Origin of the sequence: Cupriavidus basilensis OR16 (assembly GCF_000243095.1) — a bacterium.
Taxonomy (GTDB): Bacteria; Pseudomonadota; Gammaproteobacteria; order Burkholderiales; family Burkholderiaceae; genus Cupriavidus; species Cupriavidus basilensis_D.
The window spans coordinates 1-83,115 of record NZ_AHJE01000062.1; the positions used below are offsets into that span (position 1 = coordinate 1).

65 protein-coding genes, 1 tRNA gene and 4 pseudogenes are annotated in these 83,115 nt (G+C 63.2%); 33 read left to right on the forward strand and 37 right to left on the reverse strand.

What is annotated here, in order from left to right; all coding sequences use genetic code 11:
- Positions 1-444, reverse strand: a 444-nt coding sequence (locus OR16_RS22700; protein ID WP_237717181.1) for a TonB-dependent receptor plug domain-containing protein, incomplete at its 3' end; no start/stop codon positions are given.
- Positions 445-704: 260 nt separating this feature from the next.
- Between OR16_RS22700 and OR16_RS22705 the strand changes: the two genes are divergently transcribed.
- The 7 genes from OR16_RS22705 (at position 705) to OR16_RS22730 (ending at position 17,010) form a co-directional block, all read left to right on the forward strand.
- Positions 705-1,616, forward strand: a complete 912-nt coding sequence (locus OR16_RS22705) for a helix-turn-helix transcriptional regulator (protein WP_237717182.1) — start codon at positions 705-707, stop codon at positions 1,614-1,616.
- 150 nt (positions 1,617-1,766) lie between these two features.
- Positions 1,767-5,330, forward strand: coding sequence for a non-ribosomal peptide synthetase (locus tag OR16_RS43005; protein WP_006160285.1), 3,564 nt, complete (start codon positions 1,767-1,769; stop codon positions 5,328-5,330).
- Positions 5,216-8,242, forward strand: a complete 3,027-nt coding sequence (locus tag OR16_RS43630; RefSeq protein WP_081488857.1) for a non-ribosomal peptide synthetase — start codon at positions 5,216-5,218, stop codon at positions 8,240-8,242. Before OR16_RS43005 ends, OR16_RS43630 begins: the two co-directional genes overlap by 115 nt.
- Positions 8,239-9,141, forward strand: a complete 903-nt coding sequence (locus OR16_RS41690) for a polyketide synthase (protein ID WP_006160289.1) — start codon at positions 8,239-8,241, stop codon at positions 9,139-9,141. The genes OR16_RS43630 and OR16_RS41690 overlap by 4 nt, the downstream gene beginning before the upstream one ends.
- Positions 9,075-11,357: an acyltransferase domain-containing protein gene (locus tag OR16_RS22720; RefSeq protein WP_237717186.1), complete on the forward strand. Its 2,283-nt coding sequence runs from the start codon at positions 9,075-9,077 to the stop codon at positions 11,355-11,357. Before OR16_RS41690 ends, OR16_RS22720 begins: the two co-directional genes overlap by 67 nt.
- The gene (locus OR16_RS22725) at positions 11,354-15,745 is read left to right on the forward strand and encodes a non-ribosomal peptide synthetase (protein ID WP_006160291.1); all 4,392 of its coding nucleotides are present in this window, start codon (positions 11,354-11,356) and stop codon (positions 15,743-15,745) included. Before OR16_RS22720 ends, OR16_RS22725 begins: the two co-directional genes overlap by 4 nt.
- Positions 15,746-15,828: 83 nt before the next feature.
- Positions 15,829-17,010 (forward strand): MFS transporter, encoded by a 1,182-nt coding sequence (locus OR16_RS22730; RefSeq protein WP_006160292.1) that lies wholly within the window; start codon positions 15,829-15,831, stop codon positions 17,008-17,010.
- Between the two features lie 380 nt (positions 17,011-17,390).
- Here OR16_RS22730 and OR16_RS22735 read toward each other — a convergent pair.
- The 8 genes and pseudogenes from OR16_RS22735 to OR16_RS22765 form a co-directional block, all read right to left on the reverse strand.
- Positions 17,391-18,395, reverse strand: a pseudogene (locus tag OR16_RS22735) (IS4 family transposase).
- A gap of 269 nt (positions 18,396-18,664) precedes the next feature.
- On the reverse strand, positions 18,665-18,853 hold the full coding sequence (locus OR16_RS43640) for a hypothetical protein (protein WP_006160294.1): 189 nt from the start codon (positions 18,851-18,853) through the stop codon (positions 18,665-18,667).
- Between the two features lie 120 nt (positions 18,854-18,973).
- Complete coding sequence (locus OR16_RS22745; protein ID WP_006160296.1) at positions 18,974-19,738, reverse strand: SDR family oxidoreductase; 765 nt, start codon at positions 19,736-19,738, stop codon at positions 18,974-18,976.
- Positions 19,735-19,935: a hypothetical protein gene (locus OR16_RS43645; RefSeq protein ID WP_141639904.1), complete on the reverse strand. Its 201-nt coding sequence runs from the start codon at positions 19,933-19,935 to the stop codon at positions 19,735-19,737. The genes OR16_RS22745 and OR16_RS43645 overlap by 4 nt, the downstream gene beginning before the upstream one ends.
- A gap of 57 nt (positions 19,936-19,992) precedes the next feature.
- The gene (locus OR16_RS22750) at positions 19,993-23,055 is read right to left on the reverse strand and encodes an efflux RND transporter permease subunit (protein WP_006160297.1); all 3,063 of its coding nucleotides are present in this window, start codon (positions 23,053-23,055) and stop codon (positions 19,993-19,995) included.
- A gap of 73 nt (positions 23,056-23,128) precedes the next feature.
- Positions 23,129-24,103 (reverse strand): efflux RND transporter periplasmic adaptor subunit, encoded by a 975-nt coding sequence (locus OR16_RS22755; RefSeq protein ID WP_081488860.1) that lies wholly within the window; start codon positions 24,101-24,103, stop codon positions 23,129-23,131.
- Positions 24,104-24,362: 259 nt separating this feature from the next.
- Positions 24,363-25,550: a sensor histidine kinase gene (locus tag OR16_RS22760; RefSeq protein WP_006160299.1), complete on the reverse strand. Its 1,188-nt coding sequence runs from the start codon at positions 25,548-25,550 to the stop codon at positions 24,363-24,365.
- Positions 25,547-26,221 (reverse strand): response regulator, encoded by a 675-nt coding sequence (locus OR16_RS22765; protein WP_006160300.1) that lies wholly within the window; start codon positions 26,219-26,221, stop codon positions 25,547-25,549. Before OR16_RS22765 ends, OR16_RS22760 begins: the two co-directional genes overlap by 4 nt.
- Positions 26,222-26,416: 195 nt before the next feature.
- Here OR16_RS22765 and OR16_RS22770 point away from each other — a divergent pair, with 195 nt between their 5' ends.
- The 4 genes from OR16_RS22770 to OR16_RS22785 all read left to right on the forward strand — a co-directional run bounded on the left by OR16_RS22770 (position 26,417) and on the right by OR16_RS22785 (position 30,986).
- Positions 26,417-27,244, forward strand: a complete 828-nt coding sequence (locus tag OR16_RS22770) for a MipA/OmpV family protein (protein ID WP_006160301.1) — start codon at positions 26,417-26,419, stop codon at positions 27,242-27,244.
- Between the two features lie 103 nt (positions 27,245-27,347).
- Positions 27,348-28,526, forward strand: a complete 1,179-nt coding sequence (locus OR16_RS22775) for an aminotransferase class I/II-fold pyridoxal phosphate-dependent enzyme (protein WP_006160302.1) — start codon at positions 27,348-27,350, stop codon at positions 28,524-28,526.
- A 19-nt stretch (positions 28,527-28,545) separates the two neighbouring features.
- Positions 28,546-29,655 (forward strand): GNAT family N-acetyltransferase, encoded by a 1,110-nt coding sequence (locus tag OR16_RS22780; protein ID WP_043420721.1) that lies wholly within the window; start codon positions 28,546-28,548, stop codon positions 29,653-29,655.
- Complete coding sequence (locus OR16_RS22785; protein ID WP_006160305.1) at positions 29,652-30,986, forward strand: MFS transporter; 1,335 nt, start codon at positions 29,652-29,654, stop codon at positions 30,984-30,986. The genes OR16_RS22780 and OR16_RS22785 overlap by 4 nt, the downstream gene beginning before the upstream one ends.
- On the opposite strand, the gene OR16_RS22790 is transcribed toward OR16_RS22785, so the two are convergent.
- The 3 genes from OR16_RS22790 to OR16_RS44145 all read right to left on the reverse strand — a co-directional run bounded on the left by OR16_RS22790 (position 30,948) and on the right by OR16_RS44145 (position 33,559).
- On the reverse strand, positions 30,948-31,301 hold the full coding sequence (locus tag OR16_RS22790; protein ID WP_050983073.1) for a hypothetical protein: 354 nt from the start codon (positions 31,299-31,301) through the stop codon (positions 30,948-30,950). The two genes, OR16_RS22785 and OR16_RS22790, sit on opposite strands and share 39 nt — an antisense overlap.
- Positions 31,302-31,349: 48 nt before the next feature.
- Entirely contained in the window at positions 31,350-32,294 is a 945-nt protein-coding gene (locus OR16_RS22795) for a helix-turn-helix transcriptional regulator (RefSeq protein ID WP_006160308.1), read from the reverse strand.
- 797 nt (positions 32,295-33,091) lie between these two features.
- Positions 33,092-33,559, reverse strand: a complete 468-nt coding sequence (locus OR16_RS44145) for a hypothetical protein (protein WP_158001383.1) — start codon at positions 33,557-33,559, stop codon at positions 33,092-33,094.
- Positions 33,560-33,662: 103 nt separating this feature from the next.
- Between OR16_RS44145 and OR16_RS22805 the strand changes: the two genes are divergently transcribed.
- The 6 genes from OR16_RS22805 to OR16_RS22825 all read left to right on the forward strand — a co-directional run bounded on the left by OR16_RS22805 (position 33,663) and on the right by OR16_RS22825 (position 39,302).
- Positions 33,663-35,660 carry a TonB-dependent receptor gene (locus OR16_RS22805; protein ID WP_006160311.1) on the forward strand — a complete coding sequence of 666 codons (1,998 nt, stop codon included), beginning with the start codon at positions 33,663-33,665 and terminating at the stop codon, positions 35,658-35,660.
- A gap of 13 nt (positions 35,661-35,673) precedes the next feature.
- Entirely contained in the window at positions 35,674-36,924 is a 1,251-nt protein-coding gene (locus tag OR16_RS22810; protein ID WP_043420723.1) for an MFS transporter, read from the forward strand.
- 35 nt (positions 36,925-36,959) lie between these two features.
- Positions 36,960-37,136, forward strand: a complete 177-nt coding sequence (locus tag OR16_RS41700) for a hypothetical protein (RefSeq protein ID WP_237717183.1) — start codon at positions 36,960-36,962, stop codon at positions 37,134-37,136.
- Positions 37,081-37,293 (forward strand): alkyl sulfatase C-terminal domain-containing protein, encoded by a 213-nt coding sequence (locus OR16_RS22815; protein ID WP_006160313.1) that lies wholly within the window; start codon positions 37,081-37,083, stop codon positions 37,291-37,293. The genes OR16_RS41700 and OR16_RS22815 overlap by 56 nt, the downstream gene beginning before the upstream one ends.
- Positions 37,294-37,335: 42 nt before the next feature.
- Positions 37,336-38,694: an XAC2610-related protein gene (locus OR16_RS22820; protein WP_006160314.1), complete on the forward strand. Its 1,359-nt coding sequence runs from the start codon at positions 37,336-37,338 to the stop codon at positions 38,692-38,694.
- Between the two features lie 215 nt (positions 38,695-38,909).
- Positions 38,910-39,302: an RT0821/Lpp0805 family surface protein gene (locus OR16_RS22825; protein ID WP_006160315.1), complete on the forward strand. Its 393-nt coding sequence runs from the start codon at positions 38,910-38,912 to the stop codon at positions 39,300-39,302.
- Between the two features lie 62 nt (positions 39,303-39,364).
- Here the strand turns inward: OR16_RS22825 and OR16_RS41705 are convergent.
- Positions 39,365-39,508, reverse strand: a pseudogene (locus OR16_RS41705) (transposase domain-containing protein); the annotation flags it as partial.
- 128 nt (positions 39,509-39,636) lie between these two features.
- Here OR16_RS41705 and OR16_RS22830 point away from each other — a divergent pair.
- On the forward strand, positions 39,637-40,038 hold the full coding sequence (locus OR16_RS22830; protein ID WP_141639905.1) for a sel1 repeat family protein: 402 nt from the start codon (positions 39,637-39,639) through the stop codon (positions 40,036-40,038).
- 621 nt (positions 40,039-40,659) lie between these two features.
- Complete coding sequence (locus tag OR16_RS22835; protein ID WP_006160319.1) at positions 40,660-41,055, forward strand: DUF1801 domain-containing protein; 396 nt, start codon at positions 40,660-40,662, stop codon at positions 41,053-41,055.
- Between the two features lie 26 nt (positions 41,056-41,081).
- Here OR16_RS22835 and OR16_RS22840 read toward each other — a convergent pair whose 3' ends face one another.
- From OR16_RS22840 to OR16_RS22855, 4 genes are read right to left on the reverse strand one after another with little or no spacing between them, the layout of a single operon-like run.
- Positions 41,082-41,756, reverse strand: a complete 675-nt coding sequence (locus tag OR16_RS22840) for a DUF2894 domain-containing protein (protein ID WP_050983074.1) — start codon at positions 41,754-41,756, stop codon at positions 41,082-41,084.
- The gene (locus OR16_RS22845; RefSeq protein ID WP_006160325.1) at positions 41,749-42,396 is read right to left on the reverse strand and encodes an OmpA family protein; all 648 of its coding nucleotides are present in this window, start codon (positions 42,394-42,396) and stop codon (positions 41,749-41,751) included. Before OR16_RS22845 ends, OR16_RS22840 begins: the two co-directional genes overlap by 8 nt.
- Positions 42,393-44,885 carry a DUF802 domain-containing protein gene (locus OR16_RS22850; RefSeq protein ID WP_006160327.1) on the reverse strand — a complete coding sequence of 831 codons (2,493 nt, stop codon included), beginning with the start codon at positions 44,883-44,885 and terminating at the stop codon, positions 42,393-42,395. Before OR16_RS22850 ends, OR16_RS22845 begins: the two co-directional genes overlap by 4 nt.
- Positions 44,886-44,942: 57 nt before the next feature.
- Positions 44,943-45,701 (reverse strand): DUF3348 domain-containing protein, encoded by a 759-nt coding sequence (locus OR16_RS22855; RefSeq protein WP_043420727.1) that lies wholly within the window; start codon positions 45,699-45,701, stop codon positions 44,943-44,945.
- A 226-nt stretch (positions 45,702-45,927) separates the two neighbouring features.
- Here OR16_RS22855 and OR16_RS22860 point away from each other — a divergent pair.
- Positions 45,928-46,002, forward strand: a tRNA-Thr gene (locus OR16_RS22860).
- A 135-nt stretch (positions 46,003-46,137) separates the two neighbouring features.
- Here OR16_RS22860 and OR16_RS22865 read toward each other — a convergent pair.
- The 15 genes and pseudogenes from OR16_RS22865 to OR16_RS22935 all read right to left on the reverse strand — a co-directional run bounded on the left by OR16_RS22865 (position 46,138) and on the right by OR16_RS22935 (position 60,680).
- Positions 46,138-46,959 (reverse strand): DODA-type extradiol aromatic ring-opening family dioxygenase, encoded by an 822-nt coding sequence (locus tag OR16_RS22865; RefSeq protein ID WP_006160330.1) that lies wholly within the window; start codon positions 46,957-46,959, stop codon positions 46,138-46,140.
- A 24-nt stretch (positions 46,960-46,983) separates the two neighbouring features.
- A complete protein-coding gene (locus OR16_RS22870) occupies positions 46,984-47,847 on the reverse strand; it encodes an IclR family transcriptional regulator (protein WP_006160332.1) in 864 nt (287 codons plus the stop codon).
- 42 nt (positions 47,848-47,889) lie between these two features.
- Positions 47,890-49,020 carry an FAD-dependent monooxygenase gene (locus OR16_RS22875; RefSeq protein ID WP_006160333.1) on the reverse strand — a complete coding sequence of 377 codons (1,131 nt, stop codon included), beginning with the start codon at positions 49,018-49,020 and terminating at the stop codon, positions 47,890-47,892.
- Between the two features lie 413 nt (positions 49,021-49,433).
- Positions 49,434-49,994: a YdcF family protein gene (locus OR16_RS22880; RefSeq protein ID WP_237717184.1), complete on the reverse strand. Its 561-nt coding sequence runs from the start codon at positions 49,992-49,994 to the stop codon at positions 49,434-49,436.
- A 339-nt stretch (positions 49,995-50,333) separates the two neighbouring features.
- Positions 50,334-50,903, reverse strand: coding sequence for a hypothetical protein (locus tag OR16_RS22885; protein WP_141639906.1), 570 nt, complete (start codon positions 50,901-50,903; stop codon positions 50,334-50,336).
- Positions 50,904-50,944: 41 nt separating this feature from the next.
- On the reverse strand, positions 50,945-51,598 hold the full coding sequence (locus OR16_RS22890) for a 3'-5' exonuclease (RefSeq protein WP_006160336.1): 654 nt from the start codon (positions 51,596-51,598) through the stop codon (positions 50,945-50,947).
- 46 nt (positions 51,599-51,644) lie between these two features.
- Positions 51,645-52,618, reverse strand: a pseudogene (locus tag OR16_RS22895) (oxygenase MpaB family protein).
- A gap of 66 nt (positions 52,619-52,684) precedes the next feature.
- Complete coding sequence (locus OR16_RS22900) at positions 52,685-53,707, reverse strand: cytochrome d ubiquinol oxidase subunit II (RefSeq protein ID WP_006160337.1); 1,023 nt, start codon at positions 53,705-53,707, stop codon at positions 52,685-52,687.
- On the reverse strand, positions 53,704-55,083 hold the full coding sequence (locus OR16_RS22905) for a cytochrome ubiquinol oxidase subunit I (protein WP_006160338.1): 1,380 nt from the start codon (positions 55,081-55,083) through the stop codon (positions 53,704-53,706). The genes OR16_RS22900 and OR16_RS22905 overlap by 4 nt, the downstream gene beginning before the upstream one ends.
- 4 nt (positions 55,084-55,087) lie before the next feature.
- Positions 55,088-55,705 (reverse strand): GbsR/MarR family transcriptional regulator, encoded by a 618-nt coding sequence (locus tag OR16_RS22910; protein WP_006160339.1) that lies wholly within the window; start codon positions 55,703-55,705, stop codon positions 55,088-55,090.
- A 548-nt stretch (positions 55,706-56,253) separates the two neighbouring features.
- Entirely contained in the window at positions 56,254-56,898 is a 645-nt protein-coding gene (locus tag OR16_RS22915) for a 3-oxoacid CoA-transferase subunit B (RefSeq protein ID WP_006160340.1), read from the reverse strand.
- On the reverse strand, positions 56,895-57,596 hold the full coding sequence (locus OR16_RS22920) for a 3-oxoacid CoA-transferase subunit A (protein WP_006160341.1): 702 nt from the start codon (positions 57,594-57,596) through the stop codon (positions 56,895-56,897). Before OR16_RS22920 ends, OR16_RS22915 begins: the two co-directional genes overlap by 4 nt.
- 259 nt (positions 57,597-57,855) lie before the next feature.
- Positions 57,856-58,410 (reverse strand): RBBP9/YdeN family alpha/beta hydrolase, encoded by a 555-nt coding sequence (locus tag OR16_RS41710; RefSeq protein ID WP_423739676.1) that lies wholly within the window; start codon positions 58,408-58,410, stop codon positions 57,856-57,858.
- A gap of 120 nt (positions 58,411-58,530) precedes the next feature.
- Positions 58,531-59,517, reverse strand: coding sequence for a Bug family tripartite tricarboxylate transporter substrate binding protein (locus tag OR16_RS22930; RefSeq protein ID WP_237717185.1), 987 nt, complete (start codon positions 59,515-59,517; stop codon positions 58,531-58,533).
- A gap of 107 nt (positions 59,518-59,624) precedes the next feature.
- Positions 59,625-60,680, reverse strand: coding sequence for a 3-keto-5-aminohexanoate cleavage protein (locus OR16_RS22935; protein ID WP_006160344.1), 1,056 nt, complete (start codon positions 60,678-60,680; stop codon positions 59,625-59,627).
- Between the two features lie 205 nt (positions 60,681-60,885).
- Between OR16_RS22935 and OR16_RS22940 the strand changes: the two genes are divergently transcribed.
- The 7 genes from OR16_RS22940 (at position 60,886) to OR16_RS22975 (ending at position 69,571) form a co-directional block, all read left to right on the forward strand.
- Positions 60,886-61,932, forward strand: coding sequence for an AraC family transcriptional regulator (locus tag OR16_RS22940; protein ID WP_006160346.1), 1,047 nt, complete (start codon positions 60,886-60,888; stop codon positions 61,930-61,932).
- 410 nt (positions 61,933-62,342) lie between these two features.
- Positions 62,343-63,314, forward strand: coding sequence for a quinone oxidoreductase family protein (locus OR16_RS22945; RefSeq protein ID WP_006160347.1), 972 nt, complete (start codon positions 62,343-62,345; stop codon positions 63,312-63,314).
- Positions 63,315-63,367: 53 nt separating this feature from the next.
- Positions 63,368-64,216: a TauD/TfdA dioxygenase family protein gene (locus OR16_RS22950; RefSeq protein ID WP_006160349.1), complete on the forward strand. Its 849-nt coding sequence runs from the start codon at positions 63,368-63,370 to the stop codon at positions 64,214-64,216.
- An 8-nt stretch (positions 64,217-64,224) separates the two neighbouring features.
- Complete coding sequence (locus OR16_RS22955; RefSeq protein ID WP_006160352.1) at positions 64,225-65,934, forward strand: fatty acid--CoA ligase; 1,710 nt, start codon at positions 64,225-64,227, stop codon at positions 65,932-65,934.
- Positions 65,931-66,281 carry a Rieske (2Fe-2S) protein gene (locus tag OR16_RS22960; protein WP_006160353.1) on the forward strand — a complete coding sequence of 117 codons (351 nt, stop codon included), beginning with the start codon at positions 65,931-65,933 and terminating at the stop codon, positions 66,279-66,281. Before OR16_RS22955 ends, OR16_RS22960 begins: the two co-directional genes overlap by 4 nt.
- A 1,356-nt stretch (positions 66,282-67,637) precedes the next feature.
- A complete protein-coding gene (locus OR16_RS22970) occupies positions 67,638-68,672 on the forward strand; it encodes an AraC family transcriptional regulator (RefSeq protein ID WP_006160355.1) in 1,035 nt (344 codons plus the stop codon).
- Between the two features lie 209 nt (positions 68,673-68,881).
- Complete coding sequence (locus tag OR16_RS22975; protein ID WP_006160356.1) at positions 68,882-69,571, forward strand: Crp/Fnr family transcriptional regulator; 690 nt, start codon at positions 68,882-68,884, stop codon at positions 69,569-69,571.
- A gap of 27 nt (positions 69,572-69,598) precedes the next feature.
- Here the strand turns inward: OR16_RS22975 and OR16_RS22980 are convergent, their stop codons facing one another.
- Positions 69,599-70,576: a PDR/VanB family oxidoreductase gene (locus OR16_RS22980; protein ID WP_006160357.1), complete on the reverse strand. Its 978-nt coding sequence runs from the start codon at positions 70,574-70,576 to the stop codon at positions 69,599-69,601.
- Between the two features lie 299 nt (positions 70,577-70,875).
- On the opposite strand from OR16_RS22980, the gene OR16_RS22985 reads away from it, so the two are divergent.
- The 6 genes from OR16_RS22985 (at position 70,876) to OR16_RS23005 (ending at position 79,422) form a co-directional block, all read left to right on the forward strand.
- Positions 70,876-71,718 (forward strand): fumarylacetoacetate hydrolase family protein, encoded by an 843-nt coding sequence (locus OR16_RS22985; protein WP_006160360.1) that lies wholly within the window; start codon positions 70,876-70,878, stop codon positions 71,716-71,718.
- 5 nt (positions 71,719-71,723) lie between these two features.
- Positions 71,724-72,914, forward strand: coding sequence for a Rieske 2Fe-2S domain-containing protein (locus OR16_RS22990; protein WP_100227959.1), 1,191 nt, complete (start codon positions 71,724-71,726; stop codon positions 72,912-72,914).
- Positions 72,915-72,963: 49 nt separating this feature from the next.
- Positions 72,964-73,707 carry a Bug family tripartite tricarboxylate transporter substrate binding protein gene (locus OR16_RS47390; protein WP_141639907.1) on the forward strand — a complete coding sequence of 248 codons (744 nt, stop codon included), beginning with the start codon at positions 72,964-72,966 and terminating at the stop codon, positions 73,705-73,707.
- Positions 73,679-73,948 (forward strand): tripartite tricarboxylate transporter substrate-binding protein, encoded by a 270-nt coding sequence (locus OR16_RS47395; RefSeq protein ID WP_006160365.1) that lies wholly within the window; start codon positions 73,679-73,681, stop codon positions 73,946-73,948. Before OR16_RS47390 ends, OR16_RS47395 begins: the two co-directional genes overlap by 29 nt.
- 337 nt (positions 73,949-74,285) lie before the next feature.
- Positions 74,286-77,831, forward strand: coding sequence for an indolepyruvate ferredoxin oxidoreductase family protein (locus tag OR16_RS23000; protein ID WP_006160366.1), 3,546 nt, complete (start codon positions 74,286-74,288; stop codon positions 77,829-77,831).
- Between the two features lie 427 nt (positions 77,832-78,258).
- Positions 78,259-79,422, forward strand: a complete 1,164-nt coding sequence (locus tag OR16_RS23005) for a porin (protein WP_006160372.1) — start codon at positions 78,259-78,261, stop codon at positions 79,420-79,422.
- 213 nt (positions 79,423-79,635) lie between these two features.
- Here OR16_RS23005 and OR16_RS23010 read toward each other — a convergent pair whose 3' ends face one another.
- The 4 genes and pseudogenes from OR16_RS23010 to OR16_RS23025 all read right to left on the reverse strand — a co-directional run.
- Complete coding sequence (locus OR16_RS23010; RefSeq protein ID WP_006160373.1) at positions 79,636-80,556, reverse strand: MFS transporter; 921 nt, start codon at positions 80,554-80,556, stop codon at positions 79,636-79,638.
- 276 nt (positions 80,557-80,832) lie between these two features.
- Positions 80,833-81,540: a DsbA family oxidoreductase gene (locus OR16_RS23015; protein WP_006160376.1), complete on the reverse strand. Its 708-nt coding sequence runs from the start codon at positions 81,538-81,540 to the stop codon at positions 80,833-80,835.
- 55 nt (positions 81,541-81,595) lie between these two features.
- Entirely contained in the window at positions 81,596-82,777 is a 1,182-nt protein-coding gene (locus OR16_RS23020; protein ID WP_006160378.1) for a porin, read from the reverse strand.
- Positions 82,778-82,809: 32 nt separating this feature from the next.
- A pseudogene (locus OR16_RS23025) lies at positions 82,810-83,115 on the reverse strand (acetoacetate--CoA ligase); the annotation flags it as partial.

An 83,115-nucleotide genomic window follows, 5' to 3' on the forward strand; every position in this document is an offset into this window, starting at 1 on the left:
ATTGCGGCCGTACAGGGTGCCCTGCGGCCCCTTGAGCACTTCGACGCGTTCAACGTTGTTCAGCAGTAGCGGATCCTGCAGCACGGAGTCCAGCTGCGGCACGCCGTCGATGTACACGGCGACACGCTTGTTCTTGAGATCGAAGGCATCACCCATGCCGCGCAGGAAGATGCGTGGCTGGCCTCCGGTATAGCTAGATATGCTCAGGCCATTGATCAGCTTGTCCAAGCCCTCCAGGCTGTCGATCTGGTGCAGGGCCAACTCCTCGGCGCTGACCGCTTCGACAGTCGCTGGTACATCCAGAATGTTCTGCTCGAATTTCTGCGCAGTAACCACCTGGGCCTCAAGTTCGATCGTTGTCTGGGGAGCGGTCTGCGCCGTGACCCATCCCGACAGCAAGCACGCCAACGTAGCCAGCGGTGCCTCAAGACCTCTTGCGCTCATCCCTTCCTTCCTCCCAAGAAGCGCTGTCGGCGGGTTACGCCTGGACGGCGTTACGGCGAGCGGCGCAAAAGTAGAACCCTGGGACTCCACTGGATGAATGCCGCCAGCCAGGGTTCCAGTTAGGTTAACATTGAGTGATAATCATTCTCATTGTATGAGTTTGTCTTTTTCCCGCCACTGAAGTGGCTTTGCGAAATGCACAGGAAGCGTTTGAGAAATGAACAGAGATGGCGTGCACGGCGCTGACGCAGGAGGCGGCGGTGATCGGAGCGACTGGAACGAAGTGCTCGGGGAGCGGGGGATCCTTCATGTCAGTATTGAAATTTTTGCGTCAGGTCCGGTGGCAAAGCGGCGACGGCATCTTCATGTTTGGCAGCGAGTTGTTGGCTTCGGCGGACGCCGTACTGCCCAATCCGATTCCAGAAGACGGGCTCCTGCTCGGCCTGACGCTGTTCGGCGAAGCGCAGTCTGGGCACGTTGGCCAGCCACAGTACGACTTCGCCGTGCCTCCCAACCACTGCTGGGCACTGGCGGCACGCAAGGGCAGCCTGCTTGAGGGGCGATATGCCGCCGGAACCTGCATTGCGGGATTCAGCTTTTTCCTAACCCGCGCCTGGCTGCTTGCACGCGACGCGGGCGACGATGTGATGGGGCAACTGCTCGCCTACTGCGGGCAGTTGCATCCATGCAAGGTGCCTTTGATGCCAGCGCTGCGTAGCCATGCCATGCGGCTGCTGTACAGCAGCTACCGCGGCGAGATGGGCAGGCTGTTCTTGGCGGCTCGTGCCCATGACCTGCTGTTGGGGCTGATCGACAGTCACCGCAACAACCAAGGCACGCCGCTTCTGCCGGCTCTGCCCGGATCGCAGCGCATGGCCCGTGCCCGCGAAATTCTGGAATTCCGCCTGGACGACCCGCCAGGGCTGGAGGAGTTGGCCCGCCTGGCGGGAACGAGCGTCAGCGCCCTGCGCAAGGACTTCAAGAGTGCCTTTGGCCTTCCAGTCGCCGCCTACTTGCGTCGAAGGCGGCTGGAGCAAGCGCACCTGTGCCTGGAGCGAGGGTTGGGTGTTGCTCAGGTGGCGCGGCAGTGCGGATACGACTCGCCGGCGAACTTCGCCACCGCGTTCAAGCGCCAGTTCGGCTACTCACCAGGCAACCTGCGCTGGCGCTGACTTCTATCTGAATCGAAGTGATCGGGGGGGCCGGTAGGATCGATTCGAAAGCTATTGCTGTGCTGCAATAATGCGATTGACTCTCATTTGCAATTGGTCTACATATCTGGACTGCGTCTCGCAATCCTGCGAAGGGACTAAGGAGTCAGCATGGCCTCAGAGGAAGATCTCTTGCCGCGATCGGCAAGCCGAACGAACCGTCTCCAAGAGCGATTGACTGCTGCGCGCGTTCAGCAGATCCGAATCGCGCCCGACCCCGAACGACGCCATCGCCCCTTCGCCTTGGCGGACATGCAACATGCGTACTGGATGGGCCGACAGGCAACCTTCTCCCATGCCGGCGCGATCCAGTTCTATACGCAGTACCGTTGCCGCGAACTCGACCTGGAGCGGCTCGAGCTGGCGTGGAACCGACTGATCGCGCGTCATGACATGCTGCGCGCCACGGTAAGGGCGGACGGCCTGCAGCAGGTTGCCCCGACCGCCCCCCATCAGTCCATTTCCCGCGGGGCACTTGCCGATCTCTCTCCGAGTCAGCAACAGCAGACCCTTGCCGACGTGCAGCGGAGCATGCAGGAAGAATGCGTGCCCCTGGAGCAATGGCCGCATTCGCGACTGCACTTCGATGCGCTGGGTGAAGGCGATGGCTATCTGCACGTCAAGCTGGATCTCTGGAATGTTGACGGCCGCAGCCTGCACATCCTGTTCGACGAACTGGCCCAGCTCTACCAATGGCCCGATCGCGCGTTGCCTGACCTTCAGATGCAGTTCTGCGACTACATTGCCGCCCTGCAGGAACAGGAGGCCAGTGAGCGGTATCAGCGTTCGCTGGCGTGGTGGCGGACTAAACTGCAGACCCTGCCGCCGGCGCCGGTTCTTCCTCGTCGAACCGGTGGAGCGGACAATCGATTCCAACGCTGGTCCGGGACGCTCGCGCCCGAAGGTCTGGCCCGGCTCAACGACAGCGCGAGGCGGCGCGGCCTGTCCTTGGCGGCCGTGATCCTGACGGTCTATGCCAGTACGTTGGCCCGCTGGAGCACCTCACGCCATTTCACGCTCAACGTACCGCGCTTCAACCGGCCGGACTGGCATGCGGATATCGGCAATGTGATCGGCGAGTTTGCCTCGTTCAGCCTGCTTGAGGTCGATCTGCGAGCGTCCGCGTCCTTCGGCGAACATGCCATGCAGCTTCAAGCGCAGCTTTGGGAAGATCTCGATCACCAGGAGGTGTCCGGCATACGCCAGTTGCGCGAACTGGCGCGCCTGCAGCGGTTGGGTGAAGCGGCAGGGATGCCCATCGTGTTTACCACTACCCCAGACCAGCGCGAAGGCGCGGCGCTCACCCCGCAAGAAATCGGGGCCGTGTTTGGAGAGCCTCTTCAGGTCGTCAGTCGTACCCCGCAGGTACTCGTGGACTGCCAGTATCTCGTGGACGGTGGCAGTCTGCTGTACAACTGGGACGCGATGCCCAGCGCCTTTCCGGAGGCCATGCTGGACGACATGTTCGGTGTCTTCTCTGGCGCCCTGGCGCGCCTGGCTGATTGTGATGAGGCCTGGGATGCGCCGTTGCCGTCGGCGTTGCCGCCGGCGCAGGTCGCAACGCGGGCAGCACTATGGAAAGACGCGCAGCGCCAGGAGCAGACCTCGGCTCAAGCGCTGGCGGCACATGCAAGACGATCCCCCGATGCCGTAGCGCTGATTCTCGCGCAGGGCACAGCGCTTTCTTATCAGGAACTTGTCGCTCAAGTCACTACGCTGGCCGGGGCGCTTCAGCAAGCCCACATCGCCAAAGGCGATCGCGTGATCCTGCTGCTGCGGCGTGGCTGGCAGCAAACCGCGGCATTGCTCGCCTGCCAATGGCTTGGGGCTGTAGCGGTGCCGGTGGACCACAACCAGCCCGAGTCGCGCTTGCTGGCGATCGCCAACAGGGTCGAGCCGAAAGTCGTGCTGATCAACACGCCGGCACCTGAGCAACTCCTTGCGAAGTTGCCGTGCATGGCTTTGCCCGACCACCCTCCGAAAGTCGCAATTGTACCTATTGCTCCGGCGACCTTCGAGCCAGATGCTGTGTGCTGCATCATCTTCACGTCAGGCTCGACCGGCCTACCCAAGGGCGTCGAGATTCCTCAAGGCGCCTTGGCGAACTTTCTCCAGTACAGCGTGCGCAGCTTCGGCCTGCAGGCGAGCGACCGCGTCATCTCCATCACTGCGCAGCATCACGATCTGGCCCTGTTCGACCAGTTGGCGACGTTCTGCGCCGGTGCGGCGCTCGTGATTCCCGACGCCTCTCGCGACATGGATCCCGGCCATTGGCTCGATCTGATGCGGGCCCACGGTGTCACCATCTGGAACAGCGTCCCACGCTTCATGGAGATGCTATGGACTTCAGCCCAGACTGCGGATGGCCAACTCCCCGCCAGTCTGCGTCAAGTCATCCTCGGCGGGGACTGGATTGCCCCTGGTCTGGCCGCGCACTTGTTACAGCATCGAGGTCTCCATCTGCGCAGTATTGGCGGTCCTACTGAAACGGTCGTCTGGAACATCACCCACAAAGTGGGTATCGCCGATACGAAGCAACCCAGCATCCCGTACGGTAAGCCGATCGACAACTGCCGCTATTACGTCTTGGACAAGCAGCTCGACGACTGCCCTGATCATGTCCCCGGAGAAATGTATTGCGGCGGGGCCAGTCTGGCCCTGGGCTATCTGGGGGATCCGGAGCAAACGGCTGAGCACTTTCTGGTCCATCCGCGCACGGGAGAGAAAATCTATCGCACCGGAGATCAAGGCGCATATCGCCCGGACGGAAGCCTCTTGATACTCGGGCGCACCGATTTTCAGATCAATGCCGGAGGGTATCGTTGCGACCCCTTGGAGATCGAGTCGGCCCTGATGGCGCACGCCGGGGTCCGTCGGGCGGTGGCGCTCGAAGTCGCCCGGGGCGACAGCGGTTCGATATTGGCGGTGTGTTACGAGCCTCGCGATCAAGCCTGCGACGAAGCCGAACTGCGACGCACCTGCGCGCATCGTTTGCCGGTCGCGGCCATCCCGAGGATCTTCCTGCCGTTGGACCGGTTCCCATTGACCGCCAATGGAAAGGTCGATCGCCGCGCGCTTGCCGGGCTTGCTGCGCAATACCAGCAACCGGTCCGCGGCGGCCGTCCGCCAGAGAATCGCATTGAAGAACAATTGATTGTCATTTGGCGCACCGTGCTCGACGTCGATATCACGGACGCCGAAGCAGGCTTCTTCGCTTGCGGCGGCGATTCGCTCAGCGCCACGCGGCTGCTACTGCAGATCGAGAAGGCATTCGGCGTTCGTCCACCGTTGGCAATGGTCTTCACGCATCCAACCGTGCGGGCAATGGCCGTTTGGCTATCAGAGCACCAATCCGAAACCGAGGCCGCGCCTTGGCCGCAGGCCGATGCACACCAACCCCGGCAGTCCTGGGCGCAGCAACGATTGTGGTTCATGGCGCAACTGGCGCCCGGCAGCCCGTTCTTCAACCTGTGCTACTGCCTGGAGCTTGATGGCCCGGCCGACGCACGCGCATTCGCCCGCGCGTTACGGCGCCTGGTCGAGCGCCACGAGCCGTTGCGATGTCGCTTCCCGGCCAGCGCGCCAACTGGCACGTGGTTGACTCCACGGTCGGCAGCTTGCTCACCCATGAAGACCTGCGGGGCCTTGAACCGAGTGCCCAGGACGAACGGCTGAACGCCTGGGCCGAGCAGGAGAGGCAAGAGGGCTTCGACCTGGAGCGGGGGCCGCTACTTCGTGCGCGTCTCTTCGCTCGAAGCGATACGCGCCACGTCCTCTTCTACAGCCTTCACCACATAGCCTTCGACGGATGGTCGGCGGATCTGTTCAACTTTGAGCTGTTCAGCCTCTACCTCGACGAAAACGCAGAGCTGCCTTCGACCCTGCCGCCCGTCGCGCGCTATGCCGACTTCGCTCAGAGTCAGCACGAAATCCCTGCGGCTCAGGTCGACTCGACGCTGGCGTTCTGGCAACAGCGCCTGGAGCATCTTCCTGCGCTGAACCTTCCGGAGGCCCATTCTCGCCCGCCAGTACAGAGTTTCCGAGGTGCCGTCGGCCGCTATCGACTCGGCGCGGCGCTGACCCGAAAGATCGGGGCGCTGTCGGCCGAGCACGGCGTCACGCCATTCATCACCTTGCTTACCGCCATGCAGGTTGCCCTAGGGCGGATTGCCGACCAAGACCGGTTCGTCATGGGCAGTGTCGTCTCCGGGCGTGATCACCCAGCCGCGGAGCGGATGATTGGCTTCTTCATCAACAACCTGCTGCTGCGCGGTGATCTTGCCGACAACTTGCCGTTCACACAGCAACTGGGGCGCGTGCGCGATGAATTCCTCGGTGCACAGGAGCGGCAGCACTATCCGCTCCAGCAACTGGTGCAGAACATGGCCGCCGGCGCCGACCTCAGTCGCAACCCGCTGTACCAGGTGTCGTTCACCTACCAGCCTGCGGGCTTGGCTCAAGGGCGTTTCGGACACCTCAGCGTCACCGGTCGCGCGATCGTGCCCGACACGACCCATATGGACCTGGAGATCATTGCCATACCCGATGGCAACGACCTGGTCCTAGTCTGGCTGTACGCGAGCGATCTGTATGATGCCGCCAGCATTGAGCGCTGGCATCACGCCTTTGAGCACATTGTGAGCGCAGCGGTAGAAGCCCCCGATACCCGCGTCAATGAACTGCCCCTGGCCGGCGAGGCGCGGGCCCGTGCCTGGGCGTGGGTCGACGGCGGGCCGGCCTTGGATGGGACCGACCCCTGGCCCGTGCTGCAGGCTCATGCGCAACGCCGGCCGGAGCACGAAGTGCTGCGGTACGACATGGGCCGCGCATACACCTGGGCGCAGCTCATGGCGCGAGCGGAGCACCTGGCCGGGTGGATCGCCGCGCATGCCGAGCCGGCGGCGCCAATCGCCATCCGCTTGCACCCTGGGCTTGACTATGTCGCTGCCATACTCGCCGCATTGCGGTTAGGGAGGGCCTGGGCTCCAGCGGACCCGCGGCGCCCGGCGCAGGCCGTTGCGGACATGCTTGCCCGTATCGGCGCGGGGGGCCTGGTTAGCGAGCAAGCGCTCTGGGAGGCAGCGCTCGCGCCGGACCTTGCGCTGCTGCTGGTCGATCAGCCGGCTTCTGTCGAGTCGGCACCGCTTCTGGCTTATCAGGCGGCGCCGGACGAGGCCGTCGCGCTCATCCAGCACACCTCGGGCTCCGAAGGGCAGCCCAAAGGGGTGGAGATCACCTATGGCAGTCTCCGCAGACGCTTGGCCTGGGGCCAGCTCACGGCCCCGCTTCAACTCGGCGACATCGGCTGCCTCAAGACATCCCCGGCTTTCGTCGACGCCGTAGGCGAGCTTCTGGACAGTCTCCTCGCCGACATGACGTTGATTGTCCCATCACCCGACCAGGCGCGCAGCCCGTCGGAGCTGATTCAACTGATCTATCGTCATGGTGTCACGCGCCTGATACTGACACCCTCACTGGCCGACGCCTTGTTCGCGCTTCCGCAGGCCGAGGGCCTGCCGCTGCGCGTGCTTGTCCTGGGTGGCGAGAATGTCCGCACCGGCCTGGCACAGCGCTGCCTCGATGCCCTGCCCGAGAACGCTATCCTCCTCAATTACTACGGCTCAACCGAGCTGACCTCGGATGGCGCGTGGCATCAGATCACCCAAGCCGATCTGTCCTCGGGTGCCAGCCACGTTCCGATCGGCCGGCCACTACCCGGCACTACGCTGTGGCTCCTCGACCGCAAGGGTCGGCTCGCCGCCCCGGGGTGCGCTGGGGAGATCCACGTCAGCGGCCAGAATCTGGCGCGTGGGTACCGCAATGCCCCCGACTTGTCGGCAAAGACATTCCGCACCTGGCGCACGCCCGGTGGGCTCGGTACGCGGTTGTACGCAACCGGTGACATTGCCGTGCGCGACGCACAAGGTCGCCTACGCTGCCTTGGTCGGCGTGACCACCAGCTCAAGCTGCGCGGCATGCGGGTGGAGGCGGGGGAGGTCGAGAGCCATCTGCGCCAGCATCCGGCAGTTCGCGACGCGATCATCGCGCTGTGGGAGCACGGTGGCCAACAGCGGCTGATCGGACATGTGCTGCTCGAGTCTCAGATCGGGGTGGATGCCCTGACGTTACGCAGACACCTTGCGGACAAGCTTCCCCAAGGACTGATTCCAAGTCATTGGAGCCTACAGCGGGAGTGGCCCGTCACGGCCACCGGCAAGGTGGATCGCCGGCGCCTGCGGCTAGACGATCTCGCCGTCGCTGGCAGCGATAGCTCCTTCGCGGCAGCTACGACACCCTTGCAGCAGACCATCGCGCAGGTCTGGCAAGACCTGCTCGGCGTCCAGAACGTCGGCATTCACGACAACTTCTTCGAGATGGGCGGCAATTCCTTGCTGCTTACACAGTTGCAGCGACAGCTTTGCCATGCGCTGCAGCGTGAATTCCCGCTGACGCTCCTGTTCCAGCACCCGAACATCCATGCCCTGGCTGCCCACCTGGATGACAAGGTGCACCCCCGCACGGCGGCCGCGCCATTGGCTGGCAATCGGGCGGCTGCCAGGTTGGCAGCCAGGGGGGGGAGGCAATGACCCTGAATTTTGCATCGTCCACGGACCATCCACGTTCGTCAGATGTGGCGATCATTGGCGCCGCAGGCAGATTTCCTGGCGCCGACTCGGTCGAGGTGCTCTGGCAACTGCTGCTGGCCGGTCAAGAGCCGTATCGGATCCTGACACAGGAGCAGCTTGCGGAGGCCGGCCACGGTGATCTCGCGCGGTCTCCCCGGTACGTGTCGCAGGTCCGTATTCCAGCGCACTACGACTGCTTCGACGCCGCGTTCTTTGGCTACTCGCCGCGTGAGGCCGCGTTTATGGACCCGCAGCAGCGGTTGTTGCTGGAGTGTGCCTGGCATGTCTTCGAGCATGCCGGGCACCCACCGGGTGATCAGGATGGGATGCGCACCGCCGTGTTTGCCAGCGTAGGAGCGAACGGCTACTCGGCCTTGCATGTCCTGCCTCAGGTGCTGACCGGCAACGCCGATATGCTCGACTGCATCGTCGGCAACGACAAGGACTACTGCGCAAGCCGCCTGGCTTACAAGCTGAATCTCAGTGGCGCCGCCATCGGCGTCCAAACGGCGTGCTCATCATCCCTGGTGGCCGTCCACCTTGCGGTCCAGGCCCTGCTGAACCACGAAGCCGATCGCGCCCTGGTTGCCGCGGCCTCGTTGAGCGTGCCGGCCGAAGTTGGCTATCTGGCGCAAGAGTCCGGGATTCGCTCGCCAGACGGTCACTGCCGCCCATTCGATGCCAATAGCAACGGCACCGTCTTCGCCTCCGGCACCGCCGGGGTCCTGCTGCGGCGGTTGGACGATGCCATCGTCAATGGCGACAGAGTCCTTGCGTCATCCGCGCCAGCGCGATTAACAACGATGCGAGTACAAGGGTTGGCTTCACCGCCCCTGGGCTGCAAGGGCAGATCGAGGTGATTAACGAAGCCCTCCAGGTCGCACAGGTCGATACGGTTGACTTGGCCTATGTAGAATGCCATGGCACCGGTACGCGCCTGGGTGACCCCATTGAGATCAACGCGCTCGACCAAGCCGTGCGCGCCAACAGCGCGAAGGCCTTGCCGCCCCGGCACTGCCTGATTGGCTCCATCAAGAGCAACATCGGGCACCTGGATACCGTCGCCGGTTTGGCGGGGCTGATCAAGACCGCCTACTGCCTGAATCGTGGCGAAATACCCCCGACCTTGCATTTCGAGGCGCCCAATTCGGAGATCGGGCTGGCGAAGACCCCCTTCGCGGTCGTGACCAGGCGCCAACCCTGGCCTGCCCGCCGCAAGCGTTTGGCGGGGGTCAGCGCCTTCGGCTTCGGCGGTACCAATGCCCATGTCGTGCTGGAGGCGGGACCGGCTACTCCCGCGGTCGGTCCCGCGCGCAGTTACCACTGTCTGGTCTTGAGCGCCGCGGACGAATCGGCACTGCAACGTCAGGCCGATGCTTTGGCCGACTGGATCGACGGTGATCCTATGGCCAATCTCGCCGACATCGCTTACACCTTGCAGGTCGGACGGCAGGCGCTTCCTTGGCGTGGTGTGCTGTTGGCACAGGACCCGGCGCAGGCGGCGGTTGGCCTTCGCCAGATACGCCGAATGCAGAGTTCCGCCAGGCCCGCGTCACTGTGGCTGTTCCCTGGACAGGGCGCGCAGTATCCGGGCATGGCTGCAGCGTTGCACGCCTCGGAGCCGGCATTTCGCGACGCATTGGAGCAGATTCTGCAGCGGTTCCCTGAGGATGCGCCGATTCATGCCATCCGCGGGCTGCTGCTCGATGTCGGTGGCGAGCAGATCGACGATACCGCCATCGTCCAGCCGGCCCTGTTCGCTTATGAGGTGGCCCTTGGGCAGACCTTGCTCGCCCTGGGGATGGCGCCTGTCGCCATGCTGGGGCATAGCCTGGGCGAACTGAGCGCTGCCTGCCTGGCCGGTGTATTCGAGCTGCCCCAGGCTTGCAAACTGGTGTGCCTGCGCGGCGCGCTGATGGCCGAGGGGGCGCTAGGAGGCATGGCACTGGTCCACACCGACCCGGCGCCGGTAGAGGCGCTGTTGGCGGGCGGCCATCCAGCCCTTGACCTGGCCGTGGTCAACTCGCCTAAATGCTGCGTCATCGGCGGTCCGCTGGACGCACTCGGTTCTTTCATGAGCGCTGCAGAAGCACTCGGCTGGCAGCCACGGCGCCTACGCACCTCTCATGCCTTCCACACGCGCATGATGGAGCCGGCGTTGGCTCGCTATCGGCAAGCGGTCGGAGAGCTGGAACTGCACGCGCCGAACCTGCCGTTGCTGAGTGGACAGGATGGTCAATGGCTGGCGGATCAGCGCGCGGTGGACCCCGAGTATTGGGTGCAGCAGTTGCGCAGTGCCGTTCGTTTCGATCATGCCTGGGCGCGCCTGCGCTTGAGCATGCCGGCCGCAGCCATCGAGGTGGGTCCGGCCGGTGGCCTGCTCACCTTCGGGCGAGATGCTGGCTGCCATCCGTCGGTAATGCTGAGCGTCGGCGGCGATCGGCACCAGGATGCCTCGAACCACCACGGCAATTACCTGTTCGCGATCGCGCGCCTGTGGCAAGCCGGCGACGTCGTCGACTGGCAGGTCTTCAATCAGTCATGGATGCCCCGCACGCGCGTCACGCTTCCTCCGTATCCCTTTGCCCGGGAACGGCATTGGCTGCCGTCGAGCCTGCCCTTGCTGCAGGCCCTGCGCCAGGGAGAGGCTACGCCAATACTGGAGCCAGTTGCTGCCAGCAACGCTTGCAGTGCAAAAGCCCCTGTAGGCCGCGAACGAATCACACTCCAACAACGTCCGGCCCTGGATACACCCTTTGCCGCTCCCACTCCCGGCCAGGAACAGGTCATGGCGAGGCTCTGGCAGGACCTTCTGTTCATCGCCGGCATTGGCCGTCACGACGACTTCTTCGCCTTGGGTGGCAACTCCATTCTGGCCTTGCGTCTTTGCCAGCAAGTGCGCGACCAGGGCTGGACACTCACACCGCAGCAGGTCTTTCAGCAGCGCGACATCGCTGCGCTTTGCGCCGCGCTGGCAGCACCGCCGGAGCCCGCTGCCCCGAGCGCCACGGCTGACGTCGATCCGCAAGACCTCCAAGCATTGATGCACATCCTGGATAGGCAGGAATCCGTATGAATCTCGACAAACACAACGTGGCCGACGTAGTGCCAGCTACCCCATTGCAGCAGGGCATGCTCTACCACGCGCTGGCAGCGCAGGATCCTGCCATGTACCTGGAGCAGTACGGCTTCAGCGTGCATGGCGATCTCGATATTGAGCGGTACCGGACCGCCTGGCAGCAGGTTCTCGATCATCAGCCAATGCTCAGGACCAGCTTTCATTGGGAGGGCCTGGGCAAGGCCTACCAAGTGGTGCACAAGCGGCTGGAAGTATCGTTCGAGCACATTGAGCTGAGTCATCTGGCGGGGCCGCAGCACTCCGTCGTACAGGACAAGCTTCGCGCGGAACGCCGGGCCGCCGGGTTCTCGCTGAATCGCGCGCCCCTGTTCACTGTCACCGTGGTTACGCTGGCGAAGAGCCTGCACAAGATCTGGCTGACCCTCCACCATCTGCTGGCGGATGGCTGGTCGCTTTACCTGCTCCTCGCCGAGGTGGGCCAACTCTATCAGCATCCCCTGGGTTTACCGGCCCCGGCGGTGCCATTCCGGCGTTACTGCGAATGGCTGCAGGCGCAGGATCAGGATTCAGCACGGCGATGGTGGCAGGACCGATTGGGGGCCGGTGGATTCACTGGCAAGGCGCCTTTGGTCGAGCAGAGCAGAACCGGATCGAGCACCGCGGTCGACTACAAGCTCAATGAAGCCGAGAGTGCGCGCTTGCAACAAGGCTCCCGGCGGCAGGGGCTGACCGAGAGCACTCTATTCAACGCCGCCTGGTCAATTCTGCTCCGGCGCTATCTGCGCCAAGACCGGCTTGTCTTCGGCTACACGGTTTCCACGCGCCCGGCGGAGATTGATGGAATCGAGCGGATGCTCGGCCTTCTGCTCAATGTGCTCCCCGTCACGGTCGACCTCAATCCTGAGCAAGAAATAGAACCCTGGCTGCAGGCATTGCAGCAGCAACTCATCGCCGACCGACAGCACGACTATCTGCCACTCAGCGAACTGCAAAGACTCGCCGGAACGGCTGCCAACCAGGGCTTGTTCCAGACGCTACTGGTCTGGGAGAACCAGCCGGGCAGCTCGGTGGAGGAGGGGTCGGCGGACTCGCTTCGGGTAGTCCACGATGAAAGCTATGAGCTGAACCACTACCCGTTGATGTTGGCGGGCTATCCGGGCAGCGTCGTGCGGTTGCGACTCAATTTTCGCGAGCGCGCCCTTTCGCACGCGCGAGCCTTGGATCTGCTGCAGCAGATGGCGGATATCATGCTGGTGTTGGCCGAAGGCGGTCCCCGGAAGCTGGGCGACCTTATAGCCGATCGGATTATGCAACCGTTGCCCACGTTGTCCCTGGATGCGGTCCCGACCGCAATCGCGCCTAGTTTGTGGCAGCGCATACTCGAACTGGCCACAGCCAACCCGTCGGCGCCCCAGCTCGACCAAGCACAGCCAGCCCAGTCGTTTACCCGGAACGACCTGGTCCTGCGCGCACAATCGCTCGCCCGGCGGCTGGCGGCGAGCTTGCCGGCCGATCGTAGCGCTCCACTGGCATTACTGCTCTGGCCTGGTATCGACTACGTCAGTGCCATACTTGCCGCCCTCTACCTTGGCCGACCGTGGCTGGCGCTGGACCCCCGCAGGCCGGTGGAAGGCCTGGGCGAGCAGCTCGCGTACATCCAACCGGCCGCGCTACTGAGCGAGCCCAGCCTGTGGCCCGAACCGCACCGCTGGGAGGGGCCGACAATTGTCGACCTGAGCGCCGCGGAAACTGGGCCGGTCACCGCCTGCGTTCCCCCTGTGGTCATGGATGAAGTGGACTGCGTGTGCATGGTTCTGACATCCGGCTCCACAGGCCGGCCCAAGTGTGTCAGCTTGCCGCTACGCGCTTTGCGCCAACGACTGGGCTGGATGCAGAGCTTCCTGCCCGCCAGCCCTGAAGACAGCATTCTACTGAAGACCTCACCTGCCTTCGTCGATGCCATTTGCGAAGTGCTCGGGCCCTTGATCTCCGGCTATCGGATGGTGGCCCCCACACCCGAGCAAAGCCATGACCTGGGGCAGTGGCCGGCGCTGTTGACTGAACAGGCCATTACCCGCTTGGTCATCACCCCCTCCGTCCTGGAGGGCTTGCTGCGAGTCCTGGCCGAACCCGTGCCAAGCGTGCATCTGCTCCAGGTCAGCGGCGAACGCTTCCCCAGTGACCTGCTTGAACGAGGCAAACAGCGCTTCCCGAATGCACGGATCTTGAACCTCTATGGCTCGTCCGAGGTGATGGCTGATGCGTGCGCTTTCGATTGCAGCGCCTGGCAACCTGCTCACTGTGCCACCGTCCCGCTGGGCAAGCTGCTTCCGGGGGCGCTGGGCGCCATCCTGGACGAAGGGCGGCATCCGCTACCCGAGGGGGCCATTGGCGAGTTGTTCCTGGGGGGAGACTGCCTCGCCATCGGGTATCACGCCAATCCTGACGCCACGGACGCAAAGTTCAGGGAGATGGACGGCTTGCCTGGCAGACCGCGAATGTATGCGACCGGAGACCTGGTGGCGCTTGGAGAGGATGGACAGCTGCACTACCACGGTCGTGCCGACCATCAGATCAAGCTCAACGGCATGCGCATCGAGCCCGGCGAGATCGAATCCCTGCTCAAATCACGCAAGGGGGTCGATGATGCCGCGCTGGCTTGCCATCACAACGCCGTTGGGCAGGCGATATTGACCGCCCACATAGCCAGTCAGTGCTATCACAAGGACCCAGAGGCATTGGTAGCCGATCTGCAGGTGTTGCTCTCGCGGCAGCTACCCAGCGGCCAGATGCCGCGCCACTGGCAGGTGACGACCGACTTGCCGAGAAACGCCAGCGGCAAGCTCGACCGTCGGGCGTTGCGCTACCTGGATGCCGCTGTTGCGGTACACAGTATCGAGCGCGTCGCTCCGCATACCGACCGGCAGCAGCGTCTTCACGCCGTATGGCAACAGGTGCTTGGGCAGGACGCTTTCGGAATCGACGACGACTTCTTCGCCCTCGGCGGCAGCTCGATCAGCATGACGCAGCTGTGCTTTGCCGTGCGCAAGGCGTTTCACGTTCCTTTCCCGATCCGTGGCGCATTTGAGGCCCCAAGCATCCGCCAGCAGGCGGATCTTATCCAGCAGTATCAGGATGGCGCACAGCCTGTCGCCGATCGTGGCACTGGCCGGCCCCAGCACCATGATCTGCATATCGACGCGGCCAGCGCCGACCACGTCCTGCCGTTGGCGGGGGAGATCACCCCTTGGCCGCAAGGGGCGGTCCATGTGTTTCTGTCGGGTGCACAAGGCTTCATCAATGCCTGGTTGCTAGCACGCTTGCTCGATGACCCGACCCTTACGGTCAGTTGCTTGGCGCCGGGATCCGACGCGCAAAGCGCCTGGGCCGGTCTGGTCGAGCATCTGAGTCAGTTCGGGCTTTGGAGCGGCGAGCGCGGCTCACGCCTGCGCATAGTCGCAGGCGATCTCGGGCAACCCCGCTTCGGACTCTCTGAGCAGGACTGGCAGGCGCTTGCCGAGCAATGTCAGGTGCTCTTCCACACCGGTGTGGCGATCAATTTCGTCGCGCCCTATGCGCAGCTACGGGCAACCAATGCGCTGTCCACGGCAACCATGCTCGACCTGGCGACCACGGCACGGGCCAAGCCCTTGCATTTCGTTGGTAGCCTCGGAGTCGTCGACCACTCCCGCGCGGCCGGAGACAGCGCCCGCGTGCGCGAGGACGATGCGCTGTTGACTTGGCGCGGTCTCCCGACCGGCTACCTGCAAGCCCGATGGGTCAGCGACACCATGATTCGCCGGGCGATTGAGCGCGGGGTGCCCTGCTCGGTGATGCGGATGACAACGGTCAGTGGTGACACGGACCGCCACCAGGCCAACAGCCAGGACATGATGTGGCAACTGATCAAGCTGGCTATGACCGTTGGCATCATCCCCGACACCCCGCGTCCGATCGACCTGGTGCCGGTGGATCGGGCGGTTGAGGCGGTCATCGCCCTAGCACGCTCTGCCTCTACCCTGGGGCAAGCCTGGCACGTGTCGAATCCGCGGATCTGGAAGTGGGCCGAGGTGGCTGCGTTGCTGCGCAGCAAGGGTTACCCCGTGCATCTGCTCTCCGGTGAGGAGTGGTCTCAGCGCTTCGGGCGGGTCGCTATGCAACTAGGCGAGCAACCCGAGTGGCAGAAGGTATTGCCGTTGCTCGGCGATGCCTGGCAAGAGCATAAGCACTTCTTCGAGCTGGACAAGCACAAAACCCTGGAGCGTCTACGCCAACTCGACAGCGCCCTGCCGCCCATGGATGAACAGTTGCTCTGGCAGACGGTCGAGCGCTTCTTTGAGAGCGGCTTTCTTCCACGTACGGGTGTCGCAGCGGCATACGGCTAGTCAGGAGCTACCCACGACTGCGCTCAAGAACGTCTGCCGCTGGTGCCCAAGCATCCTCCCACCCACTTTGTGGAACTCAGAACATGCGTGCGTTCAAGTACCTTCTCCTCATCAACAGCCTCTGCATGGCGGCCCTGATGTCCTTCGTCGCCGTGGTCGGGCCGCTGGTTCGCACCCTCGGCCTGGCGGAATGGCACGGCGGGCTGGCCGTCACCATTGCCGGTACGCTCTGGGTGGCCAGCTCCCGGGGCTGGGGCAGGCTCAGCGATGTGCACGGTCGCAAGCGCGTGCTTTCGTGGGCGCTCCTGGGATTCTGCAGCTCGTTTACGGTGTTGGCCGCGTACTTTGACGTGGTCACGCGGATATCGCTGCCGCTGATCGGGCTGCTCGCCCTGCTAATCGCGATTCGCGGTGTGATGGGGCTGTTTTACGCCGCCATTCCCGTGGTGAGCAATGCCTGGCTTGCCGACAACTTTCCTACTGATGTACGGCGTGCGGTGCTCGCCAAGCTTGGCGCTGCAAACGCTGTGGGCATGGTGATCGGCCCGCTCGCCGCCGGCCTGCTGGCAACGCATAACCTGAACCTGCCCCTATACTTCGCTGCAGGTCTCCCGCTACTGGCGGGCTATCTGCTCTGGCGCCATGTACCTGCCTCAGCGGTGGTCGAGCAGGGTGAAAAACCTACCCTTGCCTTCGCTGATCGAAGGGTGCGCCTGCCTGTGGCGGCCATGTTCCTGGCGACCAGCGCAGTGCTCGCCGGGCAAATGTGTGTGGGATTCTTTGCCATGGACCGCCTGGCCCTGGATGCTCAGGCGGGTGCCAAGGTGGCCGGCCTAGCCATGGCTGGCGTCGGTGTCGCGTTGATCTTGATCCAACTGGTCGTAGCGCGCCTGCATCGGGTGTCGCCGCAAGCCATGATCGGCTTTGGCTCATTGCTGGCCGCGGCTGGATTCGCGCCGTTGTTCCTCACCACGACCCCCTTGGGGCTGATTGCCAGTTACAGCGTCGCGGCCGCGGGCCTGGGCATGGTGTTTCCGGCCGCGCAGGCGTTGGCAGCAAATGCGGCAGCGGCGGGGGAGCAGGGACTAGCTGCTGGCACCCTGTCTGCCGCACAAGGCGCGGCGAGCGTCGTCTCTCCACTGGCCTTCACCGTGCTGTACCAATGGAATTGGGTGCTCCCTTACCTGTTGGCTTGCGCTTTGCTCTGCGTCCTTTCGCTGTTGGCCATGTCACAAACTCGGCGGATAAAGGTGGCCAGTGCGTGAGGCTGTGTGAACCATATCCTGATAGGGAGTGGAGGTGACGTGCAGCCAACGTACAGTGAGCAAGGCGCGATCGCAGACAAGACCGTCGCCACCCGATGCAAGTAGGCGGCGCGCAAACCGTGAAAGCGCCGGCCGTCCAGGCCTTGCGCCCCCATTTTTTTGCCGCGCGTCAGAGGCTGACCAATACCGACATGCGCCAGAAGGTTGTCGCTCCGCTCGATCTGGCGCAGGTTGACTCAACGGCCTTTTCGGGTAGGGCCTTTCCCCTTGAATGCCCTTCCTTTGGCCACTCCACCCTTTACCTTTGTCGCCCTCGGTCTGGCTTTTCTCGCCTTCGATGGCGAAGCGTTCGTCTTGCAAGCGCTGGCGCTCAATGCCGTTCAGTTAACGTTTCTTGAGAGATATCGAACGGTGTAACGGAAAGGTCTGGACTTGACGGCCCGTGCGCAACTGCGCCCGGGCCGTTTCTCGTTGGGCAGTTTCGTACCGGATCGCGTGGAATGCACGAATGAAGCTCAGTTCCTCGGGGGCACGCCCGGCCTCAAGCGCGGCCTTCGCCATCTCTAGGCGAATCAGGTTGTAGGCAATCAGGGCGCCCCAGAACTCCTGGCAGACGCCGTCAACGGGACCGTCTGATCGCCGGGCTTGCCGCTGAGCACCTCCCAGCGCGTATTGGACTTGGCCGGAATGATGAAATGCGGGTTCTCGCCGCCAGAGACCAGATTGCACAGCAGTTGAGCCGCCAGGAATCCCTTGTGGAACACGGTAATGGAGTGGTCCGGCACGCGCGGGATGAGTTCGCGCGCCGAGATCATCTCGTTGATGTCGTAAGGACCAAATTCCGTATCACACACCAAGCGGGTAGGAATGGCCGTGAGCGTAACCGCGCGTAGCTGGGGATAGCTGCCCACCCGGTCATGCGCTGCCGCAGATGCCCCAAAATGCCTGCGGTTGGCGGCGCTGTCGGCGGTGCGCAGCGTGGTACCGTCCATCGCGAACAGCGAGAACCCTTTGAAGCGATGGTGCGCCTGATCCTGGGCGCCCCAGTTCCTGGCCGATTCGTGAAAGAGCCACGCCAGGGGCGCGGCGCCGGTGTGCTGCTGTGCCTGGGCAATGGCGCTTTTACTGACAAATGACACATCAGGCGCGGGGAGCGAAAGCTCCCGCCCGTCGACGACTTCGCTGATTGACTGGTGCCGGTACAACGCCAGTGCGATCACCAGCCAGACCACCTGCTGCGCGGGCAGGCGGCGTCGACGAAGGCTGGCACTGCCGCCGGCCCGGACTGCCTGCTCCACCCATTCGTACGGCAGATGCTCACTCAGCCGGTTCCATTCGAACGGCGGTTGTGATTCAACAAGAGGGTGCAAATCGTCGGCCAGCATTGCGACGAAAGCTAACATCGCCACGGCCTGCTTACAACAGGTTTGCGTCACTAACAGAAATGCCGTTCAGTCGCTTAACTGAACGGCATTAGGGCGAAAGCCCCTTTTTCATTCCAGTGCCATCCACTGGATTCCAGCAGCAGCCAGCATTTTTCAGTCCGGACTACACCTTCGGTGATACCGACGGACTGTCCCTCGCCGTATCGGCCGAAGGCGGCAAAAGCTGGCGCTTCCGCTATTGCGGAGTAGCACCTATCCCAAGATCTCCCTCAACGCCGCGGTGCGTTTACCGCAGCGGAGAAATGCCGCACCTGGCGCCATACTTGCGCGCCGCCACTCAGGTTCGGCTGGAGGCTGCCGACCATCAGGAACACCCCGTGGATCCACGCCTTGTGGGGCGCCATGAACTCGGCGGCGCGATGTTTGTTGTCGGAGAACTTCAGGAGGACGATAAACAAAGGCTGCACGCTCTGGTTGGACAGGTCGGATGGAATGAGGGTCAGCTCGCGTTTTGCATAGCGCCTTCCGCCTGCGTCTTCAGTCAGCGGCTCATTTGACCCTCACCCTCATGCCCTGTTTCATGTCCTATTGATGGATACGCCGCCATCCACCAAGAGCGTCGAGCCGGTCATGAAGCTCGACGCGTCGGAGGCCAGGAATAGCGCCGATCTGGCAATTTCTTCGGGGGTTGCCAGGCGTTTGAGTGCGTGCAGCCCTTCAACGAAAGCAAGGGCTTCGGGCGTATTAGCGCTGGCGCGTCCCATCGGCGTGTCCGTGCCGCCGGGGAGAAGCGCGTTGGCTCTGATGCCTTTGGTACCAAACTCAGCAGCAATCACCTGCATCAGGCCGATGAGGCCGGCTTTACTCGCCGCATAGGCTCCCATGCCGGGCATCCCCACGGTATGGCCAACAAATGTGGATGTAAAGATGATGGATCCACCGCCTCGGGCGACCATCGCGGGAAGCTGGTATTTGGCCCCCAGGAATGCACTGGTCAAGTTGGTTTCGAGGATGTCGTTCCAGGCTTTGTTCGGCATGTCAGGAACGGGCAATGCCTCTCCCGTTGTTCCCGCATTGTTGAAGGCGATGTCGAGTCCACCAAAACGACGCACAGCGATCTCCACCAGCTCACGCGCAAGGGATTCATCCCTCACGTCTCCTGCGAGCGCGATGGCCTCGCCCTGATTCCGTTGAATCTCGGCAACGAGGGACTCCAATTCGGTTTCACGGCGCGCCGTCACGATGACCTTCGCACCCTCCGCGGCGAACAACTTTGCCGCGGCATATCCGATGCCTGAACTGGCGCCAGTGACGATGGCGACTTTTCCTGCTAGCTGCTTCATGCAAAAACCTCCCCTTCAAGGGTATTCACGGGTCCTGCCAGCATCGCCGACGGGCCGGAATGCTGCGATCCGATTCTTGCTTTCAAATTCAACGATCCGCGTTGCTCTTGTTTTTGCCAGCGCGGCGGAATGGTTGTTTGCTGGCGATCTGTCGCTACTGACTGCATCGGGCCGACCGCGAACTCCAGCAGATTCAATCCGGTTTTGACCAGTTCGGCGTTGGTGATCAGTGCGTCGACCCGGTAGGCGTCGGCTTACTGGTCCGCGAGGTCTTCCTTGCTGACCGTGGTCAGGCGCGCCAGCCGGGGGCTCAGCCAGCGGCGAAGGTCATCCAGGTAGGAGAACCCCACCGGCACGAAGACCAGGCTTAGCAGCGTCGAGGCCGCCAGGCCACCGATCACCGTGACGGCCATGGGGATGCGGAAGCCGGAGTCCGCGCCGACCCCGATGGCAGCGGGGATCATGCCGGCGACCATGGCTACCGTGGTCATCACGATGGGGCGCGCCCGCGCCGCCCCGGAGGCCACTAGCGCGGTGTGCCGATCCTGGCCCTCCTTCATGCCATTGATGGCGAAATCGACCAGCAGGATGGCGTTCTTGGTGACAATGCCCATCAACATCAGCATGCCGATGATGGCCGGCAGGTCGAGCGCCGCACCAATGACCCACAGCGCGGGGACAGCACCGATCAGCGACAGCGGCAAGGTGCAGAGGATGGTCAGTGGCTGCAGAAAGTCGCGGAACAGCAATACCAGGATCGCGAGCATCGCCAGAATGCCGGCGCTCATCGCTACGGCGAAGCTCCCGAACATTTCGTCCATGTACTCGGATTCGCCGTAGTCGATGCGCTGCACGCCGTCCGGCAGCGCGCTGAATGTCGGCAGCGCAAGGATCGCGTCGAGCGCTCGCCCAAGGGAGCCCGACGCGCGATTGGCATCCACGGTAATGCGTCGCTGGCGATCGTAGCGTTCGATGCGGGTCTCACCCTCGCCGTAGCCGATGTCCGCCACCGCACTGAGCGGCACGGTAGTCTCCCCGGAGAGCGTGGGCAGGCGTAGCGCGCGCAGCGCATCGAGGTCGGTACGCGCGGTGTCGCCCAGGCGAACACGCATCGGCAGTTGCCGGTCGGCCAGGAGATAACGGGCGGACAGGGCGTCGATCTCACCCGTGGTGGCAATACGCATTGCATTGCCGATGGCGTCGGTGCTCACCCCCAGCCGTGCCGCATCTGCGAAACGTGGGCGCACCACCAATTCGGGACGCGGCGAAGCCAGGCTGGACTGGACGTTGACCAACTGCGGCAGTGCCCGCATCTCGGCCGTGAGGCGGCGGGCGGCCTGGGCCAGCGCAGCCGGTTCATGGCTCCCAAGCATTACTGACACCTCGCGCCCGCCGCCTTCGGCGAGGAACTGGAAGCGCAGGTCCGGCAGCGCGGCCAGCGACGGCTGCACAGCCATCTCGAATGCCTTGCGTGTCAGCCGGCGCTCGTTGCGCGGCTTGAGAACAATGGTGAAGGTCGCCTCGCTCAGGCTCTCTGCCGTGGTCAACACATGTGCCACGTCCTCGTGGCCGTTCAGTGTGGCGGTGACGCGTCGGGCGGCGTCTTCGGCTTCGCCCGGCGTGCTGCCAGACGGTAATTCGACACGCAGCAATGACAGGCTGGTATCGCTCACCGGCAGGAAGCCGCTGGGCAAGCGAGGCAGCAACAGCATCGCCAGAACGAAGGGCAGGAAGACCATCAGCAGGGTCAACCCGCGGTGCCGCAGCGCCCATTCCAGCAGCCGCAGGTATGCCTGCATCAAGCGCCCCCTCGGGCGCGCCGCGTTGGTCAGTGCCGGTTTGGCGTGTGGCACTGGGCGCAGGAAGTACGCCGCCATCAATGGCGTGAGCAGCCGTGCCACCAACAGCGAGGCCAGTACCGCGATGGCAGCGGTCAGGCCGAACTGGCGGAAGTACTGGCCGACCACGCCGTCAATGAAACTCACCGGCGCGAAAACCGCGACGATCGTGAGGGTCGTAGCCAGTACGGCCAGCGCGATGGCATCGGCGGCGTGCAGCGCGGCTTGGTAGGGACGCTCGCCCATATGGATATGGCGATCGATATTCTCGATCTCGACAATGGCGTCATCGACCAGAATGCCGATGACCAAGGTCAGTGCCAGCAGCGTGATGCTGTTGAGGGTGAAATCCAGCCAGAGCATGGCGACGAACACTGGCAGGATGGACAACGGCAGGGTAACCGCTGAAATCAAGGTGGCGCGCCAGTCGCGCAGGAACAGGAAGACCACCAGTACGGTCAGTATTGCACTCTCGATCAGCGTCTGCATGGCAGTGCTGTAGCTGGCACGCGTGTAGTCGACGGTCGAAGAGACCTCGCGAATGCCGATATCCGGGTGCGCTGCCTGCAAGGCTGCTAGCCGCTGGCCCACTCGATCGGCCACTTGGGTGTCGCTGGCCCCCTTGCTGCGCCATAGCGAAAAGCCCACCGTCGCCGCGCCATTGAAATGCGCGAAGCCCTGGGCATCGCTCGCGCCATCACGGATGCGGGCGAGCTCACCCAGCGGCAGCCACTTGCCGCCGGACAGGGCGATCGGCAGCGCTCGCAAGGCCTCCAGGGAGGTTTGGCGTGCCGGCACACGGATCTCACGGCGCTGGGTCGTGTCGTCCAGGTAGCCGCCAGGTGATTCGGTGTGGGTCCTGCGCAGTTGGTTGTTGAGCTCTTCGATGCTCAGGCCATACTGGGCCAGCATGGCGGGCTCAGCCTCGATCCGCAGTTCCCGCTCGGCGCCACCGAAGCGCGCAACGCGTTGTACTCCTGGCGTCGCCAGCAGCTCGCGGCTCACCGTGTTGTTGATGTACCAAGACAGGTCCAGCGCTGTCTGCGTGGTGGATGTCAGCACGTAGCTGAGCATCGCGCCGCCCTCGATATCGACCCGCTGAATGACCGGCTCGAGGATGGTCTGGGGCAAGGTGCCGCGGATCTGGCCGATGGCCGCGCGCACATCGTTGACGGCACGATCAGGATTGGTTCCCAGCCTGAACTCGACGCTGGTGTCGCTGACTGCGGCCCTCGTGGTCGACTGTACATGTCGGACGCCCGGCAGGCCTGCCAACGCATCTTCGACGCGGCGGGTGATGGATGACTCGATCTCGGCAGGAGCGGCACCGGTTTGCACGATGACGACGCTGACCAGCGGAAAGCTGACCGAAGGGTTGGCATTGACCGGCAGCCGCAAGAACGCCGCGATGCCCGCCAGCGTCAGTACGCAAAAGAGAACCAGCGTGGGGATGGGGTGGCGTATCGCCCAGGAGGACATGCCCCGCCTCATGTTCCGATTCCCGCTTTCAGCGCGGCTACCAGGGGTTGAGTCTGCCGTTGCCACGGGCTACTCATGCGCCGCGCCAATGAGATAATGAGAGATTCACGTCTTCCCTCGGCAGTACCTCGTCCCCGTCCTGCAGGAAGGTGGCTCCCGTCACCACAACGTGGCGGTACGTCTCCAAGCCGCCACGGATTTCCACCCAGCCGCTCTCGCGCAACCCGAGTTGCACCGGTGTGCGCCGTGCCCGGCCGTTGTCCACGACAAACACGTAGGACTCGGTGTTGTCCTCAGCCCCAATGCTGAAGCGCAACGCACGTATATCCAGTGCCATGACGTTGCGCTGCTCGAGTTCGATCCTCGCGCTACCGACGCTGCCCGGGCGAGCCGGCGCCGTCTGCGTGCCATCCAGGGCGATACGCGCATAACCATAGCCCGTGGCGGGGTCCACCCAGGTGCCGATCAACCGGATCGTGCCTTTCAACACGCCGTTCCGACCGCTGGTACTGATCCATACGGGCATGCCGATGGACAGATCCGGCAGCGCCTGCTGCGGGATCTGCGCCTGGAACTCGAGCTGCGTGTCGTTGATCAGTCGAAACAGCGTGGTTTGGGTACCGACCATCGAACCGACCTGGACGGAACGCTGTGAAATCAGCCCCGCGACGGGTGCGCGGATTTCGCTGTGAGCCTGACGCAGCCGCTGCTCTTCCCACGCCGCCTGGGCCTGCCGCAATACAGCCTGTGCGGACAGCATGGCCGTACGCTGGCTCTCGAAGTCCTGGCGGCTGACGGCGCCGGCCGGAAGCAGCCGGCGCGCGCGTTCGTGCTGTTCTGTGGCCTGCGCGACCTCTGCATCGGCACGTTTCACGGCGTGCTCCGCCTGGCGCGCCTGACTGTTCACAGCCCCTGTTTCGAGGCGCGCCAGCACCTGTCCTTGCTTCACGGGTTCGCCACTCTCGACCAGTATCTCTGTGACACGCAGGCCGTCGAGCGGTGAGTTGATAGCGACCTCTTCTCGGGCGACCCATTGAAGTACTAACAGGCTGCGCCGTTACCACTGCCGGCACAGGGCGTGGCGTATCGCGGAGAAAACGGGCGACCGGCCAAACGGTGCCAAGGAGCAGACCTGCCAGGCTCACGATGCACAGCCGTCGCCAACGCCTGTCCTGAGAAAAAAACCTTCTTACCCACATCGCTTTCTAATCCCTGGAAGACGTGATGTGCGCACTACAACATGGGGCGGGCAAGATCCAGTCTAGGGTTTATGAAGATTCCATGAAGTTGCGGTATGGCGCTGTCGCTTACCGGACGGTGAAGCGCAGGGGGAGGCGGATGCGGATGCGCGCGCCGCCGCCGGAGCGGTTGTGTACCGTCAGCGCGCCGCCGTGCGCGGCACAGATGGCGACGGCGATCGACAAGCCCAGGCCGCTGCCACCAGCATGTCGGGAGCGCGAGTACTCGGCTCGCCAAAACCGTTCGCACACACGGTCCAGGTGTTCCGGCGCGAATCCGGGGCCGCGGTCTTCGGCCAACAGGATCAGCTCGCCGTGTTGCACATGGGCGCGCAGGACCAACTCCTGGCCTGTGGTGGCATAGCGCAGCGTGTTGTCGATCACGATGGATAGCAGCTGGCCGATCCGGTCGCGGTCGGCCAGCAGCATCAAGCGTTCGGGTATGTGCAATTCCACCCGCATCATCAGCGCCTCCAGCGTTTTCGCGGCCCAGGCGAGGCGCTCCTTGCACAACGCGCTCAGCGTGAACTCGTTGAGACTGAGATCCAGTTGCCCAGCGTTGGCCATCGACAGCAGGTGCAGGTCCTCGGTCAGCCGATTAAGCTGGCGGAGTTGGCGCATGAGTACCTCCAGCTGCGCCGGCTCGGTCGGAAACACGCCGTCAAGTATGCCCTGCAATCGTCCGATGGCCGCCGTCAACGGCGTACGCAGTTCATGGGCGATGACGGCACTGGACTCCTGCTGTTCGCGATCGTAGCGCTGCAGCCGTTCCGCCATGTGGTTGAAGTTGATCGTCAGGTTCTGCAGCGCGGGAGGCGTATGCGCGACCAGGCTGGCCCGCGACGAGAAGTCGCCTCGGGAGATGGCGCAGGCCGACACCGCCACCGCGCCGAGTTGGCGTGACAGGCGCAGCGATACCCACACCCCGCCGGCAATGATCAGCGGCAGCGCGATCATGACCAGGGCCGCGAAGATCAGCATATCTTCGCGCACCATCTCCGGCGCGAAGTAGTCGCCGTATAGATACTCCCCATAGATCTGGCGCAGGCGTGCCCGATTTTCCCCGGGCGCCGCTTCGAGTGCATCAAGCTCCTGCCGTACCGGCTCGGGGATCGCCTCGCGCATCTTCGAGTTCCACATGGCGAAGCGATACCACATGCCACCGCCGACCACTGCAAGCGCGATGACCGCCAAGGCGATCATGCGCACACTGATCCAGCGCCACAGCGTCTCCGGGCGGCGCGTGGCCAGCTTCATGATGGATTCCTGAATCGGTAGCCCAGCCCGCGCACCGTCACCAGTACACCCGTGACGCCAACGGCTTCCAGCTTGCGTCGCAGGTTGTACATGTGCGCATCGACCACGCGCTCCATCGCGTCACTCTCCGGCAGGCAGGCGGCAAGCAGTTCCGCGCGTGAGAACATCTTGCTGGGAGCAGCCATCAGAAGTGAAAGCAGATGGAAGCAGACCTCATCGCCGGCGTCGATCGAAGCCAACGCAGCGTCGAGATCCACGACCAGCGTTTCGTGCCGCAGGCGTCCGGCCTGCGACAAGGCCTGTCCGCGCCACCGCCGCAGCACGGCATGCACGCGGGCCACCACTTCACTGGGGTTGTAAGGCTTGACGACGTAGTCGTCGGCACCATAGAGCAGCGCGCTGATGCGGCTGGAATCACCGCCCACGGCTGTCACCATGATGACCGGCGTTGGGGCGTGGCGCCGAATGGCGCTGAGCACCTCATTGCCGCTCAACCCCGGCAGCATGATGTCGAGCAGCATCAGGTCTGGCCTCCACCGCGCGTGCATGTCGAGCGCCTGATTGCCGTCGAGTGCATGCCGCGTCTGAAAGCCATCGCGTTTGAGATAGGCCACAAGTACCTCCGCGCTGTCTATATCGTCCTCGACGATCAAGATCCGCTCATGGCTCATTGTTGTGACTCCTTCACGCAATCTTGATGATTTCTTGAGCTTGGCTTGATGGCGCAGTGCAACGCTCAACTCCCGGAAACAGTTGCTGGGACGTTACCCCAAAGTTCCTTGAATGAAGGTTACTGCTATCACGAGCGAGTACCCAACGTCAAGGAACGGGTTCCAGTTGATCAGGCGGTGCCAAACGGAGCGGGAATGAGCGTGTTGCGAATCGACAAGGATATGTTTGCGTGGTGCGTGAGCGGTCTGTTGATCGGCATTGCCGGCAATGCGTTAGGGCAAGCTGAACGAGGCCCTGAACGGTTGCCGGCCGTCGGCACCGAGACAGGGGGCAGCATCGGTCCAGGGGTGCGGGTGGCACCCGATTACCTGGGGGCCAAGGATACTCGCGTACTGCCGGTGCCGGTGGTGTACATCCAGCATGGCGCGCTGTTCCTGGACAGTGCGCGCGGTGCTGGCTACCGCTATGAAACCGCCTCAGGTCTGTACTGGGCGCAGGCACTCAACTGGGACCTTGGGCGCGTCGATCGCAAGTCCAGCGTCCGCCCTGGCGCCGACCGGCTGCGCGGTATGGGCACGGTCAAGGGTTCCCTGGTGACCACCGCCGAGCTTGGCTACAACGTCGCGCCCTGGCTTGCAATCCGCGCCGAAGCGGAATTCGCGCTTAGCGAACGTGATCGTGGCAACCGCTACCGCGTCGGGCTTGAGGGTGCATTGTGGGCGCGTGCCCAGGACGATGTCTGGTACACGGTCGATGCCCATTTCTCCGACCGACGCTTTGCGCGCACCTACTTCGGGGTGACGCCAACACAGAGTGCGGCTTCCGGTTTCGCGAACTACGCGCCGGATCGCGGGCTCTACGCCTATTCCTATTCCCTGAACTGGGAACATCGTTTCTCTCGGCATTGGTCCGCTCTGCTGAGCATCAATGCCGTCAACCTCACCGGCGCTGCCGGTAGAAGCCCAATCGTGCAGGAAAGTTTCAATGTTTATGCCTTGGGCGCAATCAACTACACCTTCTGAAGGAGCGGGATGATGGAAAACATCGGCAACGCAGATCGTTGGGGGTTCAAGCAATTCGTCAGTGCTTCCGTGGCGGAGGGCCTTCTTACGCAAGCCCGTCGTCATGCAGGGCATGTCCGGCCCGAATATCACGCGCGACGGCTTGCCGTTCGTCAACTTCTCGGGCATCAACTATCTTGGCTGGCAGCAGGACAAAAGCGTCTTGTCGGCATTCTGCGCGTCTGTCATGCGCTATGGCCTGTCGACAGGCGGCTCCCGCGCCACGCAAGGCGTATGCGAGCCGCACCATCGACTAGAGCGGATCCTGAGTCGCCATCATGGCAAGGACAAGACGCTGACCTTCGCATCGGGGATGCTGGCCAACATGGGTTTCATCAACGCGATGACGGCCAAGTTCAATTTCTCCTCGACCAGCAAGATCGACAATCGGGATGCCGTGCTGGTCTTCGACCGCGATTGCCACTGGAGCCTGTGGAAGGCCGCTGCACACCTGAAGTTCGGTGAGCGGTTGCTGGCGTTCCGGCACAACGACGTGGTCGATCTGGAACGTGTGCTGGGGATGGTGGGGGACAGGAAGGCCATTGTGGTGTTCGAAAGTGTGTACTCATCCGATGGCAGTGTGGCGCCGATCGGCGAGATTCTCGACGTCTGCGAACGCACCGGCACACTGAGCTACATCGACGACGCCAACGGTTTCATGGTCTATGGCGAACCGCAACGTCCCTTTTACGAAGCGTTCAAGCATATGCGGCGCGCCGATTTCATCATGGTGTCGCTATCCAAGTCGGTCGGACTCGAGGGCGGCGCCATCAGCGCCAACGCGGAGTTCATCGACGCCTTTGAAGTCCTTAGCGGAACTTCGATTTTCACTGCCGCCATGCAGCCCGCGACAGCGTGCGCGGCCGCGTCGATCATCGAACGTCTGCAAGACGACCCGAGCGTCATGGATGACTACTTGCGTCGTTCCCTTGATTTCCGGCAGGCCCTGCTTGATCTGGACTTGCCGCTGAATGAGGAGGCTTCGTTCATCACGTCGGTCATGATCGGCAACGATAGCAAGGCCGAGCGAGTACGTGAAGCGCTCGAGGAAGAAGGATTTTGCGTGCCCATCTTTCGATATCCTGCCGTCAAACGGAACCACGCACTGATGCGCCTGATTCAGCATAAGGATCACACCGAATCCGACATCCAACGCTTCGTAGGATGCCTGGCTACGCTGCTGAGGGACGCACCCTGTGATGCGGTTCGCACTCGTTTGCCCCATGCGGCCGTAGCGAACTGAGGCGATCGCGGGAGGGTTTATGCAAGGAATCGACAAGCGGCTGGCAGCAGACCAAGACCGGCTACGGGGAAAGCCGGGCGAAGGGCGTCCGCACATTGCATTCGTGGATTCGATTTCTCGGGTCGGGCAGGGAACCTGGGACGCGCTTTGCGCTTCCCAGCAGTACTGCCGTTATGACTACATGTCGGCCCTGGAGACGAGCGCGCTGGACTGCCAATTCATCTACGCGATTGCGCGTAATGAAGGGAGAGTGGCTGGTATCGCTTTGGCGACGGTATGGCGCATTCCATTGCTGGGCAGGGTGGCGGCGCGTGTGATGACTACCGGCAGCCCGGTGAACACCGGTTCGCCGCTGATGCTGGCCCCTGGAGTGGATGTGGCCCGCACACTCCTGCGCTCGATGGAGAGCAAGGCATCCGATCTGGGCGTACGCTTGTTTGTCGGCAGAGACTTGCCAGCTGCAGATTTTGCCGGGCTGCCGCAACTGGAAAAGCTCTATGCTTGCGCGTACCTGGAGCTGGCCTGGCCGAATTTCGAGTACTACCTTGCCTGCCTTGAAAAGCGAAAGTCGATACGCCGTGACATGCGCGCGGTCGAGAAAGCGGGCTACGCACTGGAGATTCGCGAAGGCGAACGGCTGACCGGGCACGAGGCAGCACGGCTACGCCAGCTCTGGCTACAGCTTTACCACAAGCACCAGTCACCGGATCAGATTCTCCTCACTGAGGCATTCTTCAGCCGGATGAGCGAACTGGGTCATGCGGTCTGGCTGCTGCTGAAGAAGGACGGAGTCGTCCACGCGTTCGACCTGTGCTTCGCACTGGGCGACACCTTGGAGTCGACCTGCTGCGGCATCGACTCTGCCGCGACAGGGCGCCTGCCCGTCCACAGGGTGATGGGCTATGAAATCATCCGCTACGCGCTTGGAAAAGGGTTCAGCACCATCAATTTCGGCATCTCCAACGAACGAGGCAAAGTCGAGGCTGGCTGTCGGATGAAGGCGCACTATGCCTGGATCGAGGCTTATCCGAAGTGGCTAGGGGCGTTGCTGCGCCCGGTGCTGCTGAAAGTGATCCTGCAGGAGGGCAAAGCAGAGGCGAGCATCCGAGACCCGGGTGGTGCAGCGTGACGCGAAACCTGCGTGGCCAGGCCACCAGCCTGCCTACTCTGATATGGCTGCAGTTTCTCACCGCACTGGTTGATTGGATGCTGTTGGTATTCCTCCAGGTTGTAGTGTTCCGAATCACCGGATCGGCCTTCAACATCATGTTGCTGGTTCTATGCGAGCTGGTACCCATGATGATCCTGGGCGCCTGGGCCGGTGTCATCGTCGACCGGGCGCGCTTGAGGACGGTGCTGTTCTGGTCTTGCGCCGCCCGCTTGCTGGTGAGTGGCGCGCTGCTGCTGCAGCCAGTGCGCGGCGAACTGGGCGCGCTCTATCTGATAGCGGCCTTGGGCGCGGCCTGCAATCGCTTCTACTCCCCGGCGGCGTGCGCGTTGCTGCCCAGGATGGTTTCCGGGTCCGCCTTGCCACGCGCCAATGCCCTGAACATGGGCGTGAGGATGGCCGGCATGGCTGCCGGCACACTCTTGGCCGGCATTCTTGCCAGCCGGTTCAGCCATGATGTGGTGGCCATCATGATTGGCATCCTGTTGCTGCTCGCCGGGGGATGCTGCGTGTTGCTCCCAGATGTTGTCCGCCACCCGTCTGCGGAGTCCAGGCGCGGGATCATCGCTGATCTGCGCGAGGCTGTATCGCTGCTTGGCGCGGCATTGATGGTACCGCTCTCGGCGAGCGTGCTCGTGGCGCTCGCTTTGGGCAGCTTCGAGATCCTGGCCCTGATCTACGTCTCACAGGTGCTGGGGCGTTCGCCAGACGATGTTGGCATGCTATTCGCCGCCTACGGGTTGGGCATGCTGGGCGGCTTGCTCCTGTCATCCTGGCGGGGAGCGATGGCTCGCTACGGAATGCTGATGCTCGGCAGCCTATCCTTGATGTGCCTGAGTATCTGGGCATTGGCGCAGGCCAATGTAGTCTCCGAGGCGCTGATCCTGGTAGCAATGTCCGGCATCGCTGAAGGATTGGTGTTGTCACTGAGCTTGCTGCGTCTTTACACCATCGTGCCAAATGATTTCTGTGCGCGGGCGGTCGCGTTGCTCGACACGGCCACGGCTGCCGCTTTCCTGCTCTCGGTGCTTGCCACCGGCTTTGTGGCGGACATCTTGCCTGCAGCAACGATACTGGAATACACGGCGCGGGGCTTTTCCGGCCTCTTGCTGCTGGGAACCTGCCTGTCTTGGGCGGGGCGTCGCAGTACCAGTGCTACTCAATGGTCTGAAAGGGAAAGTGCAGGCAGACCTGCCCAAGCGTTCTCGTCGAATCGCGGAGTGGAAGGTTCACGAGCACCAGCCGAGCAATGTTCACGGGAGAACGAGGGTCATCAACTGGATCGTCAATAACTTCACCGACATGAAGACGGACTGCCCTTTTGCGCCCATGAAGGCCTGGGTCGCATAGTGCAATGCACGGTTTGAGCCAGGGTACAGGGATACCCACTCAATCGGAACGCCCTGCGCCAAAGCGATCGCCTTGCGCAAGCGCTCGACCAACTCGAACTGATAGCGACCAGCACCAGCTAGAGATGCCGCTGCGGCTTGCCTGGCCCGCTCGGACAGGCCGAACGGAGACTCGTTGAGGTTCAGGAATATCTCTTGACGATGATGGGCGCCGCTACCTATCGAGTACGGGAACTGCGCAGCCTGTGCGTCAGACATGAATTCTTCCTTTCTCAATGTCGCTGATCGGTAGATGGTCGGGCGTCTTCATTCGCGCTTGCCTCGCACCGATTTCGGGGTGCATCCGAAGAACCGTGTGAAGGCGGAACTAAGATTGCTCGGGTGTTGATAGCCCACTCGATAGGCCGTTTCCGACACCTGGTAGCCAGCAGCGAGCATCTCCCGGGCCCGGTGCATGCGCATCTCGATCAGATGCTGCGCGGGGCTGGTGCCATAGGCCTGCCGGAAACACTCCTTGAGCTTGTATTCGCTGATGCCAAGGGCGGTGCATAGGTATGCATTGTTGAGCGGCTTATCCAGGTGGGCACGCATGTACGCCTCCACGTGCTGGAGCTTGTCCATGTCCCGCGCCTTGAGCTGTTCGGCTCTCTCCGCCGGCGGTGCCAGGATTTTTAACTGTTCGGCGAGCAGGCTCAGCGCGTGAATGCGCTGGCTCAGCCCGTCCTGGCGGGCAACACGGGGGGTCCTGAAAAAGCGCAGGTGTTCGCTGGTGTGGCTGCCGTGAAAGGCGATCTGGCGGAAGCTCTCGTGTCCCGCCAGCGCCATGCCCAGTACCTGACGGCAGCGCTCGCGACCGATGTAGCGCATGAGAGCGGATTCGGATACGACAAGCCTCAGCTGCTGGACAGGCTCATTGGCCGCATAGCTGCGTTCGCCGCAACCCTGCTGGAATACCGACACTGTCGTTTGGTCCGCGGCAAAGGAAAGACACTTGCCTCTTTGATCGTGGAATTCCGAATTGCCGGCAAGTCCAAACGCGATGACCAGCAGGCGCTCCGTGCCTTCGTGCTGGCATGCCTCGGTGAGTACCCTGGCCGACGAGACGTGCGATCGAACTACTGAGAACCCCGATTCGCAGTCCAAACGCTCGACCACGGATCGGCCGTGCCTCCTGATGTCCTCATGGCATGTCCATTCCGAAAACGCCAGATCGCCCTCTATAGCCAGGCTGGGTCGCGACAGATCGTCCATTCGAGTCACTCCTGTTCAGGTCGGGCGCAGGGTCCTGCCGTCTCGTGCTTCAAGGCGTTCGCCTCGGCAGCCTGTATCAAGCGTTGCGCCTCATCAGATCACAAGCACCGCCGAGCCAATACCCTCTCCCCCGAAGCCCACACGAAAATCACCGGTTCGCATAAGTAATGCGAATAATTTTCATTCGCCTAAAAAGTATCATTCCAATCAGGCGATCAACAAGTAATACCCGCCGCTTTGTCGCTCACGAGCAACAACGTAGTGATCGCTATTCCGAGTGGTTTTTGGCGGCACTTTTATCAACATTTGGAGACCGCGCAGTGCCGATCGAACCGAATCCAGTGGCCATCCCGGTTAGCGCTTGTCAGCAACTTCGACCGATCGAGGGCCTGAGCCTCATTGATGCAAGTGCGCCAGCGGTGTTCACCCCCACCGGCTGCGCCGTCGAACGACGGGTGAGGGTGTTCGCCGCGGTCGGCATGACGGCGCATGGTGCATCCATGCAGGCGCCGGTGGCCCGGTGGTATCTATCCAGCATCGGAAACACTCGTTCAGGCAGCGAGCGGGCTCACGGCATGGCATGGCCGCGCCACCGGCGCTTTCCTTGCTCCTGGCATCGACTACCTTGCTGTACCGTTGGCTTCCCTCGCCGTGACGGCTGGTGTTGCCGCGATGGTTGGGTTGAGAGGCGGCAGCGGATCACGCAGGGTGGCGCTGAGCCTGGGCGGCGGAGCCATGTTGACCATAGCGCAGTACTTGGCAATGGATGAGGCGGGCCAGCCGGTACAAGGCCCGCCTCATGAAGGCGACTGCATGCCGCCATTCTCCAGCCGTGACGCCGTGCACTTCGAACTGGAGGCGCTCGATCCCGCAGCGTGGGAGCGCTTCTGGCGGACGGTGCCTGCGTTCCCCGAGAGCGTCAACGGATCGCCATCGCGCGCGCCCTGTTGTGCGATGCCCCCATTCTCGTGCTGGACGAGGCTTCGTCCAGCATCGACGCCGAGAGCGAGCAAGCGCTCCATGTGGCGATGGCGCGATTGCGCAAGACGCGAACCTTGATCGTCATTGCGCACCGCCCCACGACCATCCGCCAGGCCGATCGCATCGTCGTGCTCGAAGACCGGCGTGTAGTCGAGACAGGCAGACACGCCGAGCTGCTGACCCGTCAAGGTGCGTACGCGCGTCTGCTGGCGCAGTGCGGCGAATCGACTCAGCTTCCGGCCGGAAGCCAAACCAGATAGCAAGACACTCCAGAGGCGATTCATGATGTTTAGGACTATCCAACGACGCGGCGCACTCCAGCAGCCGCGCGGAACTGGTCGCGGCCAGGCTACTCCATTCGCCCTCTCAGCGCTGGCAGCCGCGGCATTGACGCTGCTCCCGGTTACAGACTCCGCATGGGCGGCAACCGAGGCCGAGATCGCCACTGACAGGCGCAAATCGAACCCCAAGGATCTTGTGGCGTTACCGGCCGTCACCGTGACGGCCGACAAGACCGAAAAGCCCATCGAGAACGTGCCCGCCAGCGTCAAGGTCATGAGCGGGGAGGAACTCGAACAGTCCGGCATTTCCAGCTTTGAGCAATTGGAGGGCCGGATTCCCGGTCTGGCGTTCCAGCCTTTCGGGCAATCCGGCATCAACTCCCCGGTCATGCGCGGCCTGACCGCCAACATCAATACCGTATCCACCTCGACGCTGTTGCTGGTCGATGGCGTGCCGACGCTGACAGCCCAGGGCTTTGAGAACCGCTTCATCGACATCGATCGGATCGAGGTGCTGCGCGGTCCGCAGTCGACCCTCTATGGCCGCAATGCCGAAGCCGGTGTGATCGCCGTGTACAGCCGCCCGATGGACAATCAGCCCCGCACCAGCCTGTCCGCCGAACTCGGGAGCCGCGACAAGCGGGCGACGCGGTTCTCGTTGAGCCGCCCGTTGGTCGAGGACCAGCTCTACGCCAGCGTTTCGGGTGAATGGCAGCGCCAGGACGGGTTCATCGATAACGTCAATACGGGCGGCAAGGCAGACAACCGTGAGCGCTACAACATCAACCTCGGCCTGCGGTTTAGGCCGCGAACCACCACGGATTTCGTTCTGCGCTATACCAGGCAGGCCTATGACGACGGTGCTGCGTTGTGGGGGGCGCCGTCCGCCCCAAGGAAGCAGGTCGCTTCGGGCACGCCAAGCTGGAACCACTCGTTCGGCCAGACCTTCTCTCTGAATGCATCCCACGAGATATCGCCCGACCTGACCATCCGCTCGATTACCGCTCTCAATGACTTCAAGGACCGGGTGCAGCAGGACACGGACTTCCGTCCAGCGGAGATAGCGTATATCCGGCGTGACCATCATCTGCGCACGCTGTCCCAAGAGTTCAGGCTGGAGGGGCGGTTTAGGGAGTCCGACTGGTTGTTCGGGGTCTATGGCGACCGAAGCGACAACGACCTGCACAGCGTCGGGAAGCGGGCAATGGGGCGCGAAGACCTGCTGATCGGCCAAAAAAGCGACACTCTGGCATTGTTCACCCACTGGAATCTCAGCCTGGCTCCCTCCTGGACTCTGACCGTCGGTTCCCGTGTCGAACGCTATACCACCCGGATCGATCCGAAAGGTGCCTCCAATCAGCGGGCGGAGTGGACGCATTTCTCTCCTAAAGTGGCGCTGCAGTACAAGCTGGCCGCGGGCAATCAGGTGTATGCCAGCGTCAGCAAAGGCGTCCGAAACGGCGGCTTCAACGTGCTGGCGCCGGCGGCGAACTACATCGCGTTCGAGCCAGAAAAGGTCTGGTCCTACGAGCTTGGTGCAAAGGGATGGCTGGTCGATCAGACGCTGCGCTACTCAGCGGCCGCCTACTATATGGACGTGAAGGATATGCAGGTCATGCAAATGCCCAGGCCCGGGTTCATGTACATCACTAGCGCCGCGAGCGCGACGTCCAAGGGCGTGGAACTCGAGGCCGACTACCTGCTGGCGCGTGGATGGATGCTGCGGGCGGGGTTAGCCTGGAACCAGACGCGGTTTGACCGCTTTCAGGATGGGAGGGCCAACTACGGTGGTAATCGCAATCCTTTCGCGCCCGATCTAGACGGGCATGTTGGCATCCGCTACGACAATCCCAGAGGCTGGTATGTGCAGACCGAGTTCGTCGGCAGCGGTCAGGTCTATCTGGATGCTGCGAATCGGTACAAGCGCAATGGCTATGGCCTGATCAACCTGGTGGGCGGCTACCAGCGGGGCAACTGGGAGGTGGCCGGCTACGTCAACAACCTGGCCAACCGGACCTACGATGCGGTGGGTTACCAGAATGGCTTCGTCACTGTCTACAGCCCTCCGCGTGAAGTGGGCGTGCGCTTGACGTTGCGGCTTTGAGGAAGGGGCAAGCATGAATCGTCCATTGCCCACCTATTGGCCTGCCCAGCTGTTGCTGGGTTGGCTGAACCTCGTCCTGACCGCGCCGAGCATCTACCTGTACCTGGGCCTGCCGCTGGTGATGCGGCAGCATGGTTGGTCCGGTACGGCCATCGGACTGTTCCAGCTCGCTGGCATTCCGGCCGTCCTCAAGTTCGCGTTGGCCATGCCGGTGGACCGGTGGCCACTCGGGCGGGCGGGATACAGAAACTGGGCCACGGTGCTGTTGCTGGGTTACGCCATGCCCATCCTGGCCCTGGCCGCACAGGACATCCACGGCCTCAATCATTGGGGGCTGTTCGCGCTTGCTCTCGCCGCCAGCCTGATGGGTACCTGGGCCGATATTCCGGTCAATGCCCTGGCCATCCAATACCTGCCGGAGTCGGAGCGTATTCGCTCGGGTGCTGTCCGCGCGGCGGCGACTTCCCTCGGCGCCATCGTCGGTGGCGGCGTAATGCTCGTGGTGCAGGCTCGGGCCGGTTGGGAGTGGCCTTTCCGAATCCTGGCCGGCGGCTTGCTGTCGGGCATCTGTTTGCTTCTCGTGCACCCGTTCGCCGCTGCGCGCCGCGCGCCTGACAACCTCGTCGCGGTATCGACCCGCATAGGGATCAAGCAGTGGATCACCTATTTTTCAGCCACCGAACATCGCGCTTGGATTCCCCTGTTGCTGCTGTACTTCCCGTTTATCGGGGCCACCTGGGTCTACCTGAAGCCGCTCCTGCTCGACCAAGGGATGACGGCCGAGAACGTCGCCTGGGTAGCTGGCGTTGCTGGCGGCATGGTTGGAGCCGTCGCTAGCTTGATCGGCGGCTATGTCACCAAGCGACATGGCGTACGCGCAGCACTGCCTGCCTGCGCATTGTTCAACTTGGCGACGGTAGTGGCTTTGGCGGCCGCGGTCGCCGGCCACGTCCCGCACTCGACACTGATTGCCGCCACCATGGCAATTGCCGTGGCGATGGGGGCTGCCGCCGGCCTGCTGTTCGGCCTGATGATGTACCACACCCGGTCCGGCATGACCGCTCTGGACTATGGCATTCAGTCCAGCCTGTTCGCCTTGACGCGCATGGTGCTGCCCATGCTGGCGGGCTTGCTCCTGGATCGGCTTGGCTACTTGGGAATGCTAGGCGGCATCGCCGCCGGTCTGCTGGGGGTACTCATGCTCACTCTGCAATATCTCAGGGCTGCGCCACTTGGCAGGCCAAGCACCGGGCCACTCGGATAGCGCGGCGCTTCCAGCCTCACGGGCGAGGCCGACGATTGATTGATGAGGCGGAGAACCAGGCCCGGCTGACCGGAGTGCGAGTGATTCACCTGGAGACAAATCGAGCGCTACGCGAGGCAATCGCACTATACCGGCGCTGCGGATACATCGAGGTCGATGCGTTCCATGCTGAGCCCTACGCCCACCATTGGTTTGAAAAGACGCTACCTTGACGCCGCCGGCCTGGCCAGCGTGCTGGGCGGGGCGACCACACTAGGCAAACTGTCGGAGGCGGGAGGGGCGAAGGTTGAAGGCGCTGGCGTAAAATTCGACGAACTTGCAGGCATGCTCGATACCTTCAAGCCTGACTTCAACATCGTGACGCCGTAGTGGCCGCCGACCAGTCCCGATCCAACCTGCTCGACCCTGACTATGAAGACCGCTTGCCTCATTTTTGTTCTGGCTGTAATAAACACCAATCCCATCTTCGCTGCTGATTTTCTGGTGCCGGGTATCTATCGACTCGAAGCTGGCTCCAACCTGGGTGCGGCGGAACGAATGCAAGCAAGGCCGGGCGAAATGCACGTCGAGCACTTCGAGCATGCTATTCCCGAGGCAGCGGGTGTAACATATGCCATGGTTTCCCATGGGGCCGGCACCCCTCGAAACAAGCTGATCTTCCTTGTCGATCAGGATTACCGCATGGACATAAATGGTGCCAATCGGCTCTGCGTTGCCTATGCCTTTCCGGATTGGAACGACTACTCAAAAGCCCAGCCATTCTGCCGGACCAACATCGGCGCTGGCGAAGCCGTGCTAAAGGGGCGCGATTCGACATTCACCGTCACCTGGCAGCCCAGGAGAGCATTCCAGCGCAGGGAGCAAGTTGCGGCTGAGCGCCGACCCACCCCGGACGAAATCGGTGCCTGCGCGCTCGGTGTCTGCGAGCCGGCGGCTTACGGCCGGGGAATCGACCACTATGAAACGACCTACTACGCTGATCGCTTCAAGCTGGTGACGCCACGCGACTACGGAGACATCCTCTACCTCGAGAGGGCGGTGCCAGTCTTCGCACAGGCAGACCGTGCGTCGCCAGTCGCCAGTCTTGACGCCGAGCGTTTTGTCGCCGTTCTTGCCAGCGGGCCGGATTGGTATGAGGTTGAGCATGTCCGTCAGGACGGTTCGGTTGTCCATGGCTGGATCGACCGGGATGATTTGTTCGAGTTGAAGTGGGTTGAGCAAAAGGCCAGAACAAAGGCGTTCCGATTCCGCGTCGCCCTTCGTTCCGGGGATGACGCTTCGGAGCCCGCATTGCCCGTGGCGATCGAGGTGCTGGACCGGAGGACCGGTCGGCGCTTCCAGGTCCTTCGCGACTTCGTTTCAGAGGGGCAACCCGCTGACAACGCGTTCTTGCAAGTCGTCGACGCCAATTTTGACGGCCACCCGGACATCACCATCTCCGGTATGTCGGGTGGCGCAGGCCCAAACAGCACCGAGAACGTCTTCCTGTTCGATCCGGTTACGCGGCGATTCGTCTATAACGAGGCATTGTCCAACTTGCCCCAGATTTCCATTGACACCAATCGCCATACCGTCCAGTCAGCACAGCGCGGTAGTTGCTGCAGTCATTCTGCTCAGACATTTCGCTATATTGACGGGAAGTTGACACTGGTGGCCGAGTGGGACGAGAGCTTGTCGGCAGACGGGAAATGGCTCGTGACGACAACCGGGCACTTGGAGAACGGCAAGCTCCGTTACCGGACCAAACGAAAGAAAGCGCAGTGGAACTGATCTGTGCTCCAACACGGCCGGCGCCAGCACGCAGGCGCCTGTAGGGAGACAGATTAGCGCTCAGGATGTCCCCTCGATTATGGGTTGCCATTGCGTTACCATGGCAGGGTTCTCCGTGTTCTGCAAAGAGCCGGTTGCGGGATTGGCCTCAGTCGACAGGCGTTCGCTGTGCAATGATCCCCGCTCTTTCAATCCCCCATATGAGGATAGCTTTCATGTCACTCCGCCTTTTTCTTCGATGCACGCTGCTTTGCGCCGTCACGCTTGTTCCGGCAGCGCCGGCTCTCGCATACTTCGACACGTTCATCCACGGCACCGTGATCGGGAGCATGAGCCAAAAAGAGTCGGCCGCGCTATTCAAGGCTGTCAGCAAGACCCTGGATGACGGCGCCGATGGTGCGGCGGTGCCATGGACCTACCCTGCATCAGGAAACCGCAAGCCGATCGAGGGTAATCTGACGCCAATCAGCGGTAAGACTGACAAAGGCCAGTCCTGCCGCCAGCTGAAGCTTCAGTTAAAGCGCGCCAGCCAGGAAGACAACTGGACCGGCTGGTTCTGCAAGCAGAGCGACGGGCGCTGGCGCTCGCGCAAGCTCAGCGACGGTTGAGCGCTTTCGGAAACACGATGAGCATTGCATATCGCTAAGAGCGTGAAATGCACTAGATTAGGTTACTGCCACCTATGTGCAAGCCACTCCGCAATTTCACTTTCCCGCAGTGTCGACAGACACGTGAGCACTTCCTTCAGATAGGCGTAAGGGTCTTGCTCGTTCAATTTGGCGGGATGGATCAGGCTCATGAAGGACGCCGCGCGCTACAGTCGCCCACGCGTTGATCGAGACCTGCGAGCTCAACGAGAACGCTTTCGAAGGTTAGGACGTGTCCGATTCTATTGGCAGCGTGCCGCCATTAAACTGGCGGCATACTTTACCGAAGAGCGGCATGAAGCGAAATACAACACGCCGAGCCCTGGTGCTCGGATTCGCCACCATTTCCGTGACCGCTGCCAGCGCATGGGCAGGCGAGGCCGAAGACCTGTGCGCGGCAATGGGAGGTGGTAAGCGCGAGCCCGCTGCCGCCACCTTGCCGGCGCCCGCCAGGGGCGATGTGGCCACGGCCCAGGCAAACCTAGCCTTGGCCTATCTCTACGGCACCGGCGTCAGGAAGGACACGCGGGCGCGCTTCGATTTGCCGCGCAAAGCCGCCGGGCAGGAAGAGGCCGATTCGCGCGAGGAGCTTGGCCATGCGTATTCGCAGGGCTACGGCGTGCCCAAGGAAGAGGCGGGCCGGTGGTCGATCGCGAGGCGGTCAGATGGCCGCGCAAGGCGGGGGCGCAGGGCCTAGCGCTGAAATTCTGGCGATGGGCGAAGCCTCGCCTGGCTCAGAGGCAGCACGATAGCGCGGCCTGTCGAATTGATTGCGGGCCTCTGATCTGATTTCGGCGGAATTCTTCCCCGGCAGTCCGCGCAACGCGGACTGCGACTTTGGTCAGGGAGCAAGGGGAACCGAACTGCGAAGCGTGTTCAGCGTGTCGCAACCAGCATAGCGGCCGCCGTCGCACGGCGAGCCAACGAGAGTTTTTCTTGCACTTGGGAATCTCCTTTCTTCCTTATGTCAGGTGTACGCAACCACCGCCGGCGTATTGGGCGTATTGGGCGTATTGGGCGTCTTGGCTCAGTACGAGTCCCGCAGCTTGGCTACAACTCGCCTCACGTCGAAGGCGCTTAGTAGTATATACAAGTATATTCATATAAATATAATTTCAACGGCATGCAACCGCCTTCACCGCTACCGCTTTGTGGCTGACTAAACGATGATGCATAACCATCGGGGTATGGTAGATTCAAGGATGCCTATTCAGGAGCGGTGCCGCTCACGGAACGGCAAGCCGGCGATGCAATCCGGACTCCCGGACGTTGCTCGAAAATGGTGGCCGGAAAGACAGCCGAACGAGGTGCAATCAATATGAAGAAGAGCGCAACGACCAATGGCGAATCCCCTTCTCGGCTGATCGACGAGAGGATCAAGGAACTGGACGACTGGAGGGGCAAGACGCTCTCCCATGTCCGTGCGCTTATCAAGCTGGCCGACCCTGAGGTGGTCGAGGAATGGAAGTGGAGAGGCGTTCCGGTTTGGTCTCACAATGGACTGATTTGCACCGGCGAGACGTACAAGAGCGTCGTGAAGCTGACTTTCTCCAAGGGCGCTTCGCTCGAGGACCCTTCAGGATTATTCAACGCCAGCCTTGAAGGCAACACCCGGCGCGCTATCGATCTCCACGAAGGCGAAGAACTAAATGAGGATGCGTTCAAGGCGCTCATACGCGCCGCTGCGGCCCTGAACAGGGCATCGGCCCGATAGTCGAATCCGGCGCCTCCGCCGTGGCACTAGCGTGGCCTGCCGCGAGCGCTCGTCTTGGTGCCCCCGGGGCGAGGCGCGTCCTTACCCGCCAAGGCACCGCCGCCATTCATCTGCTCCAGCCACGACAAGGCGTCGACGTACGACAAGAACTGCTGGAGATATCCTGGCGATAGCTCGCGCATCAGTGAAAGCGACCGATGCACGAGGCGGTTCGAATTGAGCGGGCCGGCATTATCGGGCACTTGCTCCAGCGATTGGCGCAATTGCCGATCGGTACTGACCCTGGACCAGATTGCCTTGAAGTAGTCGAGCGCCTCCATGTCAGGATAGGAGGCGCGCCGGGGCGCGGCGTGATTTGGTGCGTGGCCGTCGCCAGCCGCCGGCGGATGGCTGGCGATGTAATCGACCAATCCGGCAAGCGCTCCGCGGGCGGGCTCGCATGGCGATGCTGCGCTGCCAGCGTTGTCGGCGCTGCCGGCGTCATTGGCGCTTTCAAGATCGTCGGCATAGGCATCGAGGAGCTTGGACAGCCTGTCATCCAGGATGCGTCGCGCATCTCCGCTGTGGCTATCGGCCCGTCTGGCCAGCGCGTCGATGAAATGAAAGCGGACGGGGTCCAGGCGATCGGCGCCCCGCTCGCGCCATGCATTGAGCACCGTCCGGGCGTCGGGCTTCGCGCCACATGTCTGCCCGCTACTCACGGGGCTTCGCCGTTGCAGTGGACGGCCGGGGGATCGGCGCGATTTCCACGCGCCGGTTCCTGGCCCGTCCCGCGTCGTCCGCATTCGCGGTCACGGGCTGCTGGGAGCCGAAGGCGGCGGCGAATACCGAGGAGGATGGGATGCCTTCTTCGATCAACGCACGGGTTACCGTCAACGCGCGCTGGGCCGACAGCTCCCAGTTGTCGGCGAAGCGGCGGTTGGCCTCCCGCACCTGCTGGTCATCGGTAAAGCCACTCACCATCAGGATCTCCTCGCGGGCCTGAAGATAAACGGACAGCGGCCCGGCCAGGCTCTTGAGCACCGCACGGCCTTCGGGCTGCAACTGATCGGAGTTGAGCGCAAACAACACGCTGCCGTTGATGCCGATGCGCCCGTTGACCAGCGTGACCCGGCCCGCCGCCAGCGGCCCCGCCAGCGCCTGTTCCAGGGCCTCGCGGCGATGCTTTTCCTCCTGGCGCTGCTTGACCTCTTCTTCCAGCCTGGTCGAGAGTTCCAGTTGCACGCCGATCACGCCCACCAGGATCAGGACAAAGGCGCCGAGCAGCACCGACATCAGGTCGCCGAAGACGGCCCATATCGGCACTGTCGGCTCTACGCCGGCGTCGATGTCCTCTCTCATGCCGCTTCAACGCTGGCGGATGCCCGCTGACCCGCGAGCTGTTGCAAGCCTTCGACGATCTGCTTTTGCGACAGCATGCTCAGGTCGATGACTTCCCTGGCCTGTGCCACGTAATAGGCAAGCTGTTCGTCACTACGCGCGATGGACTTGTCCAGCGAGGCTTCGATGCGCTGCAGGTGGGCCACCAGCTTGTCGTTCGACTCGCCGAACAACTGCACGGCCATGCCGAAGGCTTCGCCCAGGCTTGCCACCTCGACGGCGCTGCCGGTGACCTGTGCGGCGACGGCGGCCATCTTCCCGGTTTCGGCTTCGACCTTGTCGGTGAAACGGGTGCCGACGCGATCCAGCAGATCCGCCGAGGTGGCGACCAGCGCGTCGACGGCGGTCCTCTGCTCGGTGGAGGCATGGTTCACGGCATCCAGCAGCGTTCCCAGCGTTTCCAGCAGGCGGCCGCGTTCCTCCAGCATCGTGTTGTCGCGGGCCATGCTGTCGGAGAGCTTCTGGCGCAGTTCGGCGACGACGTCGGCTGCGGCCTTGGGGGCTTCCGAGGCGGCTTGCACGAGTCGGGCGATCTCGGCGATCGTGTCGCTGGCGTGCGCCTTCGTCTGGGACGATATATCGTGCGCAGTCCGCGCAAGGGTCTCGCAGATTTCCTGCTGCCGGCTCGCGTTGTGCGTGCCGGCCTGCTCCCACTCCGCGCGCAGCGTAGCCGCCATCGCGGCCAGCGTGTCGGTCCAGGCCGCCAGCCGCTGCGCGTCCCGCGATGCCAACGCCGTCTGCAGGTCCGTATGCGACTGGCCGACCGTGCGCACCAGCGACGCCGAGTGCTGCTCGAACGTCGCCGCGGCGGCTGCCAGGGCGTGCTGGTTGTCGCCCGCCAGTTTCTGGCTCACGCGTTCGTGCTGGGCGAGCGCGTTGCTCCACGCTTCCGACATGCCGCCTGTGGCGGTTTCCAGGCGGGCGGAGACGATTTCCAGCAGCTTGGGGGCCGCCGAAGCGGCCTGTACGAGCCGGTCGATCTCGGCGACGGTGTTGCTGGCGTGCGCCTGCGTCTGGGCCGATATGTCGCGCACGTTCTGCGCCAGCGTGTCGCAGATTTCCTGCTGCCGGCTTGCGGTATGCGCGCCGGTCAGCTCCCACTCCTTGCGCAGTGCCGCGGCCAGCGCGCCGAGCGTGTCGGTCCAGGCCGCCAGCCGCTGCTCGTCCCGCGATGCCAGCGCCGCCTGCAGGTCTGTATGCGACTGGCCGACCGCGCGCACCAGCGACGCTGATTGCTGCTCCAAGGTTTGCGCGGCCGCCACCAAAGCTTGCTGATTGTCGGCCGCTAGTTTCTCGCTGACGTGTTCGTGCCGGGACAGCGCGCTGTTCCAGGCCGCCGATACGCCGCCCGCCGCGGTTTCCATGCGGGCGGCGACGCCTTCGACCAGGCCGGCCGAGCGTTGCTCGAAGGTGTCGGCGAACTGATCGAGCGTGGTGCGCAGGTCCTGGGTGAGCGCCTCGCTCGAGCGCTGGTGCCCCGCCAGCGCCTTGTTCCAGATGTCTGCCACGGTAGTGGTCGCAGCCCCGAAACCGTTCGACAGCCCATCGAGTTGTCGCTGTACGGCATGCGTGATGGTGTCGTGAAGCGAGGCCGTCTCGCGCGTGAGGCTCGACGTCAACGCCTCCACGGCTGGCTGGAGCGTTGCGCCAGCGGCGCGGGCGCTGTCGGCGACGCTTTCCTTCAAGGACTGCTCCACGGAGGCAGCCAGGCGGGTGTACGCGGCCTCGGTCTTGCCGTGGAAGGCGTCCTGGCTGGCGAGATGGCGCTCATGCAAGGCCTGGCTTTGCTGCTCCATGGCCGCCATCATGGCGTTCAGCCGATCGACCAGGGCAGGCATCACTTCGGCTTGGCGCTGCAGCAGCTGGATAGTTTCCTCGCGCTGGTGGGATTGCGAATAGCTGCGCAATGTCGTCGCGATCCTGGCGTCGAGCATCTGCGCTGCTTGGATCCGCTCGCGCCGGCACAACGTGGACAGTAGCCCCAGCATGGCGGAGGTGGCCACGCCCGCGACCGATGTGCCGAATGCAAATCCCAGGCCCTTGACCGGTGCGGCCAGCGAAGCGCGGATGGCCTGCAAATCCGTTGCGCTTTCCAGCGCCATCCCGGTGCCCTTCAGCGTGGCCACCATGCCGAGGAACGTGCCAAGCATGCCCAGCAACACCAGCAAGCCCACCAGGTACGGCGTCAGCGCCGGCCCTGGCAAGCCCACCCGCTCACCCTCGATGCGCAGGCGCGCCGCATTGCGCAGGCTGGGATGCAATTGATCCAGCCAGGCGCTCAGGCTGGGCGGAGGTCCGGTCAGGCCAGCCACGGCCCGCGCCAGGGTGGAAGTGGCCTGGTGATCGCGCCGCAGCTCGAGCGCGCCTGCCAGGTAGCAAGCGCCGATCAGCATCGTGACGGCTAGCGCCAGGGTGTTCGAGCCGGCGTAACCGGCGCCGATCCAGCACACGGCGGCCAGGCCAGAAAAACGGCGAAATTAAGAAGATATCTGGACATGGCGTCCTGCTTAGCTGGTTAGCTGGTTGCTGGAGCGAAGGGCCGCAAGCAGCCCTTCGACCGGTTGAAAACGAATATCCAGTTCGGCTAGTAGCACGCTGCGCATATCCTTGCGGAACACGTCCAGCCATGCGCTGGACGTGAGCGCTGCGGGCTCGCGCGAGGCCTGGGGATCGGCCAGCGCTGCCTGCCCGGCCTGGCGCAAACGCGCGAAGTGCCCTTCGAGCAAGCCAGGCACGGCGCCAAGCAGGCTCCGCTCGCGCGCACTCAGCGCGTCTTCCATGACGGCATCCACCGTTGCGAGCCGGGCCATGGCGGACGACCTGGCGGCCAGCATCTTCCGCAGGCGGCCGCGCAAGCTGCCGATATCCGTCTCCATCGCCTGCTGCAAGGAGAGATAGCGCTGGCGATAAAGCGAATAATCGGCCACCTCACCCGCGGGATCCTCTTGGGTGGGCGCCTGCGCTTGTCCGCGCCGCTTGGCGGGGGCGGATGCGCCATCGCCCGTGATGGCATTGGCCAAGGCGGTTCGCACATGGACGCACGCTCGTTCCTCGGCACTGCCGAAGGCGCGCGCGCCGGATGCCACCGCCGGCGCATCGCCGTTCAGGGCCGCGGACAGCGCTATGGCGTCCGCCCAGCCGAGCCATTGGCTCAGACGGTCCGAGAGCGATTGCCTGGATTCGGGCACATCGACGTCCGTCAGGCGCGCAAGCAAACGAATGAGCGTGGGGCCGCTGAGACTTGTGCGCTGTGGAGCTTGCACCATACCGGCTGAGTCAAAAACCCTGCAGTTTACACGCCGGCGGGAGCTGGACCTACCGCATTTCGCTTTGCCGGACGAATATCGAGGCAAAGCCACATTTTTTGGATAGAAACTTTCGCCATAAGGGCTTGCCGAGTAGGGGCGATTAGTCCATAATGCAGTCCATTGATTCGGCGGCAGGTCAAAAAACCTCTTAATAATCAATAGGTTAGAGCAGCTATTCATAGTTGCCCATGTGGCTCAGTGGTAGAGCACTCCCTTGGTAAGGGAGAGGTCGGCAGTTCGATCCTGCCCATGGGCACCATGTCATTTCCCTTGGTCCGCGTTCTTCGCGCGGGCTGTCCAGGCTAGCCGGCTCCGGCAAGTTTTCTTCTCAGCGTTTCCTCCCGGCCTGCACCTGCCTTGCCAATGCAGAATCACTGCAGCGGCTGCCCCGCCTTCAGACTCCCCCAAACATATAGCTCGACACAGTAATGCCGCCAGCGAAGTTGTCTTCGTGGTAGACGCGCGTGGCGATGTCGTCTTCGGCCGCGCCCACGGCGACCATCAATGGCAGCAAGTGCTCTTCTCGCGGATGGGCCTGGCGGGCAGCGGGTGCGCTCTCCCAGTCCGTTAGCGCAGCGGTGCGCTGCGCTGGGGTGGTTGCCGTCAGCGCTTGCTGGAGCCAGGCATCGAATGCGGCCGATGGCGCCTTCCCGGCAGGGCCGAATGCGCGCAGGTTGTGGTAGCTCAGTCCGCTGCCGACGATGAGGATGCCTTCGTGGCGTAGCGGCGCCAGCGCTCGCCCGAGCGTGAGATGCGATTGCGGATCGAGCCCACGCTTGAGCGAGAGTTGCAAGGTCGGCATATCGGCGTCGGGATAGATGGCGGCCATCGGCGCATACATGCCGTGGTCGAAGCCACGCAACGGATCGAGCCGCGTGGCCAGGCCAGCGTCCTCGAGCAAGCCTTGCACGCGCGCGGCGAGTTGCGGCGCGCCCGGCGCGGGGTACTGGATCCGATACGTGTAGTCCGGAAAGCCGTAGTAGTCATAAATCATGGGCGGCTTCGGGTTGGCCATGACCGTGAACTCCGGCTCTTCCCAGTGCGCCGAGATCATCAGAATGGCCTTGGGCGCTGCGCCAGCCCGTTGCACCAGTTGCGGCATCTGCTGCAGCGCGGCCTTGAGCTTGTCGTAGCGGCCGCCCATCTGGTCTTCCATCCAGGGCCAGGGCCCGCCGCCGTGCGAGATGAAGAACGTGGGGAGTGCAGGCGTCGTCATCCGGGATCTCCTGGTTACGCAGCGTCAGTGCTGGTGGCGCTGCCCGGCGGCATAGCCGAGCAGGCCGGACAAATCGCGCGCGGCGCGCCTGACTTCGCGCTCCACGCGTTCGCGCAGGGCAGCGTCGCGCTCGAAACGGATGTCAGGGCCGGCCACGCTGATGGCGGCTACCGTTGCGCCGCTGGCGTCGAACACCGGCGCCGCGCAAGAGTCGATGCCTGGCTCGAACGCGGAGAAGCTCCACGCGCAGCCGCGCTCGCGGTCGGCGGCGAGGATGTCGCCCAGGCGTGCATAGGTGGCCGGGCTTTGCCCCGTGACGGTCGCGAGCGGCTCCACGCCCAGCCGCTCGCGCAGCGCGTCTTCCGGCAGGCCCGCAATCAGCATGCGCCCGGGTGTGGTGAGGTGGGCGGGCACGCGGCTGCCGACCTGGATATTGCTGACCAGCGAGGTCTGCGGCATATCGCGCAGCAGGTAAAGCACGTCGCCGCCATCGAGCACGCCGAGGTAGGCGGAGAGTTGCAGCGATTCGCTCAGGGTGGCCAGCACGCGGCGCGCAAACACGGTGAGGTCCTTGCCAGCCAGCACCTTTGCGCCCAGCTTGAGCAGGGCGAAGCCCGCCTGGTGGCCGCCCTGCGGCAGCCGTTCCACCATGCCTTCGTGCTCCAGCGTGGCAAGCAGGCGCATCACGGTGACACGGTTGACGTCGATGCGCCGGCCGACTTCGCTCAGGTTGGTGGTGGACCCGCCTTGCGCGATAAAGCGCAGCAGCCGCATGGCGCGGATCACCGGGCTGACCAGTTGCGTCTTGTCGTCGTCGCCGCCGCCGGTGGCATCGGTTGTGTCTATCGCGTCGGGCGCGGGCTGGTTCAGCTTGAGGTTCTTGCTCATCGGTTCCGTGGACGGGTGGGCGGCGGGGCAAAGCCTCCCGGCTCAGTTGAGGGGTACCTGCCAGGCGTTGTAATCGTACACCCAGTCCGCGTTGCCGCCTTCCTTGAGCCAGGCGTTGCTGCGCGAGCCGATCTGCACGCGGCTCGCACGTGCGTGGCGGGCAGCCTGATAGCGTGCCAACGCTGCGGGGATGTCGTTGCCGTTGGCTTCGGCCAGGCAACGCGCCAGCACCACGCCATCCTCGATGGCCATGCCGGCGCCTTGCGCCATGAAGGGCATCATCGGGTGGCAGGCGTCGCCCATCAGGGTAGCGGTGCCGGCCGACCAGGCGGGCAGCGGGTCGCGCACGTAGAGCGCGGAGATCAGCACGTCGTCGCAGGCATCGAGCAGCGCGCGCGCTTCGGCATGGAAGCCCGCGTAGGCGGCACGCACGTCTTCCACGCGGCCCGGCGTGGTCCAGGATTCATTGCGCCAGCTTTCCTGCGCCACCGTGGCGAAGACAAAGATCTCGCGGCCACGGTTGAGCGGAAAGGTAACGATCTGCGAGGTCGCCTCCGGGCCCCACCACTTGGTGAAGGCCTGCAGGTTCGGCACGCCGGCAAGGCGCTCGGCCGGCACCACCGCGCGGTAGGCCACCACGCCGGTGAAGACCGGATGCTCGGGTCCGAACAGCGCGCTGCGCACCGCCGAGTGGATGCCGTCGGCACCGATCAGCACATCGACGTCTTCCTGCGTGCCATCGGCGAAATGCAGGGTGGCGCCGGCATCATGCCGCTCGATCTGCGTCGCCTTCTTGCCGAGCTTGACGTTGGCCGCGGGCAGGGCGCCTTCCAGCGCCGTCATCAAGTCGCCGCGGTGCATGGTGAGTTGCGGCGCGCCATAGCGGATCTCGGCTTCGTCGGACATGGCCAGCCGGGAGGTCTCCTCGCCGGTGTTCCATACCCGGCTGATACGGTGGGTGGGCCGCGCGGCGGTTTCTCGCAGTGCCTCGCCCACGCCCAGGCCATCCAGCGCGCGCACGGCATTGGGCGTGAGGTTGATGTCCGCGCCGACTCGCGCGAAGCGCTGGGCTTGCTCGAACACCGTCACGTCCATCCCGAGCTTGCGCAGCGCAATCGCCGCGGCGAGGCCGCCGATGCCGGCGCCGTTGATGCCAATCTTTTGTGAAGCCATGGTGCTTGTTCCTCTTGGGTCGCCTTGGTGTGGGCCCGGGTGTGCGTCTCGCTGCTCAGCCGCTGCGCTTGCCGGTAGATATGTTCAAATATGAACGTAATGTTCATAAAAGAATATAAAGACGATGCGGCGATGTCAATCCGAGGGTTTACGCGGGGAGCTAACGAGAAAAAGGCCGCATCGCGGCCTCAGGGGAAGTGGAACAGGAGGAGTAGGGGCCGAGAGTCGGGGGAGAGCCCGCTGGCATTGCAGGTGGTTCTCTTGAGCTCGTCCCAGCTTGGTGACCGAGCATGTCCGGGCATTGGGAAAGCGATCGCGCCATGGGTGCGGGATTACTTGTTCGCGCGGCTTCCAACCGGAAGGCCTATGTACGGCGCTGGCTCTTTGCGCGCCGGTGCGGCGCGCCTCGTGGATCAATATTCCCGCAATACCCAGCCGCTGATAAACGCAAAATACTCGCGCAACCAGGCGTTGTAGCGTAAATAAAGCGGCGTTGGGGCTCCCGCCCCGGAGACCGCCTGGAACCCAGCCTTACGCGCGATCCGCTTCGCGCGCACCAGATGAAAATCACTGGTCACCAGCACCAGCGGGTCTCCGGCGCTCACGCCCTGTTGCTCCAGCAAGCGGCGGCTGAAAAGCAGGTTTTCCTCCGTGCTGGTACTCCGATCCTCCCGGATCAGGCGATCCGGTTCGAGGCCGTGAGCGCTCAGGTAGTCGGCCATGATGTCGGCCTCGCTGCAGTGCAGCCCGAAGTCCTGCCCGCCGCTCACCACCACGCGCGCCGCAGGCCATTGCCTTGCCAGCGCCAAGCCTTTGTCCAGTCGCGCAGCCAGGGTAGGCGACGCGGCGCAGTGTGGCGTGCCAGAGCCCAGTATGAGGATGGGTTTTGCCGGCGCCCCCCGTTGCCGGGGTTTCGGAAGTGCCAGTGCTGATGAAGTAGAAGAACATCCCCAATGTCGCCAGCCACGCGGCAAACGCCACCTGGCCTAGCCCCCAGATCCATCGGTGCCGCCGGCTGGCCATGCGCCATTGCGCTACGGTCGCCCAGCGCCATGACAGCGCGAGAAAGGCTGTGCCGATCGCCAGCGGGAGGACAACGCCAAAGTTGAGTAGCCCCATCAGCATCAGTGCGATGGCATCGGCCACCAGCAGTGTGCCTAGCAGTGCCAGGCAGATGCGCCGCCAGGTAGCGCCAGTCTTCAAGTCATGCATTGTTGTTCGATCCCACACCGTGGGCTGGTTGGATAGTTGGTGAATTGGTCAGCGTGATGCAAGGCCAGGCGGCAAGCGGCCAGGCGCTTGCCGCCGTCCGCTCAATCGATGATGGTGGGTGTGTCGCTTGCGTCCAGGCAAAGGGTCAGTTGCATACCGTCTTTGCTGAAGGCGCACTGAGGCAGGGGCGCGCGCAGCACGTTGGCGAGCGGGATGCCTGCGAAGATCAGGATCAAGGCGCTGGCGACCACCAGCCGAGCCAGCCTCCTTGTGTGTGACAGGGGACGATGACGCGGAGCGCGGGCCGCGCCGAGATGCAGAAACACCCCGCCAATCAGCAGCGCCACGCCGACCAGCATCGCTGCGGCAATCTCTCCCCGCCGTGGCGATGGAATCAGGTCGCCACCGTGATTCTCCGGATAGTGCAGCAGCCACCAGGCACCGGCGCCGGCTTGCAGTACCCCAGCCATGCACCAGGCGGCGCGGTACCCCGTCAGACGACATGCCGAGGCCAGGAGCATGCCGGCAATCGCCGTGATCCAGGCGCCGGCATACTTCATTTGATTGAAACTGCCGCCAAACAGGGTGCCGCCCACGTCCAGAGGCCGCAGCCCGTGGAAGGCGATCCAGCCGAGACTGGCAACGATACCCAGAAGGGCGGTCCAGCTCAAAGCAGTGTCCAGCCACAGCCACAGCCTTGGCACAGGACGAATCATCGGTGTCGTTCCGAGGATGCGCTCACGTCTGATCGTGCCTGGCCTTCGCCCAGCGAGCGCAGGAGCGCTGGCACCTTGGCGCTGCTGGTGGTCTGCACGCGGGCGAGGAGGTTGTAGTCCACGCCGCTCATGCCGTAGGTCTGCGCGATATCGTGCCGCAGGCGCTGCCAGAGGTGGCTGGTCATCTGCGCATCGGCCATCGCCCGGTGGGCGCGCCCGGCCTTCGGCAAGCGCAGCATATCCACCAGTGTCGACAGCCTGTGGTTTTGCGCGTGCGGGTAGACCCGCCGCGAAACCAGCATCGTGCAGGCGAAGGCCTGATCGGCCGGCATTCCCAGCAGCGCAAGTTCGGCCTGCCAGAACCTGCGGTCGAACCCTGCGTTATGGGCCACCACGGGATGCTTGCCGACGAACCGGGCCACTTCGCGCATCACCGTGGACGCGGCGGGCGCGGATGCAATCATGTCGTTGGTGATGCCGGTCAGGTGTACGACATCAGAGGGGATGCGCCTGCCCGCGTTCATCAGGCTTTGGTATTGGTCGACGATTTCCCCGTCGCGCAGCAGGATGACCGCAATTTCCGTGGCCCGATCGCCTTGACGCGGTGACAGTCCTGTCGTTTCAAAATCCAGAACCGCAACGGTCTGCATGGTGTTTTTTCCTTTTGTTAGTCAATCGCCCGTCCGGGCCACCGGGTCAGGGCGACTGCGTCAGCGCTGCCGGTGCGGGCTTGAACGCCCGCCGCCGCGCGCGCGCCGCCAGGCCGCTGCCCAACGCCCAGCGCAACGTGGGCGCCAGCACGCGCATGCCGGCCAGCGAGACCGGACGGCGGATCGCGGTGCTGCCGTGCAGCCCAAGCTCGCGCTGCGCCCAGCGCGGCAATAGCGCAATACCGGCATCGCCCATGATGCGCACCGCCGGCACCAGCAGAGGGCTGGCCACCGGCATGGCCATGACCAGCCGCACCACTTCGCGGGTGCGATCGCTCACCACCAGCTGCGGGCGCATGCGCTCCAGGTAGGCGGCGATGGCGGCGGCGCTGGTCGGCACGCCGGTTGCGCCAAGCCGCTCGGCGATCTGCGCTACCTCCGCGTAGTAGCGGTCCTGCTCGGTTACCGAGAGCGGGCCGACATAGCGCAGGTAAGCGGTGAGAAAGCTCGACACCTCGGCCACGTGCACCCAGGTCAGCAGCGCCGGATCGTCGGCCGCGTAGGGGCGGCCATCCGGGGCCGTGCCCTTGACCGCCGCGTGGATGCGCCTGACGCGATCGACCAGCGCCAGCGCATCGGCGCGGCTGCCGTAGGTGGTGCCGGCGATGAACTGCGCGGTGCGGCCCAGGCGGCCCTGCATATCGGTGCGGAAGGTGGAATGATCCCACACGCCGGCCAGCGCCAGCGGATGCATGGTCTGCATCAGCAGCGCGCTGACGCGCCGGCCAGCATCGCGGGGAAATCCGCGTGCACGCGCCAGCAGACCGCGTCCGGCCCGAACAGGCCGGGATCCCCGGGCGGGTTGTCGTAGTCGAGGTTGAGGCCGGAGTTGCTGCGTGTCAGGCCCCGCACTTGCGCGCCGGCACGGGCGCGCAAGCGGTCGAGCAGCCGCCGGGGGAGGGGGGCGGCCTGGGCCGTTGCGGGTGGGGTGCCGGGTTGTTGGCCTTGCGAGCCGCTCATAGATGCCTGGTGTGCCTGGTGTGGCCGGTATTGCGTGGTTGATTGGCCGCCGCTCGGTGGTAACGCTCAGTAGTAATGCAGGTCGGTCGCCTTCCCCCAGAATACACGGTAGGCATACACCGTGTAACCCAGGATGGTTGGCAGCACCACTGCCGCGCCTACCAGGATCACCCCCAGCGACTCCGGCGCGCTCGCAGCTTGCCAGATATCGATCTTGTCCACCACCAGGTAGGGAAAGATGCTGTAGGCCAGGCCGTTGAACGCCATCAGGAAGATTACCGCCGTGCCGGCGAAGGGTACCCAGCACCAGCGGTCGTTGCCGCGGTCGTGCATGGCCGGCATGCGCCGCAGCAGGCGGTCGATCAGGATGAACAGCGCCACCGTGACCAGCGGGATCGGCGCCAGCAGGATGATGTTGGGCAACGAGAACCATTTGTCGAAGATGCGCTGGCTCACCATCGGCGTGACCAGCGAGATCGCCGCCACGCCGATGCCGGTCAGCCACAGGCTGCGCCGCGCCCAGTACATGGCGCGCCGCTGCAGCTTGCCCTCGGTCTTCATGATCAGCCAGCCCGCGCCCAGCAGGCAGTAGCCCGCCACCAGGCACAGCCCCACCACCACGGCAAAGGCCAGGTCGAGCCAGCCGTGCCGGAACCCGGTGATGTACAGGCCCAGCATCAGGCCCTGCGAGAATGCGGCCAGCAGTGAACCCGCATAGAACGCGCGGTTCCACCATGGCTTGTGGTGCGCGCGCGCCTTCACGCGGAAATCGAACGCCACGCCGCGCAGGATCAGCCCTGCCAGCATCAGCGCCACCGGCAGGTAGAGCTGGGTCAGGATCACGCCGTGCGCAATGGGAAAGGCCACCAGCAGCAGGCCCACGCCCAGCACCAGCCAGGTCTCGTTGGCATCCCAGAACGGGCCGATGGAGGCGATCATGGTGTCCTTGTCGGCATCGTCCGCGCGGCGCAGCAGCACGCCCACGCCCAGGTCGTAGCCGTCCAGGATCACGTAGACCAGCATCGAGATGCCCATGAGGGCCAGGAACACCAGCGGCATCCAGCCGGCGGGTTGGGTCAGGTCGGTCATTGTGCGCTCCGCAGTTCGCCGGGCACCATGGCTTGAGGGGTTTCGATCCCGGGCAGGCCCACCTTGGGGTCGGCGCCGGCCTTGCGGGCCAGGTAGAACACCACCGAGACATAAGCGGCGATCAGCGCCAGGTAGAGCGCCAGGTACATCGCCAGCGTGGAGGCGATCATCGCGGCCGGCACCTTGGAGGCGGCTTGCGCGGTGGTCAGCACGCCGTACACCAGGTAAGGCTGGCGGCCGATTTCGGTCACGTACCAGCCGGCCACCAAGGCGACCCAGCCGGAGAACGTCATGGCCACCAGCGCGCGCGCCATCCACGGCGCGGGCTGGCCGCCACGGCGCACCTGCCACGCCGCCACCCACGACACCGCCAGCATCAGCAGGCCCACGCCTACCATGATGCGGAAGGCGAAGAACAGCGGCGCCACCGGCGGATGCTTGTCGCCAAAGGCATCGATGCCCTTGATCTCGCCATCCGCGCTATGGGTCAGGTAGAGCGAAGCCAGCTTGGGAATGGCGATCTCGAACGCGTTGCTTTGCGTGCGCGCGTCAGGCAGGCCGAACAGTACGGCCGGCGCGCCTTTTTCCGTCTTCCAGATGCCTTCCATGGCGGCGATCTTGGCCGGCTGGTGATGCAGCGTATTCAGGCCATGCAGGTCGCCGGCCACGATCTGCAGCGGGATCAGCACCGCGGCAATCGTCACGCCGGTGCGCAGCGACGACAACACCTCCGGCGCGCGGTCGCCACGCAGCCAGCGGTAGGCGGAGATGCCCGCCAGCAGGAAGGCCACGGTCAGCCCCGACGCCAGCAGCATATGCACGAAGCGGTACGGGAACGACGGGTTGAAGATCACCGCCAGCCAGCTCGTCACATGCGCGCGGCCATCGATCATCTCGAAGCCTGCCGGGGTTTGCATCCACGAGTTCAGCGCCAGGATCCAGAACGCCGACAAGGTCGTGCCGCCCGCCACCAGCAGCGTGGCGATGGTATGCGTGCGGTTGCTCACACGGCGCATGCCGAACAGCATGATGCCGAGGAAGGTCGCTTCCAGGAAGAACGCCGTCAGCACCTCATAGGCCAGCAACGGCCCGGCCACGTTGCCCACGGTCTCCATATAGCCCGGCCAGTTGGTGCCGAACTGGAAGCTCATGGTGATGCCGCTGACCACGCCTAGCGCAAACGTCAGCGCAAAGATCTTCACCCAGAATCGGTACGCCGCCATCCAGCGATCATCGCCGGTTTTATTGAAGCGCAGCTTGAAAAACAGCAGCACCCAGCCCAGCGAGATGCTGATGGTGGGAAACAAGATGTGGAACGTGATGTTGGCGGCAAACTGCACGCGCGCAAGCACCACAGGATCTAGCGATGAGAACATGCAACTACTCCTTGCGGGCACGGGCCGGCTTGGCCTTGACGGCGCTGGCAGGCGGGGCGGCGGCGCGGGTCTTGCCGCCGATGGCAGCGCTGAACTTGTCCTTCACATCCAGCAGTTTGTTGACCTTGGAGCCCAGCTTCATCAGCTTTTCCAGCGTCGCGACATCCAGCTTCTGGATCTCGCCAAACCAGCTCGTCACCAGCAGGATCAGCCCGTACATTTCCTTCATCCGCTCCTGCGCATGGCGGTCGTTTGGATCGGTCACGACCTCGAGCTGGACCTCGCGCAACATCGACAACGTGGGATCGATCTCGCGCCGGCGGCGCTCCTCGGCCAGCGTGCGGAAGATCGCCCAGACATCGTCGGGTGCCGAGAAATACTCGCGGCGGTCACCCGGCTGGTGCGACAGCTTCACCAGGTTCCACGATTCCAGCTCCTTCAGCCCGATGCTGACGTTGGAGCGCGAAAAGCCTAGCGCCTCGGCAATTTCGTCGGCGTTGAGCGGGCGGGAAGCGGTAAACAGCAGGGCATAGATTTGCCCGACCGTGCGGTTGATGCCCCAGCGGCTGCCCATTTCACCGAAGTGAAGTACGAAGCGCTGGATCAGCGGCGACAGATGCATGCTTGTTTGTTTTGAATTTTTAGGAAGTTGTGAAAGTTTAGTATGAAAGGGCGGGCATGTCCGGGGGGTGCGTCAAGGTGTCGCTGTCTGTCCTTGTCCGCGCGGCAGGTGTCCCGCCTCACGGTTAGTGGGTTAGATTCTCAAAGTTATTGGGTAAAAGGAACGCGCAGAAGGCTGGCGCTGCGCTGTGACCTGTGGGCACACCACGCCCATCGGCGGGGCCGCGACAGGCAGTGGAAAGACCATCTAGGGCAGATTGCGCGTCGGCGCCTGTATCAACGGTGGGGCGGGCCACCAGCTACGCAGCTTCTCGAGCCACCGGAAGGCACGCGCATTATGCGAATCGAGTGACGTTTCCACACGGCCGCTCGGGACTGATGTCGGGATCCAGCGCTTCGTTTTCAGGCTTCTGGCTGTGTAATCACCGAAGTGGTTCGCGATGGCTTCGCCCCCATTTCTGCCAGCTGCCGCATCGCCGGTGCATTGACACGCTAGTTAGCAGACGCTGTCCGAGTTTGCCCACGTGTCGCAAATTTGGGGTTGCATCGTCAGTGCAGCAGTGGAGTGCCGATCATCTGCTCAAGCAGAGTGCCATCAAGTCCCTCGACAACGTCGACAAGCCTGAGGCCCTGCGGCGTGCATTCGAATGTGGCCAGGTCGGTGTAGACGCGCTTGACGCAGCCGATGCCTGTCAGCGGGTAGGTGCAGCGCTTGACGAGCTTGCTCCCCTTCTTCGTCAGCAGGTCCATCATCACCCACGTCTGCTTCGCACCGGTGGCCAAGTCCATCGCGCCGCCCACAGCGGGGATGGCACCGGACTCGCCGGTGCTCCAGTTAGCCAGGTCGCCGGTGGCGCTCACCTGGAACGCGCCGAGCACGCAGATATCGATGTGTCCACCGCGCATCATCGCAAAACTGTCGGCATGGTGGAAGAAGGCGCCGCCGCTTAGCAGCGTGACCGGCTGCTTGCCTGCGTTGATGAGGTCGTAGTCCTCTTCCCCTGGCGCGGCCGCGGTGCCCATGCCGAGTATGCCGTTCTCGCTGTGCAGGATGACCTCGCGCCCGGCCGGCAGATGGTTGGCCACCAGCGTGGGCTGCCCGATGCCGAGGTTGACCACGGCGCCGTCGAAGATGTCTTGTGCCACGCGGGTGGCGAGCTGGTCCTTGGTGCGGCGTTGGACGTGCGTGTTCATGCTGCCTCCTTGAATCCGCCGGCCTGTGTGGCGCTGCGTTCGACCTGCACGATGCGGCTCACGAATATGCCGGGCGTGACGATGCATTCTGCGTCTAGCGCGCCCAGGTCCACGACCTCGTGCACCGTCGCCACCGTCTTCCTCGCCGCCATCGCCATCACCGGGCCGAAGTTGCGCGCGGCCTTGCGGTACGTGAGATTGCCCCATCGGTCGCCGCGCTCGGCCTTGATAAGTGCCAGGTCGCCATGGATGGGGTATTCAAGCACGAATGGACGGCCGTCGATCACGCGCGTCTCGCGGCCTTCGGCCAACTCGGTGCCATAGCCAGTGGGGCAGAAGAAGGCGCCGATGCCAGCGCCCGCGGCCCGGATGCGTTCAGCCAGGTTGCCCTGCGGCACCAGTTCCAGCTCGATCCTGCCGGCGCGGTAAAGTCCGTCGAAGACGTAGCTGTCGGCCTGGCGCGGGAAGCTGCAGATGATCTTGCGCACACGCCCGGCCTTAAGCAGCGCGGACAAGCCGGTGTCGCCGTTTCCGGCATTGTTGTTAACAACGGTGAGCTCCTTCGCGCCCTGCTCGATCAGTCCGTCGATGAGTTCGCCCGGAATGCCAGCGGTGCCGAAGCCGCCAATCAGCACCGTGGCGCCGTCGAGTGTACCTTCCAGCGCCTCAGCTACGGAGCGGGCGATCTTGTTTATCATGAGTATGCCTACGGTTGAAACAGAAGAGAATTCGTCCCGAACAAGCGTTCAGGCGCTTTGCCAACACCGTCGAGAACGGATCCCGATGCAGTTTCAGTTGTCGATGAGCACGCAAGTAGCGAGATCCTCGGCTGATCGGCCAGGCGGCGTCGGCATCAGCTTCGTGCCAGGATCAGCCATTGCCGAAGGCGCGGTTGCCGCCGTACCCGTTGTGAGATTCGGCGATGGGCAGGACATCGATGGCTGCAGCGATCGGATGCTAGCGATTTGTCAGCTCGGCAATCAGCTCGTGTGCCTGCGGCCACTCGCCATAGCCGGCGGCGGGGTTGAGGTGCCCCACGTTCCCTAGGTCGACAAGGCGGCTGCCCCATTCGGATGCCAGCGCGGCAACACGGTCAAAACTGGCGAGAGGGTCATTTCGGCTTGCCGCCACGATGCTTGGAAATGGCAGCGCAGTTCTGGGAACCGGCAGCCATCCGTTCTGGTCCAGAACCTCCATCGATGAATGGCCTGCGGGCAATGGGGTCTCGAAATCCGGTGGTGTCGCGAGGAGAGCACCGTGAATTGCACGGTTGTGGCGCTTCGCCCACTGGACAGTGATCATCACGCCTGCACTGTGCGCGACAAGGACAACGGGCCCGCCGATGCGTGCGATTACGGCGTCGAGTGCCGCAACGCGCGCGCCGCAATTGAGTTTGTCCTGCTCCAGCGGTGGTACTGACACCGCATTCGGCAGGCTTGCCTCCAGCAGCGTTTGCCAATGCTCGGGAACGTGATCGCGCAAGCCTGGGACGATGAGGATGGTTGGCTTCATCTTGGCAATGATTGGGAGTTTGGATTGGATTTCGGCACGACGGGCATCGGGCAACCGGCGCCCCATTGCTGCATGGGCGACTACTTATTGCACTGAGTCGCCCGTGCGGCCACGCTCTTGTTACTCGTTCAAGTTGACGTTGAATTGCTTGATGATTTTTCCAATCTTCTCGAAGCCATCTCTTTCAACTTTCTCCAGGGAGTCGATCGATTGCGGCTGCACTGGTTCCAGCCCCAAATCAGTCAGCCGCTTTTGCACCGGCGTGGCCGACGCGGCCTTGTAGACGGCCGTACGAATCTTCTCTGCCAATTCCGAAGGAACGGTGGATGGAACGATGACTACGGCCAGGTTGCTAAAGTTGATCTCCGGGTATCCCAGTTCAGCGAAGGTCGGTACGTTAGGAAGACTTGGCGAGCGGTTCTTGGCGATCACTGCATAGGGTTTCAGCTTGTTGCCGCGAATCAGTGGCAGCGAGGTTGCGATACCGTCAACCATGATAGGAATCTGCCCACCCATGACCTGGATCAGCGCGGGAGGAGAGCCAACGAACGGCACGTGTTGCATCTTGAAGCCGGCATGCTCGCCAAGCATCAACCCGGCGTAGTGCGAGGCCGATCCGACTGCGTAGGAGGCGAAAGTATCCTTTTGGGGATTGGCCTTGAGATAGGCGATCAGTCCTTTGAAGTCTGCCGCAGGCAAATCAGGGCTTCCGACCAGGACGAAGCCGGACCGGGCAAATGCTGCAACCGACTTGATGTCCTTGAGGGGCGAAAAGTTCTGTTTGATGACGTGCGGGATCTCCGTGAGAATATTGTCGTAGGCAATCATGATGGTCTGTCCATCCGCTGGCGACGACAGCAGGGATGTAACAGCGACATTGCCGCCAGCGCCGCGCTTGTTGTCCACGAAAAACGGGACACCGACATCCCTGGAGAGCTGATCAGCCAGAACGCGGGCAACTACGTCCATCGAACCGCCCGGGACAGCGGGTACCACCACCCTGACCGGCTTGTTAGTCCAGGCATAAGCACTACCTGTTGCCATCAGGGTAAACGCTGCGCAGAGCACGGCTCGAGTACACGCATTTCGGGAAAAGAACATCAACATCCAGGTCTCCTTTGATCTTTGATTCATGGCGCCGCGGGCAAGCAATCCACAGGTCATCCAGTCAGGGGAGCTCCCCATAGGACGACCCGCGTCGACGCCAATCGCGCCTATGCAACGGCCCAGGTCGGCTGACCGCGCTCTTTCTCCCTGCGATTGGGCAGGTAGCCTACCTTCTGCAGCGTTTCGTCGACCGTCTTGTATTGTTCTCCGATCCGGTAGATGCGGCGGGCTTCATCGGCGGTGGCCACGTCCCGATACAGGCTACGAGACATGTTCACCAGGCGCTCGACCTGCTGGACGGAGCTAAGGTGCTCTCCCTTGCGGCCCCACAGCGTGTCTTCGATGCCGCAACGTACATGGAAACCCATGGCAATCGCCATCGTGGTCAGTGGGTGGACGTAGCGCATGAAGGATTCGACGGTGAAGACCGCGTTCTCCGGCAGACGGTTGACCATCTCCAGCAGGTTCCGCGGATTCGGTCCCTCGGATCCACCCCCAAGTTGAACCCAGTTCACCAGCAGCGGTCCCTTGTAAATGCCGCGGCGGATCAGGCGCTCGATGGATTCCAGCTTGCCGATTTGCCCAACCATGAAGTGGGGTTGAATGCCGGCGGCCTGCAGTCGCTTGAGGTGTTCCTCCACAAACACAGGGCCAGCCTCATAGGACATGTTGCGATAGGCCTCGTAGAAGGCCGGCTCGGCGAGGGATGTTCCCGCGAACTCTTCCTTGGGGTGAAGCTCCGTGATGTTCATCGTGGCGCTGTTGACCACGATCGTGACCTGGTCCGGCTTGGGATCAAGATCGGCCAGCATGTGGCGCGTGTCATCCGACAGCCACTTCGCGGCTGAGCCATCTTCTTCGGGGGCAAACGAAATGGATCCACCCACCTGCAGAATCATCTTGGGCACGGCATCGCGAAGCCGGGCCAGCAACTCATTGAACATCGAGAGCCGCTTGCTGCCCTTGCCATCTGCTTCGCGCACGTGCACGTGCAGCACGGTGGCTCCGGCGTTGTAGCAATCCACGGCCTTCTGGACCTGAGCGGCCATGCTAACGGGGATGTCATCCGAATCCCGGGGGAGGAATTGCGGGCCATAGGGAGCGACCTGAATGACCAGCGGCTCCTGGTTCTCGGGCAGCAGGGAGTCGTCAACAAATTGCATCTTCTTTACCTCATTGCGATGACAGGGACGGCGACGGCATGGCATGGATGGCTGGCCAAGGCTGCCTGCGCGCCAACAGGAGTGCGGACTTTGCTGAATGGCTCAGCGGCCCGGGGACTCGACATGAGTGTGGCCCCAAATCTCTCGATTCGATGTACATTACGGGACGCTATATATCCAGTTCGGGACATTTAGGGAAAACCAGATGACGTACCTTGTCCGAGCCACGGCGCTAACGAACTACGTCCGGGTGGCTCGCGAAGTAGGGCTCGATCCCTACAAACAGTTGAGCAAGGCTGGTATTCGGCGGGCCACGCTGCTGGACCCCGATGCGATGATCGCCGCGGACGCACTGCGCAGTCTGTTAGCTGAGTCGGCGAGCGCCGCGGGCGTGGAAGACTTTGGTCTGCGCATGGCCGAGACTCGCCAGTTGACCGACCTTGGGCCCCTGGGCTTTGCGATCCAGGGGGAGCCTACGCTGCGCAAGGCGCTGGAATCGATGATGCGCTACCTGCGGCTGCAGAGTGAGAGCGTTGTCATGGCCATCGAAGAACTCGACGAACTTGTCGTGATTCGTGAAAGTCTCCTGACGGATGGACAGGCGCCCCAGCGGCAATCGATCGAGTTGGTCGTCGCCGGCGTGTACCGATTGTTGAGACGCTTCTTGGGGGAGACCTGGAAGCCTCGCAGCATTTGCTTTTCACATGCGCCGCCATCGGGGCCGACGGGACATGCGCGCGTCTTCGGCATGCCGGTGCTGTTCAACCAGGAGTTCGATGGCATCGTGTGTCGCGCCACCGACCTGGACGCGCCGCTGGCCGCCTACGATCCCCTGATGGCATGGGAAGTGCGGCAGCATCTCGATACATTGCTGGCCGGGTCCGATCTTGCGTTCCCCGATGTCGTTCGTAGACTCGTGCTCGCCCTGCTGCCGTCCGGCAACTGCTCCGTTGATAGCGTCGCCCAGCATCTCAGAGTCGACCGGCGCACCGTACACCGTCGGCTGGCCAAGGACGGCGAGAGCTACTCTGGAATTTACAACGGGGTGCGAGCGGACTTGGCCGCGCGCCTTGCAAGATCGGAGGCTCGCCCCTTGGCCGAATTGGCGGCGTTGCTGGGTTTCAGCACGGCAAGCTCTTTCGCACGTTGGTTTGGTGGCCACTTCGGTTGCACGGTATCCGAATGGAGAGCACGCCATCGTGCGAGGTTGACAACCCCCACCAGCCTGGACCAGCCCGAGTCACCGAGGTGAGATCGGCGAGATTCAAGCGCGCCAATTCCCGACATAAGCCTATCCTTGGCAACGCCCCCGGCAAGTGACGGTAGCGGTTGCTTCCAATACTCCCTGTTCAAGATCGCGCCCGCGCGCGCCGTGACACTTGGTATCGCGTGCCAGGATAGCGCCTCAAAGCAGCGCCTCTTGCCTTGGGCGCTCTTCCCGACACCTGACGTTGCTCGCGGATTGGCATCGGTCCCTGTCGGTGTTTACGCGCATTGGCATGAAAACTAAAGAATATGGCGCGAAAACTAAAGTCAGTTTTCCACGTTGCCATATAGTGGCCAACAACTTCTCGATGCGCATTCGCACCCATCCAGCCATGCATGCGGGGAGCGCTCTTAGAGCGTATCGATAACAAGCGTCATTTTCACGGAGACATTCACATGCCAAAGGCAATCAGACTGTACGAGACCGGTGGTCCGGAAGTCCTGAAGTTCGAAGATGTAGAGGTCGGCGAGCCGGGGCCCGGCCAGGCCCGCGTCCGACATAGTTACATCGCAGTCAACTTCATCGACATCTACCATCGGACAGGCTACTACCCGCTGGCATTGCCGAACGGTTTGGGCTCGGATGCTGTGGGTGTGGTCGAGGCCGTCGGGCCAGGCGTGACCGATCTCCGCGTTGGGGATCGAGTCGGCTACCTGATGGGGCCACAGGGGGCGTACTCGGAGGTTCGCGTAATGCCGGCGGACGTACTGATTCCCCTACCGGACGGCGTTTCCGACCGCACGGCTTCCACGCTCATCATGAAGGGGATGACGGCGCAGTATCTGTTCCGCCAGGTCTATCCGCTCAAAGGTGGCGAGACGATTCTCTACCACGCCGCTGCCGGTGGCGTCGGCTTGATTGCCTGCCAGTGGGCCCGCGCCCTCGGTGTGACCATGATCGGCACGGTGAGCAGCGACGAGAAGGCAGAGGTTGCCAAGGCGAACGGTTGCACGCATACCATTGTCACAACACGCGAGGACATCGCTAAGCGCGTACGCGAGCTCACAGACGGGAAAGGCGTTCCGGTCGTATTCGACTCCGTTGGAAAGGACACATTGCAAGCGTCACTGGACAGTCTGCAAGTGCGCGGAACCCTCGTCAGTAACGGAACCAGCTCCGGTCCAGTGTCCTTCGATGCGCTGACCCTCGCGCTGAAGGGCTCGCTGTGGGTCACCCGCCCAGCGATGGCGCACTACGCAACGCCGCGCTCGCACATGCAATCCATGGCAAAGGAGCTGTTTGATCTCGTCCTGGCCGGAAAAATCACGAGCGAGCCGAAGCAAACTTACGCGCTGGCGGAAGCGGCCAAAGCGCATCGACTGCTGGAGTCGCGTCAGACAACCGGCGCAACTGTATTGGTCCCGTAAATCTCAAGGATCGCCATCCTGCGGGAAATAGAGTCTTTGGGAGTTATTGCATCATGCAAGTTGAGCAACTAAATTATGCCCTTGGCGCCGAACTCAAGGGCATCAAGCTGGCTGACGCCATTCACGACGACGGACTGTTCGCAGAGATTCGCGCTGCGCTGTTCAAGCACCGCGTGCTTTTTCTCCGCAATCAGGAGATGAGTCGCACCGAGCACGTCGCGTTTGCACGCCGCTTTGGAGATCTGGAAGATCATCCAGTTGCGTGCGGCGATCCCGAGCATCCAGGACTCGTGCGCATCTACAAGACGCCGGATCAGTCGCGAGATCGCTACGAAAACTCGTGGCATTCCGACGCAACCTGGCGCGAGGCGCCGCCATTTGGCGCCGTGCTGCGCTGTGTCGAATGTCCTCCGTTTGGGGGCGACACCATGTGGGCCAACATGGCGCTCGCCTACGAAAAATTGCCCGATTACATCAAGGAGAAGATCGCCGATCTGCGGGCACGCCACAGCATTGAAGCAACCTTCGGGGCGGCCATGCCGACCGAGAAACGCCTGGCACTCAAGGCTCAGTACCCGGACGCCGAACATCCGGTCGTGCGCACACATCCGGAGACCGGCGAGAAGATCCTGTATGTAAACGTGTTTACCACGCATTTCACCAATTTCCACACCGCAGCCCACGTCCGATTCGGCCAGGACGCCAATCCTGGCGCCGCCGACCTGCTGCGCTACCTGATCAGCCAGGCCTACATCCCCGAGTACCAAGTGCGCTGGAGTTGGGCGCCAAACAGCGTTGCAATTTGGGACAACAGTGCCACGCAACATTATGCGGTGATGGACTATCCGCCTTGTTTCCGCAAGATGGAGCGAGCGGGAATCATTGGAAGCAAACCGTTCTGAACACTGCCATGCAAGATGACCTGATCACGCCGACGCCGTCGGCCTATACGTACCCGCTCCTCGTCAAGCAGTTGCTCCTGAACGCGCTGAGCGTTCATGGCGACCAGGAAATCACCTATCGCGGGGAATTGCGTTACAGCCTCCGCCAATTCCGTGAGCGAGTCGGCCAGCTCGCATCCATGCTGACCGGGCTGGATGTCCGGCACGGCGCCACCGTGGCGGTCATGGACTGGGACAGCCATCGTTACCTCGAAAGCTACTTCGCCATCCCGATGATGGGCGCCACGCTCTTCACGGTCAATGTGCGGCTGTCGGCCCAGCAGATCCTCTATACCCTGAACGACGCCCGGGCCGAGATCGTGCTGGTGCATGCGGACTTCGTCCCAGTGCTCGAAGAAATCAAGGCGGAGCTCAAGTCGGTGCGCAAGGTGGTCGTGCTGGGCGACGGCGAAGCCGTTCCCGCGAGCAAGTTGCCGGTCGCGGGCGAGTACGAGGCGCTGATGGCGCGCGCTGCAGCGGACTTCGAGTTCCCCGACTTCGATGAAAGGACGCGCGCCGCGACGTTCTACACGACGGGCACCACCGGCGATCCCAAGGGCGTGGCCTACAGCCACCGGGACATCGTCATGCACGCCATGGCGACGGCCATGAGCCTGTGCGCGCCGCGCGACGGCCAGCGGCTGCATCGCGAGGATGTCTACATGCCGATCACGCCGATGTTCCACGTTCTCGCCTGGGGTATGCCGTATATCGCGGTCATGCTGGGCCTCAAGACCGTGCTGCCGGGGCGTTACGTCCCGGAGCGCCTGGTCAGGCTGCGCCAGTCGGAAAAGGTCACCTTCTCCCACTGCGTGCCCACCATCCTCCAGATGGTGCTCCAGGCAGCCGACGCCCAAGGGCAGGACCTGTCGGGCTGGAAGCTGATTACCGGCGGTTCCGCCTTACCGCCCGCGCTGTGCGAGGCAGCACTCGACCGTGGCATGGATGTTTTCACTGCCTATGGCATGTCGGAGACGGGCCCCATCGTCTCCCTGGCGCAACTGCCGCCGGGATACAAGCCGAAGGATCGCAAGGAAGAAGTGCGGATGCGCTGCTCGACGGGCCGCCCGGTGCCGTTTGTCGACTTCCGGGTCGTCGACGAAAGCATGAACGACGTCGCGCGCGATGGGAAGCAGCAAGGCGAGATTGTCCTGCGCTCGCCGTTTCTCACGCAGGGCTACACCGGCAAGCCCGAGGCATCCGAAGAACTGTGGGCTGGCGGCTATCTGCATACCCAGGACATCGCCGTCATGACGCCCGATGGGTTCGTTCAGATCGTCGACCGTATCAAGGACGTGATCAAGACGGGCGGCGAATGGGTTTCCTCCATCGAGGTCGAGAGCCTGATCATGGACGTGGCCGGCGTGCAAGAGTGCGCGGTGGTCGGCGTACGGGACGAGAAGTGGGGCGAGCGGCCGATGGCATTTGTCGTTCGCACGGCGGACGCGAGTGTCGGGGGTGAGGCGATCCGTGACCGGCTAATGCAGCACGTCGAACTGAAGCGAATCAGCAAGTACGCCGTTCCGGAGCTGGACCGCATCGCCTTTGTCGCCGAGATTCCGAAGACGAGCGTCGGCAAGATCAACAAGAAGCTGCTGCGCGAGCGCGTTGCGCACCTGCTCGACGAACTGGCAGGCACCGGGCAGGAAAGTGCCGCAGTCGACCGGGCGGCAGCATGACGAGCCAACATCAACCGGACGACATGACGAAGCAGGTACAGGTGGCGCCGGCGGGCGAACTCCCGCCGGGCCAGCGCAAGCTTGTCTTCGTCGACGGCAGGAGCATCGTCCTGTTCAACATCGATGGCGCTCTCCATGCCATCGACAACTCATGCCCCCATAACGGGGCGTCGCTGGCCAACGGTCGTCTGGAGGGAAGCATATTGCAATGCCCGGCCCATGGCTTGCGCTTCGATCTGGCGAAGTCCTGCGAGCCCGGCTCGGCAAGCCTGTGCCTGCGCAGGTTTCAGCTTCGGGAAGAGGAAGGAAGCCTGATGTTGCTGGTGGAGTCCTCTACTGCGCCATAAAGGCGGCACCGTCGGCGCCGAGGCAGCTCCGCTTGATGTAATGCTCCTCGCGGCATGATTGCCGGCTCAGGCGTTGGGTGGCTTGACGGCGTGAGGGGCAGGGCCGGGAAGCTGTCGATGATGCCTTCCCAGATTAAGTCGTACGTCCGTGTCCGGCGTAAGGCCACGCAGCCCGTGTGCCCGGGCAACCGGCCCAACCCGAGGCAGCAATCATGCAAAGCCAAAGACAATCCGCTAGCGGGATGTGGTACTCGCTGACCCAACTCCACAGGGAAGTGCGTAGCATGAGCCGGCGATTGCATGAACAGGCGACTGCGCAGGCTCGTGGCGACAACAGCGACTACTTCGCTTATGTGTTGGGGTTGGTCGATGATCTGATCTATCGGGGGGATGCGCGCGAAAGAGTCGTGTGTTTCGCGTCGGCAGCGGAGTTCGGAATATCCATGCAGCACCAGAGCGAGCGCTGCCTGCTGGCCGCTATGCAGACGGGCTCGGATGCCATCAGGGTGTTGTACTGGACCGCAGTTCGTCGCCTGGCCAATTGCTGGACTCGGGTTTCCCAGAGCCCGAACTCGGAGCATTCCGAAACCGGTAACGAGGCGCACCATGCCGGCTCGCACAAGCTCCCTGCTGTCCACAAGAGCGGTGCCAGCACGGCATCGCGGAAAGCAGCTTTGTGCAGGCGGTGCGAAGAGCTTCGCATGGGTTCGCGCAACGCCAGCGGTCACTCCGCGCTGTACCCAATCTCGGAACGATATTTCCAATGCATTGGCGGGAGCGTGTTTTCCGAGGCAATCCAGCATCGATGCAGCATGTGCGCGACAGCGTGGACACAGCATCGGAACGCTGCCAGCCCATTCGTGAACTGGTCACAAGACAGGTAGTTTAACAACAAGCTTCTAGCGAGAAGCCGGTCCGAATTGCCGCCCGGCTGTGCTGCTGCGCTAGCTGGTGGCCGCTGGATACCTCGGCCCCAAGGCGGGTCGTGGCGTGTAGGTTCTCAGCAAACAGGATCGCGCGTGGGGATGTTAGCCGCCCAGGTGCCGGCGGATAGCTTGAAATCCAAACGATTCGTTACCCCTCACTCACGCAACGCACCTCCGACAGCAAGCCACCACCGAGCCCCATGCAGGCACTGCCCTTGCCGGGGCTTCTGGCGTGACATCCTGCTCCAACCTTCACGGCGATACCCCCGCGCAGCTATGGACAAACTAGCCACATCAGGCTTCTGCGGACGAGAGCCAAAGCGCATCCAGCAGTTGCTGCTACTATGTCGCAACGCAGAAAAATGACTTTAGTTTTAGCGCCATATTCTTTAGTTTTCATGCCGCTGCGCGTAAACACCGAGAGGGGCCTATGCCGATCCGCCAGCGAACTCAGATGCCCGGAAGCGAACCCAAGGCGAGAGCCGCCGCTCTGACGAGCTACCCGCAGGTAGCGCTGCGACTTGGGCTGAATCCCAACGAGTTCATGCGCCGGTTCGGGCTGAATCCGGCCATCTTGATGAACCGGGAACAACGTATCCCGTTTGCGGCGGTGTGTCGCTTGCTCGAGGCGACTGCCCGCGAGGCATCCACGCCATCTGTCGGCATTCAAATGGCCGAGGCACGCACGGCCTTCGATTTTGGGGTCATCGGACTTCTACTAACGCACAAGCGCACATTGCGTGAAGTATTGCTAGCCATGGTGCAGTACCGGCATTTGTTAAACGATGCCCTGGGACTCTACATTGAGACTTCGGGCACGCAGGTGATTATCCGCGAAGAGATTCTCGGCGAGATTGATGACTGGCCGCAGCAGACCATCGAGCTTGCGGTAGGCGTCCTGGCGCGTACCTGCGCATCCGTGCTTGGCCCTCACTGGCGACCAGTCGGCGTGCACTTCACACACGCCGCACCGCCAGACCTTCGCGTTCACCGGCGGATCTTTGGTTGCCCGCTGGTCTTCAAGAGTGATTTCAACGGGTTCGTTTGTCTCGTCAGTGATCTCGACCAACCGAATCCAATGGCGGATCCCGCGTTAGTGCGCTATGCGGAAGGCCTCGCGGAATCCCTTGGCGCTGCCGGTCCGCAAGCTATCACCGCAGAAGTGCGCAACGCGATCTACTTGCTCCTTCCTGTTGAGCAGGCAGCGATAGAACACGTGGCGGGTCAACTCCACACTAGTGTGCGCACTCTGCAGCGGCATCTCGAGGAGGCAGGTACGACTTTCTCGAATCTGGTAGAGGAAGTGCGGCAGGAGCTAGCGATCCGCTACATGAGCAACGAGCGTTACTCGATCGGTCGCGTGGCCGCATTGCTGGGTTACACGCAGCAGGCATCCTTTACACAGTGGTTCTCGCGCCATTTTGGAATGGCACCTAGGGCTTGGCGGGCAGGAAGACGAAAGTGATGCGCCGCTATTCCGCAAATTGCTATTCGAGAGGAGACGTCATGATCCCATCCCGATCTGCGTAGTCCTGCAGCGACTACAGCTATAGAGCGCCAATCTCCGGGCGTAAAATGCGGCACGCATGCACATGCCTGCCGGTGGGAAGCCGAAGACGCCTTGTCGCGAGCACCGCCGGTCAGCCCGCCCCACCTTTACCTTCGTTACCCCCCATGAGCAATATCGTTGCCAGGCTAGCGATCAACCAGTCTGAACTCTTTGTCAATTGGCCCGCCGAGGCCATCGCCAGATTGGTCGATGCCGCGGATGTCGTGACGATGGAAGCGCATGCTTGTGTCAAGCGGTCCGGCGAGTCTGCAGACTATCTCTACCTTCTCGCGACCGGGTCGATGCAGCTTTCCCGTGTGTCGTCGACGGGGCGGGAGTTCACTGCATGGCTATATTTCGCGGGCGATTTCCATGGTATCGGGCCCGCCCTGACGGGTACGCCCTTCCTATACACCGCAACCTGCAAGGAGCCGACGACGCTGGTCCGGATTCCGGCAGCGGTGCTGCGCGAACTCGTCTACAGCGACGGCCGGCTTGCAGCCGGGTTGTTCGCCGTGCTGGACCGCCGGTACCGCGAGACGCTCGCTCGCCACGAGAGCGCGACCATGCACTCTACCCGGGAGCGGATCGCCACCCTGTTGCGCTCGTTCCTCGCGCGCAACATCCGTTGCTATGCCGCCGGCGAGGTCAACCTGTCGCAGGATGAGATCGCGACAATGCTCGGCACACGCCGACAAGTGGTGAACCGGGCGCTACGAGAGTTGGAGGCCGAGGGCATCGTCCGTGTCCAGTATGGCCGCGTGACGGTGCTGGACATGGCGAAACTGTCGGGGCTGGCACCAGAGGGCGAGTGACCCGGCGCCGCCGGCAAGGGGGACGTTTCAGAGGTCCAACGTCAGTTCGCCTGACTGCGCGCGCGAGCAACAGATCATCATCGTAGATCCGGCTGCGCGCTCCGCGTCCGAAAGGACGAGGTCCCTATGATCGGGAATGCCGGCGAGGATGCCTGTCTCGCAGGCGCGGCAGACTCCGCTCATGCATGAGTAGGGGACTTCCACGCCTGCGTCGAGTACGGCTTCGAGGATATTGGTCCCGGGTCCAACGACAAGCCTTTTCTGCGTGCGAGAAAGAATGACCGTGAACGCATCGCCGGCCCCGGCACCCGCTTCAGGTGGTGTGACGGGCTGCGGCGCGGCGAAGTATTCGCGATGCACTCGGGCTGGATCGCGGCCCTCGCATGCAGCTTCGAAGGCCCGCAACATCGGAACGGGACCACAGCAGTACAAGTCGACGTCGTTGGCACAGGATGCGACGATGCCTCGGATATCCAGCATCTTCTCCTTGGCGCCACCATCGAAGTTCAGGTGGACGGTGTTCCCCGTTTCCTTGGCGAGTGCAACAAATTCGTCGGAGAATGCGGCGTTTTCGCGTGCGCGTACAGCGTAGTACAGCTCCCACGTGCCGCCGCTGTACGCCAGGTGCTGGGCCATGCTCCACAGCGGTGTAATGCCTATGCCGCCCGCGAAGAATACGGTATGCCGGGCCGATTCGCGCAATGGGAAGCTGTTTCGTGGCGCTGAGATGGCGACGGTTGCGCCCACACGCAGCGTTTCATGCAGGTAACGCGAGCCGCCTCGGCCGGCAGGATCCAGGCTCGCCGCGATGACGTAGCGGTGACATTCGCCCTGCAAGTTAACAAGAGAATAGCTGCGCACAAGCCCATTCGGCAGGAACAGGTCGATATGCGCGCCCGCGGTGACGGCGGGCCATGTCTGGCCGTCGGAAGGGCGTAGTTCGAAGCCATGGATACCTTCGGCAAGCCAGTGGATCGCGTGTAGCCGGGCGTTTAGTCGTTGCATGATGTCTCCGGGATTGGGCGCGCAGGTGCAGATGATCTTATGCACGCCCTTGTACGACGATTCTCTGTTTGAGTGACCCACGCAACAAGCGCCGGTGCGCCGGGATTGTCCGCAAAGTTGCACTCCCCCCACTCCCAATGTGGCCGGCAGGCGCCGGGAGGGCCGACACCCGCCCGCGTCGGAGACCGGGCGCCGGTGAAAGCAACAATCGATACAGTTCGCCAGTGGCGCGCCTCGACTGCGATCGTGGGCAGATCCAGAATTCTGCCAATCCCGTTGACGGTACTGGAGGCAGAAGGATGAACGAAGACTACATCAGGCTTGGACGGTTCCAAGTCGGCAACCGGATCGTGACCGGTTGCGTGGAAGGGGACGAAATCAACATCTTGCACGAAGGCGATGCGCTGGCGGCAGTGCTCGCAGCGGGCATTCCCGCCGGCATGGCACGCGTGCCATTGCGCGATGCGGTGATGCTGCCGCCGGTCGATCCTGCCGCGCGCATCTTCGCGGTCGCGATCAACTACCAGGCGCACGGCGTCGAGTCGGCGGCCAAGCCGCCGGAGCGCCCGCTCATCTTCTACAAGGCGCCTTCGAATTTCGTAGCGCACGGCGGCGTGCTGAATCCCAACCGGGACGTCACGGCGCAACTCGACTACGAAGGCGAGATCGCGGTGATCATCGGCCGGCCCTGCAAAGCAGCGAAGCCGGAAACCGCACTTAGCTTCGTCTCCGGCATCTGTGCGTTCAATGACGGATCGGCCCGCGACCTGGTCAAACTGCCCGCCGGCAACAGCTTTTGGCCCGACTGGACGGCGGCCAAGGGGCTCGACGGGGCTTCTGCGCTCGGTCCGACGATCGCGTGCGGCAAGGGGCTGGTCGATGCCCTGCAACGCAGGACGCTGACCATCACCACCCGGCTCAACGGCGAAGTGGTGCAGCACGGCGCCATGTCAGACATGATCTTTTCGACCGAGCAGATCATCGCCACGCTGTCTTCCTACATGACGTTGCTGCCCGGCGACGTCATCGCGACCGGGACGCCGGCCGGTGTCGGCGCGGCCAGCAACCGTTTTCTGAAAACAGGCGACGCGCTCGATATCGAGGTCAGCGGCATTGATACATTGCGCGTGAAGGTAGGCTAATCACCATGAATCCAAACAACACCAGTCCGGTGGAACACAAAATGATTCGGGAAACCCGGGTAGCGCAACTGGCGCAAACCGGGGCGGGCACCCCCATGGGGCAACTGCTGCGCCGCTTCTGGCATCCGGTGGCGCTGTCGCGCGAGGTAGCCACGGGCAGCGCCAAGGCGGTGCGGCTGCTCAGCCAGGACCTCGCTCTCTATCGCGGCGAGAGTGGCGAGCCGCACCTCGTGGCGGGGCGCTGCGCGCACCGGCTGACGATGCTGCACACGGGATGGATCGAAGGCGAGGAGATCCGATGCATGTACCACGGCTGGAAGTTCGACGGCAGCGGACGCTGCGTCGAGCGGCCGGCGGAGCGGCATTGCCGCGAGGCGAACATCCGCATCGGGGCATATCCGGTCCATGAATACTGCGGCGTGATCTTCGCGTACCTCGGCGAAGGCGAGGCACCGGCGTTCGACCTGCCCCGCAAGGCAGTATTCGAAACGCCCGGCATGCTGCTGTTCCAGCGCAAGGAGATCTGGCCGTGCAACTGGTTGCAAAACGTCGAGAATTCGCTGGACGCTGTGCATGTCAGCTTCGCGCACCAGATGGGCAAGGTCGGCGCCTTCGGCGAGGCCATCACCACCGAAGTGCCGGCACTCAGCTACCGTGAAACGGAAGCCGGCATCTGCCAGACGGCCGTGCGTGGCGGCTCGCAGGTGAGGGTGAGCGACTGGACGTTTCCCTACGGCAACCACGTCAACATTCCCGGCGTCGACCCCCGTGATCCGTGGACCGAGGTATCGCACTGGATGGTACCCATCGACGACACACGAACGATGCGGCTTGCATTGTTCGCGACACCGTCCACCACGCCCGAGGCGGACAGCAAGCTCGTCAGCTATTACCACGGATGCGAAGGCTATAACTCCGCGGATCATCACGACGACCTGTTCGCCGGGAAGTATCCTACCGATCCGCTGATCCGACTCACGAGCGCGCAAGACTATGTTGCGCTGATTGGCCAGGGCGTCATCGCGGACCGCATGAACGAGTGCCTGGGCGCTTCCGATGTCGGTATTGCCATGCTGCGACGAATCCTGACGCGAGAGATCGACTTGGTGGCAGCCGGAGCTCCCACCAAGGCATGGCGCCGTCTCGACCGCCCTTCGGCGCTGTTCACTGAGGCCGGTCCCCAGGTCACGGCGTAACCACCGCTGGAGGCCGTCTAGCGCATCCAAAAGAGCAAGAGGAGACAAAGTGTCCAATAGAAGAAACGTGATGAAGGCGGCGTGTGCCTTGCTGCTAGCTGGCGGCGTCTGGTGGCAAGATGCGCTCTGCACGCCGCTGTATCCCGCCAAGCCAATCACCCTGGTGCTGCCGGTGGCCGCCGGCAACGGCGCGGACATCGTGGCTCGCTTGCTCGCGCAGCAGATTGGCATGCAGATCGGGCAGGCCGTCGTCGTGGAGAACCGTCCCGGCGCGGGCAGTGTTGCCGCCATCAAGTACGCGGCGAATGCCAGCCCGGACGGCTACACGCTGATCCTGATCGGCAGCGCCAACGCGCTGAGCCAGTCGCTGTACAAGTCGCCACCCTACGACGTGCTGCGCGACCTGGTACCGGTGTCGGATATCGCGAGGACCGACATTGCGATCCTGACTGGCAAGCGGTCGAAGTTCAATAGCGTCAAGGACTTTATCCACGCGGCGCGCGAGCAACCTGGCCGCCTGACGGCGGGGATCAGCCTGCTGGGCACGACCGGGCATCTGATGGCCGAACTCTTCAAGGCCAGGGAGAAGCTGGATTTCTCGATCGTGCCGTTCAAGACATCGTCCAATCTCCACACCTCGCTGATGAATGGCGATGTGGACGTGGCGTTCGATCTCGCGCCGCCAGCGCTGGCACAACTGCGCGCCGGCGGGCTGCGCGCGCTGGCCCATCGGCTCGGGCACCCGTTCGGTCATCCTGCCGGATGTGCCCACGCTGAGGGAACTCGGCTATGAAAACTACGAGATCGTATCGACCATGCAGATCGCCGCGCCAGCACGCACGCCAGCGCCGATCGTCGAACGGATGAATCGGGAAATCCAGCGCGCGCTGGGCCAGTCTGAGCTGCAGAAGCGGTTCCGAGACCAGGGATTCGCCACCGCAGGCGGCACAGCCACGCAGGCGCGCGAGCATGTCGCCGGCGAAGTGGAGAAGTGGCGCAACGTGATCCGAGCGACCCAAATCGAACTGCAGTAAGGCGGTGTATTGCGGTGAAGGCGGGGCGCGGCATATCAGGAGCGACGAGTCACAGGCTCTTCATCGCGCCGCTGGCGGGAAGCGTGTGACGCTACCTCCGCCAATCTGATACGAAAGGCGCAGACCCCAATAAGCGCTACCGTCCCGCCGCTGTCCACCCTCCATCGTGATACCCCACGTGCCTGGCGCACGTGAGGGGGCGCTGCGACTTCTCGCCGGGGCCCACGGCTCCTGCCACGAGATACCGGCTTGCTGCCTGCTGTATTTCCGCGCTCCGCGCCCCCGCGCAGAGTCTGCCAATCAATCCCCATTACAGGGTTTCAGGCCCGCCAAAGAGATGAATAACGCCCTTGCCCGTACCGGAACAACGCTTGACGACAAGTATCAGGCCCAGGAGGGCTGGCTCTACATGACTGGCATGCAGGCCTTGGTGAGATTGCCCATCCAGCAGCGCCTGCGCGACACGGCAGCGGGATGGAACACCGGTGCCTATATCTCGGGCTATCGCGGATCGCCCGTCGGCCGCTACGACATGGAACTCTGGGCGGCAGAGACACTGCTCAAGGAACACAACATCCAGTTCCGTGCCGGTCTGAACGAAGACCTTGCCGCCACGGCGATCTGGGGTGCCCAGTATGTGGGTAGCTTCCCGGGCGCCAGGGTCGATGGCGTGTTCGGCATCTGGTACGGCAAGGGACCTGGCGTGGACCGCTCGGGCGACGTCTTGCGTCACGCCAATCTCGCTGGCACATCGCCCAAGGGCGGTGTCGTGTGTCTGGCGGGCGACGATCACGGCGCCAAGTCTTCCACGGTGGCGAACTTCTCGGACCAGATATTCATCGCCGTCGGGATGCCGGTGCTCTATCCGTCGAACACGCAAGAACTGCTGGACTATGGCCTGCACGGGATCGCGATGTCACGCTTCAGCGGCTGCTGGGTCGGCATGAAAGTGGTCACCGACGTGGTGGAGGGCGGCGGCTCCGTCTACGTGTCGCTGGATTCGCCGCAGATCCGGATGCCAGAATCAGCACGGGACGCCGCTGACATGCTGGAGAGCGACGGATACCATATCCGCAGCGTCGACGCGCCGCTGCCGCAGGAAGAACGGCTGTATCACCATAAGCACCAGGCGGTGATGGCGTACGCGCGTGCCAATGGGCTCAACCGCGTGACCCTGAACCCGGACCATGCCAAGATCGGCATCGTTTCCGCCGGCAAGTCCTGGCAGGACGTGCTCGAGGCCATGGCCAGCCTTGGGCTGGATGAGGCGCGCGCCGCCGAACTGGGTATCCGTCTGCTTAAAATCGGCATGATCTGGCCGCTGGATCCCGCGATCGTCCGCGAGTTCGCGCAAGGCCTAGAAACGATCATCGTGGTCGAAGAGAAGCGGCCGGTGCTCGAGGACCAGTTGCGCGCGGCGCTCTACGGCGGAGCGGCGCCACGCATTGTCGGCAAGCACCAAGCTGGCGGGGTGTTCGATCCGGCGCGCGGTCCCATGTTATTCCCGAACGCCGGGGAACTGAGCCCGCAGCGGATCGCGGCCGTGATCGCTGATACGCTGCACCTGCACAATCCGGCCTGCGGACTAAATTCCCCTCTCGCGCCCGCCGCCAAAGCGGACGCCAGTGGCATGCCATCACGCATGCCGGGATTCTGCTCCGGCTGTCCGCACAACCGCTCCACACGATTGCCGGAGGGCAGCCGCGCGCTGGCCGGCATCGGTTGCCATACCATCGCCGCCCGCGCCAATCCGCTCCGCACCACGACCGTGTCGCAGATGGGCGGCGAAGGTGTCATGTGGCTGGGCCAGCAGGCGTTCACCGATGAGAAGCACGTCTTCGCCAATATCGGCGACGGAACATTCGCCCACTCCGGGTTCCTGGCGGTGCGCCAGGCCATCGCGGCCGGCGTCCCGATGACCTACAAGATCCTCTACAACGGCTTCGTGTCGATGACAGGCGGCCAACCTGTGGAAACGGAACAGCCGCCCCAGCAAATTCTTCACGGACTGGCGGCGGAAGGCGTGCGCAAGATGGCAGTGGTGACCGACGAGCCGCAGAAGTACCGGGATATTTCCTTGCCTCCGGATACGCCCGTTCACCACCGCAGCCAGATGGACGCTGTGCAGCGCGAGTTCCGCGAATATCCCGGGGTCTCCGTCATCCTGTATGACCAGGCTTGCGCCACGGAGCGCAGGCGCTTGCGCAAACGTGGCAAGCTGCCTGACCCGGCGAAGCGTGCCTTCATCAACCCTGCCGTGTGCGAGGGGTGCGGCGATTGCGGCAAGGCGTCCAACTGCATGTCGATTGAACCGCTGGAAACCGAGTTCGGTCGCAAGCGACGGATCAACCAGGGTAGCTGCAATAAGGACTACTCTTGCGTCGACGGCTTCTGCCCCAGCTTCGTGACCGTACACGGGGGCAAGCCCAGGGATCAGAAGGCGAGTAATGGCGGCCCGCGCCAGCCCGAATGGACTCACACGCTGCCAGAACCGGTCATCGCCGCCTTGGCGGATATCCGCAGTGTCCTGATCGTCGGCATCGGCGGGACCGGCGTGGTCACGATTGGCCAGACCCTGGCCATGGCCGCTCACCTGCAGGGCTATTACACTTCGAACCTCGACATCACCGGCATCAGCCAGAAGTACGGAGCGGTGAATTCCCATGTCCGCATTGCACCGCGCCCGGGCATGTTGCACGCCACCCGTATCGGCGCCGGCGATACCAGCGCGCTGGTCGGCTGCGACCTGGTAGTGGCAGCCGGCGACGAAACAGTGTCGACGCTACGCCTGGGCACCAGCCAGGGCGTCATCTGTACGGACCTCGTTCCTACGGCGGAGTTCGCCGGCAACCCGGACTGGAACATCGATGCCGACGTGCTGGTCCAGCGTTTGCGGCATGCCCTGGGCGACGATGTGCTGCTGCTCGAAGGACAGCGCCTGGCGATCGAACTGATGGGCGATGCTATCGCCGCCAACATGCTCATGCTGGGGGCGGCGTGGCAGCGCGGACTGGTGCCCGTATCGCTGGCAGCAATGCATCGGGCCATAGAACTCAACGGGGTGGCTGTGGCGATGAACAAGGACGCGTTCCTTTGGGGCCGCCGCGCCGGGCATGACTTGCAGGCGGTGGAGCGGTTCGTCCGGGAGACACGTGCGCCCGCGAGCCAGGTCATCAATTTCGTGCCGCGGACCAGGCGCAGCGTGGCAGATGTCGTCCGCAGCCGAGGCGAACACCTGAAAGCGCATGGCGGCCATGGGCCCGTGCGGCGCTACGAGCAGCTGGTACAGCGCGTGGCCGATGCGGAACGGCATGCGGGCCTGGGCGATGCGCTCAGTCGTGCTGTGGCGACCAGTTACCACAAGCTGCTGGCAGTGAAAGATGAATGGGAGGTGGCCCGCCTCTATAGCCATCCCGACTTCCAGGCGGCGCTGAGGAACGAGTTCGAAGGAGAGTACACGCTACGCTTCCACGTTGGCGCTTGGCCTTTTTCGACCACGGACGACATGGGAAGACCGGTCAAGGGCGAAGTTGGCCCCTGGCTGATGACCGCATTCCGATGGATGACGAAATTCCGGTTTCTGCGCGGCAGTGTGCTGGATCCCTTCCGGAACAACGCCGAGCGCCGCCTGGAGCGCCATCTCGTCTCCCAATACGAGCGCGATATCGATCGTCTGCTCGACGGCATCAATGCGCAGACGTATGACGTGGCCACGCGCATTGCCGCGTTGCCGGAGTCAGTGCGCGGCTTCGGGCACGTCAAGGAAGCTAGCGCGGCCAAAGCAGGCGAAGCCCGCGCAGCACTGATCGCCGAACTGGAGGGGCGATGGGCAGGGCCTGTACAGCCACAGGCGGTACAGGCCAGGGTGTACGCCGTCACCTGAACACCCGTGCCTCGCCGCATGCATTGCGGTAGTACACGGGCTGGCCAATACGTACGGGACTGCGCGGCAGCCTGCGCACGCCACATCTGGAAATCACGGTACGCGCAGCGTCCCGCACCGCGTAGGTACGCCTGCGCGGTGCCGTTCCGTACGGTCCGACTCACCTGCACGATCCGCAACGGTGCGGCGTGGGCGCGCTCGCACCCGACCTGCGCCGGTGGGAAGCAGCTCCAAGCCTGGGATTGCAACAAGCAGGACAATCGCGCGCCTTCTTCGTTCGACTGTTGTCCCGCCCCGACACAGAATCAAGACGCCCTTCGGTGACCGCCCCGACATCACGCACCGCGGCCCTGGCAGACGGCATCACAGCGGCGACCTGACGGACGTCGCCGAGCCACAAAAAAAACTCAACGAGGAGACCATCAGTATGAGAAGGACGCTTTCTATTGCCCTGGTTCTGGGCGCGGCAGGCAGCACGGCAGCCAGCGCGCAATCCGGTGTGACTCTCTATGGCGTCATCGACGCTCCGATCGAGTATGTCAACAAGATTGCACAAGGTGCACCGTCGGTCGTCAACGGGCAGTTAGTCCAACAGCCTGGTGGCAACCGCTTCGGCATGCCTTCCGGCGGAGGACTGGCGGGCGGACGTTGGGGCCTGCGTGGCACGGAAGACCTCGGAGGTGGCATGTCTTCGTTGTTCGTGCTGGAAAGCGGGTTTGCCGAAGATAGCGGCGCGTCATTGCAGGGCCGGCTGTTCGGGCGGCAGGCCTTCGTTGGCATCCAGAACCGCTTTGGGCAACTGACGCTTGGCAGGCAGTATTCGTCGATGTTCAACGCCTTCTCCAATTTTGCGCCGCTGCGCTATGCGGTGATGTATGAACCGGTTGGCGCGATGCTGGGTGGTAGTGCCCGTTCAGACAACACGGTCAAGTACACCGGTTCGTTCGGCTCGGTAACGGCGATAGCGCATTACTCGTTCGGCGTCGGGACCCCTACCGTTGGCGTTTCGCCGCTGTTAAATGGCGGCGCGGGCGAGGTGCCGGGGCACGCGGGAAACAACGCTGGTTGGGGGGCCGGGGCCTATTACCTGAGCAACGGATTCGGCGTGAGCGTGGCCTACGATGAATGGAATCCGACGATGGTCGTCGGCCAGGCCGGCAAGTCGCGCAAGGCCGGCCTGGCAGCCAGCTACAGCATCGGTCCAGGTAGCATCATGGCGGGCTATCGTTGGGGGAACACAGACTACGCCAACCACGTAACGCTGGCGAAAGAGAATTTCTTGTGGGTGGGCGGCACTTACCAGGCCACGCCGTCATTAGGCCTGACGCTGGCCTATTACTACTGGGACATTAGCTCGGTGCGGGTCTCGCCGACGGCGACGGCCACGAATCCGGCCAAGCCGTGGCAGGTTGCCTTCGTGTCGACCTACAGCCTTTCAAAGCGTACCGATGTGTATCTGACCTCCGCGTACGCGAGAAACGCCGCGCTGAACTTCGACACGTCGCTCACCGGTTTTGGCAGCGGCTACTATCCCACGCCGGGGCAACGCGGCATGCTTGGCGTGGCGTTGGGTGTCCGCCATAGATTCTGAGGCGCAACGGAAGCGGGCTAGTCATCAGGGACGCCGGGACCTTGCGGTGCGGGCGTTGATCCGCCGGGTCCCGGCCGTTGCGATCTGGCGGCCACGTCTTCGAGTGAAGAAGCCGGCCGCCGATTCAGGCCACGAGTATTCGATTTGCCCGACGAGTGACCTGGCCTTGCCAAAGTAACAACACTGCGCTAGTCAGCGTAAGCACCGCACAGGTCATTGCCATGAGCCAGAAGGAGTTCCAAAGCAGCGGGGCCAGCACGCCGGCGATCGGCGCACAGTGTGCTGCGTGCCCCACCGCCGCACCAGGAGTGGCAGGCATACCAGGCCCGCAACCAGCCCCAGCACCATTGGCACAAATATCAGGTAGACCTCGGTCGCGGGGCGCCCCAAGAGATGGATTACAAATTGCGGAGCGGCTGCGACGTACAGGAACATCGCCATCCAGTTGCAGGCATGGGCCACCGTCAGGCGCATAAACCAAGCCGAGCCCAGCACATTGCGGTAGCCGCGCCACAGAGTGGCGACGCGCATAGGCTGACGGCGAATAGGCGGCAAGGTTTCCGGCAGCAGCCGCCCGTAGACCAGCAACATCAGCGCCGCGACCACGGAAAGGAAGGCAAACACCGCCCGCCAGCCCCATATGGACGTCAGCCATCCACCCAGCATGGGAACCAAGGTAGGGCCCAGGCACTGGACGATGCTGGTACGCGCAATCATTCTTTGCGCATCGGCGCCTGAATAGAGGTCGCGGATGATGGCGCGGCACAGAATCGTTCCTAGCCCGGCTGCCAAGCCCTGCACGGTGCGCAGCAACCAAAGCTCCTCAATACGCGTGACTCTCAAACAGAGCAAGGAGGACAGCAGCAGCACCACTAACACGAAATTCAGGGGCCGTCGCCTCCCATAGGCATCTGAGATGACACCATGCCACAGGCACATGAAGGCATTGGCCACAAAAAAGAGCGATACCGTTTGCTGCACGGCGGTAGCCGAAATGCGCAGGTCCTGCTGAATCCCCGTGAGGGTGGGAAACAGGATGTCAGACCACAGTGACACCAGAATACCCAGAACCCCTAGCAAGGGCAGTGCTTGCGCGGGGCTCAGTGGTGGCTTGTTGTCGAATATGTGTTGCATGAGTGGGGAGCGCAATGAATACGTTTGGAACGTTCCGCCGGCCTCTGGCCGGCCTCGTCCTGTAGCGCCGGCAGCGGTTGAGCGGTATCACGCGCCTTGTGGCGGAACCTCTTTCAGGCTGCCGCCAATGGTGCCAATGGCGGTGTGTACGGCACTGACAACTACGACTTCTCTGGTCATGAAATTCTCCGGCTCCGACTCAAGAACAAAGAGCCAGACGCTGCATGACAGGCGAACGCGTGGCGAGGCGCCATGGCACTACCGTGTCAGGCAATGTCAGCCTGAGATGGAACGCAGCATGGCATCCAGCAGGACGTCGGGTGGATTCGCACCGGAGACCGAATGCGATCTGTTGAACACAAAGCAAGGGACGCCATCAATGTGGCGATCGATTGGTGCAGGCGCCGAAATGGTCCTGCTGGCGCTACGCCGGAACTCCGCAAACTGTTCGGCCAAGCCATGGGGCCCCAGTTCGCATTCCAGCCCCAGCCGTTCAAGCACGGTCGAATCACCGATGTCCTCGCCCTCGATAAAGTAAGCCACGAACAGCCGCTCGACCAACCCGGCTACCTGCGTTTCGTTGCAATGGCGGGTTGCATAGGCAACCAGTTCGTGCGCTGACGCAGTGTTTGGCAGTACCTTGATCCGTTCGAAGGCAAAGTCGATACCGACGGCGGTCCCTGCATGCCTGACCTGCGCTCTTCGGGCGGCAACTGCCTCGGGACGGCCTAGCCGGGCAATATAGAACGCCTGGTATGGCAAGCCGCCAGGCGGCGTGTCGGGGCGCAGTTGATGCGAGCGCCAAAGCACGCTCAAGTCAACGTCCGGCCGCATCTCAGCCAGCCGGCTCATGGCAGTATGCAGGTGGCGCTTGCCAATCAGGCACCAGGGGCAGACGAAGTCGAAGTACACTTCGATCGTCAGTCCCGGCCTGGCCCCTTCATGGATGCCCAAGGCGGTTGAAGGGCTACTGTTCATCTTCATGGACGCTTTTCAAGGGAAAAAACTCGAGCACTCACGCACCCGGCCGGGGTCATGCTTAGAATTTGTGGCGCAGGCCGACGGCAACGCCCAGCATCGAGCTTTCGCCCGCGCCAAGCGCGTAGCTATTTCCGAGCGAGAGGCTGTTGGCATAGAAGATCGCGGCGGACTCCATACCCACTCCCGCGTGCTTCGCGTAGGCCGTGGTCAGGTAGATGTCGGTCCGCTTGGAGAAGGCGTAATTGGAAATAAACGCGATCTGCCACGGATTGGCGACGCTGGTGCTGCCAAACTGGTGCTTGACGTTGTCGTAGTTGTACTCGAGCGTCAATCCAAGCGCCGACGTCACCTGGTAGTTCGCACCGATCCAGTAGAAGTCATCGCGCAGGATCTCGCCGCCGTTCTGGTTCTTGGTCTGGCCCCATCGGTATCCACCCATGATCTTGGCCGCACCAAACGCATAGCTGGCGGCAACAGATGCCTTCTTGAAGGTGCCGGTGCCAGCAAGGGCTGGCGTGGCTGCGGGGGCGATGGTCGGATTGAACTGGTCATAGCCGATGGTCGCGGCGAACGCCCCGCCGTTGTAGGTCAAGGCCGTACCGTAGGCGGTATCGCGGCGGAACTGCCCTGGCACCTCGCCGTTGCCACCAAGGACAAACGGTGCCCCAACCGTGGGCGGCAGTGCCAGGCCGGTACCGAATGACCAGTGCGCCAGCGCGGTTACGGGACCGAAAGTGCCTGTGTACTTGATCGTGTTGTCTTCGCGAAAGTTCGCACCCGCCATGACTACCACCGGTTCATACTGGGTCGCGTACGCGGCCGGGGTGAAGCTAGCGAGGGCCTCGAACATCGAGGTGTACTGGCGGCCAAGGCTGATCTGGCCGTATTCGCTCTGCACACCCACGAATGCCTGACGACCGAACAGGCGACCACCTTGCTGCGAGCTGCCGCTATCCAGGTTAAAGCCGCTTTCGAGCACAAACATCGCCTTCATGCCGCCGCCCAGGTCTTCCACGCCACGCAGACCCCAGCGAGAGCCGGACACACCACCGGAATCCAGGCGGGTGACTTTTTGGCCCGGACCGGAATTGAATCCATTCGCTGCCGTCGGTACCGCACCAACATGGTTGGCGAACTCAAAGTTCATGTCAGCGACGCCGTACAACGTCACCGACTGTGCCCCGGCGGCCCCAACCATGCCGACCGACAGCCCAGCAAATGCAATGTGCTTCAATTTCATGCTCAAGTCTCCCCTTTGGTGCAGTTTCATAATTAGTATGTCCAGCCGATGCTCATCTCGGTTACCGGCCGGCCGTCCGCGCGGTCGCGGGCGAAGCCGGCAAACCAAGCCAGGCTCGCGGGATTGGCCATGGTGTCGGGATTCGCCACGTTTTCCAGCGGCTGTCCCAGCAGCAGCTTCTTGATCGGCAGCTCCATCTTCTTGCCCGACAACGTGCGGGGAATGGCTGTCACCTGGAATACTTCGTTCGGTACGTGCCGGGCCGACAGCGCCACCTTGATACGGTCGCGGATGGTGGCCGTCAGTCCTGGCGTCAGTTCAATATCGGGCCGCAGGAC

Bases quoted from the DNA above. Each gene is read 5' to 3' on its own strand.
- OR16_RS22815 (WP_006160313.1), top strand. From the start codon at position 37,081: ATGCGTTCCATGCTGAGCCCTACGCCCACCATTGGTTTGAAAAGACGC.
- OR16_RS22775 (WP_006160302.1), top strand. From the start codon at position 27,348: ATGCAGGGCATGTCCGGCCCGAATATCACGCGCGACGGCTTGCCGTTC.
- OR16_RS22875 (WP_006160333.1), bottom strand. From the start codon at position 49,020: ATGGCTTCACAAAAGATTGGCATCAACGGCGCCGGCATCGGCGGCCTC.
- OR16_RS22845 (WP_006160325.1), bottom strand. From the start codon at position 42,396: ATGAGAGAGGACATCGACGCCGGCGTAGAGCCGACAGTGCCGATATGG.
- OR16_RS23020 (WP_006160378.1), bottom strand. From the start codon at position 82,777: ATGAAATTGAAGCACATTGCATTTGCTGGGCTGTCGGTCGGCATGGTT.
- OR16_RS22750 (WP_006160297.1), bottom strand. From the start codon at position 23,055: ATGTCCTCCTGGGCGATACGCCACCCCATCCCCACGCTGGTTCTCTTT.
- OR16_RS22960 (WP_006160353.1), top strand. From the start codon at position 65,931: ATGACGAGCCAACATCAACCGGACGACATGACGAAGCAGGTACAGGTG.
- OR16_RS22975 (WP_006160356.1), top strand. From the start codon at position 68,882: ATGAGCAATATCGTTGCCAGGCTAGCGATCAACCAGTCTGAACTCTTT.
- OR16_RS22915 (WP_006160340.1), bottom strand. From the start codon at position 56,898: ATGAACACGCACGTCCAACGCCGCACCAAGGACCAGCTCGCCACCCGC.
- OR16_RS22940 (WP_006160346.1), top strand. From the start codon at position 60,886: ATGACGTACCTTGTCCGAGCCACGGCGCTAACGAACTACGTCCGGGTG.
- OR16_RS22765 (WP_006160300.1), bottom strand. From the start codon at position 26,221: ATGAGCCATGAGCGGATCTTGATCGTCGAGGACGATATAGACAGCGCG.
- OR16_RS22950 (WP_006160349.1), top strand. From the start codon at position 63,368: ATGCAAGTTGAGCAACTAAATTATGCCCTTGGCGCCGAACTCAAGGGC.
- OR16_RS22970 (WP_006160355.1), top strand. From the start codon at position 67,638: ATGCCGATCCGCCAGCGAACTCAGATGCCCGGAAGCGAACCCAAGGCG.
- OR16_RS22730 (WP_006160292.1), top strand. From the start codon at position 15,829: ATGCGTGCGTTCAAGTACCTTCTCCTCATCAACAGCCTCTGCATGGCG.
- OR16_RS22955 (WP_006160352.1), top strand. From the start codon at position 64,225: ATGCAAGATGACCTGATCACGCCGACGCCGTCGGCCTATACGTACCCG.
- OR16_RS22870 (WP_006160332.1), bottom strand. From the start codon at position 47,847: ATGAGCAAGAACCTCAAGCTGAACCAGCCCGCGCCCGACGCGATAGAC.
- OR16_RS22905 (WP_006160338.1), bottom strand. From the start codon at position 55,083: ATGTTCTCATCGCTAGATCCTGTGGTGCTTGCGCGCGTGCAGTTTGCC.
- OR16_RS22935 (WP_006160344.1), bottom strand. From the start codon at position 60,680: ATGCAATTTGTTGACGACTCCCTGCTGCCCGAGAACCAGGAGCCGCTG.
- OR16_RS22900 (WP_006160337.1), bottom strand. From the start codon at position 53,707: ATGACCGACCTGACCCAACCCGCCGGCTGGATGCCGCTGGTGTTCCTG.
- OR16_RS22795 (WP_006160308.1), bottom strand. From the start codon at position 32,294: ATGGACGATCTGTCGCGACCCAGCCTGGCTATAGAGGGCGATCTGGCG.
- OR16_RS22990 (WP_100227959.1), top strand. From the start codon at position 71,724: ATGAATCCAAACAACACCAGTCCGGTGGAACACAAAATGATTCGGGAA.
- OR16_RS22865 (WP_006160330.1), bottom strand. From the start codon at position 46,959: ATGACGACGCCTGCACTCCCCACGTTCTTCATCTCGCACGGCGGCGGG.
- OR16_RS22980 (WP_006160357.1), bottom strand. From the start codon at position 70,576: ATGCAACGACTAAACGCCCGGCTACACGCGATCCACTGGCTTGCCGAA.
- OR16_RS22920 (WP_006160341.1), bottom strand. From the start codon at position 57,596: ATGATAAACAAGATCGCCCGCTCCGTAGCTGAGGCGCTGGAAGGTACA.
- OR16_RS41710 (WP_423739676.1), bottom strand. From the start codon at position 58,410: ATGAAGCCAACCATCCTCATCGTCCCAGGCTTGCGCGATCACGTTCCC.
- OR16_RS22910 (WP_006160339.1), bottom strand. From the start codon at position 55,705: ATGCATCTGTCGCCGCTGATCCAGCGCTTCGTACTTCACTTCGGTGAA.
- OR16_RS22790 (WP_050983073.1), bottom strand. From the start codon at position 31,301: ATGTCTGACGCACAGGCTGCGCAGTTCCCGTACTCGATAGGTAGCGGC.
- OR16_RS22780 (WP_043420721.1), top strand. From the start codon at position 28,546: ATGCAAGGAATCGACAAGCGGCTGGCAGCAGACCAAGACCGGCTACGG.
- OR16_RS22855 (WP_043420727.1), bottom strand. From the start codon at position 45,701: ATGGTGCAAGCTCCACAGCGCACAAGTCTCAGCGGCCCCACGCTCATT.
- OR16_RS22820 (WP_006160314.1), top strand. From the start codon at position 37,336: ATGAAGACCGCTTGCCTCATTTTTGTTCTGGCTGTAATAAACACCAAT.
- OR16_RS22825 (WP_006160315.1), top strand. From the start codon at position 38,910: ATGTCACTCCGCCTTTTTCTTCGATGCACGCTGCTTTGCGCCGTCACG.
- OR16_RS22810 (WP_043420723.1), top strand. From the start codon at position 35,674: ATGAATCGTCCATTGCCCACCTATTGGCCTGCCCAGCTGTTGCTGGGT.
- OR16_RS22890 (WP_006160336.1), bottom strand. From the start codon at position 51,598: ATGCAGACCGTTGCGGTTCTGGATTTTGAAACGACAGGACTGTCACCG.
- OR16_RS22760 (WP_006160299.1), bottom strand. From the start codon at position 25,550: ATGAAGCTGGCCACGCGCCGCCCGGAGACGCTGTGGCGCTGGATCAGT.
- OR16_RS44145 (WP_158001383.1), bottom strand. From the start codon at position 33,559: ATGAATCGCCTCTGGAGTGTCTTGCTATCTGGTTTGGCTTCCGGCCGG.
- OR16_RS23010 (WP_006160373.1), bottom strand. From the start codon at position 80,556: ATGCAACACATATTCGACAACAAGCCACCACTGAGCCCCGCGCAAGCA.
- OR16_RS41690 (WP_006160289.1), top strand. From the start codon at position 8,239: ATGACCCTGAATTTTGCATCGTCCACGGACCATCCACGTTCGTCAGAT.
- OR16_RS22770 (WP_006160301.1), top strand. From the start codon at position 26,417: ATGAGCGTGTTGCGAATCGACAAGGATATGTTTGCGTGGTGCGTGAGC.
- OR16_RS22930 (WP_237717185.1), bottom strand. From the start codon at position 59,517: ATGTTGATGTTCTTTTCCCGAAATGCGTGTACTCGAGCCGTGCTCTGC.
- OR16_RS22830 (WP_141639905.1), top strand. From the start codon at position 39,637: ATGAAGCGAAATACAACACGCCGAGCCCTGGTGCTCGGATTCGCCACC.
- OR16_RS22945 (WP_006160347.1), top strand. From the start codon at position 62,343: ATGCCAAAGGCAATCAGACTGTACGAGACCGGTGGTCCGGAAGTCCTG.
- OR16_RS22835 (WP_006160319.1), top strand. From the start codon at position 40,660: ATGAAGAAGAGCGCAACGACCAATGGCGAATCCCCTTCTCGGCTGATC.
- OR16_RS23005 (WP_006160372.1), top strand. From the start codon at position 78,259: ATGAGAAGGACGCTTTCTATTGCCCTGGTTCTGGGCGCGGCAGGCAGC.
- OR16_RS43005 (WP_006160285.1), top strand. From the start codon at position 1,767: ATGGCCTCAGAGGAAGATCTCTTGCCGCGATCGGCAAGCCGAACGAAC.
- OR16_RS22985 (WP_006160360.1), top strand. From the start codon at position 70,876: ATGAACGAAGACTACATCAGGCTTGGACGGTTCCAAGTCGGCAACCGG.
- OR16_RS22725 (WP_006160291.1), top strand. From the start codon at position 11,354: ATGAATCTCGACAAACACAACGTGGCCGACGTAGTGCCAGCTACCCCA.
- OR16_RS22745 (WP_006160296.1), bottom strand. From the start codon at position 19,738: ATGAAGCAGCTAGCAGGAAAAGTCGCCATCGTCACTGGCGCCAGTTCA.
- OR16_RS23000 (WP_006160366.1), top strand. From the start codon at position 74,286: ATGAATAACGCCCTTGCCCGTACCGGAACAACGCTTGACGACAAGTAT.
- OR16_RS43630 (WP_081488857.1), top strand. From the start codon at position 5,216: ATGTCGCTTCCCGGCCAGCGCGCCAACTGGCACGTGGTTGACTCCACG.
- OR16_RS23015 (WP_006160376.1), bottom strand. From the start codon at position 81,540: ATGAAGATGAACAGTAGCCCTTCAACCGCCTTGGGCATCCATGAAGGG.